Source organism: Micromonospora sp. NPDC003816, from assembly GCF_042874705.1.
Classification (GTDB): Bacteria; Actinomycetota; Actinomycetes; order Mycobacteriales; family Micromonosporaceae; genus Micromonospora.
The window spans coordinates 172,727-288,069 of sequence record NZ_JBIANP010000005.1 but is presented as its reverse complement, the minus strand read 5'-3'; the positions used below and the strand labels follow the sequence as shown (position 1 = coordinate 288,069).

Sequence of the window (115,343 nt, the reverse complement as noted above, 5' to 3'; positions counted from 1 at the left end):
CCGGGTGGTCGGCGGCTGGCGGCCACGCTGCGCGCCGAGGGGCGTCGGGTGTACACCTACGGCGAGGCCGACGACGCCGACCTGCGGCTGAGCGACATCGCGTCGTCGGCCCAGGGGGTGCGCTACCGGGCGCACATCGACGGCCGGTCGCTGGGCGAGTTCCGGCTGCCGGTGCCGGGTCGGCACATGGGGCTCAACAGCGCCTCGGCGGTGCTGGCGACGTACCTGCTGGAGCTGCCGCTGACGGCGGCCGAGGCGGCGCTGGCGGCCTTCCCCGGCGTACGCCGACGGTTCGAGCGCAAGGGCGTGGTGGACGGGGTGCTCGTCTACGACGAGTACGCCTACCACCCCACCTCGATGACGTTGGCTCTGCAGACGTTGCGGGAGGTGGCCGGCGAGGGGCGGCTGATCGTCGTCTTCCAGCCCTACCGGCTCTACCGCACCCGTGATCTGCAGGCGGAGATCGCCGAGGCGCTCGCGATCGCCGACGAGCTGGTGCTGCTGGAGGTCTTCGGCCCGGGGGAGCTGCGCGGCCCGGGCGAGGGGTCGGCGGCGCTGATCGAGGCGGTGGCGCTGCCGTCGGGGCAGAAGGTCTTCGTCGACTCGTGGGAGGACGCGCCGGTGGAGGTGGCCCGGCGGGCCCGCCCCGGTGACGTGGTGGTGACGATGGGCGCCCCGCCGATCTCGCTGATGGGCGACGAGCTGCTGGTCGTGCTGACCGCGCGGGCCGCCGGTCCGCAGGTGGTGGCCGGTGGTGGCGCGGTTGTCGGCGTGGACCGTACGGCGGAATGAGTCCCGGCCCGGCGCGCGGGCGCGGCACCGGTGTGGACGGCGGCGGAGGTCGCCGTCCCACCCGACGGTGGCAGCTGGTCCGGGCCGGCCGGGACGCGGTACCCGCCTCCACCCGGCGGTTCATGGCCCGGGCCCGGCGGCGGCGGATGCGCGCCGCGCTGCCCTGGGCGGTGGCCGGTGGCGTGCTGGCCCTCGCCGGTCTGGTCGCCTGGACGCTGCTCGGCACCGGCCTGTTCGGAGTACGCGAGATGCGGGTGGAGGGCGCCGAGCTGGTCACCTCCGTGCAGGTGCGGGACGCGGCCGCGGTGCCCGACGGCGCGCCGCTGGCCCGGGTGGACCTGACCGAGCTGGCGGCGCGGATCGGCACGCTGCCGCCGGTGGAGCGGGTCACCGTGCACCGGGACTGGCCGGACGGGCTGGTGGTGCGGCTGACGGAACGGACCGGTGTGGCGGTGGTGCCGCGCGGGCAGCAGTTCGACGTGATCGACGCGGCCGGGGTGGCGTTCCGGACGGTGCCGCAGCGCCCGGACGGCCTGCCGCTGCTGCGCCTGGCCGCCGCCGGGCCGGACGATCCGGACACCCGGGCGGGGCTGACGGTGCTCGGCGAGCTCACCCCAGAGTTGCGTGGTGAGCTGACCGAGGTCCGGGTGGAGGGGCTGGCCCGGATCAGTGTTCTGCTGCGTGACGACCGCACGGTGTTCTGGGGTGACGCGACACGCGGGGCGGACAAGGCCCGGGTCGCCACCGCGCTCCTACGCGAGGAGGCCGACCGGATCGACGTCAGCGCGCCGGACGTGGTCACCTTCCGGTGAGTGGCCGGTCAGGCTGTGAAGCGTCCCGCTCCACGGGCGACACGCCGGAAAGGTCCTTGGCACATCGCTCGGCTGCGCTTACGTTGCCCGGAAGAGGATCAGTGGTTGACATAACTGTAACCCTCTAGTAGAGGGTGAGGGTTTGCCTCGCGACCTCGCTGGTGACAGCCGAGTCGACCGCAGGTCTGGCCACGCCGAAGCCGGTCGGGGAGCAGCCAATCTCGAGGGGAAAGGACCGGAGATGACACCTCCGCACAACTACCTGGCGGTCATCAAGGTCGTCGGCATCGGGGGCGGCGGCGTCAACGCCGTCAACCGGATGATCGAGGTTGGGCTCAAGGGCGTCGAGTTCATCGCGATCAACACGGACGCGCAGGCGTTGCTGATGAGCGACGCCGACGTGAAGCTCGACGTCGGTCGCGAACTGACCCGGGGCCTCGGCGCCGGGGCCAACCCGGACGTCGGAAAGAACGCCGCCGAGGACCACCGCGACGAGATCGAGGAGGTGCTCAAGGGCGCCGACATGGTCTTCGTCACCTGCGGCGAGGGCGGCGGCACCGGCACCGGTGGCGCGCCGGTGGTGGCGAACATCGCCCGCAAGCTGGGCGCGCTGACCATCGGCGTGGTGACGCGCCCGTTCTCCTTCGAGGGCAAGCGCCGTCAGGTGCAGGCCGAGGCCGGCATCGACGAGCTGCGCAACCAGTGCGACACCCTGATCGTCATCCCCAACGACCGGCTGCTGGCCCTCGGCGACCGCAACATCAGCATGATGGACGCGTTCCGCACCGCCGACCAGGTGCTGCTCTCCGGTGTCCAGGGCATCACCGACCTGATCACCACGCCGGGTCTGATCAACCTGGACTTCGCGGACGTCAAGAGCGTGATGAGCGGCGCGGGCAGCGCGCTGATGGGCATCGGCAGCGCGCGCGGCGAGAACCGCGCCGTGGAGGCCGCCGAGGCGGCCATCTCCAGCCCGCTGCTGGAGCAGAGCATGGACGGCGCGCGAGGCGTGCTGCTCTCCATCGCGGGCGGCTCCGACCTGGGGCTGTTCGAGATCAACGACGCCGCTCAGCTGGTCACCGACGCGGCGCACCCGGACGCCAACATCATCTTCGGTGCGGTGATCGATGACGCCCTCGGTGACGAGGTGCGGGTGACCGTGATAGCCGCCGGCTTCGACGGTGGCACTCCGGCGTACAAGGCGGCCGAGCCGACGCGCAAGACCAACCAGAACCAGCCGACGCAGCCGAGCACCCCGGTCGTGTCGCCCGCCGTGCCGGCACCACCGCAGTCGCCGCGTCGGGTGCTGTTCGACGACGTCGACGTGCCCGACTTCCTCAAGAACGGGTCCTGAGCGGCGCCGATGACCGACAGCCCCGCACTGGTGCGGCCCGACCGGCGCGCCGAACTCGCCGCCGGGCTGGCCCGGGTACGCGCCCGCATCGCCGACGCGTGCGCAGCCTCGGGCCGGGATCGGGCCGACGTGACGATGATCGCGGTGACCAAGACGTACCCGGCCGCCGACGTGGTCGCGCTGGCCGGGCTCGGCGTGACAGACGTGGGCGAGAACCGCGACCAGGAGGCGGCCCCGAAAGCCGCCGAGGTCGCCGCGGCCGGTGCCGCGCCCCGCTGGCACTTCGTCGGTCGGCTGCAACGCAACAAGGTCAAGTCGGTGCTGCGGTACGCCGACATGGTCCAGTCCGTCGACAGCGTACGGCTGGCGTCCACGGTGGCCGCCGCAGCCGCCGGACGGGACCGGCCGTTGGAGGTGTTGGTGCAGGTCAGCATCGACGGCGACCCGTCCAGGGGCGGTGCGGTGCCCTCCTGCGCCGACCCGGACCTCGGGCTCGGCCCGGTCACCGAGGCGGTGGCCGCCGCCGATGGTCTGCGGCTGTCCGGGCTGATGGCGGTGGCGCCGCTGGGCTGGGAGCCGGAGCGGGCGTTCGCCCGGCTGGCCGACCTCGCCGCGGAGGTGCGCGCCACACATCCGGGTGCCACGGTGCTCTCGGCGGGCATGAGCGGCGACCTGGAGGCGGCGATCGGCCACGGCGCGACACATGTCCGCGTCGGGAGCGCGTTGCTCGGAATGCGTCCCACGCTGCGGTAGCCTGGCCGCGAGGGAAGCAAATTACATCAGTGTTGTTTGCGGGAACGGCCTTCCTCGCCACGGGGGGCGTGACGTGCAACGCGAATTGCGCGTCGGAGGATTGCCGTTCCGGTCCAGTGGGCAGGAACGGCCCACTCGCGACAGGCGACACGGCGGGGGCGTGTGCCGCACGGCGGACGGGAAGGGCGCGGGGATGGGTGCACTGCGCAAGGCGGGGGTCTGGCTCGGACTGGTCGAAGAGGACGAGGAGCGGGCCTACGACGACGGTGGTTACGACAAGGGTGGCTATCGCGAGTCGCGGTACCGGCAGAGCCGGTACGCCGAGGAGTTCGCCGACGATGACGACGACGAGGTGGAGGAGGCGCCCGCGCCCCGGCCGCGACTCGGCGACCGGGGGCGGTTGAGCGAGCGTGCCGGAGGTCGCCTCGGTGACTCCGAGCGGCTGGAGTCGGAGCGGGCCGAGCGGGCCGAGCGGTCCAGCGTGCGGTCGATCACCCGGGCGTCCGCCGAGTCGTCCGGCGCGAACGCGTACCACACCCGGGACAACCTGGCTCTGGCGCCGCAGGTGCAGCCGCGTGAGCGGGTGATGCCCGAGGAGGAACAGCGCTACCAGATCACCACGCTGCACCCGACCACCTACCGGGAGGCGCGGACGATCGGCGAGCACTTCCGGGACGGTGTACCTGTGATCATCAACCTCACCGAGATGGACGAGGCGGATGCCCGCCGTCTGGTGGACTTCGCCGCCGGGTTGGCGTTCGGGCTGCGCGGTACGATCGAGCGCGTGACCAACCGGGTGTTCCTACTCTCGCCGGCCAACGTCCAGGTCACCGCGGAGGACAAGGCCAAGATCGCTGAGGGTGGGTTCTTCAGCCTGAGTTGACCCGCCCGACCCGAGGGACGCCACAAGCCGTGTTGTCGATCTTGCTACAGGTTCTCTACCTGATCACGTATGTCTTTCTGATCGTTCTTTTGGCCCGTTTCGTGTTGAGCGCCGTCCTGCAGTACGGGCGGCGTTGGCAACCTGGTCGCGGAGCATCGGCCGGACTTGAATCCGTGTGGAGCGTCACTGATCCCCCGCTCTGGGCGTTGAGGCGTGTGATCCCTCCGCTGCGAATTGGTACCGTGAGCATCGACCTGGCCTCCCTTGTGCTCCTGGTTATCCTGTTCGTGCTGATGAGGTTTGTGTTAGAGCCGGCGATCATCAGGACCGCCTGATGACCGACGCGCTATCGCGGCCGCAACTGACCCGAGGAGTTTCGATGCCGCTGACCCCGGCCGACGTCCATAACGTCGCCTTCAAGAAGCCGCCGATCGGCAAGCGGGGCTACGACGAGGAGGAGGTCGACGCCTTCCTGGACGAGGTCGAGCGCGAACTCGCCCGTCTGATCGAAGAGAACAACGAGCTGCGCGCCCAGGTGGAGCGCGGCGGTCGGGGCGGTGCCCCGGCCGGTCCCGGTGGCGACGCCCGCCTCGCCGCCGAGCTCAACGACGTCAAGGCGCAGCTCGACCGCGTGCAGCGGGACAAGGCCGCCGCCGAGCAGGCCGCCCGCGCGATGCAGGCCGAGCTGGAGCAGACCCGCTCCGCCGGTGGTGCGGTGCCGGGTGGCGACGGCGAGCAGCAGGCGCTGCGGGTGCTGATGATGGCCCAGCGCACGGCGGACGACCACGTCTCCGACGCGCGCCGCGAGGCCGACCAGCTGCTCTCCGAGGCCCGTTCCAAGGCCGAGGAGGTCACCCGTGAGGCGCGGGCCAAGGCCGACGCGCTGGAGCGGGACGCCCGTCAGCGGCACCAGGAGGCCATGGGCGGCCTGGACGCCAAGCGCACCGCGCTGCAGAAGCACATCGAGGAGCTCAAGCAGTTCGAGCGCGAGTACCGCACCCGGCTCAAGGCGTACCTGGAGAGCCAGCTGCGTGACCTCGACGGTCGTGGGCAGGGCCTGGAGGCCGAGATGACCCGCGGGGACGGCACCCGGGCCGCCGGCAACGGCCTGGCCGCCGCCGGGCTCGCCGGTTCCTACGGCGGCGGTCGCTCCGGCGCTCTCGAGGCCGGTCGCTGAATCGGGCCGGTGACCGCCGTCGACACGGCGGTCGCCCGCCCTGCCTCATCGGTACGACGCGACGGGGGTGAGCGGTGATAATCATCAGTCTCGCGCTCATCCTCGTCGCCGTGGTGCTGCTGGTGCTCGGTCTGGCCGGCGGCTCCAGCCCGTTGCTGGTCGTCTCGATCGGCGCCAGCCTGCTGGCCGCCGTGGCCCTGGTCACCGGCGCCCGTCAGGCCGCCACCGGTCGCGCGGCGGCCCGTGGTGAGCGGGCGACGGAGGACGCCACCGGGCCGACCGTCCAGGAAAGCCCGTCGGGCATCCCGACGCAGCACGTCCCGCCGACCGTCGACACCGGCGACTCCGGGTGGCGGCAACCACCCGGTTCGCCGGTGACGGTCGGGGCGGAGGCGCCGGCCGAGGGCGCGGTGGTCGACGGGTACGACGACGAGCCGGCCGCCCAGGAGATCACGCCGGAGCAGGCCGCACGGCTGGCCCGGCTCCCGGACGAGGTCCGGGTGGTCGACGGTCGACCCCGCTATCACCTTGCCGAGTGCGTGCACCTGGTCGGGCGCGACCACGAGCCGCTGCCCGCCGCCGAGGCGGCCGAACTCGGCTTCACGCCGTGTGGGCTCTGCGCCCCCGGCACCGTCCTGCTCTCCGAGTCCGGCCGCCGCTGAGCCGTGGCCGAGGTGCTCACCGTCGCCGTACGGGTGAAGCCGGGGGCGTCCCGGGCCCGGGTGGGTGGCCGGTTCGACGGTCCGCACGGTCCCGCTCTGGTGATCGCCGTCAACGCCCGGGCCGTGGACGGACGGGCCACCGAGGCGGCGCGTCGCGCGTTGGCCGAGGCGCTCGGTGTCCGCCCGGCGGCCGTGTCGCTGCGGACCGGTGCGGCCAGCCGCGACAAACTCTTCCTGGTCGCCGCCGACGGGCCGGATCCGGTGTCGCGGTTGTCCCGGTTGCGCGACGGCGTGGGCCCGCCCGGCTGACCGGCACCCGCCGCGCGCGGACGCCGGATCCGGGGGTACGGGGACGGCGAACCGGCCGGCGACGTGGTCGCGATCTGCTAGCGTTCCCCCTGCCCCGGTAATGGCATGAAACGGGGCGGATGGGGCGATTCGGTGCGGCAGATTGTCGGACGCCTGTACGTTCCGTATCCTTGCCAACCTCCGGAGTGCGCGGCCAGGTCGCCGCGCGCCCGTTTTGTACCTGGGGCAGCCGATGTCGGCGGCCCCTGTTCAGGTGCCACGGATTTCCCGTGGCTCCGTGGCCGAGGGAGCGACTATGGCCAAGCCAGCCGACACCAGGACCGCGGGCCGTAAGCCGGCGCCGAAGTCCACCCGCAGTGCCGCGGAGACCGAGAAGATCCGTGCCGCGCTGGCGGCCCGTCATGACGAGTTGCGCGCCGAGTACGATCAGACGCTGAGCGAGATCACCGAGCTGCAGCGCGACCGGCTGACCGACTCGGCCGGGGACGACCAGGCCGACACCGGGACCAAGACGCTCGAGCGGGAGCAGGAGATCTCCCTCGCCAACAGCATCCTGGAACGGATCACGCAGGTCGAGCGCGCGCTGGAGCGGCTCGACGAGGGTGGTTACGGCTGGTGCGCGCGGTGCGGCAACCCCATCCCGGTGGAGCGCCTCGCCGCGTTCCCGTCGGCCACTCTCTGCGTGACCTGCAAGCAGCTGGAGGAGCGGCGCTGACGGCTGTCTCCCCGGCACTGGTGCGCGGCGGTGCGACAGCACCGCCGCGATCGTCGATGGGGAGCGAATGAGCGCAGCACCGCCCGCGGGACCCGGCACCGCCGCGCCGGGCACCGCCACGAAGTCGCGGCGCCGGCCGGTCACGATCCTGGTCAGCCTCGCGTTGTTCGCGGTGGCGGTCGACCTGTTCACCAAGCACCTGGCCCTGCAGGAGCTGAGCGACCGGGAGCCGGTACGCCTGCTCGGCGGCGCGCTGTACTTCTCGCTGACCCGCAACAGCGGGGCCGCCTGGAGCATGGGCTCGGACTACACCTTCATCTTCCCGGTGATCGCCCTCGGTGTCCTGGGCTGGATCGCCTGGATGGCGCGGACGCTGCGCTCGGTGCCGTGGGCGATCTCGCTCGGCCTGGTGGTCGGCGGCGTCACCGGTAACCTGATCGACCGGATCTTCCGCGCACCGGGCTGGTTCGTCGGGCACGTGGTCGACATGATCAGCGTCTTCGACCCGTACGGCCGGGTCTTTCCGATCTTCAATATCGCGGACAGCGCCCTGGTCTGCGGTGTCGTGCTCGCGGTCGGCCTGGAGTTCACCGGCCGTCAGCGTGACGGCACCCGGGCCGTCGGCGAGGAACGGCCCGCCACGACGCCCGGGGACGACGACGCGACGCCCACCGGCGACGGCGCCGAGACCGGTCCGGGTCCCCGGGCCGGGACGACCGACGACGGACGGCGGGAGCGGGCATGACGGCCACCTTCGCCGCCGGCGGCGACCACCGCAGTCTGCCCGTCCCCGACGGCCTCGACGGGATGCGGCTGGACCAGGCCGTGGCCCGGCTGTTCGGTCTCTCCCGTACCGCCGCCGCCGCGCTGGTCGACGACGGCGCGGCACTGGTCGACGGTGCGGTGCGGCCCAACTCGCACAAGGTGCGGGCGGGCGCCTGGCTGGAGGTGACGCTGCCGCCGCCGGCCAGCGCGCCGGTGGTGGTGCCGCAGGCGGTTCCGGGCCTGCGGGTGGTCCACGCCGACGACGACATCGTGGTGGTGGACAAGCCGGTCGGCGTGGCAGCGCACCCGAGCCCCGGGTGGAGCGGCCCGACGGTGATCGGCGGGCTGGCCGCGATCGGGCACACCATCGCCACCAGCGGCGCGGCCGAGCGCCAGGGCGTGGTGCACCGGCTCGACGTCGGCACCACCGGCGTGATGGTGGTGGCCAAGAGCGAGCAGGCGTACAGCGTGTTGAAGCGGGCCTTCAAGTACCGCGAGGTGGAGAAGCGGTACCACGCGGTGGTGCAGGGTCACCTGGACCCGCTGCGCGGCACCGTGGACGCGCCGATCGACCGGCACCCGCACCACGACTACCGCTGGGCGGTGGTCTCCGGCGGCAAGCCCAGCATCACCCACTACGACACCATCGAGGCGTTCCCCGCGGCCAGCCTGGTCGACGTCCGGCTGGAGACCGGTCGCACCCACCAGATCCGGGTGCACTTCTCCACCATGCGGCACCCCTGCGTGGGTGACCTGACGTACGGTGCGGACCCGACGCTCGCCGCCCGGCTCAAACTGGATCGGCAGTGGTTGCACGCCAGAGAGTTGAGCTTCCAGCACCCCCGTACGGGGGACGAGGTCCGCTTCGTCAGCGACTACCCTGACGACCTGGGACGTGCGCTGGAAATCCTCCGCGACTGACGCGCCCCACCCGTGGAGACCGATCCGACGAGGGGGCTGCCCGTGCGTGCCGGCGACCTGCTGCGGCAGTTGGACCAGCGGCTGCTGCCCCGTCTCGCCGCCGCGGTGACCCGACTCGGCCAGGGACCGACCCGGGTCCCGCTGCTCGGATGGGTGGCGGTGCTGTCCTGCGCCGCCGTGCTGACCACCGCCGTGCTCGCCACCAACGGGCCGCCGGTGCCGGACCGCACCGTCGGCGAGGTGACCCGGGTGGGGGTCTCCGACGGCGACTCCATCCCCGGATACGAGCGCACCGCCGCCGCGGACCTGGCCGCGCTGGCCGGCACGTCCCTCGCCGACGGCACGTACGCGCTGGTCTCGTTGACCGAGTACCGCACCCCGGAGTCGCTCGCGGCGGTCGTCGGTGACATCGGCGTGGCGGTGGTCTTCGGCCGGGTGCCGTTGCCGGACCGGCAGACCGAGATCGTCCGGATCCCCGCTCAACGGCTGCCGGAGGACGTGACCGCCGGGATGACCCGGCTGGCCGAGCGCAAGGAGCGGGAGGCGACCGACTACCGCACCCGGGCCGCCGCGCTCGGTGGCGGTGGTCCGCAGCAGCGCGAGTTGCGCGAGCTCTACGAGAGCGGCGCGCAGGTGGCGGCGGCGGAGGCCACCGCGTACCGGTCCGGCTGCGCCTGCCTCTACGCCCTGGTGGTGCGGGCCGCACCGGCGCAGTTGCGCGGCGTGGCGACCCGGCTGGGTGTGCGGGTGGTCGACCCGGCCCCGGAGGTACGGCGGTTGGAGCGCACCGTCTTCACCCCGCCGCTGCCCGAGCAGCAGGACGTGGTCCGCCCGCCGATCGACCACGGTCACACCGCCTCCCCGATGCCGACCGCCGCGACGGGCTCGCCCGTGCCGCCCGCGACTCCGGAGCGCGACCCGTCGGCTTCGCCGCAGGTGACGGATTCGTCACCATCACCGGCGGTTTCCTCGTCGGCACCGCCCGTCATCCCCCGCGAGACGCCCTCCACCTCGGTGGACAGCGCCGAGGAGAGCGAAGCGAGCCCGACACCGTGACGGTTGCGGACACATCGGTACGTCGCCCGGTGTGGCCTGAATAAGGTTTCGTTCGTAGCCTGTCAGACGGAAACCAAAGCGCGGGGAGGGCGAGCCGTGGACGGCAGCGAGACCGGTTGGGGACGTCCCGCCGAACCGGCACCGCGTTGGCGGGCGCTGCTGGATCGAGCCCGCCTGGGCGGTCGCGGCAGTGACCAGGCCGCCGAGCGGCACACCGACGAGGAACCACCACCTTCGACCGAGCCGTTGCCGCGTCGCGGTCCCGGTCCCGGCTACTCCGGGCGGGTCGCGCCGGTCGGCCCCCCGCCGGTCGGCCCCCCGCCGATGGGGCCCCCGCCGATGGGGCCACCGCCGGTCGGCCCTCCGCCGCCGAACCGGCAGCCGTACGGTGGCGAGCCCGGTTACCGGGCCGAGGCGAGCTACCGGGTCGAGCCGCCGCGTCCCGCGCCGACGTACCCGGGACAGTCCGGCCCTCCGGTCGAACCCGGCTATCCGGGCGATCCGGGGTATCCGCCGCCGCCCGACCAGCGTCGCCCCGACCAGCGCCGTCCCGAACCGCGCCGTCCGGACCAGCGGGGTGCCGATCCGCGCCGTCCCGACCAGCGTGGTGCCGATCCGGGGGAGTCGCGGTACACGTTGCTGGACAACGGCTACCGGCACGCCGCACCGCCGGTGGAGTCGCGGTACGCGCTGCTGGACAACGGTGGCTACCAGCCGCCCACGCCTCCCGCGCCGCCGGCCCCCGCGCCGCCGACGGCACCGCCCGGCCCGCCCCCGCAGGCGCCTCCGGGGGCGGTCGGCGGTCGTCCGGGACGTTTCGAGTGGCGGGCGCAGAACTCCGGCGGTGACCTGGAACGGGCCGCCGCCGTGCTCCGGCGGGACCTGGGCACCCCCCGGGTGGTCGCCTTCGCCAACCCCAAGGGCGGCGTGCACAAGACCACCGCGACAGTACTGGCCGCGGCCACCGTCGGCAGCGTACGCGGGCGGGGTGTGCTGGCCTGGGACGACAACGAGTTGCGGGGCACCCTCGGGCTGCGCGCCGGCAGCGCCCGGCACGCCCGGACGATCCGGCATCTGGTCTCCGACCTGGTGCAGATCGAGATCCGCGAGGGCCCGGAGCTGCTGGAGATCCTCGACGACTACCTGCGGCACGCCTCCGACGGCTCGTACGACGTCCTGGCCGGCGAGGAGAGCCCCCGGTTCGCCCAACGACTGGACCAGTTCACCGTCAAGCGGGTGCTCGAACTGCTGCGTCGCACCCATGACGTGATCTGCGTGGACACCGGCAACAACGTGGAGAGTCCGAACTGGCGCACCGTCATGCAGGCCGCCGACCAGCTCGTGGTCACCACCGTGCCGCGCGAGGACGCCGCGTTCAGCGCCGACTGGATGCTCGACCTGCTGCACGAGGAGGGGATGGGGGAGCTGGCCGACAACGCGGTCACGCTGATCTCCTGCCCGACGCCGGGCCGGCTGCCGTTGCAGGGCGACCTGGAGCGGCACTTCGCGACCCGGACCCGGGCGGTGACCGTGGTGCCGTACGACCCGGCGCTGGAGACCGGCTCCTCGATCGAGTACCACCAACTCCAGGGCGAGACCCGGCAGGCGTGGCTGCGGGCGGCGGCGGCGATGCTGGAGCCCTTCGGCCGTTGACGCGTCCGGGCAGCTCACCACCGACGGTCGTGGCGGAGTGGCGACACTGTGCACGGCGTCCGGCGGCAACTGCGAGGATCATCGGGTGAGCCCGGAGACCCCCGCCGCCGAACCGCCCGCACCGGCACCGCCGGTCGTCCCGCAGCCGCCGACCGGACCGCCGCGCCATCCTGCCCGTACGCTGCGGGTCGGCGCCCTGACGGTGCTCGTCATGGGCCTGCTGGGTATCCCGCTGGGGCTGCTCTGGGCGGTGCTCGCCCCGGCCACCCCGGTGATCAAGAGCGGTCCCACCCAGGCCGTCTACGGCCAGGCGCAGCCGGAGCAGCCGATCGCCGCCGACGGCTGGTTCAGCCTGCTCGGTCTCGGTTTCGGGGTGCTCGCCGCGCTCGTCGTCTGGCTGGTGCTGCGGCGCTACCGGGGACCCGTCGGCCTGGTCGTCGTGGTGGCCGGTGGCCTCGCCGCCGCCCTGGTCGCCTGGCAGGTGGGGCGGCGCATCGGGCTGAGCGGCTACGAGCGACTGCTGGACAGCGCGCCGGACGGCACCCGGCTGGCCAAACCCGCCGACCTGCGGGCCGGCGGCATCGAGATGGTGCTCGGCGTGCTGCCGGTGCCGCACGGCAATCTGCTGCTGGCGGCGTTCGGGGCCGCGGTGGCGTACACCCTGCTGGCCGGCTGGTCCCGGTGGCCGTCGCTGCGCCCCGAGCCGGAGCCCGACCCGGCCTGGTTCGTCCCGCCGACCGGCTACCCGGACGGCACCGCACGGCCGCCGCTCGACCACCCGGGCGGGACCGTGGCGTCGCCGGTCGGCTACCCGGAGGGTGCCGCGCCGCCGCCGGTCAGTTCGGAGCCGGCGGCGCCGTGGCCAGCTCCGCCAGCGGCACCGGCACCGCCCGCACCTGGCGCAGCAGAGCCGCCTCGCGGTTGAGCAGCCGCAGTTCGGCGCGGAGCCGGGCGGCGGTGTCGTCGATCGCCAGCAGCCGCTGCCGGTCGGCCACGGTCAGCGCGGCGGTCGCGGCCACCAGGTGGGAGAGCACCGTCGGATCCTCGGGCAGTTGCTCGCTGAGCTGCTCGGGCTCGGCCCGCATCAGGCCGAGGTACTGCCGGAACACGGCGGTGACCCGGGCCGCGAGCTGCGCGGCGGCCTCGTCCGGGCCGCTCGGCTCGGGTAGCCACTGCACCTCGGCGGTCAGGTACGGCGCGGAGGCGGAGTCGATCTCGATGACCCGGAACCGTCGCCGGCCCACCGTGACGATGTCGAATCCGCCGTCGGTCAACTCGGCTACCTCCCGCAGGTCGGCGGTGCACCCCACCTCGTGCAGGGTCACCTCGCCGGTGCCCGGGGTGATCCGGTCGGGTCCGGGCGCGACCTCCCAGCCGCTCCGGATCGCCACCACACCGAACTCCCGGGGCGTATCCGGCGGCAGGTCGACCAGGTGGCGGACCAGCGCGCGGTAGCGCTCCTCGAAGATGTGCAGCGGCAGCACCAGCCCGGGGAAGAGCACCGTGGTGAGCGGGAACAGCGGCAGCCGTGCGGTCACGTGATCGAGCCTAGCCCGACTCGCCGCCACCGGCGTGTCCCGGCTCACCGTCCCGGACAGCGGGCGGCGTCGGTCGGCCCGGTGGCGGGCCGCCTAGACTCGCAGGGGTGTTGAACCGGATCGACCTGCGCGGTGGCGAGCCCGACCCGCGCCACCTGCTGCCCCGTGCCCAACTCGACGTGTCGGTGGCCGTCGAGCGCATCCGCCCGATCGTGACGGCGGTCCGTGAGCATGGCTACCAGGCGGTCCGCGAGGCCAGTGAGCGGTTCGACGGGATCTCCCCGGAGGTGCTCCGGGTGCCGGTCGAGGCGATCGCCGCGGCGGAGGAGACCCTCGACCCGCAGGTCCGCGCCGCGCTGCTGGAGTCCATCCGCCGGACCCGCACGGTTCACGACGACCAGCGGCGCACCGATCACACCACCCACGTGGTGCCGGGCGGCACGGTCACCGAGCGCTGGGTGCCGGTCGACCGGGTCGGTCTCTACGTTCCCGGCGGCCTGGCGATGTACCCGTCGACCGTGGTGATGAACGTGGTGCCCGCGCAGGCGGCCGGAGTCCGGTCGCTGGTGGTGGTCTCGCCGCCGCAGAAGGAGAACGGCGGGCTGCCGGACGCCCGGGTGCTGGCCGCCTGTGCGCTGCTCGGCGTCGACGAGGTCTACGCCGTCGGTGGGGCGCAGGCGGTGGCCATGCTGGCGTACGGCTGCGCGGTGGACGCCGCCGGCAGTGCGCACTGCGCTCCGGTCGACATGATCACCGGGCCCGGCAACATCTTCGTCACCGCCGCCAAGCGGCTGCTGCGCGGCGTGGTGGGCATCGACGCCGAGGCCGGCCCGACCGAGATCGCCATCCTCGCCGACGACACCGCCGACCCGGCGCACGTCGCCGCCGACCTGATCAGCCAGGCCGAGCACGACCCGCTGGCGGCGAGCGTGCTGGTCACCCCCTCGGTGGCGCTGGCCGACGCGGTGGACCGCGAACTTGCCCGGCAGGTGCCGGCGACCAAGCACGCCGACCGGGTCGGCACCGCGCTGGGCGGGGAGCAGAGCGGCGTCGTGCTCGTCGACGACCTGGCCGCAGGGCTGCGGGTGGTCGACGCGTACGCGGCGGAGCACCTGGAGATCCAGACCGTCGACGCCCGCGAGTGGGCGATGCGGGTACGCAACGCCGGGGCGATCTTCGTGGGCGCGTACTCGCCGGTGTCGCTGGGTGACTACTGCGCCGGTTCCAACCACGTACTCCCCACCGGCGGCTGCGCCCGGCACTCGTCCGGGCTCTCGGTGCAGTCCTTCCTGCGCGGCATCCACCTGGTGGAGTACACCGAGGAGGCGCTGCGGGAGGTGGCACCGCACGTGGTGGCGCTGGCCACCGCGGAGGACCTGCCCGCGCACGGCGAGGCGGTCTCCGCCCGATTCCGTCAGGAACCCTCATGACCGAGCTGTCCGACCTGCCGATCCGGGACGACCTGCGCGGGCTGTCGCCGTACGGCGCGCCGCAGCTCGACGTGCCGGTGCGGCTGAACACCAACGAGAACTCCTACCCGGTGCCGGAGCCGGTGGTGGAGGCGATCGGCAAGGCCGTCGCCGCCGAGCTGCGGGACCTCAACCGGTACCCGGACCGCGACGCGGTGGCGCTCCGCGCCGACCTGGCCGAGTACGTCGGCCACGGGCTCACCGGCGACGGGGTGTGGGCGGCCAACGGCTCCAACGAGATCCAGCAGCAACTCCTCCAGGCGTTCGGTGGACCGGGGCGGACCGCGCTCGGCTTCACGCCGGCGTACTCGATGCATCCGCTGCTGGCGTTGGGCACCGGCACCCGGTGGGTGCCGGCCCGGCGCGGCGTCGACTTCGGGTTGACCGCCGACGAGGCGGTGGCCCAGATCCGTGAGCACCGGCCCGACGTGGTCTTCCTCTGCTCGCCAAACAACCCCACCGGCACCGCGCTCGACCCGGCGGTGGTCACCGCCGTGCTGGACGCGGCACCGGGCATGGTGGTGGTCGACGAGGCGTACGCGGAGTTCGCCCGGCCGGGGACGGTCAGCGCCCTGGCGGTGCTGCCCGGGCACCCTCGGCTGGTGGTGACCCGGACGATGAGCAAGGCGTTCGGGTTCGCCGGCGGGCGGCTGGGCTACCTGGCGGCCGACCCGGCCGTGGTGGCGGCGGTGCAGCTCGTGCGCCTGCCGTACCACCTCTCGGCGCTCACCCAGGCCGCCGCGCGGGCGGCGCTGGCACACCGCGAGACGCTGCTCGGCACCGTCACGGAGATCATGCGCCAGCGGGACCGGATCGTCGCCGCGCTGCGCGACCGTGGTCTGCGGGTGGCCGACAGCGACGCCAACTTCGTGCTCTACGAGGTGGGCGGCGACCAGGGCGTGGCGTGGCGCGCGATGCTGGCGCAGGGGGTGCTGGTACGCGACGTCGGCCTGCCGGGCTGGCTGCGGGTCACCGCCGGCACCCCGGCCGAGACCGACGCCTTCCTTGCCGCCGTGGACGAGACCCAGCGCGAGGGCCAGGCCCCGCCGCGACCGAAAGGCACCCCATCATGAGCCGGACCGCCCGGGTGGAGCGGATCACCAAGGAGACCAAGGTCCTGGTGGAGATCGACCTCGACGGCACCGGAGCGGTCGAGATCAGCACCGGGGTCGGTTTCTACGACCACATGCTGCACCAGATCGCCCGGCACGGAGGTTTCGACCTGACCGTGCGGACCGTGGGTGACCTGGAGATCGACGCGCACCACACGATGGAGGACACCGCGTTGGCGCTGGGCGCCGCGTTCGACCAGGCGCTGGGCGACAAGGCCGGCATCCGGCGCTACGGCTCGGCCGTCGTGCCGATGGACGAGGTGCTGGTCCGGGCCGCCGTCGACCTGTCCGGTCGGCCGTACGTGGTGCACGACGAGCCGGCGCTGGCGCCGTACATCGGCCCGGTCTACCCGACCAGCATGACCCGGCACATCTGGGAGTCGTTCGGTCAGGCGGCCCGGATCACGCTGCACGTGGACGTCCTGCGGGCGGCTCGCCCCGGCGGGCACCCGGACGCCCATCACGTGGTGGAGGCGCAGTTCAAGGCGGTCTCCCGGGCGCTGCGTGAGGCGACCGCGCTGGACCCGCGCGCGGCCGGGGCGATCCCGAGCACCAAGGGCGCGCTGTGACCGGCCGGGACGTCACCGGGCGGGGGTGCCGCTGATGGGCGCGGTGCTGCCGACGTTGCTGCTGATCTTCGCCGGGGTGCTGGTGGGCGGGACGCTCTCCCTGCACCGGCAGGGCGCCCCGCGCGGCGCGGTGGTGGTCTGCGGTCTGCTGGCGCTGCTGGCCAGCATCGCCGGTGTGCTGTGGCTGCTGCCGGGGGAGGGATAGTGGCCGACGTGAGCAGTCGCCCTGCCGGTGCCGAGGACGCGCGTCGCCGGGTCGTGGTGCTCGACTACGGGTCGGGCAACCTGCGCTCGGCGGAACGCGCGCTGGCTGCCGCCGGTGCCGACGTGGTGGTCACCGGAGACCTGGCCGCCGCTGCCGACGCCGACGGTCTGGTGGTGCCCGGGGTGGGTGCCTTCGCCGCGTGCATGGCCGGCATCGACGAGGTCGGCGCGGGCCCGGTGATCGCCGAGCGGGTCGCCGCCGGTCGGCCGGTGCTGGGCATCTGCGTGGGTATGCAGATCCTCTTCGAGTCCGGCGACGAGCACGGGGTGGTCACCAAGGGGCTGGGTCTGCTGCCGGGTGGCGTCAGCCGGCTTCCCGCCGCCCGGTTGCCCCACATGGGCTGGAACACCGTGCAGGCGCCGGTCGGTTCGGTGCTCTTCGCTGGCCTGCCGGCCGACAGCCGTTTCTACTTCGTCCACTCGTACGCGGCCGGTGACGTGGCCGCGCTGACCGGGGCCGGCGTCCGGGTGACCACCGCCCACCACGACCGTGACTTCGTCGCGGCGGTGGAACGGGGTGCGCTCTCGGCCGCCCAGTTCCACCCGGAGAAGTCCGCCGACACCGGTGCGGCCCTGCTGCGCAACTGGCTGGCCACGGTGCCCGTCGGTGGCTGACGGGGGCAGCGCCCGGCGGTCGGCGACGACTGGGCGTACGCGGGGGCGCCGGTGAGCAAGGAACGGGCCCGTCGTCGCGCGGTCCGCGAGGCGGAGGCCGCCCGACGTCAGGTGGTCCGGGAACGGGCGATGGCCCGCCGGGCCCGGCGTCGCGCGCTGGTCCGCCGGTTCGTGCCCACCGTCCGCCGGGGGCGCACCGGCCGGTTGCTCCGGTACTCCCGGGGTGAGCGTGCCGCGATCGTGGCGCTGACCCTGGCGGCGGTCGTCCTGATCTGGCTGCTCGTGCCCGACCTGGGGCTGCGGCTGTTGTTGATCGTGTTGTTGTTGCTCGTTCTGCCGGTGATCGTGGTGATCGCCCTGAACCGCCGTTCCTGATCTGGAAGGACCAAGATTCGTGAGCCTCACCCTGTTGCCTGCCGTGGACGTCGCCGACGGCCAGGCCGTCCGACTCGTGCAGGGCGCCGCGGGTAGCGAGACCACCTACGGCGATCCGCTGGAGGCCGCGTTGGCCTGGCAGCAGGACGGCGCCGAGTGGATCCACCTGGTCGACCTCGACGCCGCGTTCGGCCGGGGCTCGAACGCGGCGCTGCTCGCCGAGGTGGTGCGCCGGCTCGACGTACGCGTCGAACTGTCCGGCGGCATCCGCGACGACGCCTCGCTGCGGGCCGCACTGGCCACCGGCGCCGAGCGGGTGAACATCGGCACCGCGGCGTTGGAGGACCCGGAGTGGTGCGACCGGATCTGCGGCGAGTACGGCGACCGCGTCGCGATCGGTCTGGACGTGCGGGGCCGGACCCTGGCGGCGCGCGGCTGGACCCGCGACGGCGGTGACCTGTACGAGGTGCTGGAGCGGCTGGACAAGGCCGGCGCGTCGCGGTACGTGGTCACCGACATCACCAAGGACGGCACCATGCGTGGCCCGAACCTGGACCTGCTGCGGGCGGTGTGCGGCCGCACCGACGCCCCGGTGATCGCCTCCGGGGGTGTCTCGACCCTGGACGACCTGCGGGCGCTGGCGACGCTGGAGCCGATCGGGGTGGAGGGTGTGATCGCCGGCAAGGCGCTCTACGCCGGCGCGTTCACCGTCGCCCAGGCCCTGGAGACCCTCGCCGAGCGGTAAGGAAGGGCACCTTGTTACCGCCTGCGGTAGAGGAAGGGTCCCCTGCTAACACGTGAGCCGGCCGGGGGCCCGGGTACGGCCGGTCAGCGCACCGGCACCGGGCGATAGGCTTTCCGGCATGACGGTGGCGGTGCGCGTGATCCCCTGTCTCGACGTGGACGCCGGTCGGGTGGTCAAGGGGGTCAACTTCCTCGACCTGCGGGACGCCGGTGACCCGGTCGAGTTGGCGGCGGCGTACGACCGGGCGGGCGCGGACGAGTTGACCTTCCTGGACGTGACCGCCTCGTCCAGCGACCGGGGCACGATGCTCGACGTGGTCCGGCGTACCGCCGAGTCGGTCTTCATCCCGCTGACCGTCGGCGGGGGCGTGCGTGCCGTGGCGGACGTGGACACGCTGCTGCGTGCCGGTGCCGACAAGGTCGGGGTGAACACCGCGGCCATCGCCCGGCCGGAGCTGATCGCCGAGATCGCGGACCGGTTCGGCCGCCAGGTGCTGGTGCTCTCGCTCGACGTGCGGCGGGCACCGGCGGGCACCACCGACAGCGGTTTCGAGGTGACCACGCACGGCGGCCGGCGAGGGACCGGGCTGGACGCGGTGGCGTGGGCCGCGCGCGGCGCCGAACTCGGCGCCGGGGAGATCCTGCTGAACTCGATGGACGCCGACGGCACCAAGGCCGGCTTCGACCTCGAACTCATCGCCGCGGTACGCCGGGTGGTCGACGTGCCGGTGGTGGCCAGCGGTGGCGCGGGCGAGGTGGCGCACTTCCCCCCGGCGATCGGCGCGGGTGCCGACGCGGTCCTCGCGGCGAGCGTCTTCCACTTCGGGGAACTGACCGTCACCGAGGTCAAGGACGCGCTGCGCGGGGCGGGTCACCCCGTCCGCTGACCCGGGTACTCAGCCCCGGCCGGAGTGGCCCTCGGGCGAGCGGCGGGGCATCGGGACGGAGCGGACCAGATATTCCTGGACGGCGGCGGTGTGCTCGGCCTCGTCGAGGTGCCAGTCCGCGGTGCCGGGCGGGTGCCGTCGACTGAGCACGCCCTGGACGGTGTCGACGGTGGTGGCCAGCCCGGCGCTGGGCCGGGTACGCCAGAGCCGCTCCCCGTCGGCGGTGATCCGGAACCAGCCGTCGGCGACCTCCACCAGGCCGGCGCCGAGCAGCCGGCGGATCGCTCCCTCGATGTCGTGTCGCTCGGGGAGCGTCCGGTCGAGGTGGTCGGCGGTGGAGATCACGTCGGCCAGGCGTACGCCCTCGGGCCTGCGGGTTGTCGGGGAACGCCGGTGCCTCCCCGCGCCGCTGGCGATCACCAACGAGACGAAGATCCACGCGTCGGTCCGTCGCCAGGCGTTCTCCCCCATGTGGAGATTCTGCCGTCAGCGCGGCGGGAAGGAAACACCACCCGACCCACTGCGACTCTGCGTCACCTGTCGATTGCCGAGGGTTGATGTCGCGGGCGGGTCGCCGGAGCGGCCGGTACGCGGGGTGGCGCGGCGACGTCGTCAGGTGGCGGGCGCGGTCCCGACCGGGGCGGGGCCCGGCTCGGGGGTGTCGAAGACCGGCAGGAAGAACTGCGCGAGGGGCCCGATGGTCAGCGCGTACGCGACGGTGCCGAGACCGACCGTCCCGCCGAGCAGCCAGCCCACGGCGAGTACGGCGATCTCGATGGCGGTGCGGACCAGGCGTAGCGACCAGCCGGGCCGGCGGGCGGCGAGACCCGTCATCAGCCCGTCGCGAGGGCCGGGGCCGAGCCGGGCACCGAGGTAGAGGGCGGTGGCGATGCCGTTGCCGACGATGCCGGCCACCAGCAGCGCGACGCGCACCGGCAGCGGCCCACCGGTGGGCAGCAGGGCCAGCGTCGCGTCGACGGCCAGGCCGATCACCACCACGTTGGCCACGGTGCCGATGCCGGGGCGCTGCCGCAGCGGGATCCAGGTCAGCAGCACCAGGGCGCCCACCAGGATGACCGTGGTGCCCATGGTCAGCCCGGTCAGCCGGGAGAGGCCCTGGTGGAACACGTCCCAGGGGTTCAGGCCCAGCTCGGAACGGATCATCAGCGCCATGCTGAAGCCGTAGAGGGCGAGGCCGACGTGCAGTTGGGTCAGTCGCCGGACCGGCCGGTGGCGGAGGTTGCCAATCAGGGTCACGCGTGCCACTCTAGGGGCCAATCTGGGCGCGCATAGAGCCAATTTTCGGGGAGTGGCCATGGCGAGTCAGGTGCGTGGGGCGCAATTGGCCCGACTGCTCGGCCAGTGGCATGCGCTGCCCGGGCGGCGACGCAGTCCCGACTACGCCGCGCTGGCCGGCGCGGTACGCGGCCTGCTCGCTGACGGGCGGCTGCCGCTGGGCGTACGCCTGCCGGCGGAACGGGACCTGGCCGAGGCGCTGCGGATCAGCCGGACCACCGTCACCGCCGCGTACCGCGAACTGCGTGACAGCGGGCACCTGTCCAGCCGCCGGGGTGCGGGAAGCTGGACCCGGCTGCCCGGCACACACCGGGTGGCGCCGAACGGTCTCTGGACCCCGCTCGACGACCGGGACATGATCGACCTGGGGGTGGCGGCGCTGGCCGCCCCGCCGGAGCTGCTGCCGGCAGCCCAGGCCGCGACCGAGGACCTGCCCCGCTACCTCGGCGGGGCCGGCTACCACCCGACCGGCATCGTCGAGCTGCGGGAGGCGGTGGCCCAGGGTTACACCGACCGGGGACTGCCCACCTCACCCGACCAGATCATGGTCACCAACGGCACCCAGCACGCCCTGGACCTGGTGCTCCGGCTGGCCCTGGCGCCGGGCAGCGGGGTGCTGGTCGAGTCACCGAGCTACCCCAACGCGCTGGCCGCACTGGCCGCCCGACGGGCCCGGATCACCACCCACGGACTGGCCGCCGACGCCACCGGCTGGGACGCCGACCTGATGCTCGGCTCGCTGCGGCAGGTACGCCCCCGGGTGGCCTACCTGATCCCGGACTTCCAGAACCCGACCGGGCATCTGATGGAGGCGGACCTGCGCGAGCGTCTGGTCTCCACCGCCCACGCCGTCGGCACCGACCTGGTGATCGACGAGTCCTTCGTGGACCTGCCGCTGGACGGCACCGTGCTGCCGCCGCCGACCGCGAGCTTCGACCGGCACTCCCGGGTGGTCAGCATCGGCGGCATGAGCAAGCCCTTCTGGGGCGGTCTGCGGATCGGCTGGATCCGGGCCTCCGCGCCGCAGGTGCAGCGGCTGGCCGCAGCCCGGGTCGGCGTCGACATGTCCAGCCCGGTGCTCGACCAACTCGTCGCCGTGCACCTGCTGGCCGCCGCGCCGGGCATCGTCGCCGCCCGGCGTACGCAACTGGCGGTGCAACGGGACGCGTTGCTCGGTGCGCTGGCCGACCGGCTGCCGGAGTGGCGGGTCACCGTGCCGCGCGGCGGCGTGACGCTCTGGGCCGAGCTGGACGGCCCGATCTCCAGCGCGCTGGCGCGGGCGACCGAGGAGGTCGGCGTACGCCTGGCACCCGGACCCCGGTTCGGCCTGGACGGCACGTTGGAACGCTTCCTGCGGCTGCCCTTCACCCTGCCCGCCGGGGACCTGGTCGAGGCGGTGGGTCGGATCGCCGCGGTCCGCTACGACCTGGACCGGACCGGGCTGCCCCGGTGGCGGGAGCCGAGCGTCATCGCCTGACCGGGGTCGCGCCGGAGCCGATCCGGCTGATCCACCTCGCCCGCCGGTCGACGGCGGGCAGACTGCCGGGGTGGACGGACTCCGGGGGGTGCGGTGGTCGCGTGGGGTGCGACCGGGTGCACCCGGGTCGCGCGCCACCCGCCTGGAACTCTTCTACGACCTGGTCTTCGTCTTCGCCTTCATCCAGGTCACCACGCTCACCGCCGACAACTTCACGCCGCGCGGCCTGCTCCAGTGCGTGGTCGTGCTGGTGCTGCTCTGGTGGGCCTGGACCGGCTTCGCGGTGATCGGCAACCTGGTCCGTACCGACCAGGGGGTGCTGCCCTTCGTGGCGTTCGCCACCATGGGCGGGGCCCTGGTCTTCGCGCTCGCCATGCCGCAGGCGTTCAGCAGCACGGCCGGCGGGCTGTCCGGGCCGTTGGTCTTCGCGATCTGCTACTTCCTGGTCCGGGTCGTCCAGGTGGGTGTCCTGGGCTGGCTGGCCCGGGGCGACCCCGAGCTGCGTCGCCGCTTCCTGGCCGCGATGGGACGGGCGGCAGTGGTCGGCACGCTGGTGCTGGCCGCCGCGCTGCTGCCCCAGCGACTGGCCGACGAGGCGGGCGAGATCGGGCTGCGGCTGCTGTTCTGGATCGCGGCGATCGTCGTCGAGTACGGGGCGGCGGTGGCGCTGGGCAGCAGCAACTGGACGCTGCTCTCGGCCGGGCACTGGGCCGAGCGGCACGCCCTGATCGTGCTGGTGGCGCTCGGCGAGACGATCATCGCGTTGGGGCTCGGCGCCCACTTCGTCGTCGATACGCCGCTGACCTGGCTGGTGATCCTCTCGGGGATGCTCGCGGTGGCGGTGGTCGCCGCGCTCTGGTGGTCGTACTTCGACACGTTGGCGCTGGCACTGGAACAGGTGCTGCACCGCACCCGGGATCCACGGGCCCGCTCGGCGTTGGCCCGCGACGCCTACACCTACCTGCACCTGCCGCTGGTCGCCGGCCCGATCCTGTTCGCGCTCGGGCTCAAGCGGGTGCTCACCGGTGCCGCCGAGCCGGCCACCTCGGCCGGGAGCCTGTTGCCCGCTGGTGAGTTGCTGGTGCTGCACGGTGGCGTGGCGCTCTATCTGGTGACGCTGGTGGCGCTGGGCTGGCGGGTCCTGCGCACGCTGCGGTGGCCGACCGTCGGCGGCGTGTGCCTGCTGGTGCTGCTGCTGCCGGTCGCCGCCCAGGTGCCGGAACTGGTCACTCTGACGTTGCTCACCGTGGTCGTGCTGGCGATGACGGTGGTGCAGACGCTGACCGACGCGTCGCTGCGCCGCCAGGTCCGGGAGGTGGCGATGGCCGAGCAACTCGCCGCCGAGGCGGAGCAGACCACCTGGCGGGGACGCCACCTGTGAGCGGGTACGCCTCGGCCCCGCGCCCGGGAACGGGCGGCGGGGCCGATGTCGTGTACGCCGGTGTCGACGACCGTCAGATCTCGGCGACGGTGCCCGCGTACATCTTGTCGATCTCGGTGGAGAAGTTGCTCTCCACGCCCCGCCGCTTGATCTTGAGTGACGGGGTGATCTCGCCGTCCTCGATGGTCAGATCGCGCGGCAGGATGGTGACCTTCTTGATCGTCTCCCAGCGGTTGAGCTTGGTGTTGAGCTCGGCCACGTACTGCTCGACCATGGCCTTCGCCTCGGGCGAGGAGACGATCTCGGCGTACGGGCGGCCCTGGAGCGGGGTGCCCGCGGCCCAGCCGGCGATGGCGTCCGGGTCCAGCGTGACCAGCAGCGTGCAGAAGTTGCGGGCCTGCGCGATGACCACCGCCTGCGAGGTGTACGGGCAGGTGGCCTTGAACATGCCCTCGATGTGCGACGGCGCGATGTACTTGCCGCCGGACGTCTTGACCAGGTCCTTCTTCCGGTCGGTGATGCGCAGGTAGCCGTCGGCGTCGAGGCTGCCGATGTCACCGGTCCGGAAGAAGCCGTCCTCGGTGAAGACGGCGGCGGTCTCCTCCGGCAGGTTGTGGTAGCCACGCATGACCGGCCGACCCTTGATCAGGATCTCGCCGTCGCTGTCGATGCGGCACTCCAGGTCGCCCATGGCCTTGCCGACCGTGCCGATCCGGAACGCGCCGGGCGGGTTGACGAAGTTGCCGGCGCTGCTCTCGGTCAGCCCGTACCCCTCGCTGATCGGCAGGTTCGCCGCGGCGAAGAACGTGGCGATCTCCGGGCTGAGCGGGGCGGCGCCGGAGACCAGCACCCGGATCCGCCCGCCGAGGCGAGCCTGGAGCTTGCTGAAGACCAGCTTCTCGGCCACCGCGTACTTGAGCTTCAACCCACCCGGCACCGGCTTGCCGGCCTGGTCGAGGGCGACCTTCTCCTTGCCGACGCCGACCGCCCAGGCGAAGATCTTCGCCTTCGCGCCGCCGGCGCTCTGCGCGGTGGTCACCGACTTGTTGTAGACCTTCTCGAAGACCCGGGGCGCGCCGCACATCAGCGTCGGGCGGACCACCGAGAGCAGTTCGACGAGCTTGTCGACCCGCCCGTCCACGTACGTCGGCATGCCGACGTGGGTGGAGCCGCAGAGCAGCGTCTTGCCGAACGAGTGCGACAGCGGCAGCCAGAGGTACTGGAGGTCGTCCTCGCGCAGCAGGCCGACCGCCTCCTGCGCCACGCCCTCCCAGCACCATCCGCCGTGCAGCAGCTCGACGCCCTTGGGGCGGCCGGTGGTGCCGGAGGTGTAGATCAGCGTGGCCAGGTGCTCGGGCCCGATGCCGGCCACGATGCGGTCGACCAGCTCGGGGTCCTCAGCGAGCCGCTGGGCGCCCTGCTCCTCCAACTGGGCGAGGGTCAGTTGGGGCACCGCCGCCGCCGGGTCGGGCTCGCCGTCGAAGAGGACCACGTGGGTCAGCGCGGGCAGGTCCGCGCCGGCGATCTTGGCCGCCTGGGACGGGTCCTCGGCGAAGAGCACCTTGGAGGCGGAGTCGGCGAGGATGTAGGTGGCGTCCTGCGGCTCGGTCGTCGGATAGACCGTGGTCGTCGCGCCGCTGGCGCACATGATGCCGAAGTCGGCGATCACCCAGTCGAGCCGGGTGTTCGCCAGGATCGCCACCGGGTCCTCCTGGCCGACGCCCAGGCCGTGCAGGCCGGCGGCGACCGCCTTCGCCCGCGCGGAGACCTGCGTCCAGGTCAGCCAGACCGGCGCGTTGTCCGGACCGGGGTGGGCGAAAGCGTGGCGGTCGGGGGTAGCCGCCACGCGCTTGAGGAACATGTCAGGAATGGAACGGTACGGTACATCGAGAGCCATCGCTGTAGCCGCCTTCGGGGGTGGAGGCGTGACGGTCGTCACGTCGGTGTTCGTTACCGAAGGGTATTGCCTGCGCCGGGGCATCGGCTAGCCCTGACGATCATCGCCGCCCCCGCACCGGGCGCGGGCGGCGTCGTGCTACGCGTACCGCTCGGCGGCCCGGGACCAGTCGTAGGTGGCCCGGATCCAGTTGCGGCGTGCCGCGAGTGCCGGTCGGACCGCGTCGCCGTGGCTGGTCAGCAACCCGTTCTCGGCGGTCAGGTACGCGCTCAGCCCGGCGTTGAAACGCTCCGCGGCGGCCCGTAGTGCCGCCGACTCGTCGCCGGTCTCCCCGGTCAGCACCGTGACCAGGTTGTGCGCGTCCGGGCCGTCCCGGTTCTCCTTGCCGTAGGAGAAGACGTCGTTGCACCAGCAGACCAGGTCGGCGGCGAGCAGGTCCAACTCGGCCCAGTCGGGATCGGCCCGCTGGTCGGCCGGCGGGAAACCGTCCAGGGCCAGATCGGTCAGCGTGATGCTGGGATAGACGCCACCGGTGTGCCGGCGCATCTGGACGTACTCGTCGACCGGCGGCACCCGGCCGTGTTCGCGGTTGGCCGCCTCCCACAACAGGGCGAGCAGGTAGCCCCGCATGGCCGCGGTGAAGTGCAGCAGCACCGCCGGGCGCCGGTGGGCCCGGACGCGCCGACACAGGTCGGCCAGCGCGAGCCCGAGGGGGCCGGCCGTGCCGGACGTCGCCTCCGTCGACGTGCCCTGGCGGTCCAGGACGTCGAGCAGCGCGGCCACGGTCGGTGCGAGTCGGGTCGGGTCGCTGCCCAGGCCGTCCTCGTCGCAGGCGTCGTCCATCACGAACAGCCAGGAGATCAGGTCCGCCAGCAGCCGCAGGCCGTCCAGCGACGCCTCCGGGCAGGCTCGTCCGGCCAGCCCGGCCGCGTCCGCCCGGCGTAGTCGTTGCCCGTTACTGATCAGGCCCAGGTGGTGCGCCCAGTCGGTGCTCTCTTGGGCGACCTGCTCGGTGTGGTGATGCCGGGCGCCGGAGAACGGGGGCTCCCGCAGGGCCGAGACCGCAAAGCTTCGCATTGGGCTCCCTGTCGCGCCGCTTCCCCACGAGGCGGCGCGGCCAGCGTACGGGAGCAGTGCGAAGGGCCGAACGATCGGACAAATAACGTTTCGGATATCGCCGTGACCGGTTCCGCACAGACGGTTAGAAGCCCAGGTTGGCGCTGCGGAGCCGGTGCGCCGACTCGGCACCGCCCTCGACCTCCACCCGCGCCGCCTGCTGCCGGCCGCTCAGGAACAGCACCAGTTCGCCCGGCGCGCCGATCAGCCCCAGTTCCTCGCCGCCCTGACCGGCGGTCACCTCACCGTGCCCGGGTGCCCGCACGGCCACCCGGGCCGGGAACCGGCGCAGGGCCATCCGGGCCAGGGTGGAGGCGCGCCGCCACAACGACTGCTCCAGTCCGGTCGGCAACGCGCGGGGCTGCCACTCGGGCTGGGCCCGGCGGACGTCCTCGTGGTGGATGAAGAACTCCATCGTGTTGGCCAGCTCGTCGGTGAGCGGGTTGCTCACCGGGCTCCACACCGGTGGCCGGCGTACCTGGTCCAGCAGGTCGGCCCAGTCGAGTGCGGCGATCTCGCGCCGGACGCGCTCGGAGTAGTCGCGCAGCGGCCCGATCAGGATGCCGGCGGCGGCGTCCGGCCGCCGTTCCCGCACCACCAGGTGCGCGGCCAGGTCACGGGTGGTCCAGCCCTCGTTGAGCGTCGGGGCGTCCGGACCCAGGGTCGACATCAGGTCGGTGAGCGCCTCGCGCTCCGACCGGGCGTAGCGCGGCATGTGGTGATCGTAGGCCGAGCGCGGCCGGTCCGCCCGGTTCGTGCCGGCTCGCGAGGTGACGTCAGACATATCGCAGCGGGTCGGCGGGATCGGCGTGCTGCGGTAAGGATGAGTGAGGATTGTGGCGGCTTACGGCGGGGGAGATACGTGGCGAGCGGGACTAGTCGGGAGGTGCTCGGTCGCGGGCTGGCCGTCCTGGGGCGGGCCATCCGGGAACAGCCGAGGATCTTCGCGGTGGCGGTCAGCGGCAGTGTGCTGTTCGGCGTGATGGTGGTGGGCAGCGCGTTCGTGATCGGCGCGGTGGTGGGCGACGTGGTGGTGCCGGCCATCGAGCGCGGTGCGGTCGGCGTCGGCGGGCTGGCCCTGGCCGCCGCCGCGCTGCTCGGGATCAGCGTGCTGCGGGTGGTCGGCATCTTCGGCCGGCGGCTCGGCGCGGGATACATGCAGTACCGCCTCCAGGCCGACTACCGCCGCCGGGTCACCCGCCGATATCTGGAACTGCCGCTGGCCTGGCACCACCGCAACGCCACCGGCACCCTGCTGTCCAACGCGAACTCCGACGTCGAGGCCGCCTGGCACCCGATCGCGCCGCTGCCGTTCGCGGTCGGCACGCTGGTGATGCTGGTCGGCGCCGTGGCGTCGCTGTTCTTCACCGACTGGGCGCTGGCCCTGGTCGGGCTGGCCGTGTTCCCGGCGCTGTTCGCGCTCAACGTGGCCTACTCCCGCCGGATGGCACCGCGTCAGGCCCGTGCGCAGCGGCTGCGTGCCGAGGTCAGCGAGATCGCGCACGAGAGCTTCGACGGCGCGCTGGTGGTCAAGACGATGGGTCGGGAGGCCCAGGAGACCGACCGGTTCGCGGCCCGCGCCGGCCAACTCCGCGACGCGCTGATCTCGGTCGGTCGGCTGCGCGGCGTCTTCGACCCGATGCTGGAGACGTTGCCCAGCCTCGGCACGCTCGCCGTGCTGGTGGTCGGCGCGTACCGGTTGCAGCAGGGTGCCATCTCGGTCGCGGAGCTGGTCAGCGTCGCCTTCCTCTTCACCGTGCTGGCCTTCCCGGTGCGGGCCATCGGCTGGGTGCTCGCCGAACTGCCGCGCAGCGTGGCCGGGTGGGACCGGGTCCGCCGGGTGCTCGACGCCACCGGCGAGATGCCGTACGGCGACACCCGGCTGGACCCGCACGCGGAGGCGCCCGCCACGCTCTCCTTCGCCGACGTCACCTTCGCCTACGAACCCGCCGAGGCGCACCTGCCCGGCACCGAGGTGCTCGGCGAGGTCACCTTCACCGTGCCGGCCGGCAAGACCGTGGCCCTGGTCGGGCCGACCGGCTCCGGCAAGTCCACGGTGGCGTCGCTGGCGGTGCGGTTGGTCGACCCCCGCGCCGGGTCCGTACGCCTCGACGACGTGGACGTACGCGAGCTGGCCGCCGATTCGCTGGCCGGCACCGTGGCACTGGTGGCGCAGGTGCCGTTCGTCTTCGACGACACCGTCCGGGCCAACGTCTCGCTGGACCGGGCGGGCGTCGACGACGAGGACGTCTGGGCCGCGTTGCGGCTGGCCGAGGCCGACGGGTTCGTCGCCGCGCTGCCCGACGGGCTCGACACCAGGGTCGGCGAGCGGGGCACCTCGCTCTCCGGCGGGCAGCGGCAGCGGCTCACCCTGGCCCGTGCCCTGGCCGGGCGTCCCCGCCTGCTGGTGCTCGACGACGCCACCAGCGCGGTCGACCCGCGTGTGGAGGCCGCCATCCTGGCCGGGCTGCGCTCCTCCGCGGCGGGCGGTCCCGGCGCGTCGATCCTGGTGGTGGCGTACCGCCGGGCCACCATCGCCCTCGCCGACGAGGTCATCTATCTGGAGCAGGGCCGGGTCGTCGCGCGGGGCACCCACGCCACGCTGCTGGCCACCGTGCCCGGCTACGCCAACCTGGTCACCGCGTACGAGCAGGCCGAGGTCGACCACGAACGGCAACCGACGTACGACGAGGTCACCCCGATGACCTCCGGCCTGGAGGTGGACCGGTGAGCGCGAGGAACGCAGCGCAGCGGAGTCCCGCAGTCGTGAACGAAGGATGGCACCGGTGAGCGCGAGTGTGACGACGGAGGTGCCGGAGCCGGCGGAGTCGACCTGGCGGACGCTGCGCCGGGGGTTGGCGCTGTCGCCGGAGTTGCGGGTCGGTCTGGCCGGGACCCTCGGTCTGGCGCTGGTCTACATGGTCGGCCGGGTGGCCGTGCCGGTGGCGGTGCAGCAGGGCATCGACCGGGGCATCGCCGACGGACTCGACCTGAACGCGTTGTTCGTCGTCGTGGCGGTCACGGCCGCCGTGCTGGTGGTGACCACCGCCTGCGGTTACCTGATGATGCGGCGGCTGTTCACGGTCAGTGAGACGGCGTTGGCCGGGGTCCGGGTGCGGGCGTTCCGGCACGTGCACGACCTGTCGATGCTGCACCAGCAGTCCGAGCGGCGGGGATCGCTGGTCTCCCGGGTCACCAGCGACGTCGACCAGATCACCCAGTTCCTCCAGTGGGGCGGCGTGATCCTGCTGGTGAACCTGGGTCAGTTGGCGGTGACGACGGTGGTGATGCTGGCGTACTCGTGGCAACTGACCCTGGTGGTCTACGCGGCGTTCGTGCCGGCGGTGCTGGTGATCCGGCTGCTCCAGCGTCGGCTCGCCGCCGCGTACGGGGTGGTGCGGCAGCGGACCGGCACGTTGCTGGCGGCGGTCGGTGAGAGCGTGGTCGGCGCGCCGGTGATCCGGGCGTACGGCATCGCCGGTCGGACGGCGCGGCGGCTGGACGAGGCGATCGACAGCCAGCAGCAGGCGCAGCGCAAGGCGATCCGGATCAGCATCCTCGGCAGTTCGGTGGGGGAGCTGGCGGCCGGGGTGGCGCTGGCCGGGGTGGTGGTGCTCGGCGTGGTCCTCGGCGCCGACCAGACGTTGAGCATCGGTGCGATCACCGCGTTCCTGTTCCTGGTGACGCTCTTCATCCAGCCGGTGCAGATCGCCACGGAGGTGCTCAACGAGGCGCAGAACGCGATCGCCGGGTGGCGGCGGGTGCTGGACGTGCTGGACGTCTCGCCGGACGTGGCCGACCCGGGCCCGCAGGGGCGGGAGCTGCCCGCCGGGCCGCTGGACATCCGCTTCGCGCAGGTGCGGTACGCCTATCCGGACGGGCCGACGGTGTTGCACGACGTGAGCGTGGAGATCCCGGCGAAGAGCCGGGTCGCGGTGGTGGGCGAGACGGGCAGTGGCAAGACCACCTTCGCCAAGCTGCTCACCCGGTTGATGGACCCGACGGCGGGCGCGGTGCTGCTGTCCGGGGTGGCGTTGACCGACGTGCGTTTCGACTCGTTGCGGTCCCGGGTGGTGATGGTGCCGCAGGACGGCTTCCTGTTCGACGCGTCGGTGGCGGACAACGTGCGGTTCGGCCGTCCCGCGTTGACCGACGAGCAGCTCACCACGGCCTTCAGTGATCTGGGGCTGGCCGACTGGCTGGACGGGTTGCCGGCCGGGCTGGCGACCCGGGTGGGGGAGCGCGGTGAGGCGTTGAGCGTGGGGGAGCGGCAGCTGGTGGCGCTGGCCCGGGCGTACGTGGCCGATCCGGATCTGCTGGTGCTGGACGAGGCGACCAGCGCGGTCGACCCGGCCACCGAGGTGCGCCTGCAACGGACCCTGGACGCGGTGACCCGGGGGCGGACCACGTTGGCGATCGCGCACCGGCTCTCCACCGCGCAGGGCGCCGACGAGGTGATCGTGGTGGACCGGGGGCGGATCGTGCAGCGCGGGCCGCACGAGGAGCTGATCCGGGACCCGGACTCGGTCTACGGCCTGCTCTACGCCTCGTGGCTGGAGCAGACGCGGTAGTCGCCGGTGGGGGCGGCGCGACGACGGTCGATCGGTCGGGCGGACGCGGTGACGGCGGTGGGCGGATCCGGTGGACGTGGCCCGGACGATGCCCTAGTCTTCGGGTTAGGTAAGCCTAACCTTAGAAGGAGGTCGTGCCATGCGGCCGAGCCCTGCCGAGATCGTCCGTACCCTCGTCGCGGGCCGGTTGGCCGGTCTCGTCCACGTGGCCTGCCGGCCCGGTCTGCACCACGTCCGTCACGTCACCGACCGCGACGGCCGGGTGCTGCTGCTGGTGCCGGTGGTCAGCGACCTCACCGCCGCCGTGCGGACCACCGGTCCGGACCGCCCGCTGGCCGTGGCGCTGGACGTGCTGGACCTGCCGCCCGCCGCGGGCGCGCCGTCGCTGGGCCGCGCGCTGGTCTCCGGCTGGGTGCGCCAGTTGACCGGCGCCGAGGAACGTGCCGCCGCGCTGGACTTCGCCGAGGTGGACGCCACCGGGGACCTGCTCGACGTCGGCACCCGGTTCCGGTTGTGCCGGTTCGAGGTGGAGCAGGCCCAGTGGGACCGCGCCGGCACGCGTCGCCGGATCGACCCGATGGCGTACGCGGAGGCGGAGCCGGACCCGCTGCACCCGGTCGAGGCGGTGCTGCTGGCCGACCTCGCCGACCGGTACGCCGACCGGCTGACCGCCTACCTGTGCCGCCGGCTGGGGCTGGCCGGTGTCGACGGGGCGCCCCGGGTGGAGCGGATCGACAGGTACGGCATGCTGGTCTCGTTCGGGTACACCGGCGCCCGGCACCGGACCCGGCTCGCCTTCACGCGCCCGGTGGCCGGGCACGACGAACTGCCCCGGCTGTTCGACGAGATGCTGCACCCGGCGGCCGGCGGCTGAGCCGGGCTCAGCCGACGAGTTCGCCGGTGAGGTAACGCTGCACGGTCGGCCCGACGGTGGCGACCAGGGTCTCCGGCTCGGCGGAGGCGACCGGCTCCAGCCGGACCACGTGCCGCATGAGCGCGAGCCCGATCAACTGGCTCGCCACCAGCCCGCCGCGCAACGGCCGGTGGGCCGGGTCGACGTCGAGGTGGTCGAGGATCCGGCGCAGCACCTGGGTGGTCAGGAACTCCCGGACCAGCCGGGCGGTCCACTCGTTGCCGACCGCGGAGCGCAGCAGGGCCACCCCGGCGGCGCCGGCCGGGGAGTCCCACATCGCGACGAACGTCCGGACCAGTCGTTCCCCGATCCCGTCGCGGTCGCCGTCGAGCACCGCCGGCAACAGTTCCCGAGGGTCGACCGGCGCCTGCACGGCGGCCAGGAACAGTTGCTCCTTGCTGCCGAAGTAGTGGTGCACCAGCGCCGGATCGACCTCGGCGGCGGCGGCGACGGCCCGGATGGTGGCGGCGTCGAAACCCCGTTCCGCGAAGGCGGTGCGGGCCGCCGCCAGGATGGCGTCCCGGGTTGCCGGGTTGCCGGGTCGCCGTCCGCTGCGCCGTGCCATCGCCCTCTCTTCCCGCTCGGTGGCCTGTCAGCCGCTACGCCGTCGCAGCGTGGCCGAGGCGAGCACCAGCGCCAACACCGCCGCACCGGCGACCACCGCCACGTCCCGCCACATCGTCGCGGTCGGCTCGGCGTTCGCGCCGACCTCCTGAAGGGCCTCGACGGCGTACGACAGGGGGAGCACGTCGCTGATCGCCTGCAACCAGCCGGCCATCTCGTCGCGAGGCACGAAGAGCCCGCAGAGCAGCAGTTGAGGGGCGACCACGACCGGCATGAACTGTACGGCCTGGAACTCGGTGCGGGCGAAGGCGCTGCACAGCAGCCCGAGCGCGACGGCGAGCACGGCGTTCAGCGCCGCGATCAGGATCACCAGCGCACTGCTGCCGGCGGTCTCGAGGCCGAAGACCCCGTACGCCACGGCCGAGGCGATGGTGGCCTGCACCGCGCCGGCCAGCCCGAACGCGATGCCGTACCCGAAGAGCAAATCGGTGCGGGCCAGCGGGGTGGTGAGCAGCCGTTCCAGCGTGCCACTGGTCCGTTCGCGCAGCATGGCGATGCTGGTCACCAGGAACATGATGATGAACGGGAAGAAGCCGAGCATCACCAGCGCGATCCGGTCGAACGTGGACGGCTGGCCGGGCGGCGTGGGCTGGTCGGCGTACATGTAGTAGACCAGGGTGAGAAGCGCGGTGGGCACGAGCACCAGCAGCGCCACCGTCCGTCGGTCGTGGCGCAGTTGCCGCAGGATGCGGCCGACCGTGGCGGCCAGGATGCGCGGGTTCATCACGCCTCCTCGGCGGTCGTGGTGCCGGTGCCGGCCTCGCCGGCCCGGATCAGCCGCAGGAACGCCTCGTCGAGGTCGTCGACCCCGGCGGCGGCCCGGATCGCGGCCGGGGTGTCGTCGGCGATCAGCCGTCCCGCGCGGATCAGCAGCAGCCGGTCGCATCGGGCCGCCTCGTCCATCACGTGACTGGAGACCAGCAGGGTGGTGCCGGCCGCCGCGAGTGCGTGGAACCTCGCCCAGAGCTCGGCCCGCAGGACCGGGTCCTGCCCGACGGTGGGTTCGTCGAGCACGATCAGCTCCGGCTCGCCGACCAGCGCGCAGGCCAGCGACGCACGGCTGCGTTGCCCGCCGGAGAGGGTGCCGACGATCTGTCCCGCCGCCGGCGCCAGCCCGACGTCGGCCACCGCCCGGTCCGCCTCGGCCCGGCCCCGGCCGTGCAGGGCGGCGAAGTAACGGGCGTTCTCCCGCACCGTCAGGTCCGCGTAGACGCTCGGCGCCTGGGTGAGGTAGCCGACCCGCTGGCGCAGCTCCGGCGCACCGGCCGGGTGGCCCAGCACGGTCACCGTGCCGGCGGTGACCACCTGCACCGCGACGACGGCGCGCATCAGTGTGGTCTTGCCGCTGCCGCTGGGGCCGAGCAGCCCGGTGACCGCGCCACGCGGCACCCCGGCGTCGATCCCGTGCAGTACCCGCCGTCCGCCCCGGTCCACGACCAGGCCCCGGACGGCGATCGCGTCCGCCATCGCCCACCTCCAAAAATTCATCGGCTGTTGAAATCAACGGTAGTTGAATTCTTTCGGACGGGCCAGGCCCCGATTTCGCCATAGCACGGTCTTTAGCCTCCGTATCGGACACCATGTCCGTTGTGGTGCATTGCGCCCGGATCGGACCTGCGGCACGATGGCGCAGTGGATCACGCTCCGTCACCGGACAGTGGGTTCTTCGACGACTGGGCCGCGCGGCTGCGGGCGACCGCCGACCGGCCCGTGGTCGGCATCCTGCTGCGCGGAAGCCACGCCCGTCGAGCCGCCACCCCGCACAGCGACGTCGACGTCGACGTCCTGGTCGGTGGAGCCCCGTACGCCGAGCGCCGGGCCTACCTCGCAGAGCACTCCGGGCGCCTGACCCACGTCTCGGTCGCCGCCCGCGACATCCGGTCCTGGGTGACGCGCCTGGGCGAGCCGGCCGACTGGGCGTTCGGGCTGCCGGTGACGGCCCCGGCGCGGCTGCTCTGGGCCGACCCGCACTGGCGGGACCGGATCAACCTGACCGTGCTCTGCCAGCCGGCCGACGAACCTCGGCTGGAGGACCTGATCGCCACGCTCGGCAAGGTGGCCGCCGCGCGCGACGCCGACGACCCGCTCGGCGTCCGGCTGGCCGCCGCCGACCTGGCCCGGCTCTGCCCCTCGGTGCTGCGGCTGGCGAACCCCTCGGTGCGGGTGGTGTCCCGTCGCTCGGCCTTCGCCGCCGCGCTCGACCTGCCGGTGGCGCCGCCCGGCTACCGGCAGGACATGCTGCGCTGCCTCGGCCTGCTGCCCGGATCGACCGGGCAACTCTGGGCGGCGGCGGTCCGGCTGGTCGCCGGCACCCTGCCGCTGATCCGCCCGTACGCCGCCGAGGTGGCCGAGGTGGCCGGCGCCGACTTCGCCGACGCCCTGCTCGACGGGCGCCTGGACCGGTACGTCACCCAGTTGCGCCAGCCCGTCGGTCCCGCGCCGTCCGCCAGCCGGGAGCCCTCTCAGGTTCCGGCGCCGCGTGCGGGACAATGGGTCACTGTGCCCGAACCTGACGCGCCGACGAGCGGCGCCCACCTCTCCCCGCCGGAGCCGCCGGGCGGCCCGGACCGGCCGTCGCGACTCGATCCGGAGATCGCCGCACAGCTACGCCGCACCCCCGACGGCCTGGTGGCCGCCGTGGTCCGCCAGCACGACAGCGGTGAGGTGCTGATGGTGGCCTGGATGGACGACGAGGCCCTGCACCGCACCCTGACCACCGGCCGGGCCACCTACTGGTCGCGCAGCCGCCGCGAGTACTGGGTCAAGGGCGCCACCTCCGGCCACCACCAGTACGTCCGGTCCGTGGCCCTGGACTGCGACGGTGACGCGGTGCTGGTCAGCGTCGACCAGGTCGGCGCGGCCTGCCACACCGGCCAGCGCACCTGCTTCTTCACCGAACTCCCGGTCGCCTCCGGCGAGGTGACCTCGTGAGCGGGCGGTACGCGCGATCCGGGCACACCGGAGCGTCGGCATGACCGACGGCACGGTCAGCCCCGATCTGGCCACCTTCACCGACCTGGCCGCCCGCTGGCGGGTGGTGCCGGTCACCCGGCGGCTGCTCGCCGACGCGGAGACGCCGGTCGGGGTCTACCGCAAGCTCGCCGGTGGGCCCGGCACGTTCCTGCTGGAGTCCGCCGAGCAGGGCGTCGGCTCGTCGGGACTGGCCTGGTCCCGATACTCCTTCGTCGGCGTCCGCAGCAGCGCCACCCTGGTCGAACAGGACGGCTCGGCGGCCTGGCTCGGTGAGCCGCCCGCCGGGCTGCCCACCACGGGCGACCCGGTCGAGGTGCTGCGGGCCACGGTGGCGGCGATGGCCGGCCCGCCCGGCGAGTCGGACGGGACGATGCCCCCGCTGACCGGGGGCATGGTCGGTTACCTCGGCTACGACCTGATCCGCCGCTTCGAACGGCTGCCCTCGCTCACCGAGGACGACCTGCGCGTACCCGAGCTGGGCATGATGCTCGCCACCGACCTGGTGGTGCTGGACCACTTCGACGGCTCGGCCATCCTGGTCGCCAACGCGGTCCTGCCCCCGCTCGACGACCCGGGCCGCGAGACGCAGGTGGCCGCCGCCTACCACCACGCGGTGGGCCGGCTGGACGCGATGACCACCGCACTGTCCCGACCGATCCCGCCGATGGTCTCCACGGTCCGCCGTCCCCGCGCCGGTGAGGTCCGCAGCCGTACCCCCGAGGGCGGCTACCCCAAGGCGGTCGAGGCGGCCAAGGAGGCGATCCGGGCCGGCGAGTGCTTCCAGATCGTGCTCGCCCAGCGGTTCGAACGCGACACCGACGCCGACCCGCTGGACGTCTACCGGGTGCTGCGCACCACCAACCCGAGCCCGTACATGTATCTGCTGCGCTTCGACGACTTCGACATCGTCGGCTCGTCGCCGGAGGCACACCTCAAGGTGACCGGCGAGGTCGACGGCGCGCGGCGCGCGTTGCTGCACCCGATCGCGGGCACCCGTCCGCGCGGGGCGACCCCGGAGGCCGACGCCCGGCTCGCCGCCGAGCTGCTCGCCGACCCGAAGGAACGCGCCGAGCACGTGATGCTCGTCGACCTGGGCCGCAACGACCTGGGCCGGGTCTGCCGACCGGGCACCGTCGAGGTGCCGGAGTTCGCCACCATCGAGCGGTACAGCCACGTCATGCACATCGTCTCCACCGTGATCGGGACGCTGCGCGCCGACCGCACCGCCTTCGACGCGCTGGCCGCGACGTTCCCGGCGGGCACCCTCTCCGGAGCGCCGAAGGTGCGGGCCATGGAGATCATCGAGGAGCTGGAGCCGGTACGCCGGGGCCTGTACGGCGGCACCGTCGGCTACTTCGGCTTCGGTGGCGACCTCGACATGGCCATCGCCATCCGCACCGCGCTCATGCGGGCCGGGCGGGCGTACGTGCAGGCCGGTGCCGGGGTGGTGGCCGACTCCGATCCGGCCGCCGAGGACCAGGAGACCCGGAACAAGGCCGCTGCGGTGCTCGCCGCCATCGCCGCCGCCGAGACACTGAGGCCCGCTCGGTGAGCGCGAGGAATGTAGCGCAGCGGAGTCCCGCAGTCGCGAGCGAAAGGCCCGCCCGATGAGTGGGCAGGTTCGGTCCGCGTCGGGCCGGCGCGGGTTGGCGTACGCCGTGCTGCTCTGCCTGGCCGGTGCGGGGTTGGCGCTCTGGGCCGTGACCCGCACCTGGGCGCTGGACACCGACGTGGTGGGCGTACCGACGCCGTTGCTGGAGGAGGGGCGGACCGGCACGCAACTGCTGCCCTGGCTGCCGGCGCTCGCCCTGGTGGGCCTGGCTGGCGGCGGCGCGGTGCTGGCCACCCGTGGCCGGCTGCGGCAGGTGCTCGGCGGGTTGCTGGCGCTGCTCGGTCTGATGATGGCCGCCGGCGGCGGGTACGGGCTGGTCGCCGAGATCGGCGACGAGGTGGCCCGGCAGTGGCCGGCGCTCACCCTGCTCGGCGGCGTGCTGGCGGCAGCCGGTGGGCTGCTGACGGCGTTGCGTGGGCGGGACTGGCCGGCGATGGGTGCCCGTTACGAGCGCCGGTCCCGGCAGTCGGCACCGGCGGCGGGACCGATCCACGGGGCCGGCACCGTCGAGGCGTGGGACGCGCTCGACCGGGGCGAGGACCCGACCGAGCGCTGAGCGGCCCGGCCGGTCAGCCGACCGGCTGCCGGTCCCGGGCGCGGCTGGCGGCGAGTTCGGCGACCAGCTGGTCCAGCGCGGCCCGCTGGTCGGCCCGGGCCCGGTCGGCGCAGATGGCCTCCCAGGCGTTGCCGCGCGCGGTCCGGATCCGGGTCGGCCCGACGACGGCGCGTTCCAGCGTGTGGACGACACCGACGGCGAGCGACGCGACGGTACGCGAGATGGTGGTGAGTCCGATGGTCTGCTGCGGCGCGGAGGAATTCATGATCACCCCGGGGAGAGATCGTCGTGGCGATGGGGCAGGCGCGTCATCGAGTGTGCCCGAGTCTGATGCTGCACGTTTCACGTTTCGCGGTGATGACTGCGACATCAACACTGCGGCAGGGGCCCTGAGCAGGCAAAGGGCCGTTCGGCCTTGAGCTTGCTCACAGCATCGACCGGCCTCGACGGGGGGTGACCGGTAAGGTCAAGACTGCCGTCGATATGGGTGAGCGTCGATAAGGGGGTGACGGAGAGTCACGCCCTGTTCGCGCAGGTCGGTCATTATGCCGCAGCCCATTTCGTGAGGCGCGCCATACCCCCACCGGTCGGTGCCAGGTGGTGGCACCTAGCATCGGCCCATGACACCCGGAGAGGGGAGTCCGTTGGTGACTGCTGAGCATCCGCACGCGGAAGGGAACGAGGCCGGCCCGGCAGCGTCCGTCAGCGTGCTCGACGAGATCCTGGCCGGCGTCCGCGAGGACGTGGCCCGGCGGCAGGAGCAGGTCCCGATGGAGCGGATCCGCGAACTCGCCGCTGCCGCCCCGCCACCGCTGGACGCGTACGCCGCGTTGCGCCAGCCCGGCGTCGCGGTGATCGCCGAGGTGAAGCGTTCCTCACCGTCCAAGGGCAAGATCGCCGACATCGCCGATCCGGCGGAGCTCGCCGGTGGCTACGCGGCCGGTGGCGCACGGGCGATCAGCGTGCTGACCGAGGGTCGCTGGTTCGGTGGTTCGCTGGAGGACCTCGCCGCGGTCCGGGCGGCGGTCAGCATCCCGGTGCTGCGCAAGGACTTCGTGGTCTCCAGCTATCAGGTGCACGAGGCCCGCGCGCACGGCGCCGACCTGGTGCTGCTGATCGTCGCCGCGCTGGAGCAGAACGTCCTGGTCGGCCTGCTGGAGCGGATCGAGTCGCTGGGCATGACCGCGCTGGTCGAGGTGCACGACGAGGAAGAGGCCGACCGGGCTCTGGAGGCCGGTGCGCAGGTGATCGGGGTCAACGCCCGCGATCTGCGTACGCTGCAGGTCGACCGGTCGGTGTTCGAGCGGATCGCACCCGGTCTGCCGAGCAACGTCGTCAAGATCGCCGAGTCGGGCGTACGTGGTCCGCACGACCTGATCCGGTACGCCTCGGCCGGGGCCGACGCGGTGCTGGTCGGCGAGGGCCTGGTCACCCAGAAGAGTCCGCGGGAGGCGGTGGCCGAACTGGTCAACGCCGGCAACCACCCCGCCACGCCCCGCCCGGCGCGCTGACGCCGTCGTGGCGAGGGGATCTGGCATGAGCGAGCCGGTCGAGCGAATCATCCACGCGGTGACTGGTGGCGGCGCGCAGCGGAGCGGAGTGCCGGCATGAGCGAGCCTGTCGAGCGAATCATCGGTGCGGTGGTGCCTCACGGGGGCACGCAGCGGAGCGGAGTGTCAGCGTGAGCGAGCAGGCGTCTTTCCCGGACTCGGCCGGACATTTCGGTCGGTTCGGTGGTCGGTTCGTGCCGGAGGCGCTGGTCGCCGCCCTGGACGAACTGGACGCGGCACACCGCGCGGCGATGGCCGACGAGTCGTTCCGAGCGGAGTTCGCCGGTCTGCTGCGCGACTACGCCGGCACCCCGTCGCTGCTCTACGAGGCCCGTCGGTTCTCCGCCCGGGTCGGTGCCCGGGTGCTGCTCAAGCGGGAAGACCTCAACCACACCGGCGCGCACAAGGTCCGCAACGTGCTCGGTCAGGCGCTGCTGACCCGGCGGATGGGCAAGAAGCGGGTGATCGCCGAGACCGGAGCCGGTCAGCACGGCGTCGCCACCGCCACCGCAGCCGCCCTGTTCGACCTCGACTGCGTGGTCTACATGGGCCAGGTCGACACCGAGCGGCAGGCGCTCAACGTGGCCCGGATGCGGATGCTCGGCGCCGAGGTGGTGCCGGTGACGAACGGCTCGCGCACGCTCAAGGACGCGATGAACGAGGCGATGCGGGACTGGGTCGCCAACGTCGACGACACGCACTACCTGATCGGGACCGCTGCCGGCCCGCACCCGTTCCCGGCCCTGGTGCGCGACTTCGTGCGGGGCATCGGCGACGAGGCACGGGCCCAGTGCCAGGAGCTCACCGGTGGACTCCCGGACGCGGTCACCGCCTGCGTCGGCGGCGGCTCCAACGCGCTGGGCATCTTCCACGCCTTCGTCGGCGACCCGCAGGTGCGGCTCTACGGCTTCGAGGCCGGCGGCGACGGGGTGACCACCGGGCGGCACGCGGCCAGCATCACCGGCGGTTCCACCGGCGTGCTGCACGGCACGCGGACCTTCGTGCTGCAGGACGAGGACGGCCAGACCGTCGAGTCGCACTCGATCTCGGCCGGTCTGGACTACCCGGGCGTCGGTCCGGAGCACGCCTGGCTGCACGACACCGGCCGGGCCAGCTACCTGCCGGTCACCGACGACGAGGCGATGGCGGCGTTCGAGCTGCTCTGCCGCACCGAGGGGATCATCCCGGCGATCGAGAGCGCGCACGCGCTCGCCGGCACCCTGGCCGTCGCGCCGAAGCTCAGCGCCGAGCTGGGTCGAGAGCCCACGATCGTGGTCAACCTCTCCGGCCGGGGCGACAAGGACGTGCACACCGCCGGCGAGTACTTCGGCATCCTCGGCTCGGAGCGAAGCGGAGCGGCGGCATGAGCGAGCGTCAGCGAGCGAATCGTCGGTGCAGCGCCCTGGTGTCTCATGGCGGCGTGGAGCGAAGCGGAGCGGCGGCATGAGCGAGCGTCAGCGAGCGAATCATCTCGTCCGGGTAGCTCGTGACGGCGTGGAGCGAAGCGGAGCGACGGCATGAGCCGGATCGGTGGGGCGTTCGAGAAGGCTCGGGCCGACGGCCGCGCGCTGCTGGTCGGCTGCATGCCGGCCGGGTTCCCGACGGTCGAGGGCAGCATCGCCGCGATGACGGCGATGGTCTCGGCGGGCGTCGACGTGATCGAGGTCGAGATCCCGTACTCCGATCCGGTGATGGACGGCCCGGTGATCCAGCGGGCCAGCGACATCGCCCTGGCCGGCGGCGTGCGGACCCGGGACACGTTGCGCATCGTGGAGGAGGTCGCGGCCACCGGCGTGCCGGTGGTGACGATGACCTACTGGAACCCGATCGAGCGGCACGGCGTGGACGCCTTCGCCCGGGACTACGCGGCGGCCGGCGGCACCGGGCTGGTCACTCCCGACCTGATCCCCGACGAGGCCCAGGAGTGGCTGGCCGCGTCGGACGCGCACGGGTTGGACCGGACGTTCCTGGTCGCCCCGTCGTCCACCGACGCCCGGCTGGCGATGACCGTCGCGCACTGCCGTGGTTTCGTCTACGCCACCGCGATCATGGGGGTCACCGGGGCCAGGGCGCAGACCTCGGAGGCGGCGCCGGTGCTGGTGTCGCGGGTCCGGGAGATCAGCGAGATCCCGGTCGGCGTCGGGCTCGGCGTGGGCACCGGGGAGCAGGCCGCCACGGTCGCCGGGTACGCCGACGCGGTGATCGTCGGCAGCGCGCTGATCCGCTGCCTGCTCGACGCCCCCGACCAGGAGGCCGGGCTGACCGCACTGCGGACGCTGAGCGCGGAACTGGCCGAGGGCGTCCGCAACCCGGCCCGCTGAGTCGACCGGTACGCGATCTGCCGGTGCCCCGGGTATGCGCGACGCGCCCGGGGCACACGTGCGACGTTCCTGAGGACAAAAGCCCCAGCGGGCCACGGATGCCGGGCACACGAGGCGGACCGGGGTGACGTTCCGGGGGTCCGCAGCGGTAGCGTGTGCACCCGTGAGTCTCGCCTCGCCGACGTCCCTGGCCGCCCTGCCCAGCCCGAGCACCGCCGTATGGCATCTCGGCCCGATCCCGCTGCGGGCGTACGCGCTGTGCATCATCGCCGGCATCGTGGTGGCCTGCTGGGTCACCGAGCGACGGTTGCGCCAGCGTGGCGTCGCCCCCGGCGCGGTGCTCGACATCGCCCTCTGGGCGGTGCCGGCCGGCATCATCGGCGCCCGGATCTACCACGTGATCACCTCCCCGGCGGCGTACTTCGGCACCGGCGGTGACCCGATCAAGGTCTTCTTCATCCACGAGGGCGGCCTGGGCATCTGGGGTGCGGTGGCCGGTGGCGCGGTCGGCGCCTACATCGCCGCCCGGCAGCTCGGCATCCCGTTCGCGGTGGTCGCCGACGCGCTGGCGCCGGGCCTGCCGCTGGCGCAGGCGATCGGCCGACTGGGCAACTGGTTCAACAACGAGCTCTACGGCGGCCGGACGGACCTGCCCTGGGGGCTGGAGATCCACCGGATGGACGGCGGTCAGGCGCTGCGCGACGAGGCGGGCCGGCCGATCCTGGAGGAGGGGCTCTATCACCCGACCTTCGCCTACGAGGCGCTCTGGAACGTGGGCGTCGCCGCACTGGTGTTCTTCCTCGACCGCAAGCTGCGCCTCGGCCGGGGTCGTGCGTTCGCCCTCTACGTGATGGGCTACACCGCAGGCCGGTTCTGGATCGAGATGATGCGGACCGACGACGCCACCAGCATCCTCGGCGTACGCCTCAACGTCTGGACGGCGGCGCTGGTCTTCGTCGGCGCGTTGATCTACTTCCTCCGGGTGCGCGGGCCCCGTGAGTACCTGATCCCGATCGGCCTGCCGACCGCCACCGCGGCACCGGCCGGTTCGGACGTCTCCCAGGTCGACCTCTCGGCGACGCGTGGCGGCAGCAGCGAGCCGGCGGTGCCGGAGGGCTACCGGGTGGTCAGCGAGGAACAGTTCGCGCACTGGCGACAGACCGGCGAGGCCCCCGGCGAGGTGACCGACCCCGCCGACCCCGACCCCGGCACCCCGACCGACCCTGATCCCGGCACCCCGACCGACGCCGCCGACCCCGGCACCCCGACCGACGAGGACGAGGACACCCCGCCCGTCGCCGAGGGCGCGGCGGCACGTCCCGCCGATCGCGACAGCTGAGCCCGTGCGCAGCGCGGTCGTGGTCGGCGCCGGGCTCGGCGGCCTGGCGGTCTCCGGTGCGCTCGCCCGCTCGGGATGGCAGGTCACCCTGCTGGAACGGGCCGACCGCATCCGGCCCGAGCCGACCGCCGTGGTGCTCTGGCCCAACGGCGTACGCGCGCTGCGCGCACTGGACCTCGGTGCCGGCCTGGACGCCATCGCCACCCCGCTGCCGGACGGCGGGGTGCGCCGACCGGACGGTCACTGGCTGGTGCAGCCCCGGCAGACCCCGGTCGAGCGCATGCCCGTCGTGGTGCACCGGGAGGACCTGCACGACACGCTGATCGCGGGCCTGGGCGAGCGCGTCGAGCTGCGTACCGGCGTGACGGTACGCACCGTACGCGCCACTCCGGGGGCCCGGCCGGCGGTCGGTGACGGCCGGCAGACGTTCGAGGCCGACCTGGTGGTCGCGGCTGACGGCGCCGACAGCGTGATCCGCCGTCAGCTCGCCCCGGAGGCGAGCGTGGTCAGCTCCGGCTGTGCCGCCTGGCGCGCGGTGATCCCGTGGTACCGCGCACCGGACCTGACCGGCGGTGCACCCGTCGGCGGGGAGATCCTCGGTGCCGGCTACCGCTTCGCCGCCGCCTCCCTCGGCGAGCGCGGCTCCTCCGGCGGGTCCAGCCGGGGCGGCATCTACTGGATGGCGACCGCCGCCGGCGCGCCGCGCCCAGAGCCGCCCGAGACCCAGTTGGCGCTGCTGCGACGCTGGTACGCGGGCTGGCCCGCACCGGTCGACGAACTGCTGGCCGCCACCGACCCGGCCGACCTGGTGCAGCAGGAGATCCGCGAGCTGCGTCCGCTGCCCAAGTCGTACGGCTTCCCGGTCGGGCCGGGCGGGGTGGTGCTGCTCGGCGACGCCGCCCACGCCATGCCGCCGCACCTCGGGCAGGGCACCTGCCTGGCCTTCGAGGACGCCGTCACGCTGGCCGCCCTGCTGCGCGAGTCCACGCTGCCGGACGCGGTGCTCGCGTACGACCGGACACGCCGCCCCCGCGCGGCGACGGTGGTCCGGCAGACCCGCCGCATGTCGGCGGTGCTCCAGAGCCGGGGCCGACTGGCGTTGCGCGCCCGCGACGCCGCCCTCGGCACCATCACCCCCCGCCTGCTCGGCAGCGCCGCCGCAGTGGCCGCCCAGTGGCGCCCCCCCGCCTGACCCCCCTGCCCCACCCCTACCCCCACCCCCAACCCCGCCCCACCCCACCCCGCCCCACACCCGCCCCGCCCCGTCGGTCCGCCGCGTTGATCAAGGAGTTTTGGCGCCAGTTGATCGCCGGAAGCGACCAAACCTCTTGATCAACCCGGCGATGGGTGCGGCGCGCGGGGCGGGAGGGCGGGTGGGAGGGCAGGGGAGGGGAGGGGTGGGGCTTTAGGGGGTGACTGTGGCGGGTTCGGCTATGCAGGCGGTGCCGATGCGGCGGAAGCCCACTCGCAGGTAGACCCGGGCGATCTCCTCGCTGCCGGCGGAGAGGAAGACCACGTCGGTGCCGTTGGCGAGCAGGGTGCGGGCCAGTGCGGCGGTGACCGCGGCGGCCAGGCCCCGGCGGCGGGCGGTGGGCAGGGTGGCCACTCCGGCGATCTCGGCCACGTCACCGACCCGCATGGCCATCCCGCTGGCCAGCGCGCCCTCGTCGGGGGTCACGGCGAGGGCGGAGAGGCGGCTGCCGTCGGCGATGCGGGCCCGTTCCTCGTCCAACGCGGCGACGTCGAGGCCGATCATGGCGGCGTCGCGTTCGGCCGGGCCGCCCCTGCCCCGACCGGTGCCGGGTGCCGCGAAGCCGACGGCCGCGACGGCCCGGCGGGCGGCTACGTCGGCGGCGAGGTCCGGCGCGGAGGCGGTCAGCAACCGTACCGGTACGTCGGTGTACGTCGCCGGGTCGCCGACGGCCTCCGGGTCGAGGACCATCAGTGGGGCCTCCAGCACGGCGAGTCCGGCCGAGCGGGCCACCGCGAGCAGGTCCGGGTTGATCTCGTGTACCCATTCCAGGGCCTCGGGCAGACCGAGTTCCCGCTGCCGGTGGCGGACCGCCGTCAGGTCGGCCAGTGAGGGCGGTTGGTCGGCGTCGGGGCGCGGACGGGCATAGAACGGCCATCCGGGGCCTTCACGGACGAACAGCACACACCCGCCGTGTTCTTCCGCGCGGGCCGCGTCGCGGGGGACCGCGTCGTAGAAACGTTCCAGCCGATCCAGCAGGCCGGCGTACGGTGTATCCACCGCGCGAGACTACACGTCCCAGAGTCTGGACGGTGTGATCAATCTGCACTGGCCTTGCGTACCGCGCCCTAACGTAGACTCAATAGTCCGATAAAGGGCCGACGTCGTCCCGTCCATGATCCACGCCTGAGTGACGACAGGAGGCCCGGGTGGCCTTTGCGTACCCACACCACCCCCAGCCGGCGCTGCGCGACGGCCAGGTAGCGTCCCCTGCCGGCCTGTACGACGCCTCCCACGAGCACGACGCGTGCGGTGTGGCCTTCGTGGCCGACCTGCACGGACGGCGCTCGCACACGGTGGTTGCCAGCGGTCTCGGCGCCCTGTGTCGGTTGGACCACCGGGGTGCCCGGGGTGCCGAACCGAACACCGGTGACGGCGCGGGCATCATGATCCAGGTGCCGGACGCGTTCCTGCGCGCGGTGGTCGACTTCCCGCTTCCCCCGGCCGGCGAGTACGCCACCGGCCTGGTCTTCTTCCCCGACGACGACGCCGCCGAGGCCCGCGCCCGGCAGGTGGTCGAGAAGTACGCGCTGGTGGAGGGCGCCGAGCTGCTCGGCTGGCGCGACGTCCCGGTGGACGCCTCGGACCTCGGCGAGACGGCCCTGGCGGCGATGCCCCGGGTGCGGCAGCTCTTCCTCGCCGCGGACCGGCTGACCGACACCCCCGCCGGACCGGCCGGCTCTCCGCTGCGCGGCATCGAGCTGGAGCGGGTCGCGTTCTGCGTCCGCAAGCAGGCCGAGCGGGAGTCGGCTGAGCGCGGCGTGCCGGCGTACTTCCCGTCGTTGTCCGGGCGGACCATGGTCTACAAGGGGATGCTCACCCCGGACCAGTTGCCCGCGTTCTATCCGGACCTCACCGACGAGCGGGTGGACAGCGCCATCGCGTTGGTGCACTCGCGCTTCTCCACGAACACGTTCCCGTCCTGGCCGCTGGCGCACCCGTACCGGTTCATCGCGCACAACGGTGAGATCAACACGATCCGCGGCAACCGGAACTGGATGCAGGCCCGCGAGGCGCTGCTGCGGACGCCGGAGCTGTCCGGCAACATCCGCCGGGTCTTCCCGATCTGCACCCCGGCCGCCTCCGACTCGGCCAACTTCGACGAGGTCCTGGAGCTGCTGCACCTGGCCGGGCGCAGCCTGCCGCACGCGGTGCTGATGATGATCCCGGAGGCGTGGGAGAACGACCCGGACATGGCCGCCGACAAGCGTGCCTTCTACCGGTTCCACGCCAGCCTGATGGAGCCGTGGGACGGCCCGGCCTCGGTCGCCTTCACCGACGGCGAGATCGTCGGTGCGGTGCTCGACCGCAACGGGCTTCGTCCGGGCCGGTGGTGGCAGACCGCCGACGGGCTCGTGGTGCTGGGCAGCGAGGCGGGCGTGCTCGACCTCGATCCGGCCACCGTGGTCGCCAAGGGCCGGCTCCAGCCCGGCAAGATGTTCCTGGTCGACACCACCGCCGGTCGGATCGTGCACGACGACGAGATCAAGACCGAGCTGGCCGCGGCCCAGCCGTACACGGACTGGCTGCACGCCGGGTTGATCGAGATGGACGACCTGCCGCTCCGCGAGCACGAGGTCTACACCCACGACTCGGTACGCCGTCGCCAGCAGACCTTCGGCTACACCGAGGAGGAGCTGAAGATCCTGCTCGCCCCGATGGCCCGCACCGGCGCGGAGCCGATCGGCTCGATGGGTACGGACACCCCGATCGCCCCGCTGTCCACCCGGCCACGGCTGCTCTACGACTACTTCCACCAGCTCTTCGCCCAGGTCACCAACCCGCCGCTGGACGCCATCCGCGAGGAGTTGGTGACCAGCCTGGCGACGACCATCGGCCCGGAGGGCAACCTGCTCGACCCGGGGCCGGCGAGCTGTCGGCAGATCGTGCTGCCCTACCCGGTGATCGACAACGACGAGCTGGCCAAGGTCCTCTCCATCGACGAGGACGGCGACCTGCCCGGCTTCAAGGCGGTCCGGGTCTCCGGGCTCTACCGGATCCGGGACGGCGGGGCCGGCATCAAGGCCCGGCTGACCGAGATCTGCCGGCACGTCTCCGAGGCGATCGAGGACGGCGTCCGCATCCTGGTGCTCTCCGACCGGGACTCCAACGCCGACCTCGCGCCGATCCCGTCGCTGCTGCTCACCGCCGCGGTGCACCAGCACCTGGTCCGGGAGCAGACGCGGACCCAGGTGGCGTTGATCGTGGAGTCCGGGGACTGCCGCGAGGTGCACCACGCGGCGGTGCTGATCGGCTACGGCGCGGCGGCGGTCAACCCGTACCTCGCCTTCGAGTCGGTGGAGGACATGATCTCCACCGGGTCGCTGGCCGGGGTCGAGCCGCGGACCGCGATCCGCAACTACGTCAAGGCGCTCGGCAAGGGCGTCCTGAAGATCATGTCCAAGATGGGCATCTCCACCGTGTCGTCGTACTGCGGAGCGCAGGTCTTCGAGGCGGTCGGCCTGGAGACCCGGCTGGTGCAGCGGTACTTCCGGGGCACGCCGAGCACGATCAGCGGCGTCGGGCTGGACGGCATCCACACCGAGGTGGCCGCCCGGCACGCGCTGGCCTGGCCGCCGCCGGGTGCCGAGGCCCCCGCCGGGCTGCCGGTCGGTGGCGAGTACCAGTGGCGTCGCGAGGGCGAGCTGCACCTGTTCAACCCCGAGACGGTCTTCCTGCTCCAGCACGCCACCCGGACCCGGCAGTACGACGTGTTCCGCGCGTACACCGCGAAGGTCGACGAGTTGGCCGCGAAGGCCGGTTCGCTGCGCGGCCTGTTCCGGCTGCGGACCGGCGACCGGTCGCCGGTGCCGATCGAGGAGGTCGAGCCGGCCAGCGAGATCGTCAAGCGGTTCGCCACCGGTGCCATGTCGTACGGGTCGATCTCGGCGGAGTCGCACGAGACCCTGGCGATCGCGATGAACCGCCTCGGCGGCAAGTCCAACACGGGTGAGGGCGGTGAGGACGTCGAGCGCCTCTACGACCCGGCCCGCCGCTCGTCGGTCAAGCAGATCGCCAGTGGCCGCTTCGGCGTGACCAGCGAGTACCTGGTCAACGCCGACGACCTCCAGATCAAGATGGCCCAGGGCGCCAAGCCCGGCGAGGGCGGTCAGCTCCCCGGCAACAAGGTGTGGCCGTGGATCGCCCGGACCCGGCACGCCACCCCCGGTGTCGGCCTGATCTCGCCGCCACCGCACCACGACATCTACTCGATCGAGGACCTCGCCCAGCTCGTGCACGACCTCAAGTGCGTCAACCCGGCCGCCCGGGTGCACGTCAAGCTGGTCAGCGAGGTGGGTGTCGGCACGGTGGCCGCCGGGGTGGCCAAGCTCAAGGCCGACGTCATCCTGATCTCCGGTCACGACGGTGGCACCGGCGCCTCCCCGCTGAACTCGCTCAAGCACGCCGGCACCCCCTGGGAGCTGGGCTTGGCCGAGGCGCAGCAGACGCTGCTGCTCAACAAGCTGCGCGACCGGGTCACCGTGCAGGTCGACGGCCAGCTCAAGACCGGCCGGGACGTGGTGGTCGCGGCGCTGCTCGGCGCCGAGGAGTTCGGCTTCGCCACCGCCCCGCTGATCGTCGCCGGCTGCGTGATGATGCGCGTGTGTCACCTGGACACCTGTCCGGTCGGCATCGCCACCCAGAACCCGGTGCTGCGCGAGCGCTTCAACGGCAAGCCGGAGTTCGTGGAGAACTTCTTCCTCTTCCTCGCCGAGGAGATCCGCGGCTACCTGGCCGAGCTGGGTCTGCGCAGCATCGACGAGGCGATCGGCCGGACCGAGTTGCTCGACGTCGCACCCGCGGTCGCGCACTGGAAGGCCGGCGGGATCGACCTCGGACGCGTACTGCACCTGCCGGAGCTGCCGGAGGGCGCCGCCCGCCGGGGCGTCCGAGCCCAGGACCACGGCCTGGAACTGGCACTGGACAACGAGCTGATCGCCCTGGCCGCCCCGGTGCTGGACGCGCCCGCCGACGGGACGCCGGTCGCCCCGGTCCGGGCCGAGGTGGCGATCCGCAACGAGCACCGCAGCGTCGGCGCGATGCTCGGCGGCGAGGTGACCCGCCGGTACGGCGGCGCCGGGCTGCCCACCGACACCGTCGAGTTCACGCTGCGCGGCACGGCCGGGCAGTCGTTCGGCGCATTCCTGCCGCGCGGGGTCACCATGCGGCTGCACGGCGACGCCAACGACTACGTCGGCAAGGGCCTCTCCGGCGGGCGGCTGGTGGTCCGGCCGGACGCGTCGGCGCCCTTCGTCGGCGTCGGCGCCGAGTCCGGACAGCGCGCCGAGGACCAGATCATCGCCGGCAACACCATCCTGTACGGCGCCACCGAGGGCGAGGTGTTCCTGCGCGGCCGGGTGGGGGAGCGGTTCGCGGTGCGCAACTCCGGTGCGGCGGCCGTCGTCGAGGGTGTCGGCGACCACGGCTGCGAATACATGACCGGCGGCACGGTGGTCGTGCTCGGCCCGACCGGGCGCAACTTCGCGGCCGGCATGTCCGGCGGCACCGCGTTCGTCTGGAACCTCGACCGGCGGCGGGTCAACACCGAGCTGGTCGACCTCGCCGCCCCCGGCGAGCAGGAGCGGGTCCGGCTGCACGAGCTGGTGCAGCGGCACTTCGCGGAGACCGACTCGGCGGTCGCCGAGGCGCTGCTCAAGCGCTGGCCGGAGGCGGTGGAGGAGTTCACCGCCGTGGTACCCCGGGACTACCGCCGGGTGATGGAGATCATGCGGGCCGCCGAAGCCGCCGGCCAGAACGTCGACGACGCGGTGATGAGTGCGCTCGCACCGGCCGCGCAGCCGCCCCAGGCGGCACCCGCGTCGACGCCGGTTCCGTCCGCGCCGCGGGCGGTCGCCCAGGAGGTGGCTCGTGCCTGACCCGAACGGTTTCCTGCGCTACCCCCGGCGGGTGCCGGCGCGCCGCCCGGTGCCGGTGCGGATCAGCGACTGGCGGGAGGTCTACCCGCCCGCCGGTGAGGAGCTGATCCGGGAGCAGGCCACCCGGTGCATGGACTGCGGCATCCCGTTCTGCCACAGCGACACCGCCGGATGTCCACTGGGCAACCGCATCCCGGACTGGAACGACCTGGTCCGCACCGGCAACTGGGACGCTGCGGTGGAGTCGCTGCACGCCACCAACAACTTCCCCGAGTTCACCGGCCGGCTCTGCCCGGCACCCTGCGAGGCGGCCTGCGTACTCGGCATCGGCGGCGGTGCCCCGGTGACCATCAAGCAGGTCGAGGTGGAGATCGCCGACGCCGCGGCGGCCCGGGGCCTGACCCCGTGCCCGAGTCCGACCCCGTCCGGGCGGTCGGTGGCGGTGGTCGGTTCCGGCCCGGCCGGGCTCGCCGCCGCGCAGCAACTGGCCCGCGCCGGGCACGCCGTCACCGTGTACGAGCGCGACGACGCCCCGGGCGGTCTGCTGCGCTACGGCATCCCCGACTTCAAGCTGGAGAAGCGGCACATCGACGCCCGGCTGGCGCAGTTGGCCGCCGAGGGCGTGGTGTTCCGGAGCGGCGTGGACGTGGGCGTCGACGTGACCGCCGCGCAGCTCCGGGCCCAACACGACGCGGTGCTGCTGGCCTGCGGGGCGTTGCAGGGCCGGGAGACCGACACCGTGGGCCGGCAGCTGCGCGGGGTGCACCAGGCGATGGCGCACCTGGTCGCCGCCAACCGGGTGGTCGCCGCCGCCGGTGCGGGCCGTCCCGCGCTGGCCACCCTGCCGGACGGTACGCCGATCGACGCGGCCGGCAAGCACGTCGTCATCATCGGCGGCGGCGACACCGCGGCCGACTGCCTCGGGGTGGCGCACCGTCAGGGCGCGGCCGGCGTACACCAGCTCGACCTGTACCCGCGCCCTCCGCAGGCCCGCGACGAGGAGCGCGACCCGTGGCCGACCTGGCCGTGGATCCTGCGCGAGTACGCGGCGCACGAGGAGGGCGGGGAGCGCGTCTTCGCGGTCGCCGTGCAGGAGTTCGTCGACGACGGCACCGGCGCGGTCCGTGCCGTGCGGATCGCCGAGGTGACCGTCGAGAAGCGGGACGGCCGGCGCATCGTCACCACTGTCCCCGGGACCGAACAGGAGTTGCCCGCCGACCTGGTGCTGCTGGCCATCGGCTTCGAGGGCACCGAGGAGCAGCCGCTGCTGACCCAGTTCGGGGTGACCCGCAACGCCCGGGGCGCGATCGAGTCCCGGGGCGACTGGCAGACCGAGGCCGACGGTGTCTTCGTCGCCGGTGACATGCACCGGGGGGCGTCACTGATCGTCTGGGCCATCGCCGAGGGGCGGGCCGCCGCCGCCGCGATCCACGGCTACCTCGGTGGCGTCGGCACCCTCCCGGCACCCGTGCACGCCGCCTCCCAACCGCTCGCTGTGTAAGGAGGGGTCCCCTGCTAACGCCTCGTGCATAGCAGGGGACCCCTGCTAACACCCCGGCGCACCCGCGCGCCGCACACCGCACACCGCACACCCGCACACCCGCGCATACGCCCGGCCGTGACTCGGCCGGGCGTGCTGCGTCTGCGGGGCGACGGCTATTCACTTCATCTGCATGTTTCGATAGCATTACCGGCTAGTAACAACCCCTGGCCACGCGCGCGGTCCACGGGCTCCACCACCACCCTCTGTGGAGGTCCGTCATGTCCCACCGTCCGCTGGCCCGTGCCCTCGCCACGTTGGTCGCCCTCGCCACCGCCACCCTCGGCGCACTGGCCGTACCCACCGCCGCCCAGGCCGCCGCGCCCGTGCACTACGTCGCGCTCGGCGACTCGTACTCCTCCGGGGTCGGCGCCGGCCCGTACGACCTGTCCACCTGCCTGCGCAGCCAGAAGTCGTACGCGCCACTGTGGGCCGCCGCCAACGCGGTGGCCAGCTTCCGCTTCCCGGCCTGCGGCGGCGCGGTCACCGCCGACGTGCTCGCCAACCAACTCGGCGCGCTCAGCGCCACCACCACGATGGTCACCATCACCATCGGCGGCAACGACGCCGGATTCGCCGACGTGATGACCAGTTGCCGCTTCGGCAGCACGTCCACCTGCACCACTGCGGTCAACGAGGCCAAGGCGTTCGCCACCGGCACCCTGCCGGCCCGGCTGGACCGCACCTACGCGGCCATCCGCGAGCGCGCCCCGAACGCGCGGCTGATCGTGCTCGGCTATCCGCGCCTGTTCGAGACCAGGTCCTGCGGGCTGCTGGCGATGAGCACCCACAAGCGCACCCTCCTCAACGAGGCGGCCGACGTCCTCGCCGAGGTGACCGCCGACCGGGCCGCCGCGGCCGGTGCCACCTTCGCCGACACCCGGCCCACCTTCGCCGGCCACGGTGTCTGCGGTGCCCAGCCGTGGATCCGGGACGTCACCGGTGTCATCGAGGCGTACCACCCCAACGCCGACGGCTACCGGTACGGCTACCTGCCCGCGCTCAACGCGGTCACCGGCTGACGGCTCGCGATGTTAGGAGGGGTCCCCTGCTATGCACGAGGCGTTAGCAGGGGACCCCTCCTTTCACGCATGTGCCGGGAGCGCCGACGCCTGGACGGGCCGACACGGCCGTGCGGGGACCGTGCCCGGATCGCCGCTGTCCGTTAGGGTTTCAGCGGACCAGGCGGCCGTCGGCGGAGGGGCACACGTTGGGCAGGCTCGCGTCGGCGTACGGGCAGGCGATGGCCGCCCACCGGGCCGCCCGGGCCCACCTCGACTCCGCCCGTGACGCGTTGCGCGGCGCGGTGCCGGTCACCCCGGCGACCGACGCCGACCTGGTGGCCCGGCTGGCCCGGGTCGGCACCGCGTTGGCCACCCCCACGCCCGGCACCCCACTGGTGCGCCAGCCCGTGCCGGTACGCGTCGGCGAAGCGGTCGTCGCCGGTGGCGGCTTCCCGGTGCTGTTGCCGCTCGGTGCCGGGCACCACCTGGCGGTCGATACCGACGCCCGTGACCCGGCCGTGGCCGCCCTGCTGCGGGCGCTCGTGCTGCGGGTGCTGGCCACCGCCGCGCCGGGCGGCGTCCGGGTCGCCGGGCTGGACACGGCCGCTCTCGGTGCCACCTTCGGTCCACTGCGGCCCCTGGCCGACGCCGGGGTGATCGACGCGCCGGCCACCACCGACGCGGACGTCACCGCCCTGCTCGACGCCGCCGAACAGCACGCCCGGGACGCCCGCCGCGCCGACCGGCCCGACCAGGAACTCCTGCTGGTGGTCGCCGCGTCCGTCCCGTCGCCGCGTGAGGCGGCCCGACTCGCCGCGCTCACCCACGCCGGCCCCGCCGCCGCGGTCTGCGTGCTGCTGGCCGGCTGGCCGGCGATCGGCCCCGGGGAGTCCGCGCCGCCGCTGGGCTCCACCACGCTGATCCGGCTCTCCGGCGACCAGACTTCCGCCGGTGGCACACCGGGCGTGCGGTCGTACGCGGGCGTCGGCGGGCTGGCCCGGGTCGGCGACCCGCCCGGCACGCCGTTCAGCGCCGACGGCAGCGGGCTCAGCGTCCCGGTGCGTCTCGACGGTGACGCCCCGCCCGCCTCGGTCGCCGCCCTCGCCACCCACCTGGGCGACGCCGCCCGGCGCGGTGCGGCGGTCACCTTCGCCGACCTGCTGCCCGGGCAGCGCTGGGCCACCTCGGCCCGCGCCGGTCTGCGTACCGTGGTGGGCCGCGCCGGACGCGACCCGTTCAGCATGGCCTTCGACGACGCCACCCCGCACTGGCTGGTCGGCGGACGCACCGGCGCCGGCAAGACCGTCTTCCTGCTCGACGTGCTCTACGGGCTGGCCGCCCGTTACTCACCGGCCGAGTTGCAGCTCTACCTCCTCGACTTCAAGGAGGGAGTGAGCTTCACCGAGTTCGTCCCCACCGGACACGACCCGTCGTGGTTGCCGCACGCCCGTGCCGTCGGCATCGAGAGCGACCGCGAGTACGGCGTGGCCGTGCTCCGCGAGCTGCGCCGCGAACTGCACCGACGGGCCACCGCACTCAAGCGCCACGGCGTCACCAAGCTCGCCGACCTGCCCGCCGACACACCGGTACCCCGGATCGTCGCCGTGATCGACGAGTTCCAGGTGTTGCTCGCCGGCAACGACCAGCTCGCCCGCGAATCGGTGGACCTGCTGGAGGAACTGGCCCGCAAGGGCCGCTCGTACGGCGTACACCTGGTGCTCGCCAGCCAGAGCACGACGGGGATCGAGGCCCTCTACGGCCGGGCCGAGGCGGTCTTCGGCCAGTTCGCGCTGCGGGTGGCGCTGGCCGGCGGCGGGGGAGTGCTCGACCAGCTCAACGACGCGGCGGCGACCCTGCCGGTCGGCTCGGCCGTGGTCAACACCGCTGCCGGCGCGCCCGGCGCCAACACCGTGATCCGCTTCCCCGACGCGCACGCCGCCGGTGGCGACCTGACCGGGCTGCGGCACGACCTGTGGCAGGCCCGCCCGCCGGGCGCGCGTCCGCCGTCGGTGTTCCGGGGGTACGACACCGCCCGCGTCGAGGCCGACGCCACCTTCACCGGTCTACGCCCCGGCGGTCGACGTCCCCTGGCCCTGGTCGGCCGGACGGTCGACGTGGACGGCACCACCGCCATGTTCATCATGGACACCGCTCCCGGCCGACACCTGGCCGTGGTGGGTACCTCGCCCACCGGCGCCGAGGTGCTGCGCGCCGCGACCCTGAGTCTCGCCCGGCAGCACACCCCCGGCGAGGCGACCTTCCTGCTCGCCCCGCTGGTCGCCGCCGCCGACTCGGCCGCCGACGACACCGCCGCCGCGCTGACCGCCGCCGGGCACCCGGTGCAGCGGCTCGACACCGCCGCCCTGCACGCCCGGATCGCCACCCTCGCCACGTCCCCGTCCGGTCCTCGCACGTCCGGGGCCGGTACGTCCGGTCCTGGCATGCCCGGAGCGGGTACGGCCGGTTTCGAGACGTTCGGGACCGGCGGCGTGCCCGGTAGCGGCGTGCCTGACAGCCGCGTGCCTGGTAGCGGCGCGTCCGACGGTGCCGCGTCAGGTGACGAAGCGGGCGCTGCGGGGCGTACCTATCTGGTGGTCTTCGGGGTGGACGCCGCCGCCGGACGGCTCGCCGAGACCGACCCGGCGACCTTCCGCTCCGGCCACGACGACCTGCGGACCCTGTTGCGTCAGGGCCCCGGCCACGGCGTGCACCTGCTCGGCTGGTGGCGCGGCCTGCGTCGGCTCGCCGACGACCTCGGTGGCACCCAGAACCGCGACGACGTCGCCTGCCTGGTCGCGTTGAACGTGCCCGGCGCGGACCTCGGTCTGCACCTCGGCGTGCACGATCTGGCGTACACGCCACGGGCCGACCGGGCGCTGCTGGTGGACCGGCACGACCAGCGGGTCCGGTTGATCGTGCCGTTCGCCCGGGACGGGCACATCCCCGACGGGCAGGAGTGAGGCGTGTCCAGCTTCGACGAGTACGCCGCGCTGCTGCGGCACCTCTCCACCCAACAGCGTGCCGGTGAACAGGACACCGCCACCAAAACCGAGCGGCACCGTCACCTCGATGCCACCGTGGAGTACCTACACCAACGCCTGCTCGCCCAGGGCCAGCGCCTCGACCACCTCGGTCGCGGCATCGGCCTGGACCCGGCCACCGCGGTCCCGCCGCCGGGCTTCCCGCCCGGGTCCGGCCCGCCGATGCCACCGGGTGCCGCGCCGGTGTCGGGTGTGCCGGTCTCCGGTTCGCCCGATTCCGGGCCGTCGGGCGGCATGTCGGCCGTCGGCACGCCGGGTGCCGGGCCGGTCTCGGGGATGCCCGAGCCGCCGGCTTCCGCCGGTCACCAGCCGGTGTCCGGGGGACCGTCGGGGTCGCCGGGGACGGTGGGGGTCGGCGGCGCAGCCGCCGCGCCGGGGTGGCCGGGTGTCGGGGCGTACCCGCCGCCGGGGCAGACGGACCGGGCGTTGCCGGTGGCGGTGAGCGCGACGGAGGCCGGGGTGCCGGCCCAGCGGGCCGGAACGGTCGACCCGGCCACGGAGTTGGAGTTGGCGCGGCGCTGGGCGGACGAGGCGGACAAGTACGCGCAGCAGGCCGAGATGCTGGCCCAGCGGCCAGCGCTGCTGCCGGGCTGGTCGCCGATGGCTCGGGCGGTCGCCGTGTACCTCGGCTTCTCCGGTGTCGCCGTGGTGCTGATGCTGGTGATGGTGCTCGCCTCCGGCGTCGGTGCGGTCGGCTTCGGCACCCTGATCGCCTGGATGTGCGCCGGTCTGCCCGCAGCGGCCCTGATCGGCGCCTGGCTGGTGCTCGGCAAGTGGGGACGGCCCGCCAGTGGTGCCGCCACGCCGCCCCGGTACCCGCTGCTGGGCTTCCTGCTCTGCTTCCTCGCCGTGCCGCTCGCCTACTGCGGCTACCTGCTGATGTTCCGCGCGCTGCGCTGACCCGGCCCCTGCGCCGGCATGGTCCCTGCGCTGCGTGGCCCGGCTGCGCTGCCTGGCCCCGGCTGGACGGTCTGTTCGGTGGCATCGCCTGGTCCGGCGTCCGTGTGGTCCGGCGTCCAGGCCCGCTGGGCGATGTGCGGGCGGCGCGGTGGGGAACTGTGCTCCGGGCGCTATCGAGCTGAGCGCAGCGACGGATCGCTGGCTACGCGAGTCGGCGTCACAGGCCGGACGGACATGACGGGGAGCCCCACGACTCTGTTTCGTTCGAGGTGGGTAGATCTGTTGTCGCTGGGACGACAACAGATCTACCCACCTTTCGGTAAATCCGGGTGTGCGGTGCGAGTGGTCGCGGTGTGGGGACGGATCTCGTACGCTCCTGTGTGGTCGCGAGGGTGGTCGAGCCGGGGAGGGCATGTGAGCGCAGCGGAGATGATCGCCCGGTTGGCGGCAGCCGCGCAGAAGCTGGACGAGGCGAAGGCGAAGACGGCCGCCGCCGCCCAGGATGCGGCCGAGGCGCGGCAACTCGTCGCGGGCGCGTTGCAGGGCGTGGCCGCCGGTCCGCTGATCGGGATGATCGACTCGTACCGGCAGGCGCTCGCGCAGGCCGCCGAGGGCAGTGGTCCGGCCCGGCAGCACGTCCAGGAGACGATCACCAAGGTACGCGCGTTGGGTAACTGACCGGGGCGATCAAGGGGGTGGCGGGTGGACCGCGACGGCGGGACGTTGGACGGGTTCCACATCGGGCACGTGCCGCCCGGTGTCGGCGACGAGGTGTCGGACTTCGCCAGCGAGTGGGAGGACGTCCGCCTCACCAGCCGGTTCTGGGAGCGGCCGACGGTCGACGGCCATCAGGTGGACCTCCGCGTCCACGTGCTGAGGGGTGAGCGGCTCGTCGACCGCGACGCGGTACGCGACTTTCTCGCCGACTATCACGAGCGTGATCCGGCGCAGTGGCGGCTGACCGAGTTCGCGCACGAGGACGGCCCGGGGCTGACCGACGATGCGCAGGCGTTCTGGCTGGTCGGACCCGGTGTCGCCGTCACCGTGCTGACGACCCCGGAGTTCACCGAGGCGCTCGCGGCGACCGCGCTGGCCGTCCGCGTCGCCCCCGACGACGTGGCCTGACCGCCGCGCGCTCACCGCAGCCAGCGTACGCGCTTTCGGATCAGGCTAATCGCGTCTCGCCAGGCACGATCGAACGTCCGTGAATGGCCGGAGTAGAGCTCGCGACGTGCCTTCCATCCGGCGAGTGGTCGATGGGAGACGCGTAGCAGATCGTCGAGTTCATCGATTGGTGACCCCAGTCGGAGGAGATTGCGCAGATCGTCGCACCCGAAGGCTTGGGTGACGTCCGCAACAAAGTCGCGGTGGGTGATGAACAGTTGCGGATCCCATTGTGGGACCGTCTCCCTCAGGAAGTGGATAATCAGGGTGAAGTCGTAGGACCGCTCGTCTCCGTCCCGCATTCCGGTTCGGAGTACCCAGTTCATGAAGCTGTCCCAACCGGGTGCCTCGGCCAGTTCGTGTGCTGCGGGCTCGGTCAGGTATCGGTGCAACGACTCACGGGTCCGGAACAGAAGCAGGTGACCTTCGGCGCCGAGAAGGGCGGTCTGCTCCTGCTGCTCGTCGAGGTACGCCCCGAGCGTGTACCCTTCCCCGTCTTTCGGCAGTGAGATGGTGATCGGACGGATAGCCAGTGGCTCCGTGAGGTCGACTGGGTTGTACGAAGGGTACGTCCAGCGTGCGCGGGGATGCTGGCGCTCGCGGATCTCCCGTTCGCGTCGCTGCTGTTCGCGGTCCCGCGCCTTGCGCTCGCGGGCCTCACTCTTCTGCGCCTCGCGTTCGCGTGCCTCGCGTTTCTCGGCCTCACGCCTGCGGGCCTCGCGTTCCCTCGCCTTGCGTTCTCGTGCCTCGCGTTCCTCGGCTTCGCGTCGACGCGCCTCACGTTCCCGCTCCTCCCGATCCCGGGCCCTGCGCTCCCGCTCACGGGTCTCCCGACTGTGGGCGTCGATGAGGAACTTGTACGCCACGTTGATCTGCTGCATCTGCCGGGTCGCCTCGGCGCGCACCTTCTCCGGACTCGACTGATGCCGGTCCGGGTGCAACAACTGCACGAGGATGTGGTACCGCTCGCGAATCTGCGCCGGCGTCGAATCCCGGTCGACGCCGAGGAGCAGGTACGGATCCTGGCCGTCAGGAGACATGTATGCGCCGTATTCACGAGTGTGAGGAGTTGGCTGCGGCGATGGTAACAGTGTCCCGCGAGCTTCGCGGTCACTGCATCGACATGGTTGCGGTGCGTCGGACCGATCCGGGCACAGAGGACTGCGGACGGCAGCCACTACTCAATTCCCCCGGGACAGTTGCGGGCGCACCCAGTCGGTGAATCGTCGGTGCAGGTCCGGCAGGCGAGTGGCGGGCTTGGCGGCGGCGAGCTGCGCGATGGCCTCTTCCCGCAGCGTGACCAGATAGACCATCAGCCCCGGGATGTTGTCCCGGTACTCGGCGAGCAGGCGCACCTTCGCCGTCGAGCACGGCCAGGCGACGCCGCAGGCCCGGCAGCGCCACGTCGGGCGGGAGGGTACGTGCTCGCGGGCGGGCGTGCTCACCTGGCGGCCCTCGGTGCGTTGCGCCGGACCGGGGTACGGCGCGGGGCCGCCGGTGGCGGTGCGGGACGCATCCCGCCGGGGCGGACGAACAACTCGCGGCGGTCGGTGGCGTCGCCCCGGGCGTCGAGTACGTACACCTCGATCCACGTCCAACCGTCGAAGCTGTTCCGGTCGGTGCGCTCACGGATCACCCGCACCGTGATCGGCGTGTGGAACTGGGGCGACGCGTCGCGGGTCAGCCGGTAGACACCGGGCGCGACGCGGGGCGTCCCGTCCTCACGGACCGCCCTCGCCGACCTGCCTTCCGATGAGGTGCTTGTTCGGACGGTGGGGCTCTGGATGGTAGGGGGCGGCGGGGTAGTGGCCCGGACGGTGTTGGTCGGCGCGAGACCGGGCGATGTGGTGGCGGTCGGCGCGGTGGCGGGGCGGTGCGACCAGCGGGACGTCGGCACTCGATTCGCAGTTTTCGGCACGGACGTCTCCTCGCGTGGGTGGTCCTGAACGGGGGTCGCCGCGAGTGCTCGCCCGGCGGCGACCCCCGTCACGTACGCACCCGCCGGGTCGCAGGGGGTCGGCCTCCACCGGGTACGCCGTGCTCCTTCCACCCTGGACGGCAGCCCCCTAGGCTCGGAACAGTCATCGCTCGATCACGGAATGTGGCGACCAGGTTCGCGCCAACGCGGAACGGCGTATCGCGCCGGGGAAGGGTGAGGAAGCTGTGGGAATCTCGCCGTCGGAGTACCTGCTTCGCGAGTTACGGCGACGTCGCGGGGCGGCCGGGTTGACCCAGGCGCAACTCGGTGAGCGGGTCTTCTGCTCGGACACCCAGGTCAGCGCGATCGAGACGGGCACCAAGCCGCCGACGCTGCCCTACCTGACCGCCGTCGACAAGGCGCTGGACACCGGCGGGTACTTCGCGACGCTCTGGAACGAGTTGGTGAACGGTGAGGCCGCGCCGGTCTGGCTGCGCGAGCTGATCCAGATCGAACGGGAAGTGACCGCGCTGCGGTGGTACGAGCACTCCTTCGTCCCGGGGCTCCTGCAGACCGAGGCGTATGCCCGCACGACCTTCCGGGCGGCGCGCACCCCGACCGCCGAGCTGGACCAGCGGGTCGCCGCGCGGCTGGAACGGCAGGCGGTCCTCGCCGGTGACCCGGCTCCGCAACTGTTCGTGGTGTTGAACGAGATGGTGCTCCGGCGTCCCTGCGGCGGCCCCGACGTGATGGCCGAGCAGGTCGAGCATCTGCTGACCTGCGCTGAGCAGCCGCATATCCAGTTGCACGTGGTGCCGTTGTCGGCTGGCATCTATTCGGGTTTGGCCGGGGCGTTCATTCTGGCCGACCTGCCCGACGGGTCACGGGCGGGCTATGTGGACAATCAGGTGGCGGCGCAGATCGCGGGGGAGCCCGCCCTCCTCGCCAGCCTCGGATTGGCCTGGGACGCGGTTCGCGGCAAAGCCCTCCCGTTGGGGCAGACGCTCGACGTTCTCAAGGAGGCGGCCAAGACATGGACCATCTGAGCGGCGCACGCTGGCGTACCTCGTCCCGCTCGTCCACCAACGGCGGTGCCTGCGTGGAGGTCGCCGACAACCTCCCCGGCGTCGTCGGCGTACGCGACTCGAAGGACCCGGCCGGTCCGGCGCTGGTCTTCGCGCCGACTGCCTGGCGTGCGTTCGTGGCCCGGCTCGGCGACCGCACCTGACCCGCCGACGCCCGCCGCCACCCGACGAGCGACCCGGACGCCTCCCACCTGCCTGCCCGCCTCCCGCCCCGCGGTGGGTAGGCCTGTTGTCGCTGGGCCGGCTACAGAGCTACCCGCCGCCGAACGTGGTCACGCGGGTCGTTCGGCGGTGGTGGCGAGGAGGTGGGCGAGCGCGGTCCGGGCGTTCTGGAGGGTGTAGATCCGGGCGTCGAGGCTGCGGAGCTGGTCGGCCAGGGTCGGCGCGGCACAGTGTTCGAGTTCCGGGCCGGGTCCCTGCACGCAGGGCAGCACCTCGCGGATGACGCTGGTGGTCAGCCCGGCGGCGAGCAGCGCCCGGACGTGGCCGACCACGACCGGGGCGTCGTCGGCGTAACGGCGGTGGCCTGCACCGATCCGGTCCGAGGTGAGCAGTCCCTGCTCCTCGTAGTAGCGCAGGAGCCGGGGGCTGACGCCGGTGAGGCGTGACAGTTCGCCGATCTTCATCCCGATGTGATCTGCCTCATCCGCACTGGAAACTGACACCGATGTCAGATCGTACGGTGCCGATATGACGTACTTCGTTGTGCAGCGCGACGGCCGGACGGCGACCGCTGAGGACCTGGCGCCGCTGGCCTTCGCGGGCCACGCGCACTTTACCGCCATGCAGGTACGCGGGGGACAGGTGCGGGGCCTCGACCTGCACCTGGAGCGGCTGCGGTCCGCCTCGACCCGGATGTTCGGTCGGGTGGTGCCCGACGAGCGGGTCCGTGCCCACCTGCGGGCGGCTCTGGCGCAGAGCCCGGACGATGTCTCGTTGCTGGCCACCGTGTACTCGTCGGCGGGCGAGTTCACCCTGCCCGGTCCGGACGACGAACTGGCGGTGCTGGTCCGGACCGGGCCGGCGGCATCCGGGCCGCCGGGGCCGCTGACGCTGGCGACGGTCGAGTACGAACGGGTGCTCCCGGAGGTGAAGCACGTCGGCGAGGTGGCCAAGACGCATCTTCTCCGTCAGGCCGTGGGGCGAGGTGCCGACGACGCCGCGTTCGTCGACCGGCGGGGACGGTTGAGTGAGGGGACGATCTGGAACCTGGCCTTCTGGGACGGCACGTCGGTGGTGTGGCCCGACGCGGAGATGCTCGGCGGGACCACGATGGGCATCGTCCGCCGCCAGGTGGACCGCCTCGGCGTCCCGCAGCGCGTGCGGGAGGTCACGGTCGCCGACCTGCCGACGATGGCGGGGTGCGTGGTGATGAACTCCTGGACGCCGGGTGTGCCGGCGCACCGGATCGACGCGGTGCCGTTGCCCGAGGCGCCGTCCTTCGTGTCCCTGCTGCACCGGGCCTACCGGGCCGAACCGCTCACCTCGCCGTGAGGCAGGGGATCCGGGGCGGGGGAGTCGAGGTCGGACTGCGCGCGTTCACGGGTCGGTGAGCAGGAGCCAGTCGTCGTCCAGGGGCGCGACGGTGGTGCCGTCGGGCCAGACGTGGGCGGCGGACGCCGTCGCGCGGGCCCGGTCGACCCGGGGGCGGTGGGCCAGCGTGGCGGACTCGAAGCTGACCGGGCCACCGAAGCGGGCGCGACCGAAGTTCGCCGTGCCGGGGAAGCGGGCACCGGTGAACCAGGCGTCGGTGGCGAACTCGGTCCAGCGGAACAGGGCCAGGTCGGCGAAGAGGGTGTCGCGGAAGTCGGCGTGGCCGCCGAAGACGGTGTGCTCCATGGAGAGTCCGCCGAGGAACGACGCCCGGCCGAAGTCGGCACCGCCGCCGAACGTGGTGTGGTCGAAGGTCACCGAGCGGCGGAACGTGGCGCCGCGCCAGGAGGTCTCGCCGAGCACGGCGCGCCGGGCGGAGACCCGCCCGCCGAACTCGGCGCCGTCGGCGTGCAGCCCGCCGGTGATCCGCGCACCGTCCAGGACGACCTCCGCGTCGCCGGTGACCGCGTCCAGCACCAGCTCGTCGAAGGTGGCCGCCAGCACCAGCCGGCCACCGAGGCGGGCACCGCCGAACCGGGTGACGCCGGTGCAGGTCGCGCCGGTCAGGTCCGCGTCGTCGAGGGTGCACCCGGAGGCGTCGAGGTCGTGCAGGCGGGCGCCGGTCAGGTCCAGCCGCATACCGGGCCAGAACGCGTCGCCGTCCGCGCGCAGGTGCGCGGTCACCACCCGCTGCGCGGTACGCCGTACCTCCGACTCGCGCGCGTCGTCGTCCGGCGGCATCCGCAGGTACGCGCAGAGCACCGCCACGATGGTCGTGCGCTGTGCCGGGTTGTCCTGACCGAGGCGTTCCAGGGCGTGCAGTCCGCCGAGGCGTACCGCGGCGTTGTCGTTGCCGAGCAGTTCGACGGCCCGGGTGTACAGCTCGGTGAGTCGGCGCTCGGCGGCGTCGTACGCGGCGGCCTCGGCCTGCCGTTCCTGGTGCCGCTGCCCGGCCTCGGCGACCGCCTCGACGTGCGCCTGCACCCGGTCGCGGTGTTCCTGGTCCCGTGCGGCGACGGTCTCCTGGTGTCGCTGCGCCCGCTCGTTGATCCACTGTCGGCGGGCGGCGAGCAGCAGGGCGAGCCCGCCGCCGGTGCCGGCAACCACCGTCAGGCCGGTGCGGATCGCGTCGATACGCAGGCCGGCCCGGGTGTCCGGTGCGGCGGCCCGGTCGGCCTCGCCGAGCAGCCAGTCCAGCACCCACCAGCCGAGCAGGGCGGCCACCAGCAGCCCGATCAGGATCAGCCACCACGGCATGACCCGGAGACGCTCTTCATCGGAGGGCGAGGTGCCGCGCACGGCTCACAGCATGCCATCGCGCCGCACCCTGCGCGGGTGCCGACCGCCTGGGGTTGCGGCGGAACCTCCGGCGCGGTACGCCATGCGTACGCAGATCCGCCGATGGCTCCGGGTGCCGACCCGGCGGCGGTCTGGAAGTCGAGGATGGAATGGAATTCCTGACCAGTCCCGAGCTGTGGATCGCGTTCGCGACCCTGCTCCTGCTGGAGATCGTGCTGGGCATCGACAACGTCGTGTTCATCTCGATCCTGTCCGGCCGGTTACCCGAGCACCAGCAGGCCCGCGCCCGGATGATCGGTATCTCGCTCGCCCTGATCACCCGTCTGATCCTGTTGGCCTCGTTGTCCTGGATCATCGGCCTGACCGCTCCGCTGTTCACCGTGCTCGGTCAGGAGATCTCCGGGCGGGACCTGATCCTGCTGCTCGGCGGGTTGTTCCTGGTCGGCAAGGCGACGTACGAGATCCACGAGCACCTGGAGGGATCCGACCACGCCAAGTCGGGCAAGAAGGCCGCCTCGTTCAGTGTGGTCATCGCGCAGATCCTGGTGCTGGACGTGGTCTTCTCGCTCGACTCGGTGATCACCGCGGTCGGCATGGTCGACGAACTCGCCATCATGGTGGCCGCCGTGGTGATCGCCATGATCATCATGTTGGTCTCGGTCAATGCGGTGAGCAGCTTCGTCAACCAGCACCCGACGGTCAAGATGCTCGCCCTGTCGTTCCTGCTGATCATCGGTGCGAGCCTGATCGCCGAGGGCCTCGACCAGCACATCCCGAAGGGCTACGTGTACGGCCCGATCGCCTTCTCGATCTTCGTGGAGTTCCTCAACCTGCGGGTCCGGTCGCGTCAGCGACGCCGACAGGAGAACCAGCCGGTGCAACTGCACCCGACGTACGTCAAGAACGGTCCGGCCCGACCCGAGCCCGAGCCGGAGAAGGCCCCGGCCGGCTGACGCCCGTACCACCCTGGACGCCGCACGCACCCGGTCGGTGCGTGCGGCGTCCGCCGTCCGGCGGTGCGCTCCGCTCTCCGCGGTGTTCGTGGGATGGCGACGAAGAGATCGCTACCCGCGCGTAACTTTTCATTGACGTTCCCGGATTGTGGCCCGCATCATCGAGGCACGGTCGATCGGACACCCCCACCGCCTCCACCCGGCAACCCCGGGATCCCCCTTGGGAGGTGCAGCGATGCTGCTCCGAAAGGCTGTCCCCGTCCTGGCCCTGGCCCTCGCCACCGTCCTGGCCTCCCCGGCCGCCGCCACCGCCGAGCCCGTCCCCGACACGTCAACGGCAGACGCCGCCACCGATCGCTCGGTCCTGGCCGATACCGGTCCGGTCGGTTCTGACCCGGTCGGTTCTGACCCGGTCGGTTCTGGCCTGGCCGGCTCTGGCCCGGTGGGTGCCGCCCCCGATCACGGCGGCGCGGCGGGATCCGCCGACGGCCTGCGGGCCCTTGCCGGGGCCAACCCGGTCATCGTCGTCGGCGGGCTCAGCGGCTTCGCCGCCGTCTACGAACCGCTCGCCGCGCGGCTGCGCGCCGACGGGTACCGCGTCTGGATCTATCCGCTGCCGAACCTCGGGCTCGGCGACATCACCACGTCCGCCGGAAGCCTGCGCAGTTTCGTCGGCCAGGTCCGCGCCAGCACCGGCGCGGCAAAGGTCGACCTGGTCGCCCACTCCGAAGGCGGCCTGGTCAGCCGCTACTACATCAAGAACCTGGGCGGCGGGGACGCCGTCGGACGCTACGTCAGCCTGGGCACCCCGCAGTACGGCACGTACGTCGCCAACATCGTGGCCTTCCTCGGCCTGGGCAGTTGTGCGGGAGTCGTCGCCTGCCAGCAGATGACGATCGGCTCGCCGTTCCTCACCGCGCTGAACGCCGGTGACGACACCCCCGGTGACGTCCGTTGGACCACCGTGCGTACCCGGCAGGACGAACTGGTGCGCCCGGTCGACAACGCCACGCTGGCCGACGGGGCGACGAACGTGTTGATCCAGTCCCGGTGTCCACTCCGCGTCGTCGGGCACCTCGGCCTGGTGACCGACGGCACCACGTACTCCGTGATCCGCCAAGCCCTCCGCGACCAACCCGTCAACCCCGCCTGCCTGGCCCTCTGACCCCCGCCCTCCCACCCGCCCCGCCCGTCCCTTCCGCCCCGCCGATCATGGAGTTGTGGTGCAGGAGTAGTGGTGATTGCCACCCTTTGTCCCTGCCGCAACTCCATGATCGGCGCGGTGGGCCGGCGTGCGGTGGGCCGGCGCGCGGAGGCCGTGGTGCGGTGGGTCGTGGTGCGGTGGGTCGTGGCGCGGGGGTGGGTCAGGTGGCGGTGGCGAGGGACTCGTACTCGGCGTCGGTCAGCTCTATGGTGGCGGCGGCGACGTTCTCCTCCAGGTGGGCCACCGACGAGGTGCCGGGGATCGGCAGCATCACCGGCGAGCGGCGCAGCAGCCAGGCGAGCGCGAGCTGGGCGGGCGTCGCGCCGTGCTCGGTGGAGATGGCGTCCAGCGGTCCGCCGGGGCGGGCCAGCTCGCCGGTGGCGATCGGGAACCACGGGATGAACGCGATGTCGTTCGTCTCGCAGTAGGTCAGCACCTCCTCGGCGCTGCGGTCGGCCACGTTGTAGAGGTTCTGCACCGAGACGATCGGCGCGATCCGGCGGGCCGCCTCGACCTGCGCGACGGTCACCTCGGAGAGCCCGATGTGCTGGATCTTGCCTTCCTGGCGCAGCAGCACCAGCTCGCCGAGCTGGTCCTCCAGTGGCACCTTCGCGTCGATGCGGTGCAACTGGTAGAGCGCGATGCTCTCCAGGCCCAGGTGGCGCAGGCTCAGCTCGCACTGCTGGCGCAGATACTCCGGCCGGCCCACCGGGCGCCACACGCCCGGGCCGCCGCGGGTCAGACCGGCCTTGGTCGCGATGACCAGATCGTCGGCGTACGGGTGCAGTGCCTCCCTGATCAACAGCTCGGAGACGAACGGGCCGTACGAGTCGGCGGTGTCGATGAAGGTGACGCCCAGGTCGTACGCCCGGCGCAGCACCCGGACCGCCTCGGCCGGGTCCTTCGGGTCACCCCAGACGCCCGGTCCGGTGATCTGCATGGCCCCGTAGCCGAGCCGGTCGACGGTCAGCTCGCCGCCGATGCGGTAGGTGCCGGAGGACTTCGCGGGTCGCGGGTCGGTGTCGCTCGCCATTCGCCGTTCCCATCGTGTCGTTCGTCGGTGACCGCGTCGGTCACCCTGGAGTACACCTTTCCCCTGGTGCGGCGGTTACACCGGCGCGGGCGGGTACCCGATCGTGGCCCCGCCGACGGCTGACGACCAACCGGGCGGCCGGGCCGGCTCCGAGGCCGACCGGGGTCGGATCCGAGTCGACCGGGGGCGAATCCGTTGAGCGGCCGGTGCCGGTCACCGGTGGCGTGAGACGCTCAGGACACCGCCGTGCGTGCCGCCGCAGGGCGCGGGTGAGCTGCGGAAAGGAACGTGATGGCAGGAGAGCCGCGGGTCGACTTCGCGCTCGACACGTTCGAGTGCATCGTGCTGTATCCCGGTGCCGCCGGGCGGGCGTTGCCGGCGGAGACCATCCAGCGCCTCCAGGCCGAGCACGCCGAGCACATGGCGGCGTTGCAGCGCCGGGGGATCATCCTGGTGGCCGGCGCGGTGGACGGCAACGACGCCCGGGAGCCGGATCCGCCGCTCGGCTTCGGGCTGGCGCGCACCGGCTCCGTGGACGACGTACGCAGTGTGATGGAGGCCGACCCGGCCGTGCAGGCCGAGCTCTACCGGGTGGACGTGATGACCTTCCTCTGCCCGGCGGGCTCGTTGGAGTTTCCGCTGGCCAAGACGGAGAGCTGAGGCGGGGACGGGATCCGCTGGTCGATCTTCGTGCCGTGATGTCGTGAGCACTCTCGGTCACCGGAGTGGAGCGCCTCGCCGCCCATTGGTGTCAGGGGCGTACCATTCCGGCGCGCGGTCGCTGTTGCCCGCCGTTGACGTCCGGTGCGGCTTTCGCCCGCCGGCTGCGCGCGTTACGGCGCGCAGCGTTGGACAATCGTTCCGCAATGCGCAAGGGGTCGGCCCGTGGTCCGACCTGGAGGAGAGACTAGCCTGATGGGCGTGACACGCCGCGCGAAGATCGTCTGCACTCTTGGCCCCGCCACCTCGTCGCCCGAGCGCATCCGTGGGCTCGTCGAGGCCGGCATGAATGTGGCGAGGCTCAACTTCAGCCACGGCAGCCACGCCGATCACGAGTCCGTCTATCGACTCGTCCGGGAGGCGGCCGAGGCGACCGGTCAGCCGGTGGCGATCCTGGCCGACCTGCAGGGACCGAAGATCCGGCTGGGCCGGTTCGCCGACGGGCCGCACGAGTGGCGTACCGGCGACTCCGTCGTGATCACCGGCGACGAGATCCTGGGCAGCAAGGAGCGCGTCTCCTGCACGTACCGCCGCCTTCCGCAGGAGGTCAAGCCCGGTGACCGGCTGCTGATCGACGACGGCCGGGTGGCCGTCGAGGTCACCGACGTGACCGGCAACGACATCCGGGTGCTGGTCACCGAGGGTGGGCCGGTCAGCAACAACAAGGGCGTCTCGCTGCCCAACGTCGCGGTCAGCGTGCCGGCCCTCTCCGAGAAGGACGCGGCCGACCTGCGGTTCGCGCTCGGTCTCGGTGTCGACCTGGTGGCGCTCTCGTTCGTCCGCTCCGCCGACGACATCAAGCTCTGCCACGCGATCATGAGTGAGGTCGGCGTGCACCGGCCCGTACTCGCGAAGGTCGAGAAGCCGGAGGCCGTCGACCACCTGGAAGCGATCGTGCTGGCCTTCGACGGGGTCATGGTCGCCCGGGGCGACCTCGGCGTGGAACTGCCGCTGGACGAGGTCCCGCTGGTGCAGAAGCGCGCCGTGCAGCTCTGCCGGGAGAACGCCAAGCCGGTCATCGTCGCCACCCAGATGCTCGACTCGATGATCGAGAACTCGCGCCCGACCCGCGCCGAGGCCTCCGACGTGGCCAACGCCGTGCTCGACGGCGCCGACGCGGTGATGCTCTCCGGCGAGACCAGCGTCGGCAAGTACCCGGTGCTCACGGTCAGCACCATGGCCAAGATCGTCACCACCACCGAGGCCGGGTCCATCGCCGTGCCGCGACTCCAGCACGACCCGCGTACCCACGGCGGGGCGCTGACCGTCGCCGCCTCCTCCATCGCCCGGGCCATCGGGGCCAAGGCGCTGGTCGCGTTCTCGCAGACCGGTGACACCGTGCGCCGGTTGAGCCGGCTGCACTGCGACCTGCCGCTGCTGGCCTTCACCCCGGTCCCCGAGGTGCGGCAGCAGCTCGCCCTCTGCTGGGGCGTGGAGACCTTCCTGATGCCGTTCGTGCAGCACACCGACGACATGTTCCGGCAGGTCGACCAGGCGCTGCTCGGCCTCAACCGGGGCAACCCCGGCGACCTGGTGGTGGTCGTGGCGGGCAGCCCGCCCGGCAGCCCCGGCTCGACCAACACGCTGCGGGTGCACCAGCTCGGATCGCTCGTCGACGCCGCCACCGCGAGGGCGTTGCAGTGACCGACGGCGAGGGGACCATCGTCGGCCAGGCCGCCGTCGACCAGCTGCTTGAGGTGCTCGACCTGGAGTCGACCGGCACCATGTCGTTCCGGGGGATGAGCCCCCCGGTCGGCCCGCAGCGGGTCTACGGCGGCCAGGTCGCCGGCCAGGCACTGGTCGCGGCCGGGCGCACCGTCGCCCCGGACCGGGTGGTCCACTCGCTGCACGGCTACTTCGTCCGCGCCGGGGACCCGGCCGAGCCGATCGCGTACGAGGTGGAGAACATCCGCGACGGCCGGTCCTTCTCGGTCCGCCGCTCGGTCGCCCTGCAACACGGCAAGCCGATCTTCTTCATGTCCGCCTCGTTCCAGCGGCACGAGGAGGGGCTCGACCACCAGACTCCGGTCCCGCCGGACGTGCCCGCCCCGGACGCCGTGCCGACGATGTCCGACCGGCTGGCCCGTTATCCCGAGCGGCTCGGCATCTGGGGGCAGATCCCGCGCCCCATCGACGTACGCTACGTCGGCGAACCCGGTTGGGTACGCCCCGGCGACCGGCCGGCCGATCCGCACCAACGGGTGTGGATGCGCATCGACGGCAAACTCCCCGACGACCCGCTGCTGCACGCCTGCGCCCTCACGTACGCCTCCGACCTGACCCTGCTCGACTCGGTGCTCTCCGTGCACGGCGAGGTGTGGGGGCCGGGCGGGGTGGTCGGTGCGAGCCTGGACCACGCCCTGTGGTTCCACCGCCCGTTCCGCGCCGACGAATGGTTCCTCTACGACTGCGGCAGCCCGTCCGCCTCCGGTGCGCGCGGGCTGGCCACCGGCCAGTTGTTCACCGTCGACGGCCGGCACATCGCCAGCGTGGTGCAGGAGGGACTGCTGCGTCGGGTGGGCGAGTGAGACCGATCGGCCCAGGGGTGATCGTCCAGGTGGATCGGGTGGCCCGCTAACCTGTCCGGCATGCGACTCTCCGCTCGGGTGGACTACGCCCTCCGCGCGGTCACCGAGCTGGCCTCGGTGACCGGGTCCGGGCGCGGTCGCCCGGTGACCGCCGACCAGATCGCCCGGGCCCAGGAGATCCCTCCGAAGTTCCTGGAGAGCATCCTGTTGCAGATGCGTCGGGGCGGCATCGTGCAGGCGCAGCGGGGACCCGAGGGTGGCTACTGGTTGGCCCGTCCGGCGGAGGAGATCTCCCTGGCCGAGGTGATCCGGGTGATCGACGGACCACTGGCCCACATCCGTGGCCAGCGCCCCGAACAACTCGGCTACCACGGCGCGGCCCGCGCCCTGCAGGACGTCTGGATCGCCCTGCGCGCCAGCGAGCGTCAGATCCTCGAACTGGTCACCGTGGCCGACGTGGCCCAGGGCACCCTGCCCGAACAGGTGACCAAACTGGTCGCCGACCCCCGCGCCTGGACCTGATCCCGTCCACCAGGGCAGCCGACGCCCCTCATCGTGGCAGCGTGGGTGGTCCCGGCCCGGCGTGTCGTGCAGGTGCACTGCCACGATCGCGCGTGCGTTCCGGGCGCCGTGTCCGGGTGTCGTCCCACTGACCGATCAGGGGGTTGACCGGAGGGCACTGCGTACCGCATTCTCGACCAAGTTGATAGGAGATGCCGAAAAGTAGGGGGCGTCCGTGCGCAAGTTGCTCGTCATCGCACTGGTCGGGCTGGCCGCACAGTTGGTCGACGGTGCGCTCGGCATGGCCTACGGACTGACGTCCACGACCCTGCTGCTGGTGGTCGGCATCGCACCGGCTGCGGCGTCCGCCTCGGTGCACCTGGCCGAGATCGGCACCACGCTCGCCTCCGGGGCGGCGCACTGGCGGTTCGGCAACGTCGACTGGCGGGTGGTGCGCCGCATCGCCCTGCCGGGCGCGATCGGCGCGTTCGCCGGGGCCACCTTCCTCAGTTGGCTCTCCACCGAGTCGGCCGCCCCCTGGATGGCCGCCATCCTGTTCACCCTCGGCGCGTACCTGCTCGTCCGGTTCTCCCGGCCGCTGCGCCGCAACCCGGCCGCAGGCCAGCTGCGCGGCCGTTTCCTCGGCCCGCTCGGGCTGGTCGCCGGTTTCGTCGACGCCACCGGCGGCGGCGGATGGGGCCCGGTCGCCACGCCGGCCCTGCTGGCGTCCGGGCGGATGGAGCCGCGCAAGGTGATCGGCTCGGTGGACACCTCCGAGTTCGTCGTCGCCTCCTCGGCCAGCCTCGGCTTCCTGATCGGCCTCGGCACCGAGGGCTTCCTGCTGCCGATCGTGCTCGCCCTGCTCGCCGGTGGTCTGATCGCCGCACCGATCGCGGCCTACCTGGTGCGGATCATCCCGGCCCAGATGCTCGGCGCGGCCGTCGGCGGCGTGATCGTGCTGACCAACGCCCGCGTCCTGCTGGGCGCCGCCGAGGTGCCCAGCGCCGTGCCGGTGGTGGTCTACGTGCTGCTGGCCGCCGGCTGGGTGGCCGCGCTGGTGCTGGCGGTGCGGGTGCTGCGGCGGACCCGCCGCGAGGAGGCGCTCGCGACGGCCACCGCACCGGTCGACGGTGCCGCGTCGCCCGCCGAGGCAGACGCCACGCCGGCCGAGGCTGAGGGCGGCACCCGTGCCCTCTCCGGCGCGGACCGCTGACAGCCCGCCCGTCGTCCCCGGCCGCACGCCCCGACCGTAAGGAAGGGACCCTTCCTATGCACGAGGCGTTAGTACGGGGCCCTTCCTTACCACCGGATCGCCGAGGGTCTGCCCGCGCCGGGTCGGCCCGACGCCGGTGACTCAGTCGGCGGCGGTACGCGTAGCCTGCGAGATCAGCTCCCACGCCTGGTCCACGTGGACCTCGGTGGTCTGCGGCGCACCGACGGCCAGCCGCAGCGTGTACCGGCCGGCGACCCGGGTGTGCGTCAGATGGACGCGACCGGTGGCGTTCACCGCCGCCAGCAGCCGCTCGTTCGGCTCGTCGTCGCCCCGCAGCCGGAAACAGACCAGCGCGTACGGGTGCCCGGTGACCAGTTCGAAGCGGTCGTCGGCGCGTACCCGGTCGGCGAAGCGGGCGGCCAGGGTGACCCCGCTGCGGATGTGCGCGCGCAGCCCCTCGACGCCGTACCAGCGCAGCACGAACCAGAGCTTGAGCGCGCGGAAGCGCCGACCGAGCGGCACCTGCCAGTCCCGGTAGTCGATCACCGCACCCGACTCGGTGGCCGCGTTGCGCAGGTACTCGGGCAGCACGGTCAGCGCCTCGACCAGCTCACCGGCGTCGGCCACCCAGAACGCGTCACAGTCGAAGCCGGTCAGCAGCCACTTGTGCGGATCGAAGCAGTAGGAGTCGGCGTACTCCAGTCCGTCGTGGCCGGACCGCAGCTCGGGGCAGACCGCCGCCGAGCCCGCGTACGCGGCGTCGACGTGCAGGAAGACGCCGTGCTCGGCGCAGACCGGCCCGATCTGCGGCAGCGGGTCCACGGCGGTGGTGGAGGTGGTGCCGACGGTCGCCACCACCAGGGCGGGGACCACCCCGGCGGCGATGTCCGCCTCGATCGCGGCCCGCAGCGCCGTCGCCGACATGGCCCGGGTCTCCGGGTCCACCTCGATCAGCCGTACGCCCTCGGCGCCGAGCCCGGCGATCCGGGCGGCCTTCTCCACGGAGGAGTGGCCCTCGGTGGAGGTGTAGACCCGGTACCGTCGGTCCACGCCGACCTGTCGCCAGCGTCCCCGCGCGGCCCGGTGCAGCGCCACCAGGGTGGCGACCAGCGTGGCGGAGGAGGCGGAGTCCTGGATGACCCCACCGCCGGGGCCGCTGGAACGGAACGTGCGCGGCAGGTCCATCAGGTCGGCCAGCCAGTCGAGCAGCACCGTCTCCATCTCGGTGCAGGCCGGGCCGGTGGCCCAGAGCATCCCCTGCACGCCGAGCCCGGCGCTGACCATGTCGCCCAGCACGCTGGGTCCGCTGGTGTTGGCCGGGAAGTAGCCGAAGAAGCCGGGATGCTGCCAGTGGGTGAGCCCGGGTGTCACCAGCGAGTCCAGGTCGGCGAGGAGCGCCTCGACGGGTTCACCGTGCGTCGGCGGCCGGGCCGGTAATCGGGCGGCGACGGTGCCGGGTGGATCCGGCGAGGTGACCGGACGCTTGTCGAGGGTGGCCCAGTAGTCGGCGATCCAGTCGACGACCGCGTACCCGGCCTGGCGGAACTCGTCCGGTGTCATGTGCGCTGGCATGCCGGAAGTCGATCAAGAAGTGGGCGCGCTGGCAAGCATGCGGCGTGATTGTGCCGAGAAAGCGCTTGCCATAGCATCACAGCTGCGCGGGGCCGCGTAGACCGACATCGATGCGCCGGGATCTCTGCCTTCCAGCGCGGGACGTCACCGTCGGACAGGGCACGCCGGCGGACAGGCGGGTACCGCGCGTGACCTCCTCCGGAGGGACGACCATGCCTCGCACCACCCGCCAGGCCGCGCTGCTGGCCACGGCCACCGCCACCATCCTCGCGGCCGGAGGGCTGACCACCCTCACCGCGTCGGCCGCCGCCGCCGGCTGCCGCGTCGACTACCGGGTCACCAACCAGTGGTCCGGCGGCTTCGGCGCCGACGTCACCGTGACCAACCTCGGTGATCCGCTCACCGGCTGGACCGTCACCTGGACCTGGCCCGCCGGTCAACAGGTCAGTCAGGCCTGGAACGCCACCGTCAGCCAGTCCGGCACCCAGGTCACCGCCCGCAACGTGGACTACAACGCCACGCTCGGCACCAACGCCAGCACCGCCTTCGGCTTCAACGGCTCCTGGTCCGGCACCAACCCCGCACCGACCGTCTTCGCCGTCAACGGCACCACCTGCACCGGCACGACCCCACCGACCACCACGCTGCCGCCCGTCACACCCACCCCGACCACGCCGCCGCCGACCACACCACCGCCCACCACCCCGCCGGCCGGCGCGATGCAGGCGGAGAACATCGACCGGGGACTGGTCAGCGTCCGCGCCGGCACCGGCAACCTGGTCTCCTGGCGCCTGCTGGGCACCGAGACCTCCGGGGTGGCTTTCCACCTCTACCGGGGCGGCACCCGGATCACCGCCAGCCCGCTCACCGGCGCCACCAACTACCTGGACAACGGCGCCGCCGCCGGCAGCACGTACACCGTGCGGGCCGTCGTCGACGGCGTCGAACAGGCCGCCTCGGCGCCCGCGCTCCAGTTCCCCGCCGGCTACCTGGACGTGCCGTTGCAGATCCCGCCGGGCGGCACCACTCCCAGCGGCGAGGCCTACACCTACGCCGCCAACGACGCCAGCGTCGGCGACCTCGACGGCGACGGCCGCTACGAGTTCGTCGTCAAGTGGGACCCCTCCAACGCCAAGGACAACGCCCAGTCCGGCTACACCGGCAACGTCTACGTCGACGCGTACACCCTGACCGGCACCCGCCTGTGGCGCATCGACCTGGGCCGCAACATCCGGGCCGGCGCCCACTACACCCAGTTCCAGGTGTACGACTACGACGGCGACGGCGACGCCGAGGTCGCCATGAAGACCGCCGACGGCACCCGCTCCGGCACCGGCCAGGTCATCGGCAACGCCGGCGCCGACCACCGCAACTCCAGCGGGTACGTGCTCGCCGGCTCCGAGTACCTGACCATGTTCGACGGCCGCACCGGCGCCGCCCTCTCCACCGTGGCCTACGACCCGCCGCGCGGCACCGTCTCCTCCTGGGGCGACAACTACGGCAACCGGGTGGACCGGTTCCTCGCCGCCACCGCCTACCTCGACGGACAACGCCCCTCGCTGATCATGGCCCGGGGCTACTACACCCGCGCGGTGATCGCCGCCTGGGACTTCCGCAACGGCAGCCTGACCAGACGCTGGACCTTCGACTCCAACGCCTCCGGCAACGGCGCCGCCGCCGGCCAGGGCAACCACAACCTCTCCGTGGCCGACGTCGACGGCGACGGCCGACAGGAGATCGTCTACGGCGCCGCCACCATCGACGACAACGGCCGCCTGCTGCACTCCACCGGCACCGGCCACGGCGACGCCATGCACGTCGGCGACCTCGACCCGGCCCGCCCCGGCCTGGAGGTCTTCAAGGTCAACGAGAGCGGCAGCCAGCCCAGCTCCTACCTCGCCGACGCCCGCACCGGACAACGCATCTGGTCCACCCCGGCCGCCGGCGACAACGGCCGGGGCGTCGCCGGCGACATCTGGGCCGGCAGCCCCGGGGCCGAGTCCTGGTCGTCCGCCGTCAGCGGCCTGACCAACACCCGAGGCCAGAACGTCGGCCGCAAACCGTCCTCCACCAACTTCCTGATCTGGTGGGACGGCGACCCGGTACGCGAACTGCTCGACGCCACCCGCATCGACAAGTACGGCCCCGACGGCGACACCCGCCTGCTCACCGGCAGCGACGTGGCCTCGAACAACGGCACCAAGTCCACACCCGCGCTCTCCGCCGACATCCTCGGCGACTGGCGGGAGGAGGTCGTCTGGCGGACCAGCGACAACCGGGCCCTGCGCGTCTACAGCACACCCACGCAGACCGGCATCCGCCTGCCCACCCTCATGCACGACCTGCAGTACCGGGTCGCCGTCGCCTGGCAGAACACCGCCTACAACCAGCCGCCGCACCCGAGCTTCTTCCTCGGCGACGGCATGAGCACCCCGCCGGCACCCCGCATCTACCTGCGGTGACGTCGAAGGTGAGACAGTACTAGGCAGAGAAACGGACAGGCACCGGGCCGCGATCGCGGAATCCGCACAACCGCAGCCCGGTGCCCCACACCGCGGCACCCCCGACCCGTCCCGACCGGGGAGTGCCGTACCACCACCGGTAATAAAGTTAGGCGGGCTCCGCGTCGCGAGGGTGACGCTGTCGTGAAGATCGTGTTTCGTGCCCATCGAACCGCTGTGACCTGGGTTACTGCCTCAGCGCCGCAAGCCCCCGGCCACCTCGGTCGCGATCAGCTCGAACGACCGCACCCGGTCGACCACGTCGTACACCATCGCGGTCAGCATCAACTCGTCCGCACCGGTACGCGCCAGCAACTCACCCAACTGCCGCCGCACCGTCTCCGGCGACCCGGTCGCCTGACCCTCCCGGCGCTGCACCACGAACTCCCGCTCCAGGTCCGTGTACGGATACGCCGCCGCCTCCTCCGGCGTGGCGAGCGGCTCCGGCCGCCCCGACCGCAACCGCAGGAACGACAACCCCGCCGGCCCGGACAGCCACTCGGCACGCTCGTCGGTCTCCGCGCAGACCGCGTTCACCGCCACCATCGCGTACGGCCGCTCCAGCCACTGCGACGGGCGGAAACTCTGCCGGTACAACGCCAACGCGGGCAGCGTGTTCTGCGCGCTGAAGTGATGCGCGAACGAGAACGGCAACCCCAGCGCACCCGCCAACCGGGCACTGAACCCGCTGGACCCGAGCAACCACACCGCCGGCCGCTGCCCCCGACCCGGGGTGGCCGTGATCGGCCCCGACCCGTCCTCGCTGAAGTACTCCATCAGGTCGGCCAACTCCCGGGGGAAACCCTCCGCCGACAACCCCTCCATCGTCCGGCGCAACGCCAACGCGGTCACCTGGTCGGTGCCCGGCGCGCGACCGATACCCAGGTCGATACGGCCCGGATGCAGCGCCTCCAGCGTGCCGAACTGCTCCGCGACCACCAACGGCGCGTGGTTCGGCAACATCACCCCGCCCGACCCGAGACGGATGTTCTCGGTGTGCGCGGCCAGGTGCGCGAGCAGCACCGCCGGCGCCGACGACGCGATGGCCGGCATGTTGTGGTGCTCGGCCACCCAGAATCGGCGGTAGCCCCACTCGTCGGTGCGCCGGGCCAGCTCGGTGGTGTGCCGCAACGCCTCGGTCGCGGAGCCGCCGGCCGCGACAGGGGCCAGGTCAAGGACAGACAACGGTACGTCGATCACACGGCTGCCCAACCCGGCGGATGCCACATTTGTTCCCCACCGGCGGCCGACGTGAATCAGCCCATCCCGCGCGCCTGCTCGAAGATCAGGCTGGTCTGGCTGTGCTGCACGGCCGGATCCACGGCCAGGTAGTCGAGGACGAAGTCCCGCAGCGCCTCCGCCGACGCCGCCCGCACGTGCAACACGTAGTCCTCCGCCCCGGCCACGTGGAACACCGACACCACCCCCGGCAACCGGACCGAACGCGTCCGGAACGCGTCCACCGCCGCCCGCGCGTGCTCGGTCAACCGCACCGACACCAGCGCCTGCAACGGCAACCCCACCGCCGCCGGGTCCACCTCGGCGTGGAAACCCCGGATCGCCCCGCACTCCCGCAACGCCCGGGTCCGCGCCAGACACGTCGACGGCGCCACCCCCACCCGCTCGGCCAGCGCGTTGTTCGGCAACCGCCCGTCGGCGGCAAGCTCGGTCAGGATCGCGCGATCGGTGTCGTCCAGGGCCGCGAACGGCCGCACATCGTTCGGAACGAGGGGCATGAAGCCATCCTCCACCGAACATCCTCACTGCAGATAGGGTCAACAGCGAGTGATCTTCGGAAGTGTTGCCCTCTCGGCACGAGATGTTCGATCCTTGCCGCCATGACGACCGTGGACACCCGAGCCGTGCACGCCGGCCGCGACGACCTCGCCGCGCTGGGCGTCCACGTGCCCCCGATCGACCTCTCCACCACCAACCCGCTGCCCTCGGTCCACGACGGCGGCGACGCGTACGAACTCCTCGCCACCGGCGGCACCCCGCCACCCGGCACCAGCGCCGTCTACCAGCGGCTCTGGAACCCCACCGTGGCCCGTTTCGAGACCGCCCTCGCCGAACTCGAAGGCACCACCGACTCCGTCGCCTTCGCCAGCGGCATGGCCGCACTCACCGCCGCACTGCTCGCCGCCACCCGCGACGGGAAACGACACCTGGTCGCCGTCCGCCCGCTCTACGGCGGCACCGACCACGTGCTCGCCACCGGCCTGCTCGGCACCGACGTCACCTGGGCCCGCCCCGACGAGGTCGCCGCCGCCGTACGCCCCGACACCGCCCTGGTCGTCGCCGAGACCCCCGCCAACCCCACCCTCGACCTCGTCGACATCCGCGCCCTCGCCGACGCCGCCGGCGACGTGCCGCTGCTGATCGACAACACCGTCGCCACCCCGGTCCTCCAACAACCCGCCCGCCACGGCGCCGCGCTCGTCCTGCACAGCGCCACCAAGAGCATCGGCGGACACGGCGACGTCCTCGCCGGAGTCGTCGCCTGCGACCCCCGGTGGGCCGCCCGCCTGCGCCAGGTCCGCGCGCTCACCGGCGCGGTCCTGCACCCGCTCGGCGCGTACCTGCTGCACCGGGGCCTGCAGACACTGCCGCTGCGGGTCCGCGCCCAACAGGCCGGCGCGGAGAAAATCGTCGCCTGGCTCGCCGACCACCCCGCCGTCGAGCGCGTGCACCATCCCGGAATCGACGACCCCGCCGGGCTCATCGGCCGCCAACTCGCCGGCCCCGGCAGCCTGCTCGCCTTCCGGGTACGCGGCGGCGCACCCGCCGCGGCGGCGGTCGCCGGCGCCTGCCGGCTGATCACCCACGCGGTCTCGCTCGGCGGCGTCGACACCCTGATCCAGCACCCCACGTCGCTGACCCACCGCCCGGTCGACGGAGACGCGAAACCCGACGGCGGCCTGCTGCGGCTCTCGGTCGGCCTGGAGGACCCCGAGGACCTGCGCGTCGATCTGGCCCAGGCGCTCGCCGCCGCCTGACCCGTCGGGGCGCGGTCAGGACTTCGGCCCGACGTGGCGGTCCAGCACGGCGACCGCCTCCCGGCGCGCGACGGAGAGACTGTTGCGGCGGTTCATCCGCCAGGCCACCCCGAGCAGGTCCAGCGCCCACTGGCACAACCCCATGATGTCGGCCGACTCGTTGACGAACATGTAGCGCGGATAGACGTACGTCCGGCCCCGCACCGTGACCCGGTTGGCGAACCGGCAGCCGTCGGAGTGGAACAGGCCGCGCAGGAAGCTGCCGGCGTGGGCCCGCACGATCGTCCGTTGCCAGGCCGCCAGCACGATCGGCCGACGGTGCTTGGGCCCCGGACCGTGCTGCGGCAACAGGCACGGCCAGTGGGTCCCGTAGCTCTGCACGCTGACGCAGCCGGCGGACGGGACGCGTTGCACCGAGGAGGCGAGGACGTCTCTCATGGCGGTCTCGCACGCGTCGACCAGCCCCGGCCAGGTCTCGGTGCAGGCGATCCGGAGCACCGGCACCCGGGCGGCGGTGACCAGGTGGCCGTCACCGAGATAGAGACCGAGCAGGTACGCGTACTGGCCGAGGTCTGTCGGATTCTGGACGTCGCGACACCGGAAACAGCGCGCCGCGGTGCTCGGTTGCCTCGGCTCCGGCTGGACCCGGCACCAGTGGCGGACGGTGGGGTAGGGAACCCCGACAGCGCGGGCGACTTCCGCGACGGTCGCGCCGTCACGGTGCAGCCGCAACGCGCGTAGGCGCAGATCGGGTGGGTGCACCGGGGCATTCTCGAACGCCCGTGCGACACTTCTGGTGTCCCCGGTGGGACTCGAACCCACACTGTCGGAGGTTTGAGCTCCGTTTCTCTGCCAATTGGAATACGGGGACGTATGCGCTCAACGCCTGTCGCGTCGGCCCATAGGTTACCCACTACGCTAGGAGCGGCGACACCCGGTACCGCGGGTGTCGGGCACAGACTGGGTGGGAGTGGCTCGTGGCCGAGACGCAGACGGATGCCGCGCGCAGGCGGGTACTGATCGCCGAGGACGAGGCGCTGATCCGACTGGACCTGGCCGAGATGTTGGCCGAGGAAGGCTACGAGGTGGTCGGGGAGGCCGGTGACGGCGAGACCGCCGTACGCCTGGCCGAGGAGCTGAAGCCCGATCTGGTCATTCTCGACATCAAGATGCCGATCATGGACGGACTGGCCGCCGCCGAGCGGATCGCGGGCGCCCGGATCGCCCCGGTGATCATCCTGACCGCGTTCAGCCAGCGTGACCTGGTCGAGCGCGCCCGGGCGGCCGGCGCGATGGCGTACCTGGTCAAGCCGTTCCAGAAGTCCGACCTGGTGCCGGCGGTGGAGATCGCCCTCTCCCGTTACTCGGAGATCGCCGCGCTGGAGGCCGAGGTCGCCGGGCTCAACGACCGGCTGGAGGTCCGCAAGACCGTCGAGCGGGCCAAGGGCGCGTTGATGACCACCTACAACATGACCGAGCCGCAGGCGTTCAAGTGGATCCAGCGCACGGCGATGGACCACCGGATGACCATGAAGGAGGTCTCCGAGCGGATCCTCGCCGAGACCGCCGGTGGTGGCGAGGTCACCCGACCGGCTCCCTGACCGCCCGCCGTCACGGGGCAGTCGCGGGGTCCGGCGGCCGTTAGCATCTGGCGGCATGGGTGCCCGGCGTTCCACGCTGACGCGGCGATCCGTGGCGCGTCGGGTGGGCGTGTTCCGTGTTCGGCGGTTGTTCCTGGTGGTGTGTGGCCTGCTGGCGGTGACGCTGGCGGGGTGTCCGACGCCGCAGCGGGACGACGCCGGCCCGGAGCCGGCGCGGCTGTCCTGGGAACGGGTGGAGGTGCCGAACCCGTCGGAGTCGGGCCGGGTCCTGGTGCGGGACCTGGCGGTGTGTTCCGGTCACTGGTATGCGGCCGGGGCGGTGGCGGATCCGGCGGGCGCGACCCGTCCGGCGGTCTGGTCCAGTCTGGACGGTGCGACGTGGACGCCGGTGCCGGTGATCGCGGATTCGTTCTACGGGCGGCAGAGCGTGCTGTTCTCGGTCGGCTGTCGGGACGGCGCGGTCGCCGCGGTCGGCGGCAAGGTCGGCGGTGCGCACGGCAATCCCCGGGTGAGCACCTGGTGGCAGCGTGGGGACGGCACGCTGGTCGAGGTGGCGGCCTCGTTCGAGTTGTACGGCGGCCCGAAGGCGGTCACCGTGTCCCGGCTGACCGGCGGCCCGGACGGGTGGTTGATCGTCGGGAACCGGGCCAGCGGGGCGGCGGCGTGGGTGTCGCCGGACGCGGCGGAGTTCGCGATCGTCGAGGGCGCACCGGAGCTGGCCAGTGACGGCCAGGGCGTGACCTGGGCGTTCGACGCGGTGGCCGGGCCGTCCGGCTGGTTGGCGGTGGGTGGGCTGCTGGCGCCGGGGCGGATCGACCGGGATCCGGCGGCGTGGACCTCCTCGGACGGGCGTACCTGGCGACGGACGGTGCTGCCGGGCGGCCGGGAGTACGAGGAGATGCAGCGGGTGGTCCTGGTGGACGGGGTGCCGCTGGGAGTGGGGCTGCGCGGGCGGGCGTTCGGCGCGTGGCGTCAGGACGCGGCCGGGTGGACGGCGGCGGGCGGGTTCGGTCAGGTGGACGGCGGGGTGCCGTCGGTCGGTGGGGTGGCGGTGTCCGCCGGGCAGGTGCTGGCGGTGGTCTCCGACGGCGAGCGGTACGGCGGTTGGCTCTCCGGTGACCGGGGCGACAGGTGGCGGTCGGTGGAGTTGCCGGTGGCGGCGCCGGTCGGGGCGGCGCGGGCGGTGGCGCTGGCGGCGGAGGGTGGGCGGTGGTGGTTGGCGGTCGACGACGGGACGCAGACCTCGGTGTGGGTGGGGCGGCTCGACCCGCCTTCGGAGTGAGGCGCCCGTTACTCTCGGTGGTTTTCGGAGCGGAAACCTGATCTTCACGTGGGCGCCCCACGGCATGTCTGTCCGGGCGTGTCGGCGGTGTTCCGGGGCGTTCCAACTGGCGGACAGATGTCGGCTAACGACCGGTCAGCGGATTGACCTGTTACGGGAGTGGCAGGCTTGACGGCTCTCTTCGTAACGGTTTCGCAGACCCCGCTCCGACCTCTTCCTTGGCCGAATGAGTGTGGGTACGCTCCGCCAGCACGAGCCGTAATGCAGGGGGCGTCCCTGCCCGGCGCGCGGTGGACGGGCCACACCTTGTCGCCGCCCCGCCGGGTCCCGGTGCCCACCTGCTTCTGGAGGAGGTCAGGAAGCCGTGAGGCGAAGCTATTCAAGGGCGCTGGGTACTGCCGCGCTCGCCGCGGTGCTGGTCGCCGCCGCCGGGTGTCAGGACGCCGGTGGTAGCGGCGACAACACCGCGTCCGGTGACTGCGGTGGCAAGATCGCCATCTTCGGTGCGTTCACCGGTGACAACGCGGGTCTGGTGCTGCCGTCGCTGAACGCCGCGAAGCTTGCGATCAAGCAGCACAACGAGGCGAACGCCGACTGCAAGGTCGAGATGGTCGAGTTCGACACCCAGGGTGACCCGGCGCAGGCCACTCCGGTCGCGAACCAGGTCGCGGGTGACACCTCGTTCCTCGGTGTCATCGGTGGTCACTTCTCCGGTGAGTCGGACGCCACCATGCCGGTCTACGAGGCCGCCGGTCTCGTGATGGTCGCCCCGTCGGCGACCCGGACCGACCTGACCCAGAAGGGCAACAAGTCCTTCTACCGGGTGGTCGGCAACGACGGCACCCAGGCGGGCGCCGTGGCGACCTACCTCAAGGGCGAGAACGCGCAGCGCGTCTTCCTGATCGACGACGCCAGCGCCTACGGTGCCGGTATCACCGCCGAGCTGACCAAGAACCTGGGCGCCACGGTCGCGGCGAGCGACAAGATCCAGGAGCGGCAGTCGCAGTTCGAGGCGACGATCTCCAAGATCAAGGCGGCGAACGCCGACTTCGTCTTCTACGGTGGCTACACCCGTGAGGCCGCGCCGCTGGTCCGCCAGATGCGTGCCGCCGGTGTGCAGGCGAAGTTCATCGGTCCGGACGGTCTCTACGACCCGGCCTTCCCGGCCGGTGCGTCCGGTGGCGCCGACGGCTCCATCATCACCTGCCCGTGCCTCCCGCCGGACAAGGCCGGTGGCACCTTCACCGCCGACTACCAGGCCGAGTACGGCCAGCTGCCGGGTTCGTACGGTGCTGAGGGCTTCGACGCCGCGCAGATCTTCATCGACGCCTTCAAGGACGGCAAGAAGTCCCGTGCCGAGATCCTGGAGTTCGTGAAGAACTACGACAAGCAGGGCGTGTCGAAGTACATCAAGTTCGACGCCAACGGCGACGTGGACCCGTCGAGGGTCGTCATCTGGGCCTACCAGATCAAGGGCACGGAGATCTCTCCGCTGCAGGAGCTCAAGCTCAGCTGACGAACAGTATCGGGGTGCGGCCGGGGTGATCCCCCGGCCGCACTCGATGCAAGGAGACCTGGTGAATTTCGCGGACCTCTTCAGCCACATCGGTCAGCACACCGTCGACGGGTTGTCCAAGGGGGCGATCTATGCCCTGATCGCTCTCGGCTACACCCTGGTGTACGGCGTCCTGCGCCTGATCAACTTTGCTCACTCCGAGGTCTTCATGGTCGGTACCTTCGCGGTGCTCGGCCTCTGGACCGCACTCGGGGTCGAGAACAACCCGCCGCTCGGCCAGGCGGTGCTCTTCCTGGTACTCGGCCTGATAGTCGCGGCGATAGCCTCCGGCGGTACGGCTCTGGCGATCGAACGGGTCGCGTACCGACCGTTGCGGCGCAAGAACGCGCCGCCCCTCATCTTCCTGATCACCGCGATCGGTCTGTCGTTGGTACTGGTGGAGGTCTTCGGCCTGGTGCTGCCGAAGCTGCTGGGCGACCTGGTGCCGTCCATGTTCGGCCGGGGCCGGATCATCCTCGGCATGCCGACGATCATCGAGCAGAAGACGCTCTTCACGATCGGCAACACGGAGATCAACAATGTTCAGTTGATCGTGATCGTGTCCGCCGTGGCGATGATGGCGGTGCTCGACTGGTTCATCAACCGCACCCGGTACGGCCGGGGTGTGCGGGCGGTGGCGCAGAACCCGGAGACGGCGGCCCTGATGGGCGTCAACCAGGAGCGCGTGATCATGCTGATCTTCGTGCTCGGTGGCATCATGGCGGGCGCGGCGGCGCTGTTGTGGGGCATGCGTTTCGGCTTCACGCAGAACAGCATCGGTTTCGTGCTCGGCCTCAAGGCGTTCACCGCAGCCGTTCTCGGCGGCATCGGTAACCTACGCGGCGCGTTACTGGGTGGGCTGTTCCTCGGCATCGTCGAGGTCTACGGCGCCACCATCTTCGCGTCCAACTGGGAGGACGTCATCGCCTTCGTGGTGCTGGTCATCGTGCTGATGTTCCGCCCGACCGGCATTCTGGGCGAGTCGCTGGGGAGGGCCCGAGCATGATCGACAAGATTCGTGACCTGGACCGTAAGCGCACCAACGCCCTGCACTCGGTCGGCGACCGGTGGCGGGCGTTGCCGAAGTGGCAGCGGGCGCTGTCCTTCGTGGCCTTCGTGATCTTCCTCTACTACCTGCCGCTGCTCGGCATTCCCGGCCTGACCTGGCTGCGGACCGACTCGATCTCGGGTGGTAGCAACTGGGCCGGTGTGCTCTTCACCTGCGCCGTCTACGTGCTGGTGGCGATCGGTCTCAACGTCGTGATCGGCCTGGCCGGTCTGCTGGACCTGGGGTACATCGGCTTCTTCGCCATCGGCGCGTACGCGGTGGCCCTGTTCGGCTCGGTGAACTCGCCGGTCGTGAAGTGGATCCAGGCGGAGTTCAACCTCCCGACGACCTGGGCGGTGGCCTGGGCGATCTGTGTGTTCATCGCGTTGGTGATGTCGCTGATCTCCGGGGTGATCCTGGGCTGGCCGACGCTGCGGCTGCGCGGTGACTACCTGGCCATCGTGACGCTCGGCTTCGGCGAGATCATCCGGATCGTGGCCCGTAACCTGGAGGGCGTCACCCGGGGCCCGCAGGGCATCTCGGCGATCCCCGGCCCGGAGGGTCCGCCCTCGCCGGACAACCAGATCTTCGGCCTGGTCGACGTCAAGCCGTGGTACTGGCTGGCGATCACCGTCGTACTGCTCATGGTCTTCGCGGTGCGCCGGCTGGAGAACAGCCGGGTCGGCCGGTCCTGGCTGGCTATCCGGGAGGACGAGGACGCCGCGGCGGTGATGGGCGTCTACCCGTTCAAGTTCAAGCTCTGGGCGTTCGCCATCGGTGCGGCGCTCGGCGGTTTCGCCGGCTTCCTCTTCGCCAGCCGCTACGCCTTCATCGACCCGACCCAGTTCAACGTGAACCTGTCCATCCTGTTCGTGGCGATGGTCGTGGTCGGTGGGTCCGGCAACATGGTGGGCGTCTCGGTGGGCGCGGTGCTGCTGGCGTACCTTCCGGAGCGGTTCCGTGAGGTCGCCGACTACCGGTGGCTGGCCTTCGGTCTGGCCATGGTGCTGGTGATGATCCTGCGTCCGCAGGGCCTGATCCCCAGCACGCGACGGGCCCGCGAGCTGAAGGACCGTGCGGCGGAGGCAGAGGAGGCGCCCGCTCATGTCTGACGAGACCAACACCCCGTCCGACGCGACCGAGACCACGGCGGCGCCGAAGATCCCGGCGCAGCCGGGACCACGCAAGACGCTGCTGGAGATCGACGACGTCACGCTGCGCTTCGGCGGCGTGGTCGCGCTCAACGGGATCAGCTTCGAGATCAACGAAGGCGAGATCCTCGGCCTGATCGGGCCGAACGGCGCCGGCAAGACCACCTGCTTCAACGTGATGACGGGGGTCTACAAGCCGACGTCGGGCGCGGTCCGGTTCCGCGGTGAGCGGGTCACCGGCCGTAAGCCGCACCAGATCAGCCGGTTGGGCATCTCCCGGACGTTCCAGAACATCCGGTTGTTCCCGGAGATGTCCGCGCTGGAGAACGTCATGGTCGGGACCGACTCCCGGCACAAGACGAGCGTGCCCGGCGCGCTGTTCCGGCTCTACCGGGTGCGGCCCAAGGAGGAGGAGCTGCCGCAGGTCACCGCCTCCGGCGGGATCGTGCGGACCTGGCAGCAGGTGCGGCGTACCTTCGCCAAGACCTTCGGTCTGTCCCGCCACATCCTGGAGGAGCGGGCCGCCGAGGACAAGGCGATGGAGCTGCTGCGCTTCGTCGGAATCGCCGACCGGGCGAACGACGCGGCGCGCAACCTCCCGTACGGCTACCAGCGACGACTGGAGATCGCCCGGGCGCTCGGCACCGAGCCGAAGCTGCTCTGCCTGGACGAGCCGGCGGCCGGGTTCAACCCGGCCGAGAAGGAGGATCTGCTCGGGCTGATCCGCCGGATCCGGGACAAGGGCGTGACGGTGCTGCTGATCGAGCACGACATGCGGCTGGTGATGGGTGTCACCGACCGGATCGTGGTGCTGGAGTTCGGCACCAAGATCGCCGATGGTCTTCCGGCCGAGGTCAGTCGAGACCCGCGGGTGATCGCGGCGTACCTGGGGGAGCCCGCCGATGCTGCTTGAGTTGAACGACGTCAGCGTCTCGTACGGTCGGATCGAGGCGTTGCACGGCATCAGCCTCACCGTCAACGAGGGCGAGGTGGTGGCCCTGATCGGTGCCAACGGCGCCGGCAAGACCACCACCATGCGGGCGATCTCCGGTATCCGTTCGCTCTCCGGTGGCCGGATCACCTTCGACGGCGAGGACATCAGCAAGCTCCGTGCCGACCTGCGGGTGGTCCGGGGCCTGTGCCAGTCGCCCGAGGGTCGGCAGATCTTCCCCGGCATGACGGTGCTGGAGAACCTGGACATGGGGGCGTACACCCGGCGGGACCACGCCGGCATCGCCGCCGACCTGGAGAAGGTGCTGGAGCTCTTCCCCCGGCTGCGCGAGCGGCGCAAGCAGGCCGGTGGCACGCTCTCCGGTGGTGAGCAGCAGATGCTCGCCGTCGGCCGGGCGCTGATGAGCAGGCCGAAGCTGCTGCTGCTGGACGAGCCGTCGATGGGCCTGGCCCCGATGATCATCCAGCAGATCTTCGACATCATCGTGGAGATCAACCAGCAGGGCACCACGGTGCTGCTGGTGGAGCAGAACGCGCAGCAGGCGCTCTCCCGCGCGCACCGGGCGTACGTCCTGGAGACCGGGCGGATCGTCAAGGAGGGGACCGGGCAGGAGCTTCTGCACGACCCCTCGATCAAGGAGGCGTACCTGGGCGTGGCCTAGTCGCCGCGTGCCGTCGACGGCCGCCCGTCCCCGCGTCCGGGGGCGGGCGGCCGTCGACGTTTCCGGGGGGGCCGCCGGTGCCGCCGCGCCGGGGGTGTCGGGGGCACGGGCTAGAGTCGCTGCCGTGACAGCTACGACGCCGCGCCTGCTCCTCGTCGACGGACACTCCCTGGCATACCGGGCGTTCTTCGCCCTGCCGGTGGAGAACTTCTCCACCACGACCGGGCAGCCGACCAACGCCGTCTACGGCTTCACCTCCATGCTGATCAACGTCCTGCGCGACGAGCGGCCGACGCACATCGTGGTCGCCTTCGACGTGTCCCGCCGCTCCTTCCGCACCGAGAGGTACGCGGAGTACAAGGCCGGCCGCAGCGAGACGCCGAGCGACTTCAAGGGCCAGGTCAGCCTGGTCAAAGAGGTCCTGGCGGCGTTGCGGGTGCCGGTGGTGGAGAAGGAGGGCTACGAGGCGGACGACGTCATCGCCACGCTCGCCTGTCAGGCCCGCGACCAGGGCATGCCGGTGCTGATCAGCACCGGTGACCGGGACGCCTTCCAGCTCGTCGGCGACCAGGTCACCGTGCTCTATCCGCGCAAGGGCGTCTCCGACCTGGCGCGGATGGACCCGGCCGCGATCGAGGCCAAGTACGGTGTCGGCCCGCAGCATTACCGCGACCTGGCCGCGCTGGTCGGCGAGACCAGCGACAACCTGCCCGGTGTCCCGGGCGTCGGCCCGAAGACCGCCGCGAAGTGGATCAACACGTACGGCGGGGTGGAGGGTGTGATCGCCCGCGCCGACGAGATCAAGGGCAAGGCCGGTGACAGTCTGCGCGAGCGGCTGGCCGACGTGATCCGCAACTACGAGATCAACTGTCTGGTCACCGACCTCGACCTGCCGGTGCGGCCGGAGGACGCCCGCTGGTCGGGGTGGGACCGCGAGGCGGTGCACCAGGTCTTCGACACCCTCCAGTTCCGCATCCTGCGGGACCGCCTCTACCAGTACCTTGACGCCGTGGAGCCGGAGGCCGAGGCGGGCTTCGACCTGACCGGCGAGGTGCTGGCCGCGCCCGGAGCGCTGGCCGGGTGGCTGGAGACGCACGCGACGCCCGGCACGCCCGTCGGCGTCGCGGCGAAGCTGGACACCGGCCCCAACCGCCGGCACACCGCCGTGGTCACCGGCATGGCGCTGGCCACCGGCGACGGCGCGGCGGCCTGGTTCGACCCGAGCACGCTGGGGCAGGACGACGAGACGGCCCTGGCGGGTTGGCTGGCCGACGAGAACCGGCCCAAGGTGCTGCACGACAGCAAGCCGGCCGTGCTGGCCTTCGGCGCGCACGGCTGGTCCCTGGCCGGCATCGCCCGCGACACCCAGATCGCGGCCTACCTGGCCCGTCCGGACCAGCGGTCCTACGACCTGACCGACCTGGCACTGCGCTACCTGCACCGGGAGCTGCGGGTCGACGCCCCGGACGACGGCCAGCTCACGCTGGACGGGTTGGGCGGTGACAGCGAGGCCGAGCAGAACCTGATGGTGCACGCCCGGGCGACGCTCGACCTGGCCGAGGCGATCGACGCCGAGCTGTCCCGCGACGGCGAGCAGTCGGCGCGGCTGATGGCCGGGGTGGAACTGCCGCTGATGCGGGTGCTGGCCGCCATGGAGCGCACCGGGATCGCCGCCGACACCGGCTACCTCTCGGAGTTGGAGGCGCACTTCGCCGCCGAGGTGAAGGCCGCCGCCCAGGGCGCGTACGCGGTGGTCGACCGGGAGTTCAACCTGGGTTCGCCCAAGCAGCTTCAGGAGATCCTCTTCGGTGAACTGAACCTGCCCAAGACCAAGAAGATCAAGACCGGGTACACCACGGACGCCGACGCCCTGCAGTGGCTCTACGCGCAGACCGAGCACCCGTTGCTGCACCACCTGCTGCGGCACCGGGACGTGGCCAAGCTCAAGTCGACCGTGGACGGTCTGCTCAAGTCGGTCTCCGACGACGGGCGGATCCACACCACCTTCAACCAGACGGTGGCCGCCACCGGCCGGCTCTCCTCCACCGAGCCGAACCTGCAGAACATCCCGATCCGCACCGAGGAGGGGCGCCGGATCCGTCGCGCGTTCGTGGTGGGCGAGGGGTACGAATGCCTGCTCACCGCCGACTACAGCCAGATCGAGATGCGGATCATGGCGCACCTGTCGACGGACGACGCGTTGATCGAGGCGTTCAACTCCGGGGCCGACTTCCACGCCGCCACCGCCTCGTCGGTCTTCGGGGTGCCGGTCACCGAGGTCACCCCGGACCAGCGGCGCAAGATCAAGGCGATGAACTACGGCCTGGCGTACGGGTTGAGCGCGTTCGGCCTGTCCCAGCAGCTCGGCATCACCGCCGAGGAGGCCCGGGGCCTGATGGAGGACTACTTCGCCGGGTTCGGCGGTGTCCGCGACTACCTGCAGGAGGTGGTGGCGCGGGCCCGCCAGGACGGCTACACCTCCACCATCCTGGGACGCCGTCGCTACCTGCCGGACCTGGTCAGCGACAACCGGCAGCGGCGGGAGATGGCCGAGCGGATGGCCCTCAACGCGCCGATCCAGGGTTCGGCGGCGGACATCATCAAGGTAGCCATGCTGCACGTCGACACCGCGTTGCGGGAGGCCGGCCTGGGGTCCCGGATGCTGTTGCAGGTGCACGACGAGCTGGTCTTCGAGGTGGCGCCGGGGGAGCGGACGGCGGTGGAGGAGCTGGTACGCCGCGAGATGGGTGCGGCCTATCCGCTCTCCGTGCCGTTGGAGGTGTCGGTCGGCGAGGGCCGGGACTGGAACAGCGCCGACCACTGACCGCGCACGAGACCGGGTTACCTATGGCCCGGTCGTGGCGGTCAGACGGGGAGCGCATGTCCGCCGGGCCGCACCGGCGCTCGCCGGTCGGGCGGCGATCGTGGTCTCCGGGGCAGGTCCGTCGGGGCCGTGCCGGGCGGCTGGCGATCAGATGGTGAGCGCGGCCTTCGGGGCGGCGGCCGGCGTCGCGGTGTCGTGGCCGATGGGCGGCGCGGCGGCGCGCAGTGCGGCGGCGCGCAGTGCGGCGGCGAGCCGGTCGCGGAGCGCCACCTGGGCGGCGATGCGGGCGTCCAGCACGGCCAGGCGGTCCCGGGCGATCCGCAGCCCGGCGGGGGAGGGTGCCGCCGTGGCCACGTCCCCGTCGAGGCAGGGCAGGAACGCCCGGACGTCGGTCAGGGTCAGCCCGCCGGCCAGCAGGTGACGGATGTTGCGGACCCGGACGACGGCCCGGTCGTCGTACTCACGGTAGCCGTTGGCGGCCCGGTGGGAGTCGATCAGGCCGTGTTCCTCGTAGTGGCGCAGCGCCCGGGGCGTGCTGCCGGTGGCCCGGGCCAGTTCCCCGATCCGCAATCCGGGCACCGTCCTCTCACGCGACGACCGCTCCGCCGTCGACCGGCAGCACCACTCCGGTGACGAAGGCCGCGGCCGGTTCGCAGAGCCGCAGGATCGCCCACGCTACCTCTTCGGGGGCACCGATCCGGCCCAGCGGGGTGTGTGCGAGCTGCCAGGCGCGTACCGCGTCCCGCTGCTGCGGGTCGAGGCCCTGGTGCGTACCGATCGGGGTGTCGATCGCGCCGGGCGCGACCGCCACCACGCGGACGCCGCGTGGTGCGAGTTCCACCGCCCAGCTGCGGGTCAGCGAGTCGAGGGCGGTCTTGCCGGCGGCGTAGAGCGCGGAGCCCGGCCAGGCCCGCTGCCCGACCGCCGTGGTGACGTTGACGATCACTCCCCGGGCGTCGGTCAGCGCCGGGACGGCGGCGTGGGCGAGCCGGACCGGGGCGAGCAGGTTGGTCTCCAGTTGCCGGCGGGCCGCCGTCTCGTCGAGGTCGGCCAGGTCCCCGCCGCCGGCGATACCGGCGTTGTTGACCAGGACGTCCAGCCGACCGTGGCGGTCGAGGGCGGCGCGGACCACCCGGTCGGGCGCGTCGGCGGCGGTGACGTCGACGGCCAGCGGGGTGATCAGGGGGTGGTCGGTCGCGGTCTGGGTCAGCGGCGCGGTGCGGCGACCCACCGCGATGACGTGGGCCCCGGCGGAGCTGAACGCCCGGGCGGTGGCCCGGCCGATTCCCGTGCCGGCGCCGGTGACGACGACGACTCGGCGTGGCGTGTGGTCGATCATGGCGCCGATCGTCCGACCCTGCCGTCAGCGGCAGGGTCAAGCCATGCCTCCGCCGGATCAGGTCGCCCGAGGGCGGCGGGCCGGGGTGAGCGTGTCGGGACTCGCCGACGTCAGCGTGCCGGGCCGCGCCGGTTCTTCGGTGGGCTGCCGTGCCGTTCCAGTGCCTTGCGGGACGGGCCGCCGGGCGGGGGCAGCGGCGCCTTGACCGGGTCGTGGCCCCAGTTCATCAGCGAGTACCGCCACCGTGTGTCGCGGACGTCGCCGCTGGGTCGCTGCGCCATGTGGCGACGGACGTAGCCGACGACCTTGCGCATGTGCTTGTAGTCGGCGGCGCTGAGCTGGTCCCGCTTGCGACGGAGCAGGTCGACGATCTTGCGGCCGGACTCGTGGCCGACCGACTCGCCGCCCTCGGTGCCCTTCTTCTGCCAACCGACGTGCTTGGACTCCGGCGTCTCCAACCACTGCTGGAGCTCACCGGGCTTCATGTTCACCGCGTCGGTGAACTCACGGTAGGTCTGCTGGTCGTCGGTCCCGCTCACGGCGCAACACCTCCGGGTGGTGGGCGACGTCCTGGCCCGAGTCGGTCTCGGCCACGGCGCGGGTTACCCGGGGGTGCGGCACGGAAACGACGCGGGTGGCCGTCGACCCCGTGGACCGGGTGGCGGAGCGCCCCCGGCGAGGTGTCCCGCGTTCCGCGATCTCAGTCGTGTCTCTCGGTGACGAAGACGGCGGTGCCGGGGAAGAGCCGGCCGCGCAGCGGGCTCCACTGCCCCCAGAGCCCCTCGTGTCCCTCCGGCCACTCCGGCTCCACCAGGTCCACCAGGCGGAACCCGGCACCGACCAGTTCACGGATCCGGTCGCCGAGGGTGCGGTGCTGCTCGACGTAGGTGGCCACGCCGGTGTCGTCCTGCTCCACGTACGGCTGCCGGTCGAAGTAGGAGTGCACGGCGGTCAGTCCGCCCTCGCCGGGGTCGTCGAGGAAGATCCAGCGCATCGGGTGGGTGACCGAGAAGACCCAGCGTCCGCCGGGGCGCAGGATCCGGTGCACCTCGCGCATCAGGGCGGCCGAGTCGTCGACGAACGGCACCGCGCCGAACGCCGTGCAGGCGACGTCGAAGCTGCCGTCGGCGAACGGCAGCGCCAGCGCGTCGGCCTGGGCCAGCGGTACGCGTACCCCGCTGCGGTCGGCGGCGCGCGCGGCGTGGCGCAGCATGCCGGCGGACAGGTCCACCGCGACCGGGTGGGCGCCCTGGGTGGCCAGCCAGCGGGCGCAGGACGCCGCGCCGCAGCCGACCTCCAGCACCCGACGTCCGGCCACCTCGCCGAGCAACCGGGCGTCGGCCTCGCGCAGCCCCTCCGGGCACCAGACGAAGTCCACGTCACCCAGGAAGGCCCCGTGCTCGGCCTGGTAGGCGTCGGCGTCGGTGTCCCACCAGTGGCGGTTGGCGCGGCGGATCTCGGCGTCGCCGACCCGGCGCCGGGTCACCCGGTTGTCGTCGTTCACCCGCTCACGCTAGGCGTCGGGAGGGGGTGGGGCTGTGGTGGGCCGGGGTGTCGTGGTGTCGGCTGGCCGAAATCTCCGCTTTCGCGGGTGGTGAGGTGATGAGGAGACGGGAGGGCTTGCACGCTGTGGTAATGCAGCGGGTAGGGTAGACGATGCGCTCGCGGATCGCGTGCCTCGGCAGGGAGCAGGTGCGCGGTCGACGGAGTCACATCACGATCTCGTTCAGCGATTTCCGGGTGGTGGGTCCGCCGGCGGATCCGTTGGCGCGCACAGGTCACCGCGACACCAGCCTGCTGTGACACACCATCCGACCGGAGCAACCGCCCACATGACGAGCAGCATCGAGGCCCCCTCGAGCGCCACCAAGGTCACCGTCGACGATCTCGGCTCTGAGGAAGCTTTCCTCGCCGCGATCGACGAGACCATCAAGTACTTCAACGACGGCGACATTGTCGAAGGCACCGTCGTCAAGGTCGATCGGGACGAGGTCCTGCTCGACATCGGCTACAAGACCGAGGGTGTCATCCCCTCTCGTGAGTTGTCGATCAAGCACGACGTGGACCCGGCAGAGGTCGTCTCGGTCGGTGACCACATCGAGGCCCTGGTCCTCCAGAAGGAGGACAAGGAGGGTCGGCTGATCCTCTCCAAGAAGCGGGCGCAGTACGAGCGGGCCTGGGGCACGATCGAGAAGATCAAGGACGAGGACGGTGTCGTCCGCGGTTCGGTCATCGAGGTGGTCAAGGGTGGCCTCATCCTCGACATCGGGCTGCGCGGCTTCCTGCCCGCCTCCCTGGTCGAGATGCGGCGTGTGCGCGACCTGCAGCCGTACGTCGGCCGTGAGCTCGAAGCCAAGATCATCGAGCTGGACAAGAACCGCAACAACGTGGTGCTGTCCCGCCGTGCCTGGCTGGAGCAGACGCAGTCCGAGGTGCGTACCGAGTTCCTCAACAAGCTCCAGAAGGGGCAGGTCCGCAAGGGCGTCGTCTCCTCGATCGTCAACTTCGGCGCGTTCGTCGACCTCGGCGGCGTGGACGGTCTGGTGCACGTCTCCGAGCTGTCCTGGAAGCACATCGACCACCCCTCCGAGGTGGTCGAGGTGGGCCAGGAGGTCGAGGTCGAGGTCCTGGACGTCGACCTGGACCGCGAGCGGGTCTCGCTGTCGCTGAAGGCGACCCAGGAGGACCCGTGGCGGCAGTTCGCCCGCACCCACGCGATCCAGCAGATCGTGCCGGGTAAGGTCACCAAGCTCGTGCCGTTCGGTGCGTTCGTCCGCGTCGACGACGGCATCGAGGGTCTGGTGCACATCTCCGAGCTGGCCGAGCGCCACGTGGAGATCCCCGAGCAGGTCGTGCAGGTCGGCTCCGAGGTCATGGTCAAGGTCATCGACATCGACCTGGAGCGTCGCCGGATCTCGCTGTCGCTCAAGCAGGCCAACGAGGGCTTCGTCGAGGGCGAGGAGCACTTCGACCCGACCCTCTACGGCATGGCTGCCACGTACGACAACGAGGGCAACTACATCTACCCGGAGGGCTTCGACCCGGAGACGGGCGAGTGGCTCGAGGGGTACGACAAGCAGCGCGAGACCTGGGAGAACCAGTACGCCGAGGCGCGGCAGCGCTGGGAGGCGCACCAGAAGCAGGTGCAGACCTCTCGGGCCGCCGAGGCCGAGGCCGCTGCCAACCCGCAGCCCGCCCCGACCGGCACCACCACCTCGACCAGCGCGGCACCCAGCCGTCAGGCTGAGGAGCCCGCGGGCACCCTGGCCACCGACGAGGCGCTCGCCGCTCTGCGGGAGAAGCTCGCCGGCGGTAAGTGACCCGCTGCTGACGACGACGGGCCCCGCCCCGACCTGGATGATCCGGGTCGAGGCGGGGCCCTCGCCGTCGACCGGCCCGCCCGCCCGTGCCGGCCGCGCGGGCTTGGCGCGGCGGCCCTGGTCAGGTTGACTGGTGCCGTGTTGAAGATCGGACTCACCGGCGGGATCGGCTCGGGCAAGAGCGCGGTGGCACGCCGGCTGGTCGAGCGCGGGGCGGTACTCGTCGACGCCGACCGGATCGCGCGTGAGGTCGTCGCCCCCGGCACCGACGGGCTGGCCGAGGTCGTCGCGGCCTTCTCCGAGCGGGTGCTCGACGCCGACGGCGCGCTGGACCGGGCCGCACTCGGCGAGGTGGTCTTCGCCGACGAGACGGCCCGCCGCCGGTTGGAGGCCGTCGTGCACGGTCGGGTGCGGGCCCGGACGGCGGAACTGGTCGCTGCGGCACCACCGGACGCCGTCGTGGTCAACGACGTGCCGCTGCTGGTGGAGGTGGGGCTGGCCGCCACGTACCACCTGGTGGTCGTGGTGCGCACGGAGGTGGAGACCCGGCTGCGACGGTTGGCCCGCGACCGGGGGATGAGCCGGGGTGAGGCGGAGCGGCGCATCGCCGCGCAGGCCGACGACGCCCGCCGCGCGGCGGCGGCGGACGTGCTGCTCACCAACGACGGCACCCTCGACGAGTTGCACGCGACGGTCGACGCGCTCTGGCAGGACCGGCTGGTGCCCTACGAGGTCAACCTGCGGCAGCGACGGCCGGTCCGGCTGGACCGGGTGCGCCTGGCCGAGCCCGACCCGACCTGGCCACAGCAGTACGCCCGGCTGGCCGCCCGGATCCGGCACGCGGTCGCCCCCGCCGACCTGCGGGTGGACCACATCGGGTCGACGGCGGTCCCCGGTCTGGCCGCCAAGGACGTCATCGACGTGCAGCTCAGCGTGTCGTCGCTGGCCGAGGCGGACGGACCGATGGCCGACCGGCTCGCCGACGCCGGGTTTCCCCGACTGCCCGGTGAGTGGTGGGACACCGCGCGCACCGGCGGCGGCCGGTGGGAGAAGCGGTTGCACGGCAGCGCCGATCCGGGCCGCCCGGTGCACCTGCACATCCGCCAGGACGGCTCACCGGGCTGGCGGTACGCCCTGCTGATGCGCGACCACCTGCGGGCCGATCCGGACCGGCGGGCCGCGTACCTGGGACTCAAGCGGGAGTTGGCCGCCTCCGCGCCGGAGAGCGGCACGTACGCCACGGCGAAGGACCCGTGGTTCGACGAGGAGCACCTGCGGGCCGAGGAGTGGGCCGCCCAGACCGGGTGGCGTCCCTGACCGGTCGCTCTCAGGTCGGCGGGGTCAGCCGGGATGTCCGCCCGGTGGTCAGGTCGAGCTGTGCCCAGGCCCCGGCCGGGGTCCGGGTCTCCAGTCGGCGCAGCAGCCCGGTGCGGTCGACCCAGTAGCGGGTCGGTCCCCGGGCGGTCTCGACCTCGACGACGTCCACCGGGACGCCGCGGTGACTGTCGCCACGGATCCGCCGGGTGCTGCCCTGCGGGCCGGTGCCCCGGGCGGCCCGCAGCGCGGCGGACACCAGCGGGTCCAGGGCCGAGGTGCGGTGCGGGCCGGTCCGCCAGCCGGTGGTCGGAGGTGGCAGCGGTGGTCGTGCCGCCGGGTCCGCGCCGGGTCGGGTCTCGATCCGGGCCACCGTGCGCCGGCCGTGCCGAACCAGGACGCGGCGGTCCGTCGCGTCGAGTGCGGTGACGCCCAGGTACGCGGTGCCCGCCGTCCAGCTCAACCAGCCGGAGCCCCGCAGGTCGAGGTCGGTGCCGACCGGGCCGACCAGGGTGACGGTGGCACCACCGGCGGCGCGCAGCCGGGCGGGCAGCCGCTGCCAGCGGTGCCGTTCGGCGGTGGTGAGGGCACGGGGCAGGCCGGGGCGGCCACCCAGCGCGTCGACCGGGCGCAGCGTGGGCCGGTCGGCGCGGTGCAGCTGGAGATTCACCTGACCGACGCCGGGCAGGGTGGTCTCGACCCGGTGCAGCCGTCCGGTCGTGTCCAGCCAGTACCGGGCGACGCCGGTGTGGGGTGCGGCGCTGGGTGATCCGGTCGGGGTGGCGCCGCCGGTGGCGACGGGGCGCGGCAGGGACGTCTCCAGCACGTCGACCGTCTCGCCGGTGACCTGCTCGTGTCGCAGCCAGCGGCCGGAGATTCCGTCGGCGGGTTCCGGCCGGTCGAGGGCCAGGTCGAAGACCAGGCCCAGCAGCGGGTCGAGGCTCCGGTCGGCGCAGAGCCGCCAGTCGTCGCCCGGGGGCATCAACGGCGGCATGGCGGGGGTCGACATGGCCTCCGGGTCGGGGCGGACCACGGCCACGGTGGGGGTGGCCTGGACCAGTCCGCGCAGCGGGCCGGCGCCGGGACCGCTGACGTCGAGGTAGACCAGCCGGCGGGCCCAGTCGACCCAGCCGAGCAGATCGGTGCGGCCGGCGGTGCCGCTCACCGTGAGGTGCAGTCCGGCACGGACGTCCCGGTAGTTGACGACCCGCATGGCGGCCAACCGGTCCCGCTCGGCGGCCGTGAGCTCACGGGCGGGCGGTGCGGCGGGCGCCCAGTTCACCAGGGTCGCGACCAGGGTGACGGCGGAGGCGGCGGCGGTCAGGGCGAGCGCGGCCAGAACGACGCGGCGACGCCGGGCGGCGACCTGTCGGGAGTGCCCGGCCGCCGGGGTCGTCCCGGCGAGGTCGTCGTCCTCGGCCGGGTTGCCGGCCGTCGGGTCGAGCATGCCGTGCGCCACGGCCGCCCGTCGGACGCCGGGGCGCGGTCGGGGTGCTGCGGCGGCCGGGTCGGTCCCGGACAGACCGAGGATCTCCGGTGGGGTGAGGCCGGCGCGGTGCCGGCGGGCATCGGCGCGGCGGCGGTTGCCCTGTCCGGCGGGGGCGTCCGTCGAGCGGTCGGGCGGGACGCGGATGCCATCGCTGCGTTCGGGCGGGGGGTGGGCGTCGGCCGGGTCGCCGGGTCGCTCGGGGCCGGTGTCGTCGGAGGCCGGTCGTGAGGTGTCCGTCACGGGAGGATGAACGGGCCGGACCGGGTCGGGGTGACGAGGTGGCGGTGCCGGCGTCGGCCGGGTCCTGGTGTGTAGGTGGCGCTCGCGGCGGCCGGTCTGCGCGTTCGGCGCGACCACGTCGGGCGCGCACGCCGGGCATGCCGGGTGCTGCGGCCTTCGGTGCCGGGGGCGGCGTGGCCTGTGGGGCCCGCCACCGGCCCGGTCGGCCGCCGCGAGCGGCCTACGGAAAAAGCGTAGCCGGGTGAGAAGAACCACACAATGCGAATATCGAAGCCGATCAGGTGCCGCCCGTAGTCGCGGCGGAGTGTCGGTCCCCGGGCGTACGGTTGACGTCATGGCGCTCGACATTCCCCGGCTCGACGGCCGTTTCCAGGTCGTCAGCGATTTCCAGCCGGCCGGTGACCAGCCGGCGGCGATCGACGATCTGGAGCGACGCGTCCGCCGAGGCGACCGGCACACGGTGCTGCTCGGCGCGACCGGCACCGGCAAGAGCGCCACGACCGCCTGGCTGGTCGAGCGGCTGCAACGGCCCACGCTGGTGCTGGCGCCCAACAAGACGCTCTGCGCCCAGCTGGCCAAGGAGTTCAGCGAGCTGCTGCCGGACAACGCGGTGGAGTACTTCGTCTCGTATTACGACTACTACCAGCCCGAGGCGTACATCCCGCAGACCGACACGTACATCGAGAAGGACTCCTCGATCAACGAGGAGGTCGAGCGGCTGCGGCACTCGGCCACCATGTCGCTGCTCACCCGGCGCGACGTGGTGGTGGTGGCGACCGTCTCGGCGATCTACGGCCTGGGCACCCCGGAGGAATACCTGGACCGTGCGGTGCGGGTCGCCGTCGGCCAGGAGCTCGACCGGGACCAGTTGCTGCGCCGACTGGTCGACATCCAGTACACCCGCAACGACATGGCCTTCCAGCGGGGCACGTTCCGGGTCCGGGGCGACACGTTGGAGATCATTCCGGCGTACGAGGAACTCGCCGTCCGCATCGAGCTCTTCGGCGACGAGGTGGAGAAGCTCTACTACCTCAACCCGCTCACCGGGGACGTGGTGCGCGAGGTCGACCATCTGCTGATCTTCCCGGCGACGCACTACGCGGCCGGGCCGGAGCGGATGGAGCGGGCGGTCCGCGACATCGAGGCCGAGTTGGGCGAGCGCCTGGCCGAGTTGGATCGGCAGGGCAAGCTGCTGGAGGCGCAGCGGCTGCGGATGCGCACCACGTACGACATCGAGATGATGCGGCAGGTCGGCTTCTGCTCCGGCATCGAGAACTACTCGATGCACATCGACGGGCGGTTGCCCGGCAGCCCGCCGCACTGCCTGCTCGACTACTTCCCCGACGACTTCCTCACCGTCGTCGACGAGTCGCACGTGACGATCCCGCAGATCGGCGGGATGTTCGAGGGCGACGCCTCGCGCAAGCGGATGCTGATCGACCACGGGTTCCGGCTGCCCAGCGCCGCCGACAACCGTCCGCTGCGCTTCGACGAGTTCCTGGAGCGGGTCGGCCAGATGGTCTTCCTGTCGGCCACCCCGGGGCCGTGGGAGTTGGAGCACGCCCAGGGCGAGTACGTCGAGCAGGTGATCCGCCCGACCGGCCTGGTGGACCCGGAGGTCGTGGTCAAGCCCACCAAGGGCCAGATCGACGACCTGATGCACGAGATCAAGCTGCGCACTGAGCGTGACGAGCGGGTCCTGGTCACCACGTTGACCAAGAAGATGGCCGAGGACCTGTCGGACTATCTGCTGGAGAACGGCATCCGGGTGCGGTATCTGCACTCCGAGGTGGACACGTTGCGCCGGGTCGAGTTGCTACGTGAGTTGCGTCGGGGCGACTACGACGTGCTGGTCGGCATCAACCTGCTGCGCGAGGGGCTGGACCTGCCCGAGGTGTCGTTGGTGGCGATCCTGGACGCGGACAAGGAGGGCTTCCTGCGCAGTGGCCGGTCGTTGATCCAGACCATCGGTCGCGCGGCCCGTAACGTCTCCGGCCAGGTGCACATGTACGCCGACAAGATCACTCCGTCGATGGCGGCCGCGATCGAGGAGACCGATCGGCGCCGGGCCAAGCAGATCGCGCACAACGAGGCGCACGGGATCAGTCCCGAGCCGCTGCGCAAGAAGATCCACGACATTCTCGACGACATCTACCGCGAGGCGGAGGACACCGAGGCGACCCGGGTCGGTGGTGCGGTGCGCCAGTTGTCGCGGGGCAAGGCACCGGTCAAGGAGACCCGTAGCCGGGCTCGGGGCGGTGCGGCCACCCCGGCCCGCGAGGGCATGGCGCGGGCCGAGTTGGCGCAGCTCATCCAGGAGCTCAACGACCAGATGCTGGCCGCCGCGCGCGAGTTGCAGTTCGAGTTGGCCGCCCGGATCCGCGACGAGGTCGCCGACCTCAAGAAGGAGTTGCGGGGAATGGACGCCGCCGGGGTGTCGTGATGGCCCGGGGCGGGTGTGGTGGCGCTTGGCGATATCGGTTCGTTGCATAGCGCGAGCGAGGTATTGCCGTGCGTGACTGTCCTGCGTACTCTCCGACGGTGGGGAGGCCGGGATGCCGTTGTCAGCAAGTCCTGTCATCCGCAGGGTTCGGCTCGGCGCGGAGTTGCGCCAGCTGCGCCGCGGGGAGTCACTCACCTTGGAGCAGGTCTGTGGCCAGCTCGGGTGGGCGTCCACGTCCAAGTTGTCCCGCATCGAGCTGGGTCAGAGTCGGCCGGACCTGGCCGACGTGCTGGATCTGCTCGACGTCTACCAGGTGCCGCCACCGCAGCGCGAGGCGTTGATCGTCATCGCCCGGGACGCGGCGGCCGGTCGCGGCTGGTCCCGGGCGCTGGGTGAGATGGGGGAGCGGCAACGCGCGTACGCGGAGCTGGAGGCGGGCGCGGCGGGCATCGTCGAGTACCAACCGGCCGTGCTGCCCGGGTTGGTGCAGACCCCGGCGTACGCCCGGCTGCGGCTGGCGGCTGCGGCGCTGATCGGTCCCGAGCTGGACCTGGAGGCCGAGGTGCGGGCTCGCGGGCTGCGGCAGCAGGTGCTGCGCCGGGCCGATCCGCCGCACTACACGGCGCTACTGGACGAGCGGGTCTGCGCCCTCGGCGGCATGCCGGTGGACGTCTGGCGGGAGCAGCTGTGGCACCTGGTGGCGCTGACCGAGCTGCCGCACGTCACCATCCGGCTGGTGCCCGGCGACGTCCCGTCCCACGACGGTGTGCATCCGTTGGCGGGCTTCTCGTGGTACGTCTTTCCCGATCCGGCGGATCCGCGCACGGTGATGGTGGAGACGCTCACCACCGACCTGCGGCTGGTCGCCGAGGCCGACATCGCCCGCTACGAACGGATGGTCGAGTGGCTGTCGGCGGTGGCGCTGCCGGCCACCGAGACCGCGGCGGTGCTGGCCCGGCAGGCCGAGCGACCGGAGATCCCCCGGCCCGCCGACCCCGTCGAGGACGCCGTGCGGGCTCCCGTCGAGGAGGTCCCGGCCGCAGAGCGCGACGCGGAGCGGCTCGCCGGCTGACGTCCGCCGGTCCGGGCCGGACGCGATTAGTCGGGTGGGGACGCGCGGCCGGCGGGCCCGGCGCGCCCCCGAGCCCGTCGGGACCGCCGACCGCGCGTCGCGGGCACGATAGACGAGGGGTACGACATTTTTCGGTCCCGCGCCGGGCCGGGACGGCGTCCTCAGGCGGGTACGTCGACGAAATGCTCGACGAGCGGCGGACCGGCGAAGTGCGGACCGATCAGCCCGCGCCACTGCGCGAAGCGGTCGGTCTGCCGGAAGTTGACCTCGTGCGCCTCGACCGAGTCCCACTCGACCAGCAGCACGAACCGCGTGGGGGACTCGACACCCCGGGTCATCCGGACCGAGCGGCAGCCGGGCGTGTCGGCGAGGACCGGGTGCGCCGTGCGGTACGCGGCGGCGAACTCGTCCTCCTGCCCGGGAATCACGTCGATCAGCGCGACTTCAAGCACCATGTCAGCAGCCTCGCACGGCGGGCGGGTCGGGGTGGGCGCAGGGGTCTGTTCCACCGGCGGTCGGCGCTCTAGGGTGAGCGCGCGACAGACCCGGGAGGACCTGTGATCGACTGGCTCACCAGCACGGCGTTCAGCGTCGCCGGGGCGGGCATCAGCTGGGCGGAGCTGCTGGGCTTCGGCACCGGTGTGGTGAACGTCTGGCTGATCGCCCGGCAGCACATCGCCAACTGGGCGATCGGCATCGCCAACGTGCTGCTGCTCGGACTGTTGTTCTGGACGACGGGTCTGTACGCCGACGCGAGCCTGCAACTGGTCTACGTGGCTCTCGGCTGCTACGGGTGGTGGCACTGGTTGTACGGCGGCGAGCGGCGCAGCCGGCTCACGGTGACCCGGACCGGGCGGCGGGAGTGGTGGGCGCTCGGTGTGGCGGGGGTGCTGCTCACCGGCGGGATCTGGCTGCTGCTGGACCGGGCCACCGACTCGACCGTGCCGCTGCCCGACGCGCTCACCACGGCGCTGTCGCTGCTGGCCACGTACGGGCAGACCCGCAAGCTGGTGGAGAGTTGGTGGCTGTGGATCGCCGCCGACCTGATCTACATCCCGCTCTACGGGTACAAGGGACTCTGGCTGACCGCCGTGCTGTACGTGATCTTCCTCGGTCTCTGCGTGGTGGGTCTGCGGGCGTGGCGGTCGGACCTGCGGCGACGTGCGGTCGCCGCACCGGTGCCGCCCGGCCCGGCGCCGGTGGTCGCGTGAGCGGCGGGACCGACCCGGCGGCCACCCCGCCCGGGGACGCCCCCCGGTTCCGGCACGGCATGGTGGTCGGGAAGTTCTATCCGCCGCATGCCGGCCACCACGCGCTGATCGAGGCGGCGGCGGCGCGCTGCGCGACGGTGACCGTGGTGGTCGCGCCGTCCCGGCGGGAGTCGATCCCGCTCGCCGAGCGGGTCGCCTGGTTGCGGGAGGCGCACGCGGGCAGCGGCCGGGTCCGGGTGGTGGGGCGGTATGACGACCATCCGGTCGACTACGCGGACCCGGCGGTGTGGGACGCGCACTGCGCGGTGTTCCGGGAGGCGGTCGGGCCCGAGCCGGTGGACGCCGTGTTCTCCTCCGAGGAGTACGGCGCGGAGTTGGCCCGTCGCTTCGACGCGGTGGCGGTCTGCGTGGACCCGGACCGGCGGGCGGTGCCGGTCTCCGGTACGGCGGTCCGCGCCGACCCGGTGACACACTGGCGGTGGCTGAGCCCGCCGGTGCGGGCCTGGTTCGTCCGCCGGGTCGTGGTGGTGGGCGCCGAGTCCAGCGGCACCACCACGATGGCGGCGGCGCTGGCCGCCCACTACGACACGGCGTGGGTCCCCGAGTACGGCCGCGAGCTGACCGCCCGCAAGCTGGCGCTCCTGCGTCGGCGGGAGCCCTCGGCGACGGTCTTCGACGTGACCTGGGACCGGGACGACTTCGTCGAGGTGGTCCGTGGGCAGCAGGCGGCCGAGGACGCGGCGGCCCGGGTCAGCGGCCCGCTGCTGTTCTGCGACACGGACGCCCGGGCGACCGCCGTCTGGGAGGAGCGGTATCTGGGCTCGACCTCCTCGGTGGTCCGGGCGGCGGCCCGACGTCCGGCGCTGTATCTGCTGACCGACCACGAGGGCGTGCCCTTCGACGACGACGGGCTGCGTGACGGCGAGCACCTGCGGGCCTGGATGACCGGGCGGTTCCGCACCGAGCTCGTCGGGTGCGGGGTGCCGACGGTGACGCTGTCCGGGTCGCACGCCGAGCGGCTGGCCACGGCGGTGGCGGCGTGCGACGCACTGCTGGCCGCGGGATGGTCCCTGGCCGATCCGCTGCTCCCCGCCACCCACGACACCTAGCCTCCTAGGATGCCATAGCGGGAGGGCGGGACCGCCCGTGTGGTGGTGATCGTCGGATCGGGCACCCTGGTAGGCGCGGTGCGACACGGCGAAGGAGAGGTTGGGAACGTGGGCCTGGAACGGGACTGGCGGCTCGTGGGTGCGCCCAACGCGCGGGATCTGGGTGGTCTGGTCGGTGCGCGGGGACGGCGGGTCCGGCCGGGGCGGCTGATCCGTACCCCCGCGTTGGGCCGGCTGACCGACGAGGACCTGACGGTGCTGGCCGGGCTCGGTCCGGCGTGCGTGGTGGATCTGCGGGACGACTCGGAGATGTCGGTGGCCCCGCCGGACCGGCTGGTCGGCGCGCCGACCGTGGTGCACCTGCCGGTGCACGACCCGGCCCATCCGGTCTTCACCTACGTCTCGGCGGTGCTGCTCGGGCACGACCTGGACGGGTACGCGGACCTGGCGCGGCAGGGGACACCGGCGGCGATGGCGGACATCTACCGCTGGTTCGTGACCGGGGAGTCGGCCCGGGCGGGTTTCGGCGCGGCGGTGCGGTTGGCGGCCGAGGCACCGAACCTGCCGTTGGTGTACCACTGCTCGGCGGGCAAGGACCGCACCGGTTGGCTGACCGTGGTGCTGCTGCACGCCCTGGGCGTGGACGAGGCCGCGATCCGGGCCGACTACCTGGCCAACAACGAGTTGACCGAGAGCCTGCGCGAGGTGCTGATCGAGGCGATGCGGCGGCGGCATCCCGGGCTTGACGACGCGGCGGTGCGTCCGGTGCTGGAGGTCCGTCCGGAGTATCTGGACGCCGGGTACGCGCAGGTGCGGCGGGTGCACGGGTCGTTCGACGCGTACCTGCGGGACGGGCTGGGGGTCACCGGGGAGACGGTGGCGGCGTTGCGGGCCAACCTGCTGGAGTGAGGTGGTGGCGGTCGCGCCACAGCCGGGCGGAGATGTCGGCGACCAGCCGTCGGGCGTGCGCGTCGGCCGGGCCGCTGGGCTGTTGCGCGGTCAGCGGGGTGGTGGTGCAGACGACCAGCAGGTACGGCGGGGCGTCGGTGGGGAAGACCACTGCCGCGCCGTGGCGGACTCCGCGTACCCAGCCGTTCTTGTGGGCCAGCCGGGTGCCGGCGGGTAGGCCCTCGGCGATGTCCTGGCGGACCTGTTGGGCGCAGAGCACGTCGCGCATCGCGGCGCAGGCGGCGGGTGAGGCGACCGGCCCGGGGCGGGTGGCGCCGACGGCGACGGCGCGCAGCAGGGCGGCCAGGTCGGCGGCGGTGACCAGGTTGGTGATGCCGGCGTCGCGGGCGGCGAGGTCCTCGATGCCCCGGGCGGTGACGCTGTGCCGGGCGCCGGCTGCGGCCCAGACCTCGGCCACGGCGGGTCGGCCGACGTGGTCGAGGAGCAGGTTGGTGGCGAGGTTGCTGGACCGCACGATCATCCGTTCGGCGAGCCAGCGCAGCGGCACCTGCCGTCCGAGCCGGTCCCAGACCTCCTGGTCGTTGTCGTACTCCCGGACGCAGGAGTACGGGGGTGCGTCCGGGAGGGCGGAGGTGAACCGGTTGCGGACCGGCACCGGGGTGTCCAGGTCGAGCCGTCCGGTCTCGGCGGTGCGGTGCAGCGCGGCGAGCACCGCGAGTTTCATGGTGCTCGCCGCGTAGTGGGTGACCTCGGCGTGTCGGGTCCAGGTGGGCGGGGCGTCGAGCCGCCCCGCGTACACCGAGATCGTGCCGGGTTCCCGGTCCAGCCGCGCGTCGTCGGCGGACATGAAAGGGGTCAGCCGGCGTGCTTGCGGCGGGCGGCGGTGCGCGCCCGCTGGGTCTGGTCGAGCACGACCTTGCGGATGCGTACGGCGGCGGGGGTGACCTCGACGCACTCGTCCTCGCGGCAGAACTCGAGGGCCTGCTCCAGCGACAGCTTGCGCGGCGGGATCAGCTTCTCGGTCTCGTCGGCGGTGGAGGAGCGCATGTTGGTGAGCTTCTTCTCCTTGGTGATGTTGACGTCCATGTCGTCGGAGCGGGAGTTCTCCCCGACGATCATGCCCTCGTACACCTCGGTGGTGGGCTCGACGAAGAGTTGGCCGCGTTCCTGGAGGTTGGTCATCGCGAAGGCGGTGACCGCACCGGCCCGGTCGGCGACCAGCGAGCCGTTGTTGCGGGTCCGCAGCTCGCCGAACCACGGCTCGTACGACTCGAAGACGTGGTGCAGGATGCCGGTGCCACGGGTCTCGGTGAGGAACTCGGTGCGGAAGCCGATCAGGCCGCGCGCCGGGACCAGCCACTCCATCCGGATCCAGCCGGTGCCGTGGTTGACCAGCTGCTCCATCCGGCCCTTGCGGGTGGCCAGCAGCTGGGTGATCGCGCCGAGGTAGTCGTCGGGCGAGTCGATGGTGAGCCGCTCCACCGGCTCGCAGGTGCGGCCGTCGATCTCGCGGGTGACCACCTGCGGCTTGCCGACGGTCAGCTCGAAGGACTCGCGGCGCATCTGCTCGACCAGGATCGCCAGCGCCAGCTCGCCTCGGCCCTGCACCTCCCAGGCGTCCGGGCGCTCGGTGGGCAGCACCCGCAGCGACACGTTGCCGATCAGTTCCTTGTCCAGCCGGTCCTTGACCATCCGGGCGGTGACCTTGGCGCCCTTGACCCGGCCGACCAGCGGCGAGGTGTTGGTGCCGATGGTCATCGAGATGGCCGGCTCGTCGACGGTGATCAGCGGCAGCGGCTGCGGGTTCTCCGCGTCGGCGAGCGTCTCGCCGATCATGATCTCGGGGATGCCGGCGACGGCGATGATGTCGCCCGGGCCGGCCGAGTCGGCGGGCTTGCGCTCCAGGCCCTCGGTCATCAGCAGCTCGGAGATGCGGACCCGCTGGGTGCTGCCGTCGGTGCGGCACCAGGCCACGGTCTGGCCCTTGGCGATGGTGCCCTGCCGGACCCGGCACAGCGCGAGGCGGCCGAGGAACGGGGAGGCGTCGAGGTTGGTCACGTGCGCCTGGAGCGGGGCCTGCTCGTCGTACGCGGGCGGCGGGATGGTGTCCAGCAGGGTGCGGAACAGCGGCTCCAGGCTCTGGCTGTCCTGGGGTACGGAGCCGTCGGCGGGCTGGGTCAGCGAGGCGATGCCGTCGCGGGCGCAGGCGTAGACGATCGGGAAGTCGATCTGCTCCTCGTCGGCGTCGAGGTCGAGGAAGAGCTCGTAGCTGTCGTCGACGACCTCCTTGATCCGGGCGTCGGGACGGTCCACCTTGTTGATCACGAGGATGATCGGCATCCGGGCCTTGAGGGCCTTGCGGAGCACGAACCGGGTCTGCGGCAGCGGGCCCTCGCTGGCGTCGACCAGGAGCACCACGCCGTCGACCATGGTCAGGCCGCGCTCGACCTCACCGCCGAAGTCGGCGTGGCCGGGGGTGTCGATGATGTTGATGGTGACCGGGTCGGAGCCGTCCGCCGGCAGGTAGCGCACGCCGGTGTTCTTGGCGAGGATGGTGATGCCCTTCTCGCGTTCGAGGTCCATCGAGTCCATCACCCGCTCGGTCACCTCGCCCCGGGCGCCGTAGGCGCCGGCCTGCCGCAACATGGCATCGACCAGGGTGGTCTTGCCGTGGTCGACGTGAGCGATGATGGCGACGTTGCGAAGGTCGGTGCGCAGCTGCATGAGCTCCATCCTCCCGCCTCGGCGGTAGCCGCGTGGCGTCGGGGTCACCGGAGGGTGGGGCCGCGCGGTGACGGAGAGCACTGTCACACTTGCAGGGCAGTCCTGCCGAGGTGATCCGGGGGCGCCGTGCACGATCTGCTGAACTCGGTGCAGAGCCTGCCACCGGGTCTGATCTACGTGGTGGCGGCCCTGGTGGTGGCGGCCGAGACGGCTCTGCTCGTCGGGTTGGTGGCGCCCGGTGAGGCCACTCTGCTGTTGGTGGGCTTCCTCACGTACACCGGGACGTTGCGGCTCGGTCCGGCGCTGGCGGTGATGGTCGTCGCGGCGGCGACGGGCGACGCGGTGGCGTTCCGGGCCGGGCGGCGCTACGGACCCCGGTTGCGGGCGAGCCGGTGGGGTGCGCGGGTGGGGCCGCAGCGGTGGGCCCGGGCCGACGCGATGCTCGGGCGGATGGGGGGCCGGGGCGTGCTGACCGCCCGCTGGGTGGCGTTCGCCCGGACGCTGGTGCCCCGGCTGGCGGGCGCGGCGGGCATGCCGTACCGCCGGTTCGCGCCGTGGAACCTGGCCGGGGTGGCGACCTGGGTGGGTGGGTCGGTGCTGGTGGGGCACCTGGCGGGTGAGTCGTATGCGACGGTGTCCCGGCTGCTCGGGCAGGCCACCGGCGCGGTGCTGGTGCTGATCGCGGCGCTGCTCGCGGTGGTGATGGTCGGGCGGTGGCTGGGGCGTAACCCGGACCCGGTCCGGGCGCTGGTGACGCGGGCCGCGCGACTGCCGCCGCTGCGGTGGCTGTCGGCCCGGTACGGGCTGCTGTTCTTCCTGCTCAGTCTGCGGCTCGGTCCGGCCTGGGCGTTGCTGGCGAATCTGGCGGCCGGGGTGGTGCTGCTGTTCGCGGTCGGTCTGGTCATCGCCTGGGCGTTGCGGACGGTGGTCCGGCACAGCGGTCTGTCACTGGTGGACGGGGCGATCGCGGGGTGGTTCGCGGCGCGGCGTACGCCGGACGCGGTGGAGGCGACGCAGGCGGCGGTGTCGGTGTTGCGCGGGTCGTCGCTGATCGTGGTGGTCGCGGTGGTGGCGCTGGTGCAGGCGTGGCGGCACCGGCCGTGGCAGGCGGACCTGCTCAGTGTGGTGGGCACGGTCGGTGCGTTCGTGCCGCTGGTGGTGTTGGCGGTGGTGGCCGACCTGGCCGCCGGCGGACGGACGGTGCTGTTCTCCACGCAGAACGTGGTGGTCACGGCCAGCCTGTGCACGCTGGCCTGGTTGCTGTCGCGGGGGGCGCGGTGGCCGTTGGCGGTGGCGGCCTGGACGGTCGCGGCGGTCGGGGTCGTCGCGATCGGCGGGGCGCGGCTCTATCTGGGGATGAGCACGGCCAGCGGGACGGTGGGCGCGGTGTTGCTGGGTGCGGCGTGGCCGGCGGTGTTCATGGTCGCGTGGGCCACGCGGGACCGGGCGGTGACGGCCGGGTCGGTGCGTGAGTCGGGTTTCGGGCCGACGGTGTAGCCGACAGGGGGCTTGACCTGGGCGGCGTGGATGTGCGGGCCACGAAACACGACCTGGGGCTGTTAGTGTGCGGCGGGCTCGTCACTGCCGAAGGGGGTCGACATGGGACGGAGCGTCACCAGACTGGGCGTCGCGCTGCTCGCCGGGCTGTTGCTGGCGACCGGGGGTGGTTGCGCCAGTGTGGACGCTCCGGCGACGGAGGTGCCCGCGCCGGTCGCGTTGCCGCAGGAGGCGACGGAGCCGACGCAGGCCACCGAGTCGGTCGGGCCGGACGAGGCCAGTCCCACGCCGAAGGCGGTCCAGTCGATGGGTGCCGCGCCCCGGTCGGCTGCCGCGCCGTCGCCGACGGCGAGCGTGAAGCCGACGCCGCGACGCAGCGCCCCGGCGCCGAGGACGGTGCCGAAGCCGCCGACGGAGACCAACGTGCCGCCGAAGCCGCCGAAGCCCGCGCCCAGTGGCTGCCAGCCCACCTACAAGGGCGAGCAGGCCAGCCGGGCGCAGGCCAAGGCGGCGCTGACCGACGCGGCAGGCCGGACCTACTGGCCGACCTCCGCGCCGGACATCCGCGTTCCGCTGGACCTGATCAAGGCGACCGCCTGGCAGGAGAGCGGGTGGCAGTCCAACATCGTCGCCTGCGACGAGGGCATCGGCCTGATGCAGGTGATGCCGGATACCGCGACCTGGATGAACCAGCGGTTCGGGCAGAGCTACGACGTGTGGGACTACCGGGACAACGCCTATCTCGGCGGCACCTATCTGGCGTGGCTCACCAAGTACATCGGTGACATGTACTTCGACGCCGACTACCGGCTGGACGCGGGCCTGTGCACCTCGGGTGTCCTGGACTCCTGTCTGCTCAACGCGGTGATCGCCGCGTACAACTTCGGTCACGGGGCGGTGGCCCGACCGGGGCAGCCGTTGGCCATCCCCAATCCGGGTTACGTGCGCAACGTGCGGGCGCTGATGTCGGAGTGTGTCTGCCTGGGGTTCTGATCGCGGGTGATCCGGCCGGGCCACCAGAACCTCTCGCCGAGCAGGAACGCCAGCGCCGGCACGACGACCGTGCGGACGAGCAGGGTGTCCAGCAGGACGCCCAGGCAGACGATGATGCCGATCTGGGTCAGGGTGATCAGCGGTAGCACGCCGAGCAGCGCGAAGACCGCGGCGAGCAGGATGCCGGCGCTGGTGATGACGCCGCCGGTGGCGCGGAGCGCGGAGAGCATGCCCTCGCGGGTGCCGGTGGCGCGGGCGTCCTCCCGGGCCCGGGTGACCAGGAAGATGTTGTAGTCCACGCCGAGCGCGACGAGGAAGACGAAGGCCAGCAGCGGCACTGTGGTGTCCAGTGCGGGGAAGCCCAGGACGTGGTCGAAGAGCAGCCAGGCACCGCCGAGGCTGGCGAAGTACGACGCGACGACGGTGACCACCAGCAGCACCGGGGCGATGATGCCGCGTAGCAGCAGCACGAGCACTGCGGCGACCAGCAGCAGGATCAGCGGCAGGATCACCCGGAGGTCCCGGTCGTCGGCGGCGGCGGAGTCGTAGTCTCCGGCGAGGCTGCCGCCGACCAGGGCGCCGGAGATCTCGTCGACGCCGGCCGGGGTCGGGGGTGCCGAGTCGGGTACGGCGGAGACAGCGTCGCGGAGCGCGACCAGGGTGCGGTTCGCGGCGGCGGTGCCGGGTTCGGCGTCGAGGACGACGTCGATCTGGGCGACGGTGTCTCCGGCCGGGCCGGGGCGGGCGGAGGCGACCCCGTCGACGGCGGTGGCGGCCTCGGTGACGGCCGGCACGGTGGCGGGGTTGGTCATCACCGCGACGGGTTGGGTGGTGCCGGCGGGGAAGGCGCGGCCGAGGGTCTGCGCGCCGGCCACCGCCTCCGGCTCGATCCGGAACTGCTCGGTCTCGGAGAGGCCGGTGCGCAGGCCCAGCCCGCCGAGGGCGAGCGCGGCCAGCAGCAGGGTGGCCAGCGCCGCGACGGGCACCGGGCGGCGGATCACGGCGGCGCCGAGGCGGCCCCAGATCCGGCCTTCGCGGCCCTGGCTGCCGACCTCGGGCACCAGCGGCCAGAACAGGCGGCGTCCGCCGAGCACCAGGGCGGCGGGCAGCACCAGCAGGGCCGAGGCCATCGCGAGCAGGATGCCGGTGGCGCAGGCCACGGCGAGGGCGCGGTTGAGTTCCCGTTCGCTGAGCAGCAGCGTGAGTACGCCGAGCATGACGGTGCCGCCGCTGGCCAGGATCGGTTCGGCGGTGCGGCGCAGGGCCTTGCGCATCGCGACGAAGCGGTCCTGCTCGCGGCGTAGTTCCTCGCGGTAGCGGGCGATGAGCAGCAGGGCGTAGTTGGTGGCGGCACCGAAGACGAGGACGCTGGCGATGCCGGTCACGGCGCCACCGGCGAAGTTGATGCCGACCGCCGGGATGATGGTGTCCAGGGCGCGCAGGGTGATCTGCTCGGTGGCTGCCACGATGGTCAGCGGGATCAGCCAGAGCAGCGGGCTGCGGTAGGTGACCAGCAGCAGGACCGCGACGACGGCGGCGGTGAAGGCGAGCAGGGTGAGGTCGGCGCCCTCGAAGACCTTGGTGAGGTCGGCGGTGAAGGCGGGCCCGCCGGTGACCTCGACGGTCAGGTCCCCGGGCAGCGCGGTGAGTGACTCGCGCAGCTCGGCCACCTGGGCGCTGACGGCGTCCTGGCCGCCGGCGGTGGACATCGGCACGACGACCAGGGCGACGGTGCCGTCGGGGGACACCTGGGGCGGGACGACCTGGCCGCCGACGGCGAACTCGCTGAGCCCGGTGGAGCCGGTGGTGATCGCGGCCTGGTCGGCGTCGGTCAGTGCGGCGCCGTCGTCGCGGCTGACCACGACCACGGCGGCGGCGACGTCACTTTGGGGCAGTTCGTCCTGGAGCAGCTCGACCTGGGTCGACTCCCAGCTCTCGGACAGGCCGGTGGCGGAGACCGGTGCCGGGTTGTCGGGAGTGGGCAGGGCGAAGACGATCGCGCCGAAGACGACCGTCAGCAGGACGGTGAGCCAGGCTGCGCGGCGGCTGCGCGCGACACGGGTTAATACGGACATCCGTAGGGCCCCTCGAAACAGGTCTCTCGACAGACAGATATCTAGACAGTCGAGAGTTTCGCCCATCAAGATAGATGTGGCAACTACTGGCGGCGTGAGAATCTCGACAACGGTGGTGGACGGCCGGCTGGGTATGCTCCGACGCGGGCGTTCGGGAGGGGAAGCGGCGCGACGTGGCGGCTCAGGGGATGTACCGGCGGCGGGATACCCGCCGGGAGCTGCTGATCGCCGAGATCACCGCCGAGCTGCGCCGCTACGGCGTGGACGCCCAGCACGTGGGGCACGCCTTCGCCGGGCAGCACGGTCTGAACGTCACCGACCTGCAGGCGTTGATCGCGGTCATGGACGCCGAGCTGGCCGAGGCGCCGATCACCCCCGGACGGCTCGGCGAGCGCCTCGCCATCTCCTCCGGGTCGGTCACCGCCCTGATCGACCGGCTGGAGCGCGCCGGGCACATCCGGCGGGACCGGGATCCCACCGACCGGCGCAAGATCCTGCTCCGCTACGCCGACCGTGGTGCGGCGCTCGCGATGGACTTCTTCCGGCCGCTGGGCGAGCGCACCGACCGGGTGATGAGCGGCTTCCGCGACGACGAGCTGGAGGTGGTGTACCGCTTCATCTCCGCCATGGGTGCCTCGCTGCGGGAACACCGGGACACCGTCCGGGGCGCCCGACCCGAGCCGCCCCGACGCCGGACGGAGTGACCCGATGTGGGATCGACTGACGTCGGCGCTAGCCGGCGCCGCGTTGCGACTGCCGCCGGCCCGTACCCGTCGGGTCGCCGTCACCCGGGACATTCCGGTCCGGGTCCGCGACGGGGTGATCCTGCGCACCGACCACTACCGCCCGGACCGGGTGGACGCGCCCACCGTGCTGATCCGCACCCCGTACGGGCGGGGCGGGCCGATGCGGCTGCTCTGCCGGCTCGCCGCCGAGCGCGGCTTCCACGTGGTCATCCAGTCCTGCCGGGGCACCTTCGGCTCCGGCGGCTCCTTCGACCCGTTCGTGCACGAGCGCGACGACGGGTTGGACACCCTCGACTGGCTGCGTCGGCAGCCCTGGTGGGGTGGGGCGTTCGGCATGTTCGGCGCGAGCTACCAGGGTTTCGTGCAGTGGGCGCTGGCCGCCGACGCGGGCACCGAGCTGCGCGCGATGGTCGCCGTGGCCACCGCCTCGTCGACCCGCGACTCCACGTACGCGGGCGAGTCCTTCGCCCTGGACACGGTGCTGACCTGGGTGGAACTGCTCCAGGCGCAGACCGTGCCGTGGCTGGCCCGGCAGTGGGAGCTCAAACGCGGCCAGCCCCGCCTGGCCGCCGCCCTGGCGCACCTGCCCCTGGTCGAGGCGGACCGGATCGCCACCGGGGTCACCGTGCCGTTCTTCCAGGAGTGGCTGGAGCACCACACGCCGCAGGCCGACTACTGGCGTACCCGGATCTTCGACGACCGGCTCGACCGGGTGCGGGCGCCGGTGGCGATGGTCAGCGGGTGGCACGACATCTTCCTGCCCGCCCAGTTGCGTGACTACGCGGCCCTGCGCGCCACCGGTGCGCGGCCGAGGCTGGTGGTGGGGCCGTGGACCCACGGCAGCCCCGGCCTGTTCGTGGCCGCGCTGCGCGAGGGACTCGACTGGCTCGACGAACACCTGAACGACCGCGCCGCGGCGCCGGCCGGTGTCGACCGGGACACCGGTGCCGGCGCGCCCGTGCGGGTGCACCTGGGCGGCACCGGGGGCGGGTGGCGTGACCTGCCCGACTGGCCGCCACCGGCCCGACCCACCCGGTGGCACCTGCACCCGGGCTCCGCGCTGCGTACCTCGTCGCCGGTGCCCTCGCCGCCGGACGCCTTCTGGTACGACCCGGTTGACCCGACCCCCTCGCTGGGCGGCCCGCTGCTGGTGGCCCAGCGCGCCGGGCCGTTCGACAACCGTCCGGTCGAGGCCCGTCCCGACGTGTTGACCTGGACCACCGACCCGCTGGAGCACGCGGTCGAGGTGATCGGCCCGGTGCGGGCGGAGATCCACCTGCGCAGCGAGCTGGCCCACCTGGACGTCTTCGTGCGACTGTGCGACGTGGACCGGCGTGGCCGGTCCTGGAACGTCTGCGACGGCCTGGTCCGCGTCGACCCGCGACGCTTCCGCTCCGACGCCACCGGTGCCGTCGCGGTGCCGGTGGAGATGTGGCCGACCGCCCACCGGTTCGCCCCCGGGCACCGGGTGCGGGTGCAGGTCTCCGGCGGGGCCCATCCCCGCTACTCGCGCAACCCGGGAACCGGCGAACCCCTCGGCGCTGCCGTGACTCTCCGTGGTGGACGTCGGGAGATCATTCACGACCCGGAGTATCCGTCCGCAGTGGTCCTTCCGGTCGTCCACTCTGCCTCACAGGCTTCTCCAAGCTGAATAAACCGGCTCTGAGCTGGGCATTCGTCGAGAAGTGCGGCTATGGTGGGGGTACGCCCGGCGCTGTGCAACCACTGGCCGGGAGCGCTTGTACAGCCTTCCTACCGCGCACGCGGTGTCACTGCCGTGCCCGGCCCCCGACGGATCAGCAGAGGGGGGAACCATGACGCGGGCACCGGCGAACCTGATGGCCGTCCGCAGTTTGCTGCTCAAGCACCTCAACCGCGACCCGAACCGGGTACGCGACGAGGACCTGGAACCCAACGAGGTCGGCATCGTCGGTGATGCCAACCACCGCGGGGGATACCACACCGGATCGGACCGGGTCGTCGCGAACGACTACTCGGTGGTCGAGTCGCCCCGGGACCGCAACGGTCTGACGCTGGACGCGGCCGCGCTGGACGTGGGTATGTTCCGGGTCGGCAGCGGCGGTCGTAACCACGACCTGTTCACGTTCTCGACCTGGTGTGTGGCCCAGTGCGTCGCCAACACGGCGGACAGCCGGGACATCCGCGAGATCATCTACTCACCCGACGGCAAGGTGGTGCGGCGGTGGGACCGACTGGGGCGGCGCAGCACCGGCGACCGTTCCCACCTGTGGCACACCCACTTCAGTTTCTTCCGCGACTCGATCAAGGCGGGACGTGACCAGACGCCGCTGTTCCGCCGTTACCTGACCACCATCGGACTCATCACGCCCGAGCAGGAGGAGATGGACATGACCCCCGAGGAGCACAACTGGCTCAGGACCGTGCACCGCAACCTCACCGTCCTGGACGGCCGCAACCCGATCGGGCAGACCTATACCCGCACCACCACGGGCGAGGACCACACCGACCCGAAGTTCCAGGTCGGGCACCCGACACTGCGCAGCCTCGGCGCGCAGTTGACCGCGTTGCAGTCCGCGGTGGAGTCGCTGGCCAACCGCGACTTCACCGACGAGCAGGCGATCATCACCGGTGTGCTGGCCGGCCTCACCCCCGAGGAGATCGCGGCGGCGATCCCGCCGACCGTGGCCGAGCAGGTCGTACAGGAACTCGGCCGGCGGCTCGCCGCCTGAGGTTAGGCACAGGTGGACGGGTGGCGGCGGGCGGCCCGCCCCGGCCCCCCCCCCCCCCCCCCCGGGGCCCCCCCCGGGCCGATGGGCCCCCCCGCCCCCAACAGAACACGGGGACAAACCACAAAAACCAAAA

Annotated in this window: 105 protein-coding genes, 1 tRNA gene and 1 pseudogene (1 of these 107 cut by a window edge); 76 read left to right on the top strand and 31 right to left on the bottom strand. The window is 72.6% G+C overall.

Translation table 11 applies throughout. The features are described from left to right. From murC to ACFYTT_RS19210, 15 genes are all read left to right on the top strand, one after another. Positions 1-792: the 3' portion of a UDP-N-acetylmuramate--L-alanine ligase gene (gene murC / locus ACFYTT_RS19280; RefSeq protein ID WP_387260819.1), read on the top strand. It extends 684 nt beyond the left edge of the window; only the last 792 of its 1,476 coding nucleotides appear in the window; the start codon falls outside the window, past its left edge; it ends in the stop codon at positions 790-792. Positions 793-824: 32 nt separating this feature from the next. Further along, positions 825-1,604, top strand: a complete 780-nt coding sequence (locus tag ACFYTT_RS19275) for a cell division protein FtsQ/DivIB (RefSeq protein WP_176095947.1) — start codon at positions 825-827, stop codon at positions 1,602-1,604. A 241-nt stretch (positions 1,605-1,845) separates the two neighbouring features. Further along, entirely contained in the window at positions 1,846-2,958 is a 1,113-nt protein-coding gene (ftsZ, locus tag ACFYTT_RS19270) for a cell division protein FtsZ (RefSeq protein WP_131054387.1), read from the top strand. Positions 2,959-2,967: 9 nt separating this feature from the next. Next, the gene (locus tag ACFYTT_RS19265) at positions 2,968-3,711 is read left to right on the top strand and encodes a YggS family pyridoxal phosphate-dependent enzyme (RefSeq protein ID WP_387260816.1); all 744 of its coding nucleotides are present in this window, start codon (positions 2,968-2,970) and stop codon (positions 3,709-3,711) included. Between the two features lie 193 nt (positions 3,712-3,904). Beyond that, positions 3,905-4,594, top strand: coding sequence for a cell division protein SepF (locus tag ACFYTT_RS19260; protein WP_387260813.1), 690 nt, complete (start codon positions 3,905-3,907; stop codon positions 4,592-4,594). A gap of 29 nt (positions 4,595-4,623) precedes the next feature. Beyond that, on the top strand, positions 4,624-4,929 hold the full coding sequence (locus tag ACFYTT_RS19255) for a YggT family protein (protein WP_111212523.1): 306 nt from the start codon (positions 4,624-4,626) through the stop codon (positions 4,927-4,929). Positions 4,930-4,973: 44 nt separating this feature from the next. Further along, complete coding sequence (locus tag ACFYTT_RS19250; protein WP_117227072.1) at positions 4,974-5,771, top strand: DivIVA domain-containing protein; 798 nt, start codon at positions 4,974-4,976, stop codon at positions 5,769-5,771. A gap of 74 nt (positions 5,772-5,845) precedes the next feature. Beyond that, positions 5,846-6,433 carry a hypothetical protein gene (locus ACFYTT_RS19245; RefSeq protein WP_387260810.1) on the top strand — a complete coding sequence of 196 codons (588 nt, stop codon included), beginning with the start codon at positions 5,846-5,848 and terminating at the stop codon, positions 6,431-6,433. A gap of 3 nt (positions 6,434-6,436) precedes the next feature. Then, positions 6,437-6,742 (top strand): DUF167 domain-containing protein, encoded by a 306-nt coding sequence (locus ACFYTT_RS19240; protein WP_131054383.1) that lies wholly within the window; start codon positions 6,437-6,439, stop codon positions 6,740-6,742. 295 nt (positions 6,743-7,037) lie between these two features. After that, entirely contained in the window at positions 7,038-7,457 is a 420-nt protein-coding gene (locus ACFYTT_RS19235; RefSeq protein ID WP_117227075.1) for a TraR/DksA C4-type zinc finger protein, read from the top strand. 67 nt (positions 7,458-7,524) lie between these two features. Continuing rightward, positions 7,525-8,202 (top strand): signal peptidase II, encoded by a 678-nt coding sequence (lspA, locus tag ACFYTT_RS19230; RefSeq protein WP_131054382.1) that lies wholly within the window; start codon positions 7,525-7,527, stop codon positions 8,200-8,202. Further along, on the top strand, positions 8,199-9,143 hold the full coding sequence (locus ACFYTT_RS19225) for an RluA family pseudouridine synthase (RefSeq protein WP_131054381.1): 945 nt from the start codon (positions 8,199-8,201) through the stop codon (positions 9,141-9,143). The genes lspA and ACFYTT_RS19225 overlap by 4 nt, the downstream gene beginning before the upstream one ends. Before the next feature lie 42 nt (positions 9,144-9,185). After that, entirely contained in the window at positions 9,186-10,199 is a 1,014-nt protein-coding gene (locus ACFYTT_RS19220; RefSeq protein ID WP_387260804.1) for a hypothetical protein, read from the top strand. 96 nt (positions 10,200-10,295) lie between these two features. Continuing rightward, on the top strand, positions 10,296-11,852 hold the full coding sequence (locus ACFYTT_RS19215) for a MinD/ParA family protein (RefSeq protein WP_387260802.1): 1,557 nt from the start codon (positions 10,296-10,298) through the stop codon (positions 11,850-11,852). An 85-nt stretch (positions 11,853-11,937) separates the two neighbouring features. Beyond that, on the top strand, positions 11,938-12,777 hold the full coding sequence (locus ACFYTT_RS19210) for a DUF2567 domain-containing protein (protein WP_387260799.1): 840 nt from the start codon (positions 11,938-11,940) through the stop codon (positions 12,775-12,777). Here the strand turns inward: ACFYTT_RS19210 and ACFYTT_RS19205 are convergent. Further along, positions 12,689-13,390, bottom strand: coding sequence for an LON peptidase substrate-binding domain-containing protein (locus ACFYTT_RS19205; RefSeq protein ID WP_176094870.1), 702 nt, complete (start codon positions 13,388-13,390; stop codon positions 12,689-12,691). The genes ACFYTT_RS19210 and ACFYTT_RS19205 overlap by 89 nt on opposite strands. A 107-nt stretch (positions 13,391-13,497) precedes the next feature. Here ACFYTT_RS19205 and hisD point away from each other — a divergent pair, with 107 nt between their 5' ends. From hisD to hisF, 8 genes are all read left to right on the top strand, one after another. Further along, entirely contained in the window at positions 13,498-14,820 is a 1,323-nt protein-coding gene (gene hisD / locus ACFYTT_RS19200; RefSeq protein WP_131052743.1) for a histidinol dehydrogenase, read from the top strand. Further along, on the top strand, positions 14,817-15,932 hold the full coding sequence (locus ACFYTT_RS19195; RefSeq protein ID WP_131052744.1) for a histidinol-phosphate transaminase: 1,116 nt from the start codon (positions 14,817-14,819) through the stop codon (positions 15,930-15,932). The genes hisD and ACFYTT_RS19195 overlap by 4 nt, the downstream gene beginning before the upstream one ends. After that, complete coding sequence (gene hisB / locus ACFYTT_RS19190; protein WP_131052745.1) at positions 15,929-16,540, top strand: imidazoleglycerol-phosphate dehydratase HisB; 612 nt, start codon at positions 15,929-15,931, stop codon at positions 16,538-16,540. Before ACFYTT_RS19195 ends, hisB begins: the two co-directional genes overlap by 4 nt. A 34-nt stretch (positions 16,541-16,574) precedes the next feature. Then, positions 16,575-16,745, top strand: coding sequence for a hypothetical protein (locus ACFYTT_RS19185; protein ID WP_162854348.1), 171 nt, complete (start codon positions 16,575-16,577; stop codon positions 16,743-16,745). 8 nt (positions 16,746-16,753) lie between these two features. Further along, the gene (gene hisH / locus ACFYTT_RS19180) at positions 16,754-17,419 is read left to right on the top strand and encodes an imidazole glycerol phosphate synthase subunit HisH (protein ID WP_387260794.1); all 666 of its coding nucleotides are present in this window, start codon (positions 16,754-16,756) and stop codon (positions 17,417-17,419) included. 51 nt (positions 17,420-17,470) lie between these two features. After that, positions 17,471-17,794, top strand: coding sequence for a hypothetical protein (locus ACFYTT_RS19175; protein WP_131052746.1), 324 nt, complete (start codon positions 17,471-17,473; stop codon positions 17,792-17,794). Between the two features lie 19 nt (positions 17,795-17,813). Beyond that, positions 17,814-18,539: a bifunctional 1-(5-phosphoribosyl)-5-((5-phosphoribosylamino)methylideneamino)imidazole-4-carboxamide isomerase/phosphoribosylanthranilate isomerase PriA gene (priA, locus tag ACFYTT_RS19170; protein ID WP_131052747.1), complete on the top strand. Its 726-nt coding sequence runs from the start codon at positions 17,814-17,816 to the stop codon at positions 18,537-18,539. Between the two features lie 118 nt (positions 18,540-18,657). After that, entirely contained in the window at positions 18,658-19,425 is a 768-nt protein-coding gene (gene hisF, locus ACFYTT_RS19165) for an imidazole glycerol phosphate synthase subunit HisF (protein WP_131052748.1), read from the top strand. 9 nt (positions 19,426-19,434) lie between these two features. On the opposite strand, the gene ACFYTT_RS19160 is transcribed toward hisF, so the two are convergent. Next, positions 19,435-19,896, bottom strand: a complete 462-nt coding sequence (locus ACFYTT_RS19160) for a hypothetical protein (RefSeq protein WP_131052749.1) — start codon at positions 19,894-19,896, stop codon at positions 19,435-19,437. A 141-nt stretch (positions 19,897-20,037) separates the two neighbouring features. Beyond that, entirely contained in the window at positions 20,038-20,682 is a 645-nt protein-coding gene (locus tag ACFYTT_RS19155) for a YitT family protein (RefSeq protein ID WP_176094867.1), read from the bottom strand. A gap of 58 nt (positions 20,683-20,740) precedes the next feature. Between ACFYTT_RS19155 and ACFYTT_RS19150 the strand changes: the two genes are divergently transcribed. After that, entirely contained in the window at positions 20,741-22,198 is a 1,458-nt protein-coding gene (locus ACFYTT_RS19150) for a PLP-dependent aminotransferase family protein (protein ID WP_387260789.1), read from the top strand. Positions 22,199-22,268: 70 nt separating this feature from the next. Continuing rightward, positions 22,269-23,579 (top strand): low temperature requirement protein A, encoded by a 1,311-nt coding sequence (locus tag ACFYTT_RS19145; protein WP_254876941.1) that lies wholly within the window; start codon positions 22,269-22,271, stop codon positions 23,577-23,579. A 73-nt stretch (positions 23,580-23,652) separates the two neighbouring features. On the opposite strand, the gene ACFYTT_RS19140 is transcribed toward ACFYTT_RS19145, so the two are convergent. The 3 genes from ACFYTT_RS19140 to ACFYTT_RS19130 form a co-directional block, all read right to left on the bottom strand. Beyond that, a complete protein-coding gene (locus tag ACFYTT_RS19140) occupies positions 23,653-25,476 on the bottom strand; it encodes a long-chain fatty acid--CoA ligase (RefSeq protein ID WP_176094866.1) in 1,824 nt (607 codons plus the stop codon). A gap of 138 nt (positions 25,477-25,614) precedes the next feature. Further along, the gene (locus tag ACFYTT_RS19135) at positions 25,615-26,553 is read right to left on the bottom strand and encodes a terpene synthase (RefSeq protein ID WP_131052753.1); all 939 of its coding nucleotides are present in this window, start codon (positions 26,551-26,553) and stop codon (positions 25,615-25,617) included. Between the two features lie 124 nt (positions 26,554-26,677). Next, complete coding sequence (locus tag ACFYTT_RS19130) at positions 26,678-27,307, bottom strand: TIGR03085 family metal-binding protein (RefSeq protein WP_176094865.1); 630 nt, start codon at positions 27,305-27,307, stop codon at positions 26,678-26,680. A gap of 147 nt (positions 27,308-27,454) precedes the next feature. Between ACFYTT_RS19130 and ACFYTT_RS19125 the strand changes: the two genes are divergently transcribed. The 3 genes from ACFYTT_RS19125 to ACFYTT_RS19115 all read left to right on the top strand — a co-directional run bounded on the left by ACFYTT_RS19125 (position 27,455) and on the right by ACFYTT_RS19115 (position 32,037). Further along, positions 27,455-29,323: an ABC transporter ATP-binding protein gene (locus ACFYTT_RS19125; protein WP_387260784.1), complete on the top strand. Its 1,869-nt coding sequence runs from the start codon at positions 27,455-27,457 to the stop codon at positions 29,321-29,323. Between the two features lie 55 nt (positions 29,324-29,378). Beyond that, on the top strand, positions 29,379-31,163 hold the full coding sequence (locus tag ACFYTT_RS19120) for an ABC transporter ATP-binding protein (protein ID WP_236145690.1): 1,785 nt from the start codon (positions 29,379-29,381) through the stop codon (positions 31,161-31,163). Between the two features lie 139 nt (positions 31,164-31,302). Continuing rightward, the gene (locus ACFYTT_RS19115; protein WP_176094862.1) at positions 31,303-32,037 is read left to right on the top strand and encodes a DUF2470 domain-containing protein; all 735 of its coding nucleotides are present in this window, start codon (positions 31,303-31,305) and stop codon (positions 32,035-32,037) included. Between the two features lie 7 nt (positions 32,038-32,044). Here ACFYTT_RS19115 and ACFYTT_RS19110 read toward each other — a convergent pair whose 3' ends face one another. From ACFYTT_RS19110 to ACFYTT_RS19100, 3 genes are read right to left on the bottom strand one after another with little or no spacing between them, the layout of a single operon-like run. Beyond that, positions 32,045-32,641: a TetR family transcriptional regulator gene (locus ACFYTT_RS19110; RefSeq protein WP_131057713.1), complete on the bottom strand. Its 597-nt coding sequence runs from the start codon at positions 32,639-32,641 to the stop codon at positions 32,045-32,047. A gap of 27 nt (positions 32,642-32,668) precedes the next feature. After that, a complete protein-coding gene (locus ACFYTT_RS19105; protein WP_131057712.1) occupies positions 32,669-33,424 on the bottom strand; it encodes an ABC transporter permease in 756 nt (251 codons plus the stop codon). After that, positions 33,424-34,167 (bottom strand): ABC transporter ATP-binding protein, encoded by a 744-nt coding sequence (locus ACFYTT_RS19100; RefSeq protein WP_387260778.1) that lies wholly within the window; start codon positions 34,165-34,167, stop codon positions 33,424-33,426. The genes ACFYTT_RS19105 and ACFYTT_RS19100 overlap by 1 nt, the downstream gene beginning before the upstream one ends. A 165-nt stretch (positions 34,168-34,332) precedes the next feature. On the opposite strand from ACFYTT_RS19100, the pseudogene ACFYTT_RS19095 reads away from it, so the two are divergent. The 4 genes and pseudogenes from ACFYTT_RS19095 to ACFYTT_RS19080 all read left to right on the top strand — a co-directional run. Beyond that, positions 34,333-35,019, top strand: a pseudogene (locus ACFYTT_RS19095) (phosphoribosyl-AMP cyclohydrolase); the annotation flags it as partial. A 180-nt stretch (positions 35,020-35,199) separates the two neighbouring features. Beyond that, complete coding sequence (hisI, locus tag ACFYTT_RS19090; protein ID WP_387261009.1) at positions 35,200-35,631, top strand: phosphoribosyl-AMP cyclohydrolase; 432 nt, start codon at positions 35,200-35,202, stop codon at positions 35,629-35,631. Positions 35,632-35,671: 40 nt separating this feature from the next. Beyond that, positions 35,672-37,225 carry an anthranilate synthase component I gene (locus ACFYTT_RS19085; RefSeq protein ID WP_131057375.1) on the top strand — a complete coding sequence of 518 codons (1,554 nt, stop codon included), beginning with the start codon at positions 35,672-35,674 and terminating at the stop codon, positions 37,223-37,225. Positions 37,226-37,280: 55 nt separating this feature from the next. Continuing rightward, positions 37,281-37,841, top strand: coding sequence for a Trp biosynthesis-associated membrane protein (locus ACFYTT_RS19080; protein WP_131057377.1), 561 nt, complete (start codon positions 37,281-37,283; stop codon positions 37,839-37,841). A 13-nt stretch (positions 37,842-37,854) separates the two neighbouring features. On the opposite strand, the gene ACFYTT_RS19075 is transcribed toward ACFYTT_RS19080, so the two are convergent. Beyond that, a complete protein-coding gene (locus tag ACFYTT_RS19075) occupies positions 37,855-38,106 on the bottom strand; it encodes a hypothetical protein (protein ID WP_176094859.1) in 252 nt (83 codons plus the stop codon). Positions 38,107-38,548: 442 nt separating this feature from the next. Here ACFYTT_RS19075 and trpC point away from each other — a divergent pair, with 442 nt between their 5' ends. The 5 genes from trpC to ACFYTT_RS19050 all read left to right on the top strand — a co-directional run bounded on the left by trpC (position 38,549) and on the right by ACFYTT_RS19050 (position 44,243). Further along, positions 38,549-39,352: an indole-3-glycerol phosphate synthase TrpC gene (trpC, locus tag ACFYTT_RS19070; protein WP_176095944.1), complete on the top strand. Its 804-nt coding sequence runs from the start codon at positions 38,549-38,551 to the stop codon at positions 39,350-39,352. Positions 39,353-39,522: 170 nt separating this feature from the next. Beyond that, entirely contained in the window at positions 39,523-40,758 is a 1,236-nt protein-coding gene (trpB, locus tag ACFYTT_RS19065; protein ID WP_176094858.1) for a tryptophan synthase subunit beta, read from the top strand. A 150-nt stretch (positions 40,759-40,908) separates the two neighbouring features. After that, complete coding sequence (gene trpA, locus ACFYTT_RS19060; RefSeq protein WP_387260773.1) at positions 40,909-41,712, top strand: tryptophan synthase subunit alpha; 804 nt, start codon at positions 40,909-40,911, stop codon at positions 41,710-41,712. 163 nt (positions 41,713-41,875) lie between these two features. Next, positions 41,876-43,051, top strand: coding sequence for a prolipoprotein diacylglyceryl transferase (gene lgt, locus ACFYTT_RS19055; protein ID WP_387260770.1), 1,176 nt, complete (start codon positions 41,876-41,878; stop codon positions 43,049-43,051). Between the two features lie 4 nt (positions 43,052-43,055). Then, positions 43,056-44,243, top strand: coding sequence for an FAD-dependent oxidoreductase (locus ACFYTT_RS19050; protein WP_387260768.1), 1,188 nt, complete (start codon positions 43,056-43,058; stop codon positions 44,241-44,243). A gap of 213 nt (positions 44,244-44,456) precedes the next feature. Here ACFYTT_RS19050 and ACFYTT_RS19045 read toward each other — a convergent pair whose 3' ends face one another. After that, entirely contained in the window at positions 44,457-45,302 is an 846-nt protein-coding gene (locus tag ACFYTT_RS19045; RefSeq protein ID WP_387260766.1) for a GNAT family N-acetyltransferase, read from the bottom strand. Positions 45,303-45,451: 149 nt separating this feature from the next. On the opposite strand from ACFYTT_RS19045, the gene gltB reads away from it, so the two are divergent. The 7 genes from gltB to ACFYTT_RS19010 all read left to right on the top strand — a co-directional run bounded on the left by gltB (position 45,452) and on the right by ACFYTT_RS19010 (position 57,789). Beyond that, the gene (gene gltB, locus ACFYTT_RS19040; RefSeq protein WP_387260763.1) at positions 45,452-50,179 is read left to right on the top strand and encodes a glutamate synthase large subunit; all 4,728 of its coding nucleotides are present in this window, start codon (positions 45,452-45,454) and stop codon (positions 50,177-50,179) included. Continuing rightward, complete coding sequence (locus ACFYTT_RS19035) at positions 50,172-51,680, top strand: glutamate synthase subunit beta (protein ID WP_387260761.1); 1,509 nt, start codon at positions 50,172-50,174, stop codon at positions 51,678-51,680. The genes gltB and ACFYTT_RS19035 overlap by 8 nt, the downstream gene beginning before the upstream one ends. 260 nt (positions 51,681-51,940) lie before the next feature. Further along, entirely contained in the window at positions 51,941-52,741 is an 801-nt protein-coding gene (locus ACFYTT_RS19030) for an SGNH/GDSL hydrolase family protein (protein WP_131057760.1), read from the top strand. Positions 52,742-52,929: 188 nt separating this feature from the next. Further along, the gene (locus tag ACFYTT_RS19025; protein ID WP_387260757.1) at positions 52,930-55,683 is read left to right on the top strand and encodes an FtsK/SpoIIIE domain-containing protein; all 2,754 of its coding nucleotides are present in this window, start codon (positions 52,930-52,932) and stop codon (positions 55,681-55,683) included. 3 nt (positions 55,684-55,686) lie between these two features. After that, positions 55,687-56,664 carry a hypothetical protein gene (locus ACFYTT_RS19020; RefSeq protein WP_387260754.1) on the top strand — a complete coding sequence of 326 codons (978 nt, stop codon included), beginning with the start codon at positions 55,687-55,689 and terminating at the stop codon, positions 56,662-56,664. Between the two features lie 414 nt (positions 56,665-57,078). Then, the gene (locus ACFYTT_RS19015) at positions 57,079-57,342 is read left to right on the top strand and encodes a DUF6244 family protein (RefSeq protein WP_387260751.1); all 264 of its coding nucleotides are present in this window, start codon (positions 57,079-57,081) and stop codon (positions 57,340-57,342) included. Positions 57,343-57,366: 24 nt separating this feature from the next. After that, positions 57,367-57,789, top strand: coding sequence for a hypothetical protein (locus ACFYTT_RS19010; protein ID WP_387260748.1), 423 nt, complete (start codon positions 57,367-57,369; stop codon positions 57,787-57,789). 11 nt (positions 57,790-57,800) lie between these two features. Here the strand turns inward: ACFYTT_RS19010 and ACFYTT_RS19005 are convergent, their stop codons facing one another. The 3 genes from ACFYTT_RS19005 to ACFYTT_RS18995 form a co-directional block, all read right to left on the bottom strand. Next, complete coding sequence (locus ACFYTT_RS19005; protein ID WP_387260746.1) at positions 57,801-58,868, bottom strand: J domain-containing protein; 1,068 nt, start codon at positions 58,866-58,868, stop codon at positions 57,801-57,803. A 141-nt stretch (positions 58,869-59,009) separates the two neighbouring features. Next, positions 59,010-59,273 (bottom strand): flavin reductase, encoded by a 264-nt coding sequence (locus ACFYTT_RS19000; protein ID WP_387260744.1) that lies wholly within the window; start codon positions 59,271-59,273, stop codon positions 59,010-59,012. Next, the gene (locus ACFYTT_RS18995; protein WP_387260741.1) at positions 59,270-59,464 is read right to left on the bottom strand and encodes a hypothetical protein; all 195 of its coding nucleotides are present in this window, start codon (positions 59,462-59,464) and stop codon (positions 59,270-59,272) included. The genes ACFYTT_RS19000 and ACFYTT_RS18995 overlap by 4 nt, the downstream gene beginning before the upstream one ends. A 527-nt stretch (positions 59,465-59,991) precedes the next feature. Between ACFYTT_RS18995 and ACFYTT_RS18990 the strand changes: the two genes are divergently transcribed. Further along, positions 59,992-60,792 (top strand): helix-turn-helix transcriptional regulator, encoded by an 801-nt coding sequence (locus ACFYTT_RS18990; RefSeq protein WP_387260738.1) that lies wholly within the window; start codon positions 59,992-59,994, stop codon positions 60,790-60,792. Then, entirely contained in the window at positions 60,780-60,974 is a 195-nt protein-coding gene (locus ACFYTT_RS18985) for a DUF397 domain-containing protein (protein WP_387260736.1), read from the top strand. Before ACFYTT_RS18990 ends, ACFYTT_RS18985 begins: the two co-directional genes overlap by 13 nt. A 129-nt stretch (positions 60,975-61,103) precedes the next feature. Here the strand turns inward: ACFYTT_RS18985 and ACFYTT_RS18980 are convergent, their stop codons facing one another. Next, a complete protein-coding gene (locus ACFYTT_RS18980; RefSeq protein ID WP_387260734.1) occupies positions 61,104-61,457 on the bottom strand; it encodes a MerR family transcriptional regulator in 354 nt (117 codons plus the stop codon). Positions 61,458-61,521: 64 nt separating this feature from the next. Here ACFYTT_RS18980 and ACFYTT_RS18975 point away from each other — a divergent pair, with 64 nt between their 5' ends. Beyond that, a complete protein-coding gene (locus tag ACFYTT_RS18975; RefSeq protein ID WP_387260731.1) occupies positions 61,522-62,325 on the top strand; it encodes an aminotransferase class IV family protein in 804 nt (267 codons plus the stop codon). 45 nt (positions 62,326-62,370) lie between these two features. Here ACFYTT_RS18975 and ACFYTT_RS18970 read toward each other — a convergent pair whose 3' ends face one another. Next, positions 62,371-63,681 (bottom strand): pentapeptide repeat-containing protein, encoded by a 1,311-nt coding sequence (locus ACFYTT_RS18970; protein WP_387260728.1) that lies wholly within the window; start codon positions 63,679-63,681, stop codon positions 62,371-62,373. A gap of 191 nt (positions 63,682-63,872) precedes the next feature. Here ACFYTT_RS18970 and ACFYTT_RS18965 point away from each other — a divergent pair, with 191 nt between their 5' ends. Then, positions 63,873-64,676, top strand: a complete 804-nt coding sequence (locus tag ACFYTT_RS18965) for a TerC family protein (protein WP_131053951.1) — start codon at positions 63,873-63,875, stop codon at positions 64,674-64,676. A gap of 235 nt (positions 64,677-64,911) precedes the next feature. Further along, positions 64,912-65,841 carry an esterase/lipase family protein gene (locus tag ACFYTT_RS18960; RefSeq protein WP_387260725.1) on the top strand — a complete coding sequence of 310 codons (930 nt, stop codon included), beginning with the start codon at positions 64,912-64,914 and terminating at the stop codon, positions 65,839-65,841. A 199-nt stretch (positions 65,842-66,040) separates the two neighbouring features. Here ACFYTT_RS18960 and ACFYTT_RS18955 read toward each other — a convergent pair whose 3' ends face one another. Next, entirely contained in the window at positions 66,041-66,913 is an 873-nt protein-coding gene (locus ACFYTT_RS18955; protein ID WP_387260722.1) for an aldo/keto reductase, read from the bottom strand. A 291-nt stretch (positions 66,914-67,204) separates the two neighbouring features. Between ACFYTT_RS18955 and ACFYTT_RS18950 the strand changes: the two genes are divergently transcribed. The 5 genes from ACFYTT_RS18950 (at position 67,205) to ACFYTT_RS18930 (ending at position 71,875) form a co-directional block, all read left to right on the top strand. Continuing rightward, the gene (locus tag ACFYTT_RS18950) at positions 67,205-67,573 is read left to right on the top strand and encodes a YciI family protein (RefSeq protein ID WP_117227117.1); all 369 of its coding nucleotides are present in this window, start codon (positions 67,205-67,207) and stop codon (positions 67,571-67,573) included. A 255-nt stretch (positions 67,574-67,828) separates the two neighbouring features. After that, entirely contained in the window at positions 67,829-69,277 is a 1,449-nt protein-coding gene (gene pyk / locus ACFYTT_RS18945; RefSeq protein WP_131053954.1) for a pyruvate kinase, read from the top strand. Continuing rightward, positions 69,274-70,161 (top strand): acyl-CoA thioesterase II, encoded by an 888-nt coding sequence (locus tag ACFYTT_RS18940; protein ID WP_176094844.1) that lies wholly within the window; start codon positions 69,274-69,276, stop codon positions 70,159-70,161. The genes pyk and ACFYTT_RS18940 overlap by 4 nt, the downstream gene beginning before the upstream one ends. A gap of 60 nt (positions 70,162-70,221) precedes the next feature. Further along, the gene (locus tag ACFYTT_RS18935) at positions 70,222-70,683 is read left to right on the top strand and encodes an Rrf2 family transcriptional regulator (RefSeq protein ID WP_131053955.1); all 462 of its coding nucleotides are present in this window, start codon (positions 70,222-70,224) and stop codon (positions 70,681-70,683) included. A 214-nt stretch (positions 70,684-70,897) separates the two neighbouring features. Then, complete coding sequence (locus ACFYTT_RS18930; RefSeq protein WP_387260716.1) at positions 70,898-71,875, top strand: sulfite exporter TauE/SafE family protein; 978 nt, start codon at positions 70,898-70,900, stop codon at positions 71,873-71,875. Positions 71,876-72,016: 141 nt separating this feature from the next. Here the strand turns inward: ACFYTT_RS18930 and ACFYTT_RS18925 are convergent, their stop codons facing one another. Then, positions 72,017-73,447: a pyridoxal-dependent decarboxylase gene (locus ACFYTT_RS18925; RefSeq protein ID WP_387260713.1), complete on the bottom strand. Its 1,431-nt coding sequence runs from the start codon at positions 73,445-73,447 to the stop codon at positions 72,017-72,019. A gap of 212 nt (positions 73,448-73,659) precedes the next feature. Here ACFYTT_RS18925 and ACFYTT_RS18920 point away from each other — a divergent pair, with 212 nt between their 5' ends. Next, the gene (locus tag ACFYTT_RS18920) at positions 73,660-75,909 is read left to right on the top strand and encodes a cellulose binding domain-containing protein (protein ID WP_387260710.1); all 2,250 of its coding nucleotides are present in this window, start codon (positions 73,660-73,662) and stop codon (positions 75,907-75,909) included. A gap of 234 nt (positions 75,910-76,143) precedes the next feature. On the opposite strand, the gene ACFYTT_RS18915 is transcribed toward ACFYTT_RS18920, so the two are convergent. Continuing rightward, positions 76,144-77,148 carry an LLM class flavin-dependent oxidoreductase gene (locus tag ACFYTT_RS18915; RefSeq protein ID WP_176095941.1) on the bottom strand — a complete coding sequence of 335 codons (1,005 nt, stop codon included), beginning with the start codon at positions 77,146-77,148 and terminating at the stop codon, positions 76,144-76,146. A 56-nt stretch (positions 77,149-77,204) separates the two neighbouring features. Then, positions 77,205-77,684 carry an Lrp/AsnC family transcriptional regulator gene (locus ACFYTT_RS18910; protein ID WP_131053250.1) on the bottom strand — a complete coding sequence of 160 codons (480 nt, stop codon included), beginning with the start codon at positions 77,682-77,684 and terminating at the stop codon, positions 77,205-77,207. A 102-nt stretch (positions 77,685-77,786) separates the two neighbouring features. Between ACFYTT_RS18910 and ACFYTT_RS18905 the strand changes: the two genes are divergently transcribed. Then, a complete protein-coding gene (locus tag ACFYTT_RS18905) occupies positions 77,787-78,944 on the top strand; it encodes a trans-sulfuration enzyme family protein (protein WP_387260705.1) in 1,158 nt (385 codons plus the stop codon). A gap of 15 nt (positions 78,945-78,959) precedes the next feature. On the opposite strand, the gene ACFYTT_RS18900 is transcribed toward ACFYTT_RS18905, so the two are convergent. Then, complete coding sequence (locus tag ACFYTT_RS18900) at positions 78,960-79,706, bottom strand: helix-turn-helix domain-containing protein (RefSeq protein WP_176094840.1); 747 nt, start codon at positions 79,704-79,706, stop codon at positions 78,960-78,962. A gap of 32 nt (positions 79,707-79,738) precedes the next feature. Beyond that, positions 79,739-79,815 (bottom strand) — tRNA-Leu (locus ACFYTT_RS18895). A gap of 106 nt (positions 79,816-79,921) precedes the next feature. On the opposite strand from ACFYTT_RS18895, the gene ACFYTT_RS18890 reads away from it, so the two are divergent. The 8 genes from ACFYTT_RS18890 to polA all read left to right on the top strand — a co-directional run bounded on the left by ACFYTT_RS18890 (position 79,922) and on the right by polA (position 90,018). After that, positions 79,922-80,545: an ANTAR domain-containing response regulator gene (locus ACFYTT_RS18890; protein ID WP_131053253.1), complete on the top strand. Its 624-nt coding sequence runs from the start codon at positions 79,922-79,924 to the stop codon at positions 80,543-80,545. 55 nt (positions 80,546-80,600) lie between these two features. Next, positions 80,601-81,827, top strand: a complete 1,227-nt coding sequence (locus ACFYTT_RS18885) for a hypothetical protein (RefSeq protein ID WP_387260702.1) — start codon at positions 80,601-80,603, stop codon at positions 81,825-81,827. 364 nt (positions 81,828-82,191) lie between these two features. Then, positions 82,192-83,343, top strand: coding sequence for a branched-chain amino acid ABC transporter substrate-binding protein (locus tag ACFYTT_RS18880; RefSeq protein ID WP_131053255.1), 1,152 nt, complete (start codon positions 82,192-82,194; stop codon positions 83,341-83,343). Positions 83,344-83,404: 61 nt separating this feature from the next. Beyond that, positions 83,405-84,388, top strand: coding sequence for a branched-chain amino acid ABC transporter permease (locus ACFYTT_RS18875; protein WP_131053256.1), 984 nt, complete (start codon positions 83,405-83,407; stop codon positions 84,386-84,388). Continuing rightward, positions 84,385-85,542 (top strand): branched-chain amino acid ABC transporter permease, encoded by a 1,158-nt coding sequence (locus tag ACFYTT_RS18870; RefSeq protein WP_131053257.1) that lies wholly within the window; start codon positions 84,385-84,387, stop codon positions 85,540-85,542. Before ACFYTT_RS18875 ends, ACFYTT_RS18870 begins: the two co-directional genes overlap by 4 nt. Further along, entirely contained in the window at positions 85,535-86,494 is a 960-nt protein-coding gene (locus ACFYTT_RS18865) for an ABC transporter ATP-binding protein (RefSeq protein WP_176094837.1), read from the top strand. Before ACFYTT_RS18870 ends, ACFYTT_RS18865 begins: the two co-directional genes overlap by 8 nt. After that, positions 86,484-87,194, top strand: a complete 711-nt coding sequence (locus ACFYTT_RS18860) for an ABC transporter ATP-binding protein (protein ID WP_131053259.1) — start codon at positions 86,484-86,486, stop codon at positions 87,192-87,194. Before ACFYTT_RS18865 ends, ACFYTT_RS18860 begins: the two co-directional genes overlap by 11 nt. Positions 87,195-87,318: 124 nt before the next feature. Further along, positions 87,319-90,018: a DNA polymerase I gene (gene polA, locus ACFYTT_RS18855; RefSeq protein WP_387260696.1), complete on the top strand. Its 2,700-nt coding sequence runs from the start codon at positions 87,319-87,321 to the stop codon at positions 90,016-90,018. A gap of 147 nt (positions 90,019-90,165) precedes the next feature. Here the strand turns inward: polA and ACFYTT_RS18850 are convergent, their stop codons facing one another. From ACFYTT_RS18850 to ACFYTT_RS18835, 4 genes are all read right to left on the bottom strand, one after another. After that, positions 90,166-90,597, bottom strand: a complete 432-nt coding sequence (locus ACFYTT_RS18850) for a MerR family transcriptional regulator (RefSeq protein WP_387260693.1) — start codon at positions 90,595-90,597, stop codon at positions 90,166-90,168. A 7-nt stretch (positions 90,598-90,604) separates the two neighbouring features. Next, positions 90,605-91,357 carry an SDR family NAD(P)-dependent oxidoreductase gene (locus ACFYTT_RS18845; protein WP_387260690.1) on the bottom strand — a complete coding sequence of 251 codons (753 nt, stop codon included), beginning with the start codon at positions 91,355-91,357 and terminating at the stop codon, positions 90,605-90,607. Positions 91,358-91,467: 110 nt separating this feature from the next. Next, a complete protein-coding gene (locus ACFYTT_RS18840) occupies positions 91,468-91,896 on the bottom strand; it encodes a DUF3140 domain-containing protein (RefSeq protein ID WP_357217326.1) in 429 nt (142 codons plus the stop codon). A gap of 161 nt (positions 91,897-92,057) precedes the next feature. Further along, entirely contained in the window at positions 92,058-92,861 is an 804-nt protein-coding gene (locus tag ACFYTT_RS18835) for a class I SAM-dependent methyltransferase (protein WP_176094832.1), read from the bottom strand. A gap of 328 nt (positions 92,862-93,189) precedes the next feature. On the opposite strand from ACFYTT_RS18835, the gene rpsA reads away from it, so the two are divergent. Both rpsA and coaE read left to right on the top strand, forming a co-directional pair. Beyond that, entirely contained in the window at positions 93,190-94,677 is a 1,488-nt protein-coding gene (gene rpsA, locus ACFYTT_RS18830; RefSeq protein WP_117227135.1) for a 30S ribosomal protein S1, read from the top strand. Between the two features lie 138 nt (positions 94,678-94,815). Beyond that, positions 94,816-95,994, top strand: coding sequence for a dephospho-CoA kinase (gene coaE / locus ACFYTT_RS18825; protein WP_176094831.1), 1,179 nt, complete (start codon positions 94,816-94,818; stop codon positions 95,992-95,994). Between the two features lie 10 nt (positions 95,995-96,004). Here coaE and ACFYTT_RS18820 read toward each other — a convergent pair whose 3' ends face one another. Then, entirely contained in the window at positions 96,005-97,720 is a 1,716-nt protein-coding gene (locus ACFYTT_RS18820; RefSeq protein WP_387260686.1) for a hypothetical protein, read from the bottom strand. A gap of 334 nt (positions 97,721-98,054) precedes the next feature. Here ACFYTT_RS18820 and uvrB point away from each other — a divergent pair, with 334 nt between their 5' ends. Both uvrB and ACFYTT_RS18810 read left to right on the top strand, forming a co-directional pair. Next, entirely contained in the window at positions 98,055-100,163 is a 2,109-nt protein-coding gene (gene uvrB / locus ACFYTT_RS18815; RefSeq protein WP_176094829.1) for an excinuclease ABC subunit UvrB, read from the top strand. 112 nt (positions 100,164-100,275) lie between these two features. Then, positions 100,276-101,235, top strand: coding sequence for a helix-turn-helix transcriptional regulator (locus tag ACFYTT_RS18810; RefSeq protein ID WP_131057038.1), 960 nt, complete (start codon positions 100,276-100,278; stop codon positions 101,233-101,235). A gap of 161 nt (positions 101,236-101,396) precedes the next feature. Here the strand turns inward: ACFYTT_RS18810 and ACFYTT_RS18805 are convergent, their stop codons facing one another. Next, on the bottom strand, positions 101,397-101,690 hold the full coding sequence (locus ACFYTT_RS18805) for an antibiotic biosynthesis monooxygenase (protein WP_131056996.1): 294 nt from the start codon (positions 101,688-101,690) through the stop codon (positions 101,397-101,399). 102 nt (positions 101,691-101,792) lie between these two features. Here ACFYTT_RS18805 and pnuC point away from each other — a divergent pair, with 102 nt between their 5' ends. From pnuC to ACFYTT_RS18790, 3 genes are all read left to right on the top strand, one after another. Further along, the gene (gene pnuC, locus ACFYTT_RS18800) at positions 101,793-102,446 is read left to right on the top strand and encodes a nicotinamide riboside transporter PnuC (RefSeq protein WP_176094827.1); all 654 of its coding nucleotides are present in this window, start codon (positions 101,793-101,795) and stop codon (positions 102,444-102,446) included. Continuing rightward, positions 102,443-103,555: an AAA family ATPase gene (locus ACFYTT_RS18795; RefSeq protein ID WP_387260681.1), complete on the top strand. Its 1,113-nt coding sequence runs from the start codon at positions 102,443-102,445 to the stop codon at positions 103,553-103,555. Before pnuC ends, ACFYTT_RS18795 begins: the two co-directional genes overlap by 4 nt. 114 nt (positions 103,556-103,669) lie before the next feature. After that, positions 103,670-104,464 carry a tyrosine-protein phosphatase gene (locus ACFYTT_RS18790; protein WP_131055887.1) on the top strand — a complete coding sequence of 265 codons (795 nt, stop codon included), beginning with the start codon at positions 103,670-103,672 and terminating at the stop codon, positions 104,462-104,464. On the opposite strand, the gene ACFYTT_RS18785 is transcribed toward ACFYTT_RS18790, so the two are convergent. Continuing rightward, positions 104,418-105,311: a serine hydrolase gene (locus ACFYTT_RS18785; protein WP_387260679.1), complete on the bottom strand. Its 894-nt coding sequence runs from the start codon at positions 105,309-105,311 to the stop codon at positions 104,418-104,420. The genes ACFYTT_RS18790 and ACFYTT_RS18785 overlap by 47 nt on opposite strands. An 8-nt stretch (positions 105,312-105,319) precedes the next feature. Then, complete coding sequence (typA, locus tag ACFYTT_RS18780; RefSeq protein ID WP_131055881.1) at positions 105,320-107,188, bottom strand: translational GTPase TypA; 1,869 nt, start codon at positions 107,186-107,188, stop codon at positions 105,320-105,322. 126 nt (positions 107,189-107,314) lie between these two features. Here typA and ACFYTT_RS18775 point away from each other — a divergent pair, with 126 nt between their 5' ends. Then, a complete protein-coding gene (locus ACFYTT_RS18775; RefSeq protein ID WP_387260676.1) occupies positions 107,315-108,685 on the top strand; it encodes a DedA family protein in 1,371 nt (456 codons plus the stop codon). A 102-nt stretch (positions 108,686-108,787) separates the two neighbouring features. Then, the gene (locus tag ACFYTT_RS18770; protein WP_387260673.1) at positions 108,788-109,678 is read left to right on the top strand and encodes a lytic transglycosylase domain-containing protein; all 891 of its coding nucleotides are present in this window, start codon (positions 108,788-108,790) and stop codon (positions 109,676-109,678) included. On the opposite strand, the gene ACFYTT_RS18765 is transcribed toward ACFYTT_RS18770, so the two are convergent. Further along, complete coding sequence (locus ACFYTT_RS18765; RefSeq protein WP_176094823.1) at positions 109,624-111,753, bottom strand: efflux RND transporter permease subunit; 2,130 nt, start codon at positions 111,751-111,753, stop codon at positions 109,624-109,626. The genes ACFYTT_RS18770 and ACFYTT_RS18765 overlap by 55 nt on opposite strands. Positions 111,754-111,941: 188 nt before the next feature. Between ACFYTT_RS18765 and ACFYTT_RS18760 the strand changes: the two genes are divergently transcribed. From ACFYTT_RS18760 to ACFYTT_RS18750, 3 genes are all read left to right on the top strand, one after another. Continuing rightward, complete coding sequence (locus tag ACFYTT_RS18760; RefSeq protein ID WP_131054684.1) at positions 111,942-112,457, top strand: MarR family winged helix-turn-helix transcriptional regulator; 516 nt, start codon at positions 111,942-111,944, stop codon at positions 112,455-112,457. Between the two features lie 4 nt (positions 112,458-112,461). After that, on the top strand, positions 112,462-114,150 hold the full coding sequence (locus ACFYTT_RS18755; protein ID WP_387260670.1) for a CocE/NonD family hydrolase: 1,689 nt from the start codon (positions 112,462-112,464) through the stop codon (positions 114,148-114,150). Positions 114,151-114,313: 163 nt separating this feature from the next. Further along, positions 114,314-115,210 (top strand): hypothetical protein, encoded by an 897-nt coding sequence (locus ACFYTT_RS18750; protein WP_176094821.1) that lies wholly within the window; start codon positions 114,314-114,316, stop codon positions 115,208-115,210. Positions 115,211-115,343: the final 133 nt, after the last annotated feature.

Bases quoted from the DNA above. Each gene is read 5' to 3' on its own strand.
- ftsZ (WP_131054387.1), top strand. From the start codon at position 1,846: ATGACACCTCCGCACAACTACCTGGCGGTCATCAAGGTCGTCGGCATC.
- ACFYTT_RS19265 (WP_387260816.1), top strand. From the start codon at position 2,968: ATGACCGACAGCCCCGCACTGGTGCGGCCCGACCGGCGCGCCGAACTC.
- ACFYTT_RS19260 (WP_387260813.1), top strand. From the start codon at position 3,905: ATGGGTGCACTGCGCAAGGCGGGGGTCTGGCTCGGACTGGTCGAAGAG.
- ACFYTT_RS19250 (WP_117227072.1), top strand. From the start codon at position 4,974: ATGCCGCTGACCCCGGCCGACGTCCATAACGTCGCCTTCAAGAAGCCG.
- ACFYTT_RS19235 (WP_117227075.1), top strand. From the start codon at position 7,038: ATGGCCAAGCCAGCCGACACCAGGACCGCGGGCCGTAAGCCGGCGCCG.
- lspA (WP_131054382.1), top strand. From the start codon at position 7,525: ATGAGCGCAGCACCGCCCGCGGGACCCGGCACCGCCGCGCCGGGCACC.
- ACFYTT_RS19225 (WP_131054381.1), top strand. From the start codon at position 8,199: ATGACGGCCACCTTCGCCGCCGGCGGCGACCACCGCAGTCTGCCCGTC.
- ACFYTT_RS19195 (WP_131052744.1), top strand. From the start codon at position 14,817: ATGACCGAGCTGTCCGACCTGCCGATCCGGGACGACCTGCGCGGGCTG.
- hisB (WP_131052745.1), top strand. From the start codon at position 15,929: ATGAGCCGGACCGCCCGGGTGGAGCGGATCACCAAGGAGACCAAGGTC.
- ACFYTT_RS19185 (WP_162854348.1), top strand. From the start codon at position 16,575: ATGGGCGCGGTGCTGCCGACGTTGCTGCTGATCTTCGCCGGGGTGCTG.
- hisF (WP_131052748.1), top strand. From the start codon at position 18,658: ATGACGGTGGCGGTGCGCGTGATCCCCTGTCTCGACGTGGACGCCGGT.
- ACFYTT_RS19160 (WP_131052749.1), bottom strand. From the start codon at position 19,896: ATGGGGGAGAACGCCTGGCGACGGACCGACGCGTGGATCTTCGTCTCG.
- ACFYTT_RS19150 (WP_387260789.1), top strand. From the start codon at position 20,741: ATGGCGAGTCAGGTGCGTGGGGCGCAATTGGCCCGACTGCTCGGCCAG.
- ACFYTT_RS19140 (WP_176094866.1), bottom strand. From the start codon at position 25,476: ATGGCTCTCGATGTACCGTACCGTTCCATTCCTGACATGTTCCTCAAG.
- ACFYTT_RS19135 (WP_131052753.1), bottom strand. From the start codon at position 26,553: ATGCGAAGCTTTGCGGTCTCGGCCCTGCGGGAGCCCCCGTTCTCCGGC.
- ACFYTT_RS19130 (WP_176094865.1), bottom strand. From the start codon at position 27,307: ATGCCGCGCTACGCCCGGTCGGAGCGCGAGGCGCTCACCGACCTGATG.
- ACFYTT_RS19115 (WP_176094862.1), top strand. From the start codon at position 31,303: ATGCGGCCGAGCCCTGCCGAGATCGTCCGTACCCTCGTCGCGGGCCGG.
- ACFYTT_RS19110 (WP_131057713.1), bottom strand. From the start codon at position 32,641: ATGGCACGGCGCAGCGGACGGCGACCCGGCAACCCGGCAACCCGGGAC.
- ACFYTT_RS19105 (WP_131057712.1), bottom strand. From the start codon at position 33,424: ATGAACCCGCGCATCCTGGCCGCCACGGTCGGCCGCATCCTGCGGCAA.
- ACFYTT_RS19100 (WP_387260778.1), bottom strand. From the start codon at position 34,167: ATGGCGGACGCGATCGCCGTCCGGGGCCTGGTCGTGGACCGGGGCGGA.
- ACFYTT_RS19085 (WP_131057375.1), top strand. From the start codon at position 35,672: ATGACCGACGGCACGGTCAGCCCCGATCTGGCCACCTTCACCGACCTG.
- ACFYTT_RS19080 (WP_131057377.1), top strand. From the start codon at position 37,281: ATGAGTGGGCAGGTTCGGTCCGCGTCGGGCCGGCGCGGGTTGGCGTAC.
- ACFYTT_RS19075 (WP_176094859.1), bottom strand. From the start codon at position 38,106: ATGAATTCCTCCGCGCCGCAGCAGACCATCGGACTCACCACCATCTCG.
- trpA (WP_387260773.1), top strand. From the start codon at position 40,909: ATGAGCCGGATCGGTGGGGCGTTCGAGAAGGCTCGGGCCGACGGCCGC.
- ACFYTT_RS19030 (WP_131057760.1), top strand. From the start codon at position 51,941: ATGTCCCACCGTCCGCTGGCCCGTGCCCTCGCCACGTTGGTCGCCCTC.
- ACFYTT_RS19005 (WP_387260746.1), bottom strand. From the start codon at position 58,868: ATGTCTCCTGACGGCCAGGATCCGTACCTGCTCCTCGGCGTCGACCGG.
- ACFYTT_RS18985 (WP_387260736.1), top strand. From the start codon at position 60,780: ATGGACCATCTGAGCGGCGCACGCTGGCGTACCTCGTCCCGCTCGTCC.
- ACFYTT_RS18980 (WP_387260734.1), bottom strand. From the start codon at position 61,457: ATGAAGATCGGCGAACTGTCACGCCTCACCGGCGTCAGCCCCCGGCTC.
- ACFYTT_RS18975 (WP_387260731.1), top strand. From the start codon at position 61,522: ATGACGTACTTCGTTGTGCAGCGCGACGGCCGGACGGCGACCGCTGAG.
- ACFYTT_RS18970 (WP_387260728.1), bottom strand. From the start codon at position 63,681: ATGCCGTGGTGGCTGATCCTGATCGGGCTGCTGGTGGCCGCCCTGCTC.
- ACFYTT_RS18965 (WP_131053951.1), top strand. From the start codon at position 63,873: ATGGAATTCCTGACCAGTCCCGAGCTGTGGATCGCGTTCGCGACCCTG.
- ACFYTT_RS18960 (WP_387260725.1), top strand. From the start codon at position 64,912: ATGCTGCTCCGAAAGGCTGTCCCCGTCCTGGCCCTGGCCCTCGCCACC.
- ACFYTT_RS18955 (WP_387260722.1), bottom strand. From the start codon at position 66,913: ATGGCGAGCGACACCGACCCGCGACCCGCGAAGTCCTCCGGCACCTAC.
- ACFYTT_RS18950 (WP_117227117.1), top strand. From the start codon at position 67,205: ATGGCAGGAGAGCCGCGGGTCGACTTCGCGCTCGACACGTTCGAGTGC.
- pyk (WP_131053954.1), top strand. From the start codon at position 67,829: ATGGGCGTGACACGCCGCGCGAAGATCGTCTGCACTCTTGGCCCCGCC.
- ACFYTT_RS18935 (WP_131053955.1), top strand. From the start codon at position 70,222: ATGCGACTCTCCGCTCGGGTGGACTACGCCCTCCGCGCGGTCACCGAG.
- ACFYTT_RS18925 (WP_387260713.1), bottom strand. From the start codon at position 73,447: ATGCCAGCGCACATGACACCGGACGAGTTCCGCCAGGCCGGGTACGCG.
- ACFYTT_RS18920 (WP_387260710.1), top strand. From the start codon at position 73,660: ATGCCTCGCACCACCCGCCAGGCCGCGCTGCTGGCCACGGCCACCGCC.
- ACFYTT_RS18910 (WP_131053250.1), bottom strand. From the start codon at position 77,684: ATGCCCCTCGTTCCGAACGATGTGCGGCCGTTCGCGGCCCTGGACGAC.
- ACFYTT_RS18905 (WP_387260705.1), top strand. From the start codon at position 77,787: ATGACGACCGTGGACACCCGAGCCGTGCACGCCGGCCGCGACGACCTC.
- ACFYTT_RS18885 (WP_387260702.1), top strand. From the start codon at position 80,601: ATGGGTGCCCGGCGTTCCACGCTGACGCGGCGATCCGTGGCGCGTCGG.
- ACFYTT_RS18870 (WP_131053257.1), top strand. From the start codon at position 84,385: ATGATCGACAAGATTCGTGACCTGGACCGTAAGCGCACCAACGCCCTG.
- ACFYTT_RS18865 (WP_176094837.1), top strand. From the start codon at position 85,535: ATGTCTGACGAGACCAACACCCCGTCCGACGCGACCGAGACCACGGCG.
- ACFYTT_RS18860 (WP_131053259.1), top strand. From the start codon at position 86,484: ATGCTGCTTGAGTTGAACGACGTCAGCGTCTCGTACGGTCGGATCGAG.
- ACFYTT_RS18845 (WP_387260690.1), bottom strand. From the start codon at position 91,357: ATGATCGACCACACGCCACGCCGAGTCGTCGTCGTCACCGGCGCCGGC.
- rpsA (WP_117227135.1), top strand. From the start codon at position 93,190: ATGACGAGCAGCATCGAGGCCCCCTCGAGCGCCACCAAGGTCACCGTC.
- uvrB (WP_176094829.1), top strand. From the start codon at position 98,055: ATGGCGCTCGACATTCCCCGGCTCGACGGCCGTTTCCAGGTCGTCAGC.
- ACFYTT_RS18810 (WP_131057038.1), top strand. From the start codon at position 100,276: ATGCCGTTGTCAGCAAGTCCTGTCATCCGCAGGGTTCGGCTCGGCGCG.
- ACFYTT_RS18805 (WP_131056996.1), bottom strand. From the start codon at position 101,690: ATGGTGCTTGAAGTCGCGCTGATCGACGTGATTCCCGGGCAGGAGGAC.
- ACFYTT_RS18785 (WP_387260679.1), bottom strand. From the start codon at position 105,311: ATGTCCGCCGACGACGCGCGGCTGGACCGGGAACCCGGCACGATCTCG.
- typA (WP_131055881.1), bottom strand. From the start codon at position 107,188: ATGCAGCTGCGCACCGACCTTCGCAACGTCGCCATCATCGCTCACGTC.
- ACFYTT_RS18770 (WP_387260673.1), top strand. From the start codon at position 108,788: ATGGGACGGAGCGTCACCAGACTGGGCGTCGCGCTGCTCGCCGGGCTG.
- ACFYTT_RS18765 (WP_176094823.1), bottom strand. From the start codon at position 111,753: ATGTCCGTATTAACCCGTGTCGCGCGCAGCCGCCGCGCAGCCTGGCTC.
- ACFYTT_RS18760 (WP_131054684.1), top strand. From the start codon at position 111,942: ATGTACCGGCGGCGGGATACCCGCCGGGAGCTGCTGATCGCCGAGATC.
- ACFYTT_RS18755 (WP_387260670.1), top strand. From the start codon at position 112,462: ATGTGGGATCGACTGACGTCGGCGCTAGCCGGCGCCGCGTTGCGACTG.
- ACFYTT_RS18750 (WP_176094821.1), top strand. From the start codon at position 114,314: ATGACGCGGGCACCGGCGAACCTGATGGCCGTCCGCAGTTTGCTGCTC.